We start from the raw sequence: 111,652 nt of genomic DNA on the forward strand, positions 1-111,652 counted from the left end.
TGGCCTCAAGCGCCGGCCGGGCTGGTAGGTGGCCTCAAGCGCCGGCCGGGCTGGAAGGTGGCCTCAAGCGCCGGCCGGGCTAGGAGGGTGGGCTGGGGAGGTGGTCTCAAGTGGGGGCCGGGTTGGTTTTGGCTGGGTCGGTGATCGGGGTGGGGCCGGGGCGGGCTTGCGTTGTGGGGGTGGGTGAACCGCTACGGTGAGCGCAGCAGGCACTGGTAGGAGCGCAGCCGGTTGGGGAAAGGCAGGCACCGACGTGGGCAGGGTCGTGCTCGTGACGGGGGTCGCGCGTCCGCTCAGCGGGCGGTTCGTGCGGCGGGTTCAGCGTGAGGAGGGTGTCGACAAGGTCGTGGCCGTCGATTCGGTGGCGCCCGCGCACCAGCTCGGGGACGCCGAGTTCGTCCAGGCCGACATCGGCAGGCCCGCCATCGGCCGCCTGCTGGCCGAGTACCGCGTCGACACCGTGGTCCACCTCGACGTCTCCGGTACGCCGCTCGGCGGCGGAGGCCGGTCCTCCGTCAAGGAAGCCAATGTCATCGGCACCCTTCAGCTGCTCGGGGCCTGCCAGAAGGCGCCGGCCGTACGCCGCCTCGTCGTGAAGTCCTCCACCAACGTCTACGGCTCCGCCTCGCGCGACCCGGCCGTCTTCACCGAGACCACGCCGGCCAAGGCGCTGCCCAGCGGCGGCTTCGCCAAGGACGCCGTGGAGGTCGAGGGGTACGTACGCGGCTTCGCGCGGCGGCGGCCCGACGTCGCCGTCTGCGTGCTGCGGTTCGCCAACATCCTCGGGCCCGGCGCGGACACCCCGCTCGCCGAGTACTTCTCGCTGCCGGTGCTGCCGACCGTTCTCGGCTACGACCCGCGCCTCCAGTTCGTCCACGAGGAGGACTGCCTGGAGGTACTCCGCATCGCCGCGGGCGAGCCCGCCCGCGGAACGCTCAACAGCGGCACCTTCAACATCGCCGGGGACGGCGTGGTCCTGCTCTCCCAGTGCGCCCGGCGGCTCGGCAGCCCCACCGTCCCGGTGCTGCTGCCCGCCGTCACCTGGGTCGGGGCGGCGCTGCGCACCGTCGGTGTGACCGACTTCTCCCGCGAGCAGATCCGGCTGCTCACCCATGGCCGGGTCGTCTCCACCGTCCAGATGCGGGAGACGCTCGGCTTCCACCCGGCCTGGACCACCGCGCAGACCTTCGCCGACTTCGCCCGCGCCCGGGGCAGCGGGCTCCTGCCGCCGGAGCTGGTGGCCCGCGCCGTGGAACGGGTCGCCGCGCGCCCGGCGGCGGGCGGCGGCTCGCCCGCACCGTGAGCCGGGCCGCCCGCCCGGGACCGTACGAGACATCGAGCGCCGACTAAGGAGCGCAGCACCATGGCGGACGCCAAGGTCATCCCCTTCGACGACGACCGGCCGCGCCGTCGCCGCCCCCGCAACCCGGCCGCCGTACGCCCCCTGCCGGAGCAGCCGCATCCCGAGCCGCCCGAGGCACCGGAGGCCCCGCCCGCCGCGGACGAGGGCGGCTGGGACCGGCGGATCGCGGGTGGCCTCGCCTTCCTGCGGCGGCGGCTCACCGGGGAGTACGAGGTCGACGAGTTCGGGTACGACGAGGAACTCACCGACCAGGTCCTGATGTCGCTGCTGCGCCCGGTGTACGAGAAGTACTTCCGGGTCGAGGTCAAGGGAATCGAGAACATCCCCTCCGACGGCGGCGCCCTCATCGTCTCCAACCACTCCGGGACGCTGCCCCTGGACGGGCTGATGCTCCAGGTCGCCGTGCACGACCGGCACCCCGCCGAACGCCACCTGCGGCTGCTCGCCGCGGACCTGGTCTTCCGGCTCCCCGTCGTCAACGAGGTGGCCCGCAAGGCCGGGCACACCCTCGCCTGCGCCGAGGACGCCGAACGGCTGCTGGGTGCGGGCGAGATCGTCGGGGTGATGCCGGAGGGGTTCAAGGGGATCGGCAAGCCGTTCAGCGAGCGGTACAAGCTCCAGCGGTTCGGGCGGGGCGGCTTCGTCTCGACGGCGCTGCGGGCGGGCGTGCCGATCGTGCCGTGCTCCATCGTCGGCGCCGAGGAGATCTACCCGATGGTCGGCAACGCCCGCACCCTGGCGCGGGTGCTGGGGCTGCCCTACTTCCCGGTGACGCCGACCTTCCCGTGGCTCGGGCCGCTCGGCGCGCTGCCGCTGCCGACCAAGTGGACCATCCAGTTCGGCGAGCCCATCCCGACCGAGGGGTATCCGCCGGAGGCGGCGGAGGACCCGATGCTGATGTTCAACCTCACCGACCAGGTGCGCGAACAGATCCAGCACACGCTGTACAAGCTGCTGGTGCAGCGGCGGTCGGTGTTCTTCTGACCCCTGGGCGGCCCGCGGTCAGAAGTGGTCCGGGCACCACGGCTCGGCGGCCGTGCGGAAGAGGGCGTCCGCGACGCGGGTCGCGCCGGGGGTCACCTCGGTGACCAGGCCCGCCGCGAGAAGCCGGGTCGCCTGCTCGCCGCGCTCCACCGCCGCGCCCAGCCCGTGGGCCATCATCGCCCGCAGCAGGCCCCGCCGCCGATGGGAGGGGGCGACCGCGAGCGAGCTGACCCCCAGCACCGGCAGCAGCGCCCCGCCCGGCACGCTCAGGTCGAGCGCGAGGCCGCGGAACGTCCCCACGCACTCCTCCCGCTCGTACGCGCCGAGCCACCGCCCCGGCTCGAAGACGCGGCGGCGCCGCTCCAGGGAGGCGGGCCGGTAGGCGACGAAGTTGCCCTTGCTGTACGCGCGGCCCCAGGCGTCGAGGTCCTCCTCGGTGATTTCCCGGATCGTCAAGGGCGGGGCGGGGGGCGGGAGTTCGGGGGCCTCGCCGGTGATCGTCGCGTCGGTCATCGGAGGAGCTTAAGGGGCGGCGGCCGGCTCTCAGGACTCCAGGAGCAGGCGGCCCCGTACGCCGTCCGCTTCGAGGGCGCGGTGCGTCGAGGGGGTGTCGGCCGCCGGGGGCGCGGCGGCCGAGGCGTGTCGACAGCGGAGCGACTGGCCCGCGACGCTGCCCAGCGCGGGCGGCGGGGCGGGCGCAGGCCGAAGGGCCCCGCCGCGCACGGTGGGGCCCTTCGGGTGTGCGGGAGTCCGGTCGGTCAGTCCCGGTCACCCGCGTCGATGCCCAGGCCGGGCAGGAGGCCCGGGAGCAGGGGCGGGAGGGTGACGTCCGGCTCGGCGCCGGGCTCGCGCTGATCCTGGGAGGGGGCCGGGGAGTCCTGGCCGGTCCTGGGCGGGTCGAGCAGGCCGCCGGTCGAGCCGCCGAGGAGGCCCTCGCCCGACTCCTCGCCGGTGGACGGCTTCGGGCTGCCCTTCTCGCCGGTGCCGCCCTGGCCGCCGCCCTCGCGCGCGGCCGAGCCGGACGGGTCGGGCTCGCCGGGGGAGGCGGGCCCGGAGCCGCTGGGCGGGGCCGAGCCGGTACCGGGGGCGTCGCCCGGGCGGTCGTCCTGGGTGGGGGCGCCGGGCAGCAGCGAACGCAGCGGCTCGACCTCCTCCTCTATGGCGTCGAAGACCTCGCTCACCTGGTCGCTCACGTCGAACAGGGTGGGCGGGAGCTTGTCGCGCAGCGACGTCCAGGTGGCCCGGTGCGAGCGGGAGAAGGCGGAGAGCTGCTGCATGGGCTGGAGCGAACCGCCTTCCTGGTAGGCGGCGCTGAGCAGCCGGTGGCCCTGGGCGGCGTCGTGCTGCACGCCTCCGAGGGCCCGGCGGATCTCGGCCACCGACTCGTGGTCCAGGGCGCCCGAGCGGCCGCGCTCCATCAGCCTGCGGGCCTCGCTCAGCCGGGTCGAGGCGTGGTCGAGGTAGATCCCGCCGCGGTCGGCCGCGTCACCGGCCATGCCGAGCTTGATGTCCTCCATGCCGCGCTTCAGCCCGTAGAGCGAGTCACCGGGGAGGGCGTCGGAGCTGGCCGCGGCCACGCCGCCGAAGGCTCCCGCCGCGACGCCCACCGTGAGGCCGCCCGCGGCGAGGCCCTTGGTGAGGCGGGAGCGGGGTCGGAGTCCGCGCAGGGGACTCGCCCGGTGCGCGCCCCGGCCGGGGCGCTGCTCGGGCACCGAAGGGTCCGGTGCGGAGCCGGCCATGGCCTCCATCGCGGCGACCAGCTGGGCGCGCTGGACGGTTCTTACCTCGGGATCCAGCTGTGGTCTGGGCACTTCGCCGAGTTCGGCGGTGAGGGAGAGCATCCTGCTCTCCTCGGCGCGCTCCGTGGGAGCCGCGCCGGGCTGCTCCCCGGACGCCGCCGGTGGCCGGTCCTCGGCCGCCTGGCCCGGGGGCGTCTGCTCCTCCAGGGCCTGGGCGAAGGCGTTCGCCCGCCGGTGTGCCGATACATTCGCGATCACGGGCGGCACCTCCTCTCGTCATGACGGTCGACTTCCCGCGCGATCCGGGAGTTCCGCACCACGGCGGCGGCCACCCGATCGAGTGAGGGCGGGGCTGCTGAAGCGCATCCGGGGGAAGTCTGCAATCCCCCCAACGACTGGCGCGGCCCCTGGGTTACGGAACTGCCGCGATCGGTCCGCGGAACCCAGCGAACAGCCACGCACCACCAGTTGACGGGCACGGTGCGTGGCGGTCGGCGGGACGGCGGACCTGGCGGCTTCGGGGAGGGGCGGGGACGGTGCGGCGGACCGAGGGGAGGCGGTCGGCCGGGGCGGTCGGGACAGGTGGGACGGGCGGAACGGTCAGCGGGCGTCGTCCGGGAGCAGGCGGGCCAGGGTGCGGACCGCCCGGTACTGGAGGGTTTTGATCGCCCCCTCGTTCTTCCCCATGACCCGCGCGGTCTCGGCGACCGAGAGGCCCTGGAGGAATCGGAGCGTGACGCATTCCTGCTGCTGGGGGTTGAGACGTCGGACGGCGTCGAGGAGGGCGGCGTTGGAGAGGGACTCCAGGACCGAGTCCTCGGGACTGCGTTCGACCTCGTTGGCGTCGAGCATCTCGCCGGTGGTCACTTCCAGCCGGAAGCGGCTCGACTTGAAGTGGTCGGCGACCAGGTTGCGGGCGATGGTGACCAGCCAGGCGCCGAAGTCGCGGCCCTGCCAGGTGAAGGTCCCGATCCTGCGCAGGGCGCGCAGGAAGGTCTCGCTGGTCAGGTCCTCGGCGGTGGCCTTCCCTCCCACTCGGTAGTAGATGTAGCGGTAGACGGTGTCGCTGTACTGGTCGTACAGCTTGCCGAAGGCTTCGGCCTCCCCGTCCTGGGCGCGTTCGACCAGCTCCATCATGCGGGCGCTGTCGCTGTCGGCCGCGGGACGGCGGGCCGTGGTGGTGGCCCCGCCGGCGCGGCGGGCGGAGCCGGTGCGGCCCCGTCTGCCGACGGCGGCGCCGCTTTCGGCGAGGGCGTAGGCGGAACCGGCGGACCCGGGCGAGGGGAGCGCGGGGACGGCAAGGGCGGGGACGGCGTAAACGGTGGGGACGAAGCTGCGCAGGCGGTCGACGACCGTCGCGCGCAGCGTAGCCAGGCCCGAGGCGTCAACCCCGACGTGTGGGTACACGGGACTCCCAGAGGCAGAGCTTCCATCACGTACGGTGCGCCCACGTTCACTCGAAGTGGCGGTATGAGGCACCGGAATTGCGTCTGAGGAGAATAACGCTTCGTACAGGCGGCGCTACACCGAGTTGCTCAAATCACCGATTGCGACGGTTCGGTGACCCATATCCGTCTGTTCGGTTGGCACAGAGTGATCGTTGACTGATCGGAACAGTCCGAATTCCGGCCGTGTGGGGGACGGGTTGTGGTCGTCCCGGGTGAACGTGCGTGCCGTGGGGCGCGGCGGGGTAAGAACGCCGTTTTGTCAGGTAGTCGGCCCGGCCGGGGCGCGGGGTGGCGCGAAAGGCGCGCCCGAGGGGCGCGTACGCCGAAGAGCCGCCCCCGGGAGTCCGGAAGGGCGGCTCGGTGTGCGCGGGTCGGTCAGGAGCGGCGGCGGTGGATCGCGACGGCGGCGGCGGTCCCGCCGGCCAGCGCGCCGACCCCCGCGGCGGCCGGGATGCCGATCTTGGCGGCCTTGCGCCCGGTCCGGTAGTCGCGCAGCCGCCAGTCGTGCTCGCGGGCGTGCTTGCGGAGCTTGGCGTCCGGGTTGATCGCGTACGGGTACCCGACCAGCGAGAGCATCGGGATGTCGTTGTGCGAGTCGCTGTACGCGGCGCAGCGGTCGAGGTCCAGCTCCTCGGCGGCGGCCAGCGCGCGCACCGCCTCCGCCTTGGCCGGGCCGTGCAGCGGCTCGCCGACCAGGCGGCCGGTGTAGACCCCGCCGACCGATTCGGCGACGGTGCCGAGCGCCCCGGTCAGGCCGAGCCGGCGGGCGATGATGGTGGCGGTCTCCACCGGCGCCGCCGTCACCAGCCAGACCCGCTGGCCCGCGTCGAGATGGGCCTGGGCGAGGGCGCGGGTGCCGGACCAGATGCGACCGGCCAGGTACTCGTCGTAGATCTCCTCGCCGATCGACATGAGTTCGGCGACGCGGTGGCCCTTGACGATGGAGAGGGCGGACTCGCGGGCGTCCTGCATGTGGGCCGGGTCCTCGGTGCCGGCGATCCGGAAGTACGCCTGCTGCCAGGCGAACCGGGTGAGTTCGCGGCGCTCGAAGAACTTCCGCTTGTAGAGGCCGCGGCCGAAGTGGAAGAGGGCGGCGCCCTGCATCACGGTGTTGTCCAGGTCGAAGAAGGCGGCGGCGCGCTCGTCCCCGGCGACCGGGAACTCGGGCTCGGCCGGCTTCTCCTCGGCGGGGGCGGTGACCTCGGTCGCCCCGGCCTCCAGTTCCTCCTCCGGCGCCTGCGACGTCTTGCGGGCGGCCTCGGCGCTCGCCTCGCCCGCCAGCACGCTGCGCGCGGTGGCGGGGCGTCTGCGGGGGGTCAGCCATTCCCAGGAGAGGCGCATCCTCAGCGGGTTCCGGCCGGACGGGCCGTCGGGCGTGGGGAGGGGCATGTCGAGAGCATAGTCAGTCCCGGGGGCGCGCCCGGACCGTGGAGGGCGCGGAGCCGTGAACTCTTCGGGGCGGGGGTGTGACGGCCCGGCGGGGGTGTGCGGCGGCCGGCGCTCCGCCGCGGCCGGTACGCGGCCCCCGGCGCGCGGGGCGCGTACCGGGCCGGGCCACAATGGCCGGTATGAGTCCGGTGTTCCGTCGTGCGAAGAAGGCTCCCGCCGAGCGGGTCGTCACCCTGGTGGGCAAGCCCGGGTGCCATCTCTGCGATGACGCCCGCGAGGTGGTCGCGGCGGTCTGCGCCGAGGTGGGGGCGAGGTGGGAGGAGAAGGACATCCTCCAGGACGAGGCGCTCCACCAGGCGTACTGGGAGCAGATCCCGGTGGTGCTCGTCGACGGGGAGCAGCACGACTTCTGGCGGGTCAGCCCCGAGCGGCTGCGGCGGGCGCTGAGCTGAGGGCGCGGTCCCCGGCTCCGCTGCCCGGCGCCCGTTCGGGCGCGCCAGGTCCGGTCGGGGGCCGTCCGGGCCGGTCGGCCGCCGAGGCGGGGTGATCCGGCCCGGGGCGGTGGTCCCGGTACGGGCGGAGTGAGCGGCCCGAAACTCCGTAGGCGCAGGTCCGGAGCGGTTTCCCGGGGACGTGCGGGGCGGGGCGGGCGGTTCCCGGACCGGCTGGTAAGTACGCGTGACCCCGGTCACTTTGGGTGGACAAATGGGACACCATCTTTGTGCACGCGTTCACAAAGGCATAGCCTGCTCGGGACGGGGCGGTCTGCGCAGGCGCAGCCGCCCACAGCCTCGCTCTACCCGCAGGAGCACCGTGGCAACTGGCCGAACTCACCGACCGGCGACCCGCAGCCGAGGAATTCCCGAGGCCACGGTCGCCAGGCTTCCGCTCTACCTGCGAGCCCTCACCGCGCTGTCGGAGCGCTCCGTCCCCACGGTCTCCTCCGAGGAGCTGGCGACGGCGGCGGGCGTCAACTCGGCGAAGCTGCGCAAGGACTTCTCGTACCTCGGCTCCTACGGGACGCGCGGGGTCGGCTACGACGTCGAGTACCTCGTCTACCAGATCTCCCGTGAGCTCGGCCTGACCCAGGACTGGCCCGTCGTCATCGTCGGCGTCGGCAACCTCGGCGCGGCCCTCGCCAACTACGGCGGCTTCGCCTCGCGCGGCTTCCGCGTCGCGGCCCTGCTCGACGCGGACCCGGCGCTGACCGGCCGCACCGTCGCGGGCATGCCCGTCTCGCACACCGACGACCTGGAGCGGATCGTCACCGAGAACGGCGTCTCCATCGGCGTCATCACCATCCCCGCCGGGGGCGCCCAGCAGGTCTGCGACCGGCTTGTGGCCGCCGGGGTGACCTCCATCCTGAACTTCGCGCCGACCGTCCTCGCCGTGCCCGAGGGCGTCGACGTGCGCAAGGTCGACCTCTCCATCGAGCTCCAGATCCTCGCCTTCCACGAGCAGCGCAAGGCCGGCGAGGACGCCACCGCGACCGCCGCGGCGGCCGCCGCCGACCTGCCCGTGCCGCCGCGCACCACGCCCCGCAAGGGACCGGACGGGGATGTCCCCGCCGTGATGCCGGCATGAGTCTCCTGGTCGTAGGGCTGAGTCACCGCAGCGCACCGGTGAGCATCCTGGAACGCGCCGCGCTGAGTGCCGACGCGCAGGCCAAGCTCCTCCAGGACGCGCTCGCGGTCGAGCCCGTCGCCGAGGCGTCCGTCCTCGCCACCTGCAACCGCATCGAGCTGTACGCCGACGTCGACAAGTTCCACGCCGGGGTCGCCGAGGTCTCCACCCTCCTCGCCCAGCACAGCGGGGTGGGCCTGGACGAACTCACGCCGTACCTCTACGTGCACTACGAGGACCGCGCCGTCCACCACCTCTTCTCGGTGGCCTGCGGGCTGGACTCGATGGTCGTCGGCGAGGGGCAGATCCTCGGGCAGATCAAGGACTCCCTCGCCACCGCGCAGCGGCTGCACACCGCCGGACGCCTGCTGAACGACCTTTTCCAGCAGTCCCTGCGGGTCGGCAAGCGGGCTCACAGCGAGACCGGCATCGACCGGGCCGGGCAGTCCCTGGTCACCTTCGGCCTGGAGCAGCTGGCCGGGGACGAGCAGGTCGCCGACTGGGCCGCCAAGAAGCGCGCCCTGATCATCGGCGCCGGGTCGATGTCGTCGCTGGCCGCCGCCACCCTGGCCCGCGCCGGGGTGCAGGAGGTCGTGGTCGCCAACCGCACCCTGGAGCGCGCCGAGCGGCTCGCCGAGATCCTGGCCCAGCCCGGCGGGGCCGGCACGGCCGAGGGCTTCGCCGCCCGCGCCGTGCCGATGGCCTCGGTCAGCGGCGAGCTGGCCCGCGCCGACATCGCCGTCTCCTGCACCGGCGCCACCGGCCTCGTCCTCACCGCCGAGGCGGTCGCCGCCGCGGTCGCCGGACACACCGAGGGCGACCCGCTGACCCTGCTCGACCTGGCCATGCCGCGCGACGTGGACGCCGCCGTGCACCGGATCTCCGGGGCGCGCCTGGTCGACATCGAGTCCCTCGCCGAGGCGTCCGCCGACGCCCCGATGGCTGCCGACGTGGACGCGGTCCGCACCCTCGTCTCCGAGGAGGTCGCCGCCTTCGGCGCGGCCCAGCGCGCCGCCCACATCACGCCGACTGTGGTCGCCCTGCGCACCATGGCCGCCGACGTGGTGGCCGGCGAGATGGGGCGGCTCCGCGGCCGCCTCCCCGACCTCGGCGAACGCGAGCAGGCGGAGATCACCCAGACCGTCCGCCGCGTCGTCGACAAGCTCCTGCACGCTCCGACCGTGCGGGTCAAGCAGTTGGCCGGAGAGCCCGGGGGTGCCGGATACGCCGACGCCCTGCGGACCCTCTTCGACCTGGACCCGCAGACGGTCGCGGCCGTCAGCCGGGCCGACCACGGGACGCGCGGCGACAGTGCCGCGCCCGCCCGCACCAACACGGACGACCTGAATCGAGACCGGTCATGACCGAGAAGGCATTGCGACTCGGGACCAGGCGCAGCAAGCTCGCCATGGCCCAGTCCGGACAGGTGGCCGACGCCGTCCACCAGCTCACGGGGCGGCCCGTCGAGCTGGTGGAGATCACGACGTACGGCGACACCTCCCGCGAGCACCTGGCGCAGATCGGCGGCACCGGCGTCTTCGTCGCCGCGCTGCGCGAGGCGTTGGTGCGCGGGGAGGTGGACTTCGCGGTGCACTCGCTCAAGGACCTGCCGACGGCCCAGCCCGAGGAGCTGGCGCTGGCCGCCGTGCCGGTCCGCGAGGACCCGCGCGACGTGCTGATCGCCCGCGACGGGCTCCGCTTCGAGGAGCTGCCCGAGGGCGCGCGTATCGGCACCGGTTCGCCCCGGCGCATGGCGCAGCTCAACGCGTACGCCCGCGGCCACCGGATGGCCGTCGAGACCGTGCCGATCCGGGGGAACATCGACACCCGTATCGGTTTCGTGCACAGCGGTGAACTGGACGCGGTGGTTCTCGCCGCGGCCGGGCTGCACCGTGTCGGCAGGAGCGACGAGGTGACCGAGTACCTCTCGGTCGACACGGTTCTGCCCGCCCCCGGTCAGGGGGCCCTGGCGATCGAGTGCGCCGTCGGCCACGAGGTCGACGGGCTGCCGCTCGCCGCCGCGCTCGCGGAGCTCGACGACCCGGTCACCCGGGCCGCCGTCACCGCCGAGCGGTCCCTGCTCGCCGCCCTGGAGGCCGGTTGCAGCGCACCTGTGGGTGGGCTGGCCGACCTTCTGGCCGACGGGCAGATTGTCAAGGAAATGCGCCTGCGGGGCGTCGTCGGCTCGCCCGACGGCTCCGCGCTGGTGCAGCTGTCCACCACCGGTCCCGTGCCCACGACGCATGACGAGGCGGCCGCGCTCGGCGCCGAACTCGCTGCCGAGATGCTGGCCAAGGGTGCGGCCGGTCTGATGGGGGAGCGAGCACTTTGAGCCCCACCACCGCTGTAAATTCAATGTTCTCCGACCATGGGCACGTCACCTTCCTCGGTGCCGGTCCCGGCGACCCGGGGCTTCTCACTCTGCGTGCCGTCGAGGCGCTGGCCGCGGCCGACGTCCTGGTCGCGGAGGAGCAGGTGCTCGACGTCGTCAGGGCGCATGCCAGGGCGGGCGCGGACATGCCGCAACTGTCCGCTGACGAGGCGTCAACCCCCGCGGAGGCCCGCCGATTCGGCGACGCCGCCAATCTTGTCATGGGGGCCGCACGCGGCGGCAAGCGGGTCGTACGGGCCGTCCAGGGCGACCCGGGGCTCGACTCGGAGGCCGTCCGCGAGATGCTCGCCTGCGCCGCCGAGGGCGTCACCTTCGAGGTGATCCCCGGCATCGCGGAGGCGGTAGGCGTCCCCGCGTACGCCGGCATCCCGCTGCGCGACGAGACCGGCGCCGACGTGCGCTTCGTCGACGCACGCACCGCCACCGACCGCTGCTGGACCGAGCTGGGCGCGAGCGACGGCACCGTCGTCGTCTCCACCAGCCTCGATCAGGCCGCGGCCACCGCGGGCGAACTGGTGGCGGCCGGGCGCAAGCCCGACACCCCGATGACGCTCACCGTCGCCGGGACCACCACGCGCCAGCGGACCTGGGAGGCGACGCTCGGCACCGTCGCGCAGGTCCTCAAGCAGGCCAAGGTGCTGCCCTCCCCGGAGGGCGGCCGTCCGGTCATAGCCGTGGTCGGTGAGCACTGCGCCCCGGCCCGCCGCGACCAGCTCTCCTGGTTCGAGTCGAAGCCCCTCTTCGGCTGGAAGGTCCTGGTGCCGCGCACCAAGGAGCAGGCGGCCTCGCTCTCCGACCAGCTGCGCTCCTACGGCGCGGTGCCGCACGAGGTGCCGACCATCGCCGTCGAGCCGCCGCGCACCCCGCAGCAGATGGAGCGGGCGGTCAAGGGCCTGGTCACCGGGCGCTACGAGTGGATCGCGTTCACCAGCGTCAACGCGGTGAAGGCGGTCCGGGAGAAGTTCGAGGAGTACGGGCTCGACGCGCGGGCCTTCGCGGGCATCAAGGTCGCCGCTGTCGGCGAGCAGACCGCGGCCGCGCTGATCGCCTTCGGCGTCAAGCCCGACCTCGTCCCCTCGGGCGAGCAGTCGGCGGCCGGGCTCCTGGAGGACTGGCCGCCGTACGACCCGGTCTTCGACCCGATCGACCGGGTGTTCCTGCCGCGCGCCGACATCGCCACCGAGACGCTGGTGGCCGGGCTGATCGAGCTGGGCTGGGAGGTGGACGACGTCACCGCCTACCGGACGGTGCGCGCCTCGCCGCCGCCGGCCGACACGCGGGAGGCGATCAAGGGCGGCGGCTTCGACGCGGTCCTCTTCACCTCCTCCTCGACCGTCCGCAACCTGGTCGGCATCGCGGGCAAGCCGCACAACGTCACGGTCATCGCCTGTATCGGCCCGGCCACCGCCAAGACGGCGGAGGAGCACGGACTGAGAGTCGACGTGATGGCGCCCGAGCCGTCGGTCCACAAGCTGGCCGAGGCGCTCGCCGCCTTCGGCGCGGAGCGCCGGATGGCCGCGCTGGAGGCCGGGGAGAGCGTCGCGAGGCCCAGCGAGCGGCGGCCGGGAGCCCGGCGCCGCAGGGCCGCCTCCTCCTCGTGAGGCGGGGCCGCTGAACCAGGACGCACCGGAGCGGGCCTACCCTTTGGGGTGGGCCCGCTCCCGCGTTCGACGCCCGGCGCGCGCCCGCCCGGCCCCGCCCGCGCGCGTCGCCGGTCCCGTTCTCGGTTGGTCGCAGGATTCGTCGGAGTAGGTGTTGTGGTCGTGAGTGCGTACGGAACGTTCCCCGGGAGCCGCCCCCGCAGGCTGCGGAGCAGTGCGGTGATGCGCCGGATGGTTGCCGAGACCCGGCTCCACCCGGCTGACCTGGTGCTGCCCGCCTTCGTCCGGGAGGGCATCACCGAGCCGGTCGAGATCGGCTCCATGCCCGGCGTGTACCAGCACACCCGCGACACCCTCCGCAAGGCGGCCGCCGAGGCCGTTGCCGCCGGGGTCTCCGGGATCATGCTCTTCGGCGTGCCCGAGGAGGCCAAGAAGGACGCCCTCGGCTCGGCCGGCACCGACCCCGACGGCATCCTCCAGCAGGCGCTGCGCGACGTCCGCTCGGAGGTCGGCGACGACCTGCTCGTCATGGCCGACCTCTGCCTGGACGAGTTCACCGACCACGGTCACTGCGGCGTCCTCACCGCCGACGGCCGCGTCGACAACGACGCCACCCTGGAGCGGTACGCCGAGATGGCCCAGGTCCAGGCTGACGCGGGCGCCCACATCGTCGGCCCCAGCGGCATGATGGACGGCCAGGTCGGCGTCATCCGCGACGCCCTCGACCAGACGGGCCACGAGGACGTCGCCGTCCTCGCCTACACCGCCAAGTACTCCTCGGCCTTCTACGGCCCCTTCCGCGAGGCCGTCGGCTCCTCACTGAAGGGCGACCGCAAGACCTACCAGCAGGACGCCGCCAACGTCCGCGAGTCCCTCCGCGAACTCGCCCTCGACCTGGCCGAGGGCGCCGACATGGTCATGGTCAAGCCGGCCGGCCCCTACCTCGACATCCTCGCCAAGGTCGCCGAAGCCTCCGACGTCCCCGTCGCCGCGTACCAGATCAGCGGCGAGTACGCGATGATCGAGGCCGCCGCCCAGCGCGGATGGATCGACCGGGAGGCGGCCGTCCTGGAGTCCCTGACGGGGATCAAGCGGGCTGGAGCGCAGATCATTCTGACGTACTGGGCCACTGAGGTGGCGCGGAAGCTGGGCTGACCTCCGGCGGCTGACGCCGGGGCGGGGCGGGCGGCGGACGACGCGCGGCACCCCGCCGCCTCCTCGGAGGCGGCCGAGTCGCGCGGGCCGAGCCCGTCCGCCTCCGCGACGAAGGGCCCGTCCTCGTCGCCGTCCGCCGCCGACAGCCCCAGCGCCTCCGGGACCTCGGACCGCGCCCCCACGGGCACCGCCCCCACCCGGCGTCCCCTTCCACGCCGCCGTCCGCGCCCATGCCTGGGAGAACGAGTGCAGTCAGCGGTACCTGGTCGACCGGGAGCCCGCCGAGGTGCTCCCGCCGCCCGTCGAGCAGGACGCGCCGACGTGGGTGGCGAGCATGGGCGCGGTCCCCGCCGACGAACAGGTGGTGGAGGTGACGCTCCAGGGCAAGGGGAACGAGACGGTCGTCCTCCAGGCGCTCCACGTCCGGGTGGTGCGGACCGGGCCGCCGCTGCCGTGGACCGACTACGGGACCGGCGTCGGCTGCGGCGGCGGGGTCTCGCTGCGTGCCTTCGCCGTCGATCTGGACCAGGGCCGTCCCGCCGCCCGCGCGGCCGACGGGCAGCGCCCGTTCCCGTACAAGATCAGTGAGAGGGATCCCGAGGTGTTCCGGGTGACCGCGCACACCGGGGCGCGGGACGTGAGCTGGTACCTGGAGGTGGAGTGGTCCAGCGGGGAGCGGAAGGGGATGCTCCGGGTGGACGACCAGGGGCGGCCGTTCCACACCAGCGCGTCGTCCGGGCGCCCGGCGTGGGACTACCCGCCGGGCTCCACGGAGTGGATCGAGCACCAGGAGGGGTGAGGGCACCGGTGTTCGCGCGCGCCGGGGCACGCCCCCTCCCGGCGTGGGCGCCCCGGGCTCCTAGAGTGCGGGGAGGCCGCCCCGTGCGGGCGGAGTACGCAGATCGAGGAGTACCGCCATGTCGTTGAGCCCCGCCGCCCCCGCCCCCACGCCCGCGCTCGCCGGGCGGGCCGTAGGCGGTGGGGGGTCGCCGGTGGGGGACATCCTCGCGGTGACGGCCCGGCCCGAGGTGATCAACTTCGCGGGCGGGCTCCCGGCGCCGGAGCTCTTCGACGCCGAGGGGATCGCCGAGGCGTTCCGGGCGGTGCTGGCGGAGAAGGCGTCGCGGGCGCTCCAGTACGCGACGACCGAGGGCGAGCCGCTGCTGCGCGGGGCGCTCGCCGAGCGGATGTCGGCGCGCGGGCTCGCCACGGACCCGGACGACGTGCTGGTCACCACCGGGTCGCAGCAGGGCCTGTCGCTGGTGGCCCAGGCGCTGATCGAGCCGGGCGACACCGTGCTGGTGGAGAGCCCCTGCTACCTGGCCGCGCTCCAGGTCTTCGGCTTCGCCGGGGCCCGGATCGTGCCGGTGGCCTGCGACGACGACGGGATCGACACCGCCGCCCTGGAGGAGCTGGTCGTCCGCGAGCGCCCCAAGTTCCTCTACACCGTGCCGACCTTCCAGAACCCGACCGGCCGCACCATGACCGCCGAGCGGCGCCACGCGGTGGCCCGGATCGCGGCCCGGCGCGGCCTGTGGGTCGTGGAGGACGACCCGTACGGCGAGCTGCGGTTCGCCGGGGAGCGGCTGCCGTGGATCGCCTCGCTGCCCGAGGCGGCCGACCGGACGGTGCTGCTGGGCAGCTTCTCCAAGGTGATGGCGCCGGGGCTGCGGCTGGGCTGGCTCCGCGCACCCCGGCCGCTGCGCGCGGCCTGCGCCCTGGTCAAGGAGGGCACCGACCTGCACACCCCGACCGTCAACCAGCTCGCCGCCGCCCGCTACCTCGCCGACAACGACCTCGACGCCCACGTGGCCCGCGTCGCCGAGGTCTACGGCACCCGCCGCGACGCCCTGCTGGCCGGCCTCCCGGACGCCCTGCCCGAGGGCTCCGCGTGGACGACGCCCGAGGGCGGCATGTTCGTCTGGGCGCGGCTCCCCGAGGGGTACGACACGGCCGCGCTGCTGCGGACGGTGGTCGGCTTCGACGTGGCGTACGTGCCGGGCGCGCCCTTCTTCCCCGACCGCCCCGACCACGGCACGCTGCGCCTCTGCTTCGTGACGCAGACCCCGGACGAGATCGCGGAGGGGCTCAGGCGGCTGGAGAAGGGGTTCGCGGCGGGGGCGGCGGCCATCGGCTGAGCAGGCTCGCGCTCCCGCGTGACGTTGACGGGAGAGAGACGAGGGGCCGACCGGTGGTGAACCGGCCGGCCCCTCGTACGTGGTGGCCTCAGCGCCGCACAGCCGCGGCGCGCCCCCGCGTCAGAGCTGCTCGGGGGTGCGGATGCCGAGCAGCGCCATGCCCTGGTGGAGGGTGCGGCCGGTGAGGTCGCACAGGAAGAGGCGGTTCTCCACGACGGCCGGCGGGTTGTCGGCGGAGAGCACGTGGCACTGGTCGTAGAAGGTCGTGTACAGCGACGCCGTCTGGTAGAGGTACGCGGCCAGCTTGTGCGGGGCGTACTCGGCGGCGGCGTCCGAGGCGATCTCGCCGAACTGGTCCAGGTGCAGCCCGAGCGCCCGCTCGGCGGGGGCCAGCTCCAGCTCCGGGTGGGCCACCGGACGCGCCTCGCCCGCCCGGCGCAGGATGGACTGGATGCGGGCGTAGGCGTACTGGAGGTAGACGGAGGTGTCGCCGTTGAGCGAGACCATCTGGTCGAGGTCGAACTTGTAGTCGCGGGCGGCCGACGTCGACAGGTCGGCGTACTTGACCGCGCCGATGCCGACCTCGGCGCCGCGCTCGGCGATCTGCTCCTCGGTGAGCTGGCCCTTGACGTCCTTCTCGCGGACCACGGCGGTGGCCCGCTCCACGGCCTCGTCGAGCAGGTCGACCAGCCGGACCGTCTCGCCCTCACGGGTCTTGAAGGGCTTGCCGTCCTTGCCGAGGACCGTGCCGAAGGCGAGCTGCACCGCCTTCACGTCCTCGCCCAGCCACCCGGCCCGCCGGGCCGTCTCGAAGACCATCTTGAAGTGCAGCGACTGCCGGGCGTCCACCACGTAGAGCAGGGTGTCGGCCTTGAGGTGGAAGACGCGGTCGCGGATGGCGGAGAGGTCGGTGGCCGCGTAGCCGAAGCCGCCGTCGGACTTCTGGACGATGAGGGGGACCTGGTTGCCGTCGGGGCCCAGGATGTCGTCGAAGAAGACGCAGAGGGCGCCCTCGGAGCGGACCGCGACGCCGGACTCCTCCAGCAGGCGGCAGGTCTCCGCGAGCATGGCGTTGTACCCGGACTCGCCGACCACGTCCGCGTCGTGGATCTCCATGTCGAGCTTGTTGAAGACGGAGTAGAAGTAGACCTTCGACTCGTCCACGAACCGCTGCCACATGGCCAGCGTCTCGGGGTCGCCCGCCTGGAGGTCGACCACCCGGCGCCGGGCGCGGGTCTTGAACTCCTCGTCGGAGTCGAAGAGGGCGCGGGAGGCCTTGTAGAGCCGGTTGAGGCTCGACATGGCCTGCTCACCGGCCTCCTCGCTGGCCTGCCCGGCCTCGACGGCGGCACTCTCGGCGGTGGCGGCCAGCTCGCCCGGATGCTCGATCAGGTACTGGATGAGCATGCCGAACTGGGTGCCCCAGTCGCCGATGTGGTGGCGGCGGACCACCTGCTCGCCGGTGAACTCCAGCATCCGCACCACCGCGTCGCCGATGACCGCCGACCGCAGGTGGCCGACATGCATCTCCTTGGCGACGTTCGGCTGGGCGTAGTCGATCACCGTGGTGCCGGGCGCCTCGGCCTCGGGCACGCCGAGGCGGGCCGGGTCGGCGGCGCGGGCGGCGAGGTTCCGGGTGATGGCGGCGTCGGAGAGGGTGAGGTTGAGGAAGCCGGGCCCGGAGACCTCGATGTCCTGGATCACCTCGTCGGACCCGATGGCCTCCACGACCTTCGCGGCCAGCTCGCGCGGGTTGCCCTTGAGCTTCTTGGCGAGGGCCAGGATGCCGTTGGCCTGGTAGTCGGCCCGGTCGCTACGTCGCAGCAGCGGGTCGGCGGCGCCGGCCTCCGGCAGGGCAGCCGCGAGGGCGTCCGCGAGACGCTGGTGGACGGAGGCGGTGAGCGAGGTGACCGAGGCCATGGGGTGGGGTGCCGTTCTCCTTGGGGTGCTAGGGGGCTCCTGGGGAATCCCGTGCGGTGTCTGGGGTGTCCGGTGCGTGCTCTCGGCGTGCCGGACACCCCAGGTGCCGTGCGGGATTCCCCAGGCACCCCCTGAGGTCCCGGCAAGTATCCCACCCGGCGCGAGTGCCGTGAAAAGCGGTTTTCGTGGTAGCGGGCCGAGCTGGGACAATGGGTGGCGGGCCGCGACCGAAGTCCCGGGCGGCCGCCGAAGGTGAATGAGAAAGAAGGACGTGCCGATCGTGGCTCAGAGCACAGAGACCGCCGACTGGGTCTCCCGTTACGCGGACGAGGTCATCGCCGAGGCGGAGCGACGAGCCGGTGCCAAAAAGGCCGACGGCACGGCGGACGAGGGCTCCCCGGCGGACGGCCTGACCGTCGTCGTCGCCTCCGGACTCTCCCCTTCCGGCCCCATCCACCTGGGCAACCTCCGCGAGGTCATGACCCCGCACCTGGTCGCCGACGAGGTCCGCCGCCGCGGCCACACCGTGCGCCACCTCATCTCCTGGGACGACTACGACCGGTACCGCAAGGTCCCCGCCGGTGTCGCGGGCATCGACGAGAGCTGGGCCGAGCACATCGGCAAGCCGCTCACCGCCGTCCCCGCCCCGGCCGGCTCGGCCCACCCGAACTGGGCCGAGCACTTCAAGGCCGCCATGACCGAGGCGCTGGCCGCGCTCGGCGTGGAGTACGACGGGATCAGCCAGACCGCGCAGTACACCTCGGGCGCCTACCGCGAGCAGATCCTGCACGCCATGCGCCACCGCGGCGACATCGACGCGATCCTCGCCCAGTACCGCACCAAGAAGGCCCCCGGCAAGAAGTCGCAGAAGCCGGTGGACGAGGCCGAGCTGGAGGCCGCCGAGGGCTCCGGCGCCGCCGCCGAGGACGACGGCTCGTCGGCCGCGGGCGGCTACTACCCGTACAAGCCGTACTGCACGGTCTGCAACAAGGACCTCACCACCGTCACCTCCTACGACGACGAGACGACGGAGCTGGCCTACACCTGCGCCTGCGGCCACGGCGAAACGGTCAAGCTGAGCACCTTCGACCACGGCAAGCTGGTCTGGAAGGTCGACTGGCCGATGCGCTGGGCCTACGAGGGCGTGATCTTCGAGCCGTCCGGCGTCGACCACTCCTCGCCCGGCTCGTCCTTCCAGGTCGGCGGCCAGATCGTGGAGATCTTCGACGGCGTCCAGCCGATCGGCCCGATGTACGCCTTCGTCGGCATCTCCGGCATGGCGAAGATGTCCTCCTCCAAGGGCGGCGTGCCCACCCCGGCCGACGCCCTGAAGATCATGGAGCCCCAGCTCCTGCGCTGGCTCTACGCCCGCCGCCGCCCCAACCAGTCCTTCAAGATCGCCTTCGACCAGGAGATCCAGCGGCTCTACGACGAGTGGGACAAGCTGGAGGCCAAGGTCGCCGAGGGCACCGCGCTGCCCGCCGACGCCGCTGCCCACAGCCGGGCCGCCGCCACCGCCGCCGGTGAACTGCCGCGCACTCCGCGCCCGCTGCCGTACCGCACGCTCGCCTCGGTCGCCGACATCACCGCCGGCGCCGAGGACCAGACCCTGCGCATCCTCAGCGAGCTGGACCCCGCCCGGCCGATCACCTCGCTCGACGAGGTCCGCCCCCGGCTCGACCGCGCCGAGGCGTGGATCAACACCTACGTCGACGCCGAGGCCCGCACCGTCGTCCGCGCCGAGCCCGACACCGAGGCGCTGGCCGCCCTCGGCGACGAGGCGCGCGAGTCGCTGCGTCTCCTCATCGACGGCCTCGACAGCCACTGGTCCCTCGACGGACTGACCACCCTGGTCTACGGCGTGCCGAAGATCCAGGCCGGTTTCCCCGCCGACGCCAAGCCGACCCCCGAGCTGAAGACGGCCCAGCGAGGCTTCTTCGCCCTCCTCTACCAGCTCCTCGTCGGCCGCGACACCGGCCCGCGCCTGCCCACCCTGCTGCTCGCCGTCGGCGAGGACCGGGTGCGCCGCCTGCTCGGCGCCTGAGCCGCCCGCCGTACGCACGAAGGCCGCCTGCCCCGCTCAGGGGAGGCGGCCTTCGCCGTGTGCGGGGGGTGCGCCGGGTGGTCAGGCGCTGGTGAAGTCGGGCTCGGGCGCGGTCTGGGCCTGCTCCTGCTCGTAGCGGCGGCGGCACTCGCGCAGGTACGGCCAGAGGTCCCCCTCGGGCAGCGGGCCGCCCGCCTCGTTGCTGACCTGGTGGTGGTCCTGGAGGTAGAGGCCGAACTTGCGGGCGTTCGGGTAGGTGCCGTTGATCTCCACGTAGCGACGGAAGGCGCCGTAGAAGGCCTCCTCGTCGATGGCACCGCCACCCGGGACCTCGGGCACCTCGGGGGTCTCCTCGGGACTGGCCTCGGCCGGCCCGTCCGCCTGCCGGGGCTCCTCCCCGTCGCCCTCCTCCGCCGGGCGCTGGGCGCCCTCGCGCTGGGCCGGGATCGCCGGGGCGCCGCCGAGCGGGCGGGTGCGGCCCGGGCCCGCCGGGACCTGCACGCCCTCCTCACGGGCGGCCTGCTGCCCGGCGTCGGCGGCCTCCGCCTCCTGCGCGGCGAACCGCTGGTAGGCGGCGTACTGCTGGTACTGGGCGTACCGCTGGTACTCCGCGTACGCCTGCGCGTCCGCGTCGCCGTCCTGCGCGGGCGGGCCCTGGCGCGGATCGAAGTGCGGGTCGTACGTGCCCGCGTACTGGACCGGGCCCTGCTGCCCGGCGAACCACGGGCTGCCCTGCGGCGGGGTGGGACGTTCCTGCGGGGCCTCGGCGGCGGGCTGGTCGGCGGCGCCCTCGGCGGGAGCGGGGGCGGGGGCGGGGGCCGGGTCGGTGGCGGGGCCGGCCGCGCGCTCCAGCTCCTGGCGGGTGGAGGCGGGGGCGGGCGGCAGCAGGGCCGGTTCGATCCCGGCGGCGGCCAGCCCGGCCGGGGCGGTCTCGGCGAGCGGGACGCCGTACCGGGCCAGCCGCAGCGGCATCAGCGACTCCACCGGCGCCTTGCGGCGCCAGGCGCGGCCGAAGCGGGAACGCAGCCGGGCCTGGTAGACGAGCCGCTCCTGCTCCAGCTTGATCACCTGCTCGTAGGAGCGCAGCTCCCACAGCTTCATCCGGCGCCACAGCAGGAAGGTCGGCAGCGGCGAGAGCAGCCAGCGGGTGATCCGCACGCCCTCCATGTGCTTGTCGGCGGTGATGTCCGCGATCCGGCCGATGGCGTGCCGGGCCGCCTCCACCGCGACGACGAAGAGCACCGGGATCACCGCGTGCATGCCGACACCGAGCGGGTCGGGCCAGGCGGCGGCGCCGTTGAAGGCGATGGTGGCCGCGGTGAGCAGCCAGGCCGTCTGCCGCAGCATCGGGAACGGGATGCGCATCCAGGTCAGCAGCAGATCCAGCGCCAGCAGCACGCAGATGCCCGCGTCGATGCCGATCGGGAAGAAGTACGAGAAGGTGCCGAAACCCTTCTGCAGGGCGAGTTCACGCACCGCCGTGTACGAGCCGGCGAAGCCGATGGCCGCGATGACCACCGCACCGGCCACGACCACCCCGATGAGTATGCGGTGAGTCCGTGTCAGCTCTGTCGCCGCCACTGGCGCTCCCTCTCCGTCGTCCCGCGGGTCCGTCGTCCCTGCGATTTCCGTCCTGCCCTGCGCCCAACAGAGTGGCACATGTGTGCGGATGGGTGTGCCGGGGTAGGGCGGGAGGCCGGTGCCGGTGGGGCTACGGGCTCCGCAGAACGGGGTGAGAGGGGGCGATCGTGGCGGCGATGCCGACGGCTGCCCACAGGGGCGGACGTCGGCACGCAGCAGCCACGCGACGGACGGGCTACGGGACGGCTACTGGTGCGGAACTTCCTCCACCACGGTCTCCCCGAAGCGCCACGAGCCCCGATCGCCGCTCGCCTCCGCACGCAGCCCCATCTCCCAGGCGATCCGGGCGGCGCGCTGGCGTGTGAGGTCGGGGTAGGACTCGGGAGCCACCTTGATGTAGCCGCGGCGGTCGGCGGGGTACGTGCGCAGGGCCTCGCGCAGCCTCTCCTCCTGCTCCGCCGGGGTGGAGCGGTCGCCGGTGGCGGCCTTGTACGCCCTTCTGGTGGCCCCCGGCCTCTTCCGCGCGTCCCGGCGCCCGGCGGCAGAGATCGGACGGGGTTGTGAGCGGAGGCCCCTGAACCTCGCGGCCGTCGCGCCGCTCCAACGCGTAGTGGTAGTCCCGGGCCTTGCGCCCCTGCGCCGGATCGCGCCACACCTTCACGACCGTGGCGGTGACCTTCTCGCCCCGCCCCTGCAGCGTGAGGTCCTCGCGCGCCACGTCGGCGACGAACACGCACATCAGAGAGGTGAACACGACGAACAGCGCCGCGTACGTACTGGACTCCGGGGGCTCCCAGCTTTCGGATCAGCAAGGTGAGAAGTACCCCATGCGCGATCCACAGCGGCACCAGCAGGCCCGGCCCGTAGTCGTCCGTCAGGAGGACCATGCCGGTAATCGCGGCGAGCGCGTAGCAGCCGATGCCGACTGCCGGGAACGGGATGTGTGACGCGCCTGCTCCGTGCCTCGCGTTCTTCCTCTGCCCCTGCCGCGCCGCTCATGTCGTTTCTCCGTTCGCCTGTGCCCGGAACGGACCTGCTTGACGGTTGCGCTTCCACGGTCAGCGGTTGATGGACTGGATCTCTTGGACGTTGATGTCCTGCGTGGTCTCGAAGGTGCCGTCGGGCAGGTCGCCCCCGTTGCCACCGCTGCCCTGCCAGGAGATCGCCCAGGTCACCGAAGCCTCCAGAGGGTAGGGCTTGCCGGACGTGGCTCGGAGGTAGGTGATTCCGCAGGGTGGTGGCTCCTGGGCCCTGCCCTTGCTGTACGGGGCGCCGATGGAGCCGTCGTCGTTGATGGCGCACTCGCCGGAGGCGGGGTGGGTCTCGGCGTCCGCCGTGCCTGGGTTCAGATGCAGGCTGACCGGCTTGGCGGTGGTCTCTGCCCATAGTCCGGTACCGGGCAGCTCGGCCCGTACCTTGACGTCCTTGAAGTCTCCCTTGTCCAGCCACGCCCAAGTGGGCAGGTTCACCGTGGACTTCGCGGCGGGTCTCAACTCCACCTCGGTGTCCGGAACCTTGATCTTGTCGTAGGCGTAGGCCGCCAGGACGTCAGGTGTGGGCGCGTGTGCGTCGTCGGGGACCGACCCTGCGGCTTGCCAGAAGAGATTGCGTTCGCATTCGTACGCGTCGAGGGCGCTGCGGTTGGCGGGGTTGATGACTCCTCGCCAGAAGTAGCCGTTCTCGCCGAGGTTGAAGTCCTCGTACCCGGCCTCACCGCGGGACTGCGGCTCGCCCTTTTCGTAGTGCTCCACCATGAGTTCCTCGCCCCAGGAGAGCGAGGGCGTCACCCGCACCAGGTCCCCGCCCTGCTTGAGCCGGTCCACCCCTGCCTTCAGTTGCTGGGGCGTCGCCACGGGTTCGTACCAGCAGGCGGGAGGCTTCCACTGCGGGTCCACCGGAGCGAGCCCCTGGGCGGACTTGCCCGTCGACGGGCCGTTCTTCTGAGTGATCTTGATGTTGGAGGTGCCCGCTTCAGCGGTGAGCATGTCTCCGGACGCTCCACCGGAAGGGCCTTCGGGTGGCTTGCTGGGTGCCTTGTCGCCGCCGCCTCCCCAGGCCTGGGCGCCCGACGCGGGGGTCAGGAGCGCGGCGACCGCCAGCGGAACGAGAAGCACTCCCGCGCGCAATGCCCTCACTGCCCGCACGCGCCCCGCTCCGTCTCTCCCGACCGCGTCTTCCAGACGCCCTTGCCGTCCCTCTCCAGCGTGGTGCGGTACTGGAGCATCGGGCTCATGTCATCGGGGGTGCCGGTGACCTTGCCCGTCTTGCGGTTCTTGGTGGCTCCCTTGCTCTCGTCCATGCAGTAGAAGAGCACGCCCAGCCCTGAGCTGTTGATCCGGACCTGGGGGTCGAAGACTCGGGCCTCGCCGGTCAGGCTTTCGTCGGCCTCGACGTAGCCCTTGATCCACTCGCGGCTCGATTCCAGGGCCGCCCCCGAGTTGTAGAACGCCACCGCCTCGGCGTCCGGGTCGGCGTCGATGATGGCCGCGTGCTCCGCGCGCAGAGCCTCCCTGCCGTCGTCCAGGATGGCCTGCAGCTTCGGGTCGCTGTTGGTCCACCCCTCGAAGTTCATCTGGAAGCTCTTCGGAAGCTTGACCTCCGGACGGCCGGAAGCCGTGGCCGACTCTGACGCGGAGGCGGTGGGCGTGGCCGAGCCCTGGCCCGCCCCATTGATCTTGTCCGAGGGTGAGTCGCTGTCCCCTTCCGATCCGCAGGCGGTCAGCAGGAGAGCTGTGACCGCCGCGAAGGCAGCGGTCACAGGCAACGAGCGGCGGTTCACTGGGCGACTCCCGGTGGGGCGAGGGTGCGTTCGAGCGAACCCAAGTTATCCGGCGGATGCCTGAAGCCACCAGGCAGGACTGGGACGCATGGCCGGAGATCACGACACGGTACGGCCGGAGCCCGGCCACCAGTGGGTGACCGGGCTCCGTGAAGCGGGGTGGGGTGTGGCGATCGGGCCGTCAGGCCTTGCCAGGATCGGCGCCCTGGCCGCTGCCCTCGGAGTCCTTGTCGCTCTCCTTGTCGGCGGACTTGCCGGAGTCCTTCTTGGAGTCCCCGGCCGCCGAGCCCTTGGTGTTGGCCTTGGTGACCGCCGCGACGGCCTCCTTGCCGGCCTTGGTGGCGTCGCCGATCAGGGTCTTGGTCTTGGGGGAGCTCTGGCCGGCGAGGCCCGCGCCGTTGTAGTCGACGGTGACCACGACGTTCTCGACGCGGGTGACCAGCGACTGCTGCTTGAAGGTGCCTTCCTTCTTCTTCAGCTCGTACGAGACGACCGTCGCGGCGTCGCCCGTCCCGGCGACCGGCTCGGCGGCGACCTTCTTGGCGTCCTCGGTGGCCTTGGCGTCGGCGATCTGCTTCGCGTAGTACGTCTCGGCGCGCTTCTGGCCGGAGCCGAGCGCCTCGTCCGAGTCGAACCGCATCAGGGAGACGTGCAGCCAGCGGAACTGGGAGCCGTCGACACCCTTGGTGTCCAGGCTGTTCCACGAGCAGGTGGCGCGCGAGGCGGTGTCGTCGGACTTGCCGGTCTTGCCCTTGAGGCTCTTCGCCTCGGGGACCAGGTCCTTCAGCGTCTTCTCGGAGAGCGTGTCGCACGCTTCCGGAAGTGTGCCGTACGCGGCCTTCTCCACTGCCGGGGCGGAAGCCGAGGCCGACGAGGCCGACTTGTCCTTCTGCGCGCCGTCGGCGCCGGAGGAGTCGTCCGAGGAGCAGCCGGAGGCGACGAGGATCACCGGGACGGCGGCGCAGGCGAGTATGCGGGAGAGTCGCTGTGCTGGTCGGTGCATGGTTCCTTCGCTCAAGTCGTGCGGTCGGGCCGAACCGGACGGATCGGGTGGTCCGAGGGGTCACCGTACGCCGAAGGGGCGGTGCGACCCACCCGTCCCGGAGGCGCGCGCGGGGGCGCGGGGGGTCACACGTCGCTCAGCCGCTCGGCCAGCTTGGCCGCCAACTCACGCGCCTTTTCCTGCATGGACGCGCTGTCGGGGACCTCGGCGACCTGCCTCGGCTGTGCCTCGTACTCCACGGTGACGATGACGTTGGACGTGCGGAACACCACAGTGACGGTGCGCTGGCCGGAGCCGGAGGAGGAGGTCGCCAGGTGGTCGTCGATGAAGGCGTCGTCGGCCAGCTCGTCCAGCAGCCGCGGCTCCAGCCCCTCGGCGGGGACGGCCGGGTCGGCCTCCTCCTCGGTGGGCGACTCCCCCTTGCCGTCCGTGCCGCCCTTCCCGGGCTTGCCCGGGGCCTCGGGGGAGGCGCCCTTCCCCGCCTCGCCGTCGGCCGGGGCGGTGGCGCGGGACTCGTCGCGGTCGGCCTTCGGCTGATCGGAGGAGCGGGCACCGGCGGGCTCGTCGCGGGGGTCGGAGGGAAGCGGCAGGTCCGCCTCCTTCATGCGGTCCCCGTAGACCGCCTGGGCACGGGCGTCGTCGCTGACCGAGGCCGAGTACGAGACGACCCGCTCGAAGTCGATCCGCAGCAGGTGCCCGGCGTTCGCCGAGTCCACCTTCCAGCGGCAGCCGGTGCGCCGGTCCGAGTCGTAGGTGGCCGAGGCGGTCCCCTCGTACGCCTTCTGCCGCTGCTCCTCGTCGAGCGCGGCGAGCCCCGGGAGCATCGCGTCGAGCGTGCCGGGCTCCACCGAGCTGCACGGCTGCGGCAGGGTCTGGTATTTGCCGGGCTCGGCCTGGGCGGTGGTCGCCTCGCTCCCGGCGGGCTTGGCGTCGGGGGAGTCCTCGGCGGCCGGGTCGCCGGTGCAGCCCGCCGCGCCGAGGGCCGCCAGCAGCACCAGTGCGCCGGTCACCCGCGCCCTGCGGGGATACGCCTTACGCGCCACGGTCGGGGCTCCTCTCGTACGGCTTCGTAGCCCGCCGCCCGGACCGGCCCGGAACGGTGGCCGGACCCGGCGACGCGCCGGAAATCCAGTTGCCGCGCTGAGGCGGCCGATGGACACAATGTGTATCGCACGCGCCGCCGGGGACGCCGGTCGACCGCCCTCTATGCGGGGGTTGGTCCCGTTATTTGGCCGGGTATTCGCGCGTGGACATCCAGCGGCCCACGCCTCCTCGGGAGGGGTACGGCCGACGTACCGGGGGAACGAGACGAACATGGCTTACCAGGAGATTCCGGGCGCGCGCGTGCCCATCCGCATGTGGGCCGACCCGGCGGGGGTCGAGGAGGCGGCGATGCGCCAGCTCCACAACGTCGCCACTCTGCCGTGGATCAAGGGCCTCGCCGTCATGCCCGACGTGCACTACGGCAAGGGCGCCACCGTCGGCTCGGTGATCGCCATGCGTGACGCGGTCTGCCCGGCGGCCGTCGGCGTCGACATCGGCTGCGGCATGTCGGCGGTCCGCACCTCGCTGACCGCCAACGACCTGCCCGGGGACCTCTCCCGCCTCCGCTCCAGGATCGAGGAGGCCATCCCGGTCGGCCGCGGGATGCACGAGCGACCGGTCGACCCGACGCGGACCCACGGCTTCGGCACCAACCGCTGGGACGCCTTCTGGGACCGCTTCGACACCGTCGCCGACTCCGTCCACTTCCGGCGGGAGCGGGCCGCACACCAGATGGGCACGCTCGGTTCCGGCAACCACTTCGTGGAGGTCTGCACCGACACCGAGGGCGCGGTCTGGCTGATGCTGCACTCCGGGTCGCGCAACATCGGCAAGGAGCTGGCCGACCACCACATCGGCGTCGCCCGCGACCTGCCGCACAACCAGGGCCTGGTCGACCGCGACCTCGCCGTCTTCGTCGCCGGGACCCCGCAGATGGCCGCGTACCGCAACGACCTCTTCTGGGCGCAGGAGTACGCCAAGTACAACCGCACGCTCATGATGGACCTGCTCAAGCAGGTCGTCTCCCGCGAGTTCAAGAAGGCGCGGGTCGCCTTCGAGCCGGAGATCTCCTGCCACCACAACTACGTGAGCGAGGAGCGGTACGACGGGATGGACCTGCTCGTCACGCGGAAGGGGGCGATCCGGGCGGGGAGCGGGGAGTACGGGATCATCCCCGGGTCCATGGGGACCGGGTCGTACATCGTCAAGGGGCTCGGGAACGACGCCTCCTTCAACTCCGCCTCCCACGGGGCGGGGCGGCGGATGAGCCGGAACGCGGCGAAGCGGAGGTTCTCGGTGCGGGATCTCGCGGAGCAGACGCAGGGGGTGGAGTGCCGGAAGGACTCCGGGGTGGTGGATGAGATTCCGGGGGCGTACAAGCCGATCGAGCAGGTCATTGATCAGCAGCGGGATCTGGTTGCTGTGGTGGCTCAGCTCAAGCAGGTGGTGTGTGTCAAGGGGTGACGCCTGCGGCTGGGCTTGTGGGGTGGCCTCAAGCGCCGGCCGGGCTGTTCTTTTGGCTTGGGTCCGGTTGACCGTGCCGGTCAAAGACTGGCCTCAAGCGCCGGCCGGGCTGGGTTTGCTCGGGTCTCATCGGCCGTGCCGGTCAAAGATGGCCTCAAGCGCCGGCCGGGCTGATTTCTAGCCAGCTGCATACCCGCCGCAGCGCGCGGGTGACGTGGTTCAGCGTGCGTGGGTGACCGCGTAGATCATCACGAAGGCGACGATGTGGATGCCGAAGAAGAAGTAGCCGAGCGACCACCAGACGTACTTCTCGCTCCGGGTCTCCTCCGCCAGCCGACGGCGCTCCTGGGCGGTGGCGACGGGGCGCGCGGGCGGCCCGGCCTCGGGGGCGTGCTCGGTCGCGGCGTCGTCCGGGGCTTCGGGGCCGTTCGGCTCGGCGGAGGAGGCGGTCATGGGGTGGTCACTGCTCCCGGTGGACCTTGGTGTTGGAGGCCTGCGCGCGGGGGCGGACCACCAGCAGGTCGATGTTGACGTGGCTGGGGCGGGTCACCGCCCAGGAGACGGTGTCGGCGACGTCGTCGGCGGAGAGCGGCTCGGCGACGCCCGCGTAGACCTTCGCCGCCTTCTCGGTGTCGCCCCGGAAGCGGGTCAGCGCGAACTCGTCGGTCTTCACCATGCCCGGGGCGATCTCGATCACCCGCACCGGGGTCCCGACGATCTCCAGCCGCAGCGTCTCGGCGAGGACGTGCTCGCCGTGCTTGGCCGCGACGTACCCGGCGCCGCCCTCGTAGGTGGCGAGGCCCGCCGTGGAGGAGATCACCACGACGGTGCCGTCGCCGCTCGCGGTGAGGGAGGGCAGCAGGGCCTGGGTGATGTTGAGGGTGCCGATGACGTTGGTCTCGTACATCTGGCGCCAGTCGTCCGGCGCGCTGGAGGCCACCGGGTCGGCGCCGAGCGCGCCACCCGCGTTGTTCACCAGCACCGCGACCTTCTTGAAGGCGGTGGCGAACTCGTCCACGGCCGCCCGGTCCGTCACGTCCAGCGGGTACGCGGTGACGCTGTGCCCCGCCTCGGTGAGCTCGGCCGCGAGCGCCTCGATCCGGTCCTTGCGCCGCGCGGTGAGTACCACCCGGTACCCCGCCTCGGCCAGCTTCCGCGCCGTGGCCGCCCCGATCCCGCTGCTCGCACCGGTGACGACGGCGATCCGGTTACCGGAAGTGGACGCGGCGCTCATGGCGGTTTCTCCTCAGGCAGGGCTGGCGGGGACGGGCCCCGCCAGCATAGGCACGGCTCTCCGGGCAGGGGGAGCCCCGCCCGGAGCCGACCGGAGTCACCGCAGCAGCTTGGCGAAGTGGAAGGAGCGGATCGCGAACCCCTCGCGGAGGTAGAAGCGGTGGGCGTCGGTGCGCTGGGTGCCCGAGTCGAGGTCCAGGACCCGGCAGCCCAGCTCCCGGGCCCGCTCCTCCAGGTACGCGACGAGTTCCCGCCCCACGCCGGTGGAGCGGGACGCCTCGGCGGTGACCAGGTCGTCCACGTAGAGCTTGCGGACGGCGCTGGTGTTGGCGATCACGCGCCAGCCCGCGACGGCCGCGCAGTGGCCTTCCATGTCGTACAGCGCCGTGAAGCGGAGGCCCTGCGGGTGGCCGGTGGCGTAGACGTCCTCCAGGAGGCGGGGGGTGAGGTGGGGGCGGAGTTCGGCCAGGACCGGGAGGGCGTCGGCGAGGAGGCGGGGGTCGCCGGGGGCCAGGTCGATGATTTTCATGGCAGCACGGTATGCGCTGCGCTTGGCTCGGCCGAGGGGACGGTGGCCTACGGCCCGCCGAGGGCTGGGCTGCGGCCCGGCTGGGCCGGGTCCCCCGGCACCGGTACCGATCCCTGTTGGCCTCAAGCGCCGGCCGGGCTGGGTTCGGTTGCGGTCTCCTCGACGGCGCCGCTTCCTGATTGGCCTCAAGCGCCGGCCGGGCTTGGTTTGCCACTGTCCGATCGAACCGCAGCCACCACCCCGCCCGGCCGGCGTTTGAGGCCATCTTTGACCGAGCGGCGACCAACTCCAGCCCGGCCGGCGGTTGAGGCCGTTTTTGACCGGCACGGTCGACCGAGCGGCGACCAACTCCAGCCCGGCCGGCGTTTGAGGCCAGTCAAGGGCGCGGCCCCACTGGCCGACTCCGGCCGCCCGCGAGGGCCCTCCCCAGGTGGGGAAGGGCGACCCCTGGCACACTGGTACAGGGGCCGTTTTGGGCCGATACGGGACGTGGTGCGGGCCAGTCGCGACGCCCTCCCGGGCCCGGGAATACCTCGGCTCCGAGCTCCGTTGGGTGGGTATAGTTGAACAATCAACAACCTTCGGAAGGTGACCAGCCATGCAGTTCGGGATCTTCAGCGTCGGCGACGTCACGCCCGACCCCACGACCGGCCGGACCCCGACGGAGGCCGAGCGGATCAAGGCGATGACGCGGATCGCCGTCAAGGCGGAAGAGGTCGGCCTCGACGTCTTCGCCACCGGCGAGCACCACAACCCGCCGTTCGTCCCCTCCTCGCCCACCACCATGCTCGGCTGGGTCGCCGCCCGCACCGAGAACCTCGTCCTCTCCACCGCGACGACCCTCATCACCACCAACGACCCGGTGAAGATCGCCGAGGACTTCGCGATGCTCCAGCACCTGGCCGACGGCCGGGTGGACCTGATGATGGGACGCGGCAACACCGGCCCGGTCTACCCCTGGTTCGGCAAGGACATCCGCGAGGGCATCCCGCTGGCCATCGAGAACTACGCCCTGCTGCACAAGCTGTGGCGCCAGGACGTGGTCGACTGGGAGGGCAAGTTCCGTACGCCGCTCCAGTCCTTCACCGCCACCCCGCGCCCGCTCGACGGCGTCCCGCCGTTCGTCTGGCACGGCTCCATCCGCTCCCCGGAGATCGCCGAGCAGGCCGCGTACTACGGCGACGGCTTCTTCCACAACAACATCTTCTGGCCCATGGAGCACACCAAGCGGATGGTGCGCCTCTACCGCAACCGGTACGCGCACTACGGCCACGGCACCCCCGAGCAGGCCATCGTCGGCCTCGGCGGCCAGGTGTTCATGCGGAAGAACTCCCAGGACGCGGTCCGCGAGTTCCGCCCGTACTTCGACAACGCCCCGGTCTACGGCCACGGGCCCAGCCTGGAGGAGTTCACCAGCCAGACCCCGCTGACCGTCGGCTCGCCCCAGCAGGTGATCGAGCGGACCCTCAGCTTCCGTAAGGACGTCGGCGACTACCAGCGCCAGCTGTTCCTGATGGACCACGCGGGACTGCCGCTCAAGACGGTTCTCGAACAGCTCGACATCCTCGGCGAGGAGGTCGTCCCCGTCCTGCGCGAGGAGTTCGCCAAGGACCGCCCGGCCGACGTCCCCGACGCCCCCACCCACGCCTCCCTGCGCGCCCGCGCCGAGGAGAGCGCCGACCGCGAGGCGGTGACCAAGTGACCGAGTTCCCCGTCCGGTCCGGCGACCGCCCCGCCGCCGAGGCCCCCGACGACCTGGCCAACGAACCGCGCCACAGCGCCGACGACCATGTCTCCCCATCCGGTCCGCTGCGGATCGTCGTGGTCTCGGCGGGGCTGAGCGTGCCCTCCTCCACCCGGCTGCTCGGCGACCGGCTCGGCGAGGCCGTCACCCGCGACCTGGCGGCGGCGGAGACCCCCGTCCGGGTCGACACCGTCGAACTCCGCGACCTGGCCACCGACATCGCCCACCACTTCACCTCCGGCTTCCCCGGGGCGAAGCTGAGCGCGGCGCTCGACCAGGTCACCGGCGCCGACGCGGTCATCGCCGTCACGCCGATCTTCACCGCCTCCTACAGCGGCCTGTTCAAGTCGTTCTTCGACGTGATCGACCAGGAGGCGCTGACCGGCAAGCCGGTGCTGATCGCCGCCACCGGCGGCACCGCCCGCCACTCCCTCGCCCTCGAACACGCCCTGCGCCCGCTCTTCGCCTACCTGCGGGCGGTGGTCGTCCCCACCGCCGTCTACGCGGCCTCCGAGGACTGGGGCAACACCGACGGGCTCAACCGCCGCGTCGACCGGGCAGCCGCCGAACTCGCCGCGCTCCTCACCGGTGGCCGCCGCCGGACCTCCGGCGCCCGCGACCCCCTGGAGGAGGTCGTCCCCTTCGCCGAGCAACTGGCCGCCCTGCGCGTCCAGGAGTAACAAGGACGCCGGTACGACGCGACGGGCGGGACCTGACACGGCGGTGCCCCGGACCGGGCGAGGTCCGGGGCACCGCCGTGTCAGATCCTCGTGGGCCTGGGCTGAGGGTCAGGCCGCGCGGCCGCCCGGGCCCTCGGGGCCACGCTGCTCGCCCGCCGGGCGGGGCTGCTGCCCGGGGAGCGGCTCGGTGGCGTAGTACACCGCCTGGCCCGGCCGGTCCTGGCCCTCGACGCCCTGGCGGGACTCCTCCTTCATGGCTTTGGCCTCGCTCTTGAGGATGCGGGCCGCCTTGCCCGAGGAGCGGGCCAGGTCCGGCAGCCGCTTCACGGCGAGAACGGCGACGATCACGAGCAGGATGACGGCGAGTTCGCTGATGCCGAGCATGGGTGTCCTGTCTGTTCCTCGGGCAGCCGCACCCCCTCGGGGCGACCGGTACTACAGCACTGTAAAAGGCGCGGGCCGGGCGCGACAGGGCGTCTGGCCAGGACCGGCCACCGCTGCCGCCCCCTACGGGTCAGCCCTCGTCATCCTCGTCGTCGCCCTCGAAGAAGTCGCCGACCTCGTCCACGACTTCGGCCGCGACCAGGCCGCCCGCCACCCCGACCGCCAGCCCGGCGGCGCCGGCGGCGACGGCCGTCCCCACGCCGGGACCGGACCGGTGCCCGTCGTGATGGCCGTGGTGCCCGCCCGCGTACGGGTCGTGGTGGCCGTACGCGGCGTGTGCGCCGTAGGCCGCGCGGTGCTCCACCAGCTCGCGGATCCAGCCGTCGACCTCGGTGGCCCAGTCGCGGCCCGCCACGTCCTCGTGGGAGACGGTGAACCGGGTCAGGGCGTCGTGGCCCGGGGTGAACATCCCGCCGCGCTTGTCGGCCTCCAGGACGATCTCCAGGCCGCCGGGGTGGGCGAGGAAGGTCACCTCGATCTCGTTGACCGCGTGGGCGTACTGGGGCGCCGGGGAAAGCTCGATCTCCTGGTAGAAGGGGAGTTGCTGGCCGGTGCCGCCGATCCGGCCGTACTCCAGGTCGGCCGAGCGGAAGCCGAAGCCCAGCTGGCCGAGCGCCTCCAGGACCGCCTCCTGGGCCGGGAGGGGGCCGACCGCCAGCGGGTCGAGGTCGCCCTTGTCCTTGGCGCCGGCCACCGCCAGCTCGGTGCGGACCCCGAGGACGACGCCGAGCGGCTGGCCGTACAGCTCGTTGACCGGGGTCTCCCAGGGGAGGACCACCGAGAACGGCACCACCTGCTCGGTCTCGGCGGCGAGACGGAAGCCGCCCCCCACCGCGTACCGCTCGAAGGCGACCGTGCCGTGCTGCTCGCCCCCCTCGGTCTCGGCCTCGACCCGGGCGATCAGCTCCAGGGTGATCTCGGTGATGTCGAAGTCCGAGCTGCCGCCCTTGAGATGGACCCGGCCGGTGAGGGCGCCGCCGGGCACGGCCGCGCTGCCGGAGCCGGGGGCGGCGTCGAGGACGGTGTCGACGGTGGGCCCGCCCACGCCGAGCGAACCGAGGAGCCGTTTGAACACCATGTCGGGCGTTCTCCTTCACGATCTGCTGTACAGCCCTGCCTGCGGGAACTGCTTCTACAGTCCCGTCGAAGCATAGGACTGCCCAGACCGCTGACGCTTCATCATCATCCGTTCGAGGAACGTCGAATACGGCCGGAAAACGACCCTCGGGCAGGCGGAGGCGACACGTGTCCCGGCGGGCGGCGCTCGCGGCCGGGGTCAGTCCTCGGGGGTCACGGCCACACCAGGCAGTACGGCTGGTGCCCCGCCTCGTGCAGCCGGTGGCTGAAGTCCTGCCACTCGTGGAGCAGCCGGTAGACGTTGAACGCGTCGCTCGGGCCGCCGCGGTCGGGGACCGTCGACCAGATGAAGGCCGCCGCGCCCACCGACTCCTCGCCGATGCCCCGCAGCGGGTCCACCACCGTCATCGGCAGCTTGACCACCGCGTAGTCCGGGTGGAGGACGACCAGTTCGAGCGGCGGGACCCGGTGCAGCGGTATGCCCTCGATGCCGGTCAGCACCATGGCCGAGACCGTCTCCGGCTTGATGCGGGTGAACATGCCGCCCATGCCCAGCTCGTCCCCGCCCAGCTCCTCGGGGCGCATCGAGAGCGGCACCCGGGCCGCCGTGGCGCCGTTGGGCGCGCCGAAGTACTTGTAGGTCACCCCCACCCGGCCACCACTCCTGATCTCACCCTGCCCGGTCTTCCCCCGGCCGGTCTCCCCCCGCACCGGCTCCACACCACCGCGCGTCGGCGCCTGATCCTGAGCCCGAGATGCGGCGTCGCGCCGGTGCTTTCCCCTCCGGGCACGCCGGGGCCCGAGGTCGCCGGTCCCCTCGCCCAGTCCGCCACCGCGATGCATATCTCCACCCGAGTGCTTTTCCGCGCCGCACAGCCCGCCGCGCAACCCGATCATCGTGTCATTGGCCTCCCCCGCCGACGTGGAGCGAAACGTCCGCCGAACACCGGTCCGCAGGAACTTCGAAGGCTCTGACACCATGGCTTGTGTGACCTATCAGTACGAAGCCCCAGTTTCGCAGACGCTCTTCGACCGTGCGGCCTCCGTGACGCCCGGCGGCGTGAACTCTCCCGTGCGCGCCTTCGGCGCGGTGGGCGGAACGCCCCGGTTCATGGTGTCCGGTACGGGTCCGTACCTCACCGACGCCGACGGCCGCGAGTACGTCGACCTCGTCTGCTCGTGGGGGCCGATGATCCTCGGCCATGCCCACCCCGAGGTCGTCGCCGCCGTCCAGGAGGCGGTGGCCCGCGGCACCTCCTTCGGTACGCCCGGTGAGGGCGAGGTGGCGCTCGCCGAGGAGATCGTCGCCCGGATCGAGCCGGTGGAGCAGGTCCGCCTGGTCTCCTCCGGTACCGAGGCGACCATGTCCGCGATCCGGCTGGCCAGGGGCTTCACCGGCCGCGCCAAGGTGATCAAGTTCGCCGGGTGCTACCACGGCCACGTCGACGCGCTGCTCGCCTCGGCCGGCTCCGGGCTCGCCACCTTCGCCCTGCCCGACACCCCGGGCGTCACCGGGGCCCAGGCCGGCGACACCGTCGTGCTGCCCTACAACGACCTCGACGCCGTCGCCGCCGCCTTCGCCGCCCACCCCGGCGAGATCGCCTGCGTCATCACCGAGGCCGCCCCCGGGAACATGGGCGTCGTCCCGCCCGGCGAGGGGTTCAACGCCGGGCTGGCCCGGCTCTGCCGCGAGAACGGCGCGCTCTTCGTCTCCGACGAGGTCATGACCGGCTTCCGCACCTCCCGCGCCGGGTGGTACGGCGTCGAGGGCGTCCGGCCCGACCTGATGACCTTCGGCAAGGTCATGGGCGGCGGCTTCCCGGCGGCGGCCTTCGGCGGCCGCGCCGACGTGATGGCCTCGCTCGCCCCCGCCGGGCCCGTCTACCAGGCCGGCACCCTCTCCGGGAACCCGGTCGCCACCGCCGCCGGGCTCGCCCAGTTCCGCCTGCTCGACCAGGGCGCGTACGACCGGATCGACGCGGTCTCCGCCGAGCTGCGCGGGCTGGTCTCGGCGGCGCTGGGCAAGGAGGGCGTTGCGCACCGGGTGCAGAACGCCTCCAATATGTTCTCGGTGTTCTTCACCGCCGACGAGGTCCGCGACTACGACGACGCGAAGCGGCAGGAAAGCTTCCGCTTCACCGCGTTCTTCCACTCGATGCTGGCGCAGGGGGTCTACCTCCCGCCGTCCTCCTTCGAGTCCTGGTTCGTCTCGACGGCGCACGACGACCGCGCCGTCGAGCGGATCGCCGCCGCCCTCCCGGCCGCGGCCCGCGCGGCGGCCGAGGCCACGGCATGAGCCAGGGCCCGGGAACGAGCGAAGGGGAAGGGAACGCGATGAGCGCCGACGACATCACCGTCGTCCACCTGATGCGGCACGGAGAGGTGGAGAACCCTTCGGGGATCCTCTACGGGCGGCTGCCCGGGTACCACCTCTCCGAGCTGGGGCGGAAGATGGCCGACCGGGTGGCCGAGCACCTCGCCGGGCGGGACGTCACCCACGTCGCCGCCTCCCCGCTGGAGCGGGCGCAGGAGACCGCGACGCCGGTCGCGCAGGCGCACGGGCTGGAGCTCGGGTCGGACGCGCGGCTCATCGAGGCGGGGAACGTCTTCCAGGGGAAGGCGTTCGGTGTCGGGGACGGGGCGCTGCGGAAGCCCGCCAACTGGCGGCATCTGACCAATCCGTTCCGGCCCTCGTGGGGGGAGCCGTACATCGACCAGGTGGTGCGGATGACCGCGGCGCTCGACGCGGCTGCCGCCGCCGCCCGGGGGCATGAGGCGGTGCTCGTCAGCCACCAGCTGCCGATCTGGACCGTCCGGAGTTACGTGGAGCGGCGCCGGCTCTGGCATGACCCTCGGCGGCGTCAGTGCTCACTCGCTTCGCTGACCTCCTTCACGTATCGCGGTGACCGGGTCGTTTCCGTCGGCTACTCCGAGCCGGCCCGGGATCTCGTGCCCGAGCACTTGCTGCCCCGCCGCTGAGCATCCCCCCGGGGTCAGGCCCACTGGGCCTGGCCCCTTTTTTTGCCTCAAACGCCGGCCACCCATCAGCCCGGTCGGCGCCTGAGACCACTGAAGCCCGGCCGGTGCTTGAGGCCATCTTTCAGCCTGGCCGGCGCTTGAGGCCGAACCGGCCCGGCCTGCGCTTGAGGCCAGTCGCGGACGGGTCCCGCGCGGGGGCTTCGTCACCAGTTGTGACGTTCAGGGGTGAGGTGTGGAGTTCTGGCAGACGGGTGGTCGGGAGGGGAACCTGTGTGTGGGTCTCGGCCTCTAACCCCTTGTCGGCGTTGTATGGGGGCAACGCAGAAAGGGGATATCATGCGACAAATCACCCGTCGAGGCCTGCTGGCTCTGAGCGCGGGGGCGACAACCGCTCCCCTTCTGGCGGCATGCGGCGTGGGCAACGCGGGCACCGGCACCCCGGGCTCCGGGGACGGCCCGGCCGGGAGCGGTGAGCCGGGCGGCGGCAAGCCGGACAAGGCCAAGGCGGAGCTGATCGGGGACGGCTCGACCTCGTACACGGGGAAGCAGCCGCGTCAGCCCGAGGCGCCGAAGCCGCTGGAGCCCGGCGAGAAGCCGCCGCAGTTCGTGGTCTTCTCCTGGGACGGGGCGGGGGAGGTGGGGAACGGGCTGTTCACCCGGTTCCTGGACCTCGCCGAGCAGCACGACGCGCACATGACCTTCTTCCTCTCGGGGCTCTACCTGCTCCCGGAGTCGAAGAAGCGGCTGTACAGCCCGCCGAACAACGCCGTCGGCGCCTCCGACATCGGGTACCTGACCGACGCCCACATCAAGGACACCCTCGCGGGCGTACGCCGCGCCTGGCTCGACGGCCACGAGATCGGCACCCACTTCAACGGCCACTTCTGCGCCGGCTCGGGCTCGGTCGCCCACTGGACCCCGGCCCAGTGGGGCGCCGAGATCGAACAGGCCAAGGCCTTCGTCCAGCAGTGGCGCACCCACACGGGTTGGGAGGACGAGGACCCGCTGCCGTTCGACTACGACAAGGAGCTGGTCGGCGGCCGTACCCCCTGTCTCCTCGGCCAGAACAACCTGCTGCCGAAGGCCCGTGAACTGGGCTGGCGGTACGACGCCTCCTCGCCCGGCGGCCGGCAGACCTGGCCGGTGAAGCGCGAGGGGCTGTGGGACCTGCCGCTCCAGGCGGTGCCGTTCCCGGGCCGCTCCTTCGAGACGCTCTCGATGGACTACAACTTCATGTACAACCAGTCCCAGAACTCCACCCAGGGCCCGCCCGGCAACTACCCGGCCTGGCGCGAGCAGGCCACCGGCGCCTACATGGCCGGTTTTCGCCGGGCGTACGAGTCGAACCGCGCGCCCCTCTTCATCGGCAACCACTTCGAGGAGTGGAACGGCGGCATCTACATGGACGCCGTGGAGGAGTCGCTGAAGCAGATGGCCGGGGAGAAGGATGTCCGGCTCGTCTCGTTCCGGCAGCTGGTCGACTGGCTCGACGCGCAGACCCCTCAGGTGCTCGCCAAGCTCCGTTCGCTGGGCGTCGGCGAGGCACCGCCCGGCGGCTGGAAGGCGTACCTGAAGGCGGACGGCTCCGGTACGCCCAGGGAGAGCGGCGACGGCGAGGAGACGGGCGGCGTGGGCCGCAAGGGCCCCGGCGCCTGAGGGGGAAGGAACGATTCCGCACGCCCGGAAATCACCCCTGACATGCGCTGATGCACCGTAAAGGGGGGTGCCCAAGATCCCCGGGGCCGACATGGGAAACTTTTCACATGAGTGCCGCCTGCCGCGTCCCCCGCTCTCGCCGTGTCCTTTCCCGGCGCCTGGCCCTGACCGCCTCGGCCGCCGTCGCCGCCCTGCTGCTGACGGCCTGCGGCGAGGGCGACGGCGGCAGTGCGCAGAGCGGTTCCGGCGCCAACTACGTCGCGGGCAAGGACGGCGTCTCCGAGGTGGCCAAGGGTGACCGCAAGGACGCCCCGGAGATCAAGGGCGAGACCCTCGACGGCGGAACCTTCGACCTCGCCGACCACCAAGGCGAGGTCGTCGTCGTCAACGTCTGGGGCTCCTGGTGCGCCCCCTGCCGCGCCGAGGCGCCCAACCTGGTCAAGGTCGCCGCGGACACCGCCGACCAGGGCGTCCAGTTCGTCGGCATCAACACCCGCGACCCCAACAAGGGCCCGGCCGTCGCCTTCGAGAAGGACTACGAGGTCGAGTACCCGAGCCTCTACGACCCGCAGGGCAAGCAGATCCTGCGCTTCCCGCGCGGCAGCCTCTCCCCGCAGGCCATCCCCTCCACGGTCGTCATCGACCGGGACGGGAAGATCGCGGCCCGCACCCTCCAGGCGGTGAGCGAGAAGCAGCTGCGGGCGATGATCGACCCGGTCCTCGCGGAGAAGTGACCCCCGTGTCCGCGCCCGTGACCGAGGCCGCCGCCTTCCTCGCGGCCATGCCCAACGAGACCGTGCAGGGCGGCGCCCTCCTACTGGCCCTTCCGATCGCGCTGCTCGCCGGGCTCGTCTCGTTCTTCTCGCCCTGCGTGTTGCCGCTCGTCCCCGGCTACCTCTCCTACGTCACCGGCATCAGCGGCACCGACCTCGGCGAGGCCCGCCGGGGCCGGATGGCGCTCGGCGCCTCGCTCTTCGTCCTCGGCTTCACCGTGGTCTTCGTCTCCGGCGGCGCCCTCTTCGGCGGCATCGGGATGACCCTCCAGGAGCACCGCGAGATCATCTCCCGTGTGCTGGGCGGCCTGACGATCCTGCTCGGCCTCTTCTTCATGGGCGGCATGTCCTGGCTGACCCGCCGGGAGTTCCGCTTCCACGCCAAGCCCGAACGCGGCCTGTGGGGCGCGCCGATGCTCGGGGTCCTCTTCGGCATCGGCTGGACGCCCTGCATGGGCCCGACCCTGGCCGCCGTCACCAACCTCGCCCTCGTCGACGGCACCGCCGGGCGCGGCGCGCTGCTGATGGTCGTCTACTGCCTCGGTCTCGGCGTCCCCTTCATACTGGCCGCCGTGGCGTTCCGGAAGGCGCTCGGCGCCTTCGGCTGGGTCAAGCGGCACTACGCGTGGGTGATGCGGATCGGCGGCCTCATGCTGATCGCCACCGGCCTGCTCCTCGTCACCGGCGCCTGGGACCACCTGGTCCAGGAGATGCAGGTGTGGACGAGCGGCTTCGAGGTGGGGATCTGACCGTGCCCGACCGACCCGGCCCCGGCGGCCCCGCCCGCCGCCCGCACGTACCCCCGCCCGCCGAAGACCCCGAAGAGAAGCGCGAAGGCACCCTGGTGACGAACAGCCCCGATCCTGCGAAGGCGGACACCGCCGTCGCGGACGACCGCGAGCTGAGCGAGGCCGGCTCCCAGCTCTCCACGACCCCCCTGGAGGCGCCGGAGGAGGGGCAGTCCGTCCCGGGCTCCTTCGGCGGTGTCCGCAAGCCGGGCCTGGGCGGCGCGCTCGCCTGGACCTGGCGCGAGTGCGCCGGCTGGGCCCGCTGGTTCTGGCGGCAGCTCACCTCGATGCGGGTGGCGCTGATCCTGCTCTTCCTGCTCTCGTTCGGCGCGATCCCCGGCTCGCTCATCCCGCAGACCGGCATCGACGAGCTGAAGGTCGAGGAGTTCCGCGAGGCCCACGAGACGCTCTCGCCGATCTACGACAAGCTCGGCCTCTTCAACGTCTACAGCTCGGTGTGGTTCTCCGCGATCTACATCCTGCTCTTCGTCTCCCTGATCGGCTGCATCGTCCCGCGCACCTGGCAGTTCGTCGGCCAGCTCCGCGGCCGCCCGCCGCGCGCCCCGCGCCGCCTGGACCGGCTTCCGGCCTACGCGACCTGGCGGACCGGCGCCGACCCCGACGAGGTCCGCGAGGCGGCGCTCGGCCTGCTGAAGAAGCGCCGCTTCCGGGCGGACCACGCGGGCGACGCCGTCTCCGCCGAGAAGGGCTTCCTCCGGGAGGCGGGGAACCTGATGTTCCACGTCTCGCTGATCATCATCCTGGTCGCCTTCGGCATCGGGCAGCTCTACAAGTACGAGGGCGGCAAGCTCATCGTGCAGGGCGACGGCTTCTCCAACACGCTGACCCAGTTCGACGACTTCAAGCCCGGCAGCCTCTTCGACACCGAGGACCTGCCGCCGTTCAGCTTCACCCTGGACAAGTTCAGCGGCACGTACGAGGAGTCCGGGCCGCAGCGCGGCACACCGCGCACCTTCGAGGCCGACGTCACCTACACCGAGTCGCCGGACGCCGAGCCGAAGAAGCGGACCATCGAGGTCAACCGGCCGCTGGAGGTCGACGGCTCCAAGGTCTACCTGATCAGCCACGGCTACGCCCCTGTCGTCACCGTCCGCGACGGGCGCGGCGAGGTCGCCTTCAAGGGCCCGGTCCCGCTGCTGCCGATCGACTCGAACTTCACCTCCACCGGTGCCGTCAAGGTCCTCGACGGCTACCGCGACAAGGACGGCGAGAAGACCCAGCTCGGGTTCAACGCCTTCTTCGTGCCGACCTTCGCCGGTGAGGGCAAGGGCGAGATGTTCTCGCAGTTCCCCGCGTTGGACTTCCCCGTCCTCGCGCTCTCCGCGTACCACGGCAGCCTCGGTGTGGACTCCGGGCTGCCGCAGAACGTCTACCAGCTCGACACCAGCAAGATGACCGAGTTCAAGGACGACCAGGGCGAGCTGCTCAAGCAGCGGATGCTGCCCGGGGAGACCATGGAGCTGCCCGACGGCATGGGCTCGGTCACCTTCGAGGACGAGATCGAGGAGTGGGCCAGCTTCCAGGTGTCGCACCAGCCCGGCAGCGGACTCGCCCTCACCGGGGCGATCGCCGCCATCGCCGGACTGGCCGGCTCCCTCTTCATCCAGCGGCGCCGGGTGTGGGTCCGGGCCGTGCGGGGTGACGACGGGGTGACCGTCGTCGAGATGGCCGGACTCGGCCGCAGTGAATCCGCGAAGCTTCCCGAGGAACTGGCCGAGCTGGCCGGAGACCTCCACGACCGGGCGCCCACCGCCGCAGAGAACGCGGCCGAGTCCGCCGCCGAACCCGAAGCCGTTCCTTCCGAAGGGGCAGAGAAGTGAATCTCGCCGCCGCCGCCAACGAGAACCTGGCCCAGTACAGCAACTGGCTGGTCTACTCCTCGATGGCCGTCTACACCCTGGCCTTCTTCGCCCACATCGCCGAGTGGGTGCTCGGCGGGCGCAGCAAGGTCGGCCGCACCGCCGCCGCGCTCAGCGGCGAGCAGGGCGAGAAGGCCGCCGCACCCGGCGTGACCGTCCGCCAGAAGAACGGCTCGACCGCCGTCCTGGACCGGCCCAAGGTCGTCACCCGCTCCGCCGCGGGCACCCGTGACGTCCCCGACGGCCCGGGCGCCGCGGGCCACGACGCGCAGGGCGACGTCTACGGCCGCATCGCCATCTCCCTGACGGTCCTCGCCTTCGTCCTGGAGGCGGCGGGCGTGGTCGCCCGCGCCCTGTCGGTGCAGCGCGCGCCGTGGGGCAACATGTACGAGTTCTCCATCACCTTCACCACGGTGGCGGTCGGCACGTACCTCGCCCTCCTCTTCGCCGGGAAGAAGATCCGCTGGGTCGGCCTGCCCCTGGTCACCACGGTCCTGCTCGACCTGGGCCTGGCCACCACGGTCCTCTACACCGACAGCGACCAGCTGGCCCCCGCCCTCGACTCGTACTGGCTGTGGATCCACGTCTCCACCGCCATCTTCTGCGGGGCCGTCTTCTACCTCGGCGCCGTCGGCACCCTCGGCTACCTGCTGAAGGACTTCTACGAGGCGAAGGTCGCCCGGGGCGAGAAGACCAGCGCGCTCCGCGCCTCGATCATGGAGCGGCTGCCCGCCGCGTCGACCCTGGACAAGTTCGCCTACCGGGTCAACGCCGCGGTCTTCCCGCTGTGGACCTTCACGATCATCGCGGGCGCCATCTGGGCGGGCGACGCCTGGGGCCGGTACTGGGGCTGGGACCCCAAGGAGGTCTGGTCCTTCATCACCTGGGTCGCCTACGCCTGCTACCTGCACGCCCGCGCCACCGCCGGCTGGAAGGGCCGCAAGGCCGCCGCCCTGGCGCTGATCGCCTTCGGCTGCTGGCTCTTCAACTACTACGGCGTCAACATCTTCGTCACCGGCAAGCACTCCTACGCCGGGGTCTGAGGGCCGCCGCGGTTCTTTCCCGGAGGGGCCGACCCCGCGCGGGGCCGGCCCCTCCGGCGTGTCGCGCCGCGTGTCACAGGGGCGCGCCCGGCGCGCCGCGGCCGATCCTTGGGCCTATGACCGACAGCACCGTCCGCCCCGGCGCCAGCCGCCCCTGGGGGCAGAACCAGACGCTCCAGTTCCTCCTGACCCTGCCCCGCCCCGTGGACCGCGTCTGGCAGGCGGTCGCCACGCCGGAGGGGCTGCCCGGCTGGCTCGCCGCCGCCGAGGTCCTGGAGCCGCGCCTCGGCGGGGCGGTCACCCTGCGCTTGCTCGCCGGGGGCCGCGACGAGGAGCCCACCGTCGTCACCGGCCGCGTCACCGCCTGGGACGTCGGGCGGGTCGCCGAGTACACCGTCGCCCCGCACCACGGCCGGATCCGCTTCCACCTGGAGCCGGACGGCGCCGACCGCACCACCCTGCGCTTCACCAACGAGTTCGAGGGCGACGCCGCCATGCGCCTCGACTCCCTCGCCGGCTGGCACCAGCACTTCGAGTACCTGCACGACGCCCTCGACGGCCGCGCCCCCGACTGGTCCACCTGGACCCTGGACCGCTGGCGGGAACTGCGCGAGGAGTACGCGGCGGGGTGAGCCGCGCCCTAGAGGATGCCCGAGGACGCGTACGGCGGCGGAGGCGGGCCGGTGCCCGTCCCCGCCGCCGTACCCGGAGCGGCCCGCCTACTTCTCCTCGTCCGGGTCCTTCGGCTGCTGCCCGTCCTTGCCCTCGCGCCGCTTCAGCTCCTCCTCGCGGCGGCGCAGGTCCGCCTCCCACCCCTCCCGGAACGCGGAGTCGTCCCCGGCCGTGCCGGAGTCCTTCGCGTCGTCCTTCAGGGAGTTGAGGAAGTCCGGGTTGTCGTCCGGCGCGACCCAGCCGCCGCCCGAGCGGCGGCCCGCCAGCGGGCCGGGCCCCGCCGTGGCGCGGTCCTTGCCGACGATCAGCCAGGAGATGGAGCCCACCAGGGGGAAGAGCAGCACGAGGATGGCCCAGAGGGGTTTCGGGATGTGCTTGATGTCCTTCTCGTCGGTGGTGATGCAGTCGATGAACGCGTAGATGCTCAGTGCCAGAGGCACAAGGATCATCAGCACCCGGAGCATGAGGCGTCCCCCTGTGTGTGGCGGTAGGAGACCCGATCAGGGCCCCGTTACCGGCCAAGGTTAGCCGGTGCCGGATACTGGACGGCATGGCTTACGACGATCTTCGCTCGCTGCTCCGCGCGCTGGAGCGCGATGGCGACCTCAAGCGCATCAAGGCCGAAGTCGATCCGTACCTGGAGATCGGGGAGATCGTCGACCGCGTCAACAAGGCCGGCGGGCCCGCGCTGCTCTTCGAGAACGTCAAGGGCTCGGACATGCCGCTGGCGATGAACGTCTTCGGCACCGACCGGCGGCTGCTGAAGTCGCTAGGGCTGAAGTCGTTCGACCAGATCACCGAGAAGATCGGCTCGCTGCTCAAGCCGGAGCTGCCGCAGGGCTTCATGGGGATGCGGGACGCCTTCGGCAAGCTCGGCTCCGTGGCGCACATCCCGCCGAAGAAGGTGAAGGACGCGCCCGTCCAGGAGGTCGTCCTGCGCGGTGACGACGTGGACCTGGACCGGCTGCCGGCGCTCTTCACCTGGCCGGAGGACGGCGGCTCGTTCTTCAACCTGGGCCTGACCCACACCAAGAGCCCCGAGAACGGCATGCGCAACCTCGGCCTCTACCGCCTCCAGCGCCACGACAAGCGCACCATCGGCATGCACTGGCAGATCCACAAGAACAGCCACAACCACTACCAGCTCGCCGCCAAGCGCGGCGAGCGGCTGCCGGTCGCCATCGCCTTCGGCTGCCCGCCCGCCGTCACCTACGCCTCCACCGCGCCGCTCCCCGGCGACATGGACGAGTACCTCTTCGCCGGGTTCCTCCAGGGCAAGCGCGTCGAGATGGTCGACTGCAAGACGGTGCCGCTCCAGGTCCCGGCCCAGGCCGAAGTGGTCCTGGAGGGGTGGCTGGAGCCGGGCGAGATGCTGCCCGAGGGGCCGTTCGGCGACCACACCGGCTTCTACACGCCGCAGGAGCCGTTCCCCGCGCTGACCATCGACTGCGTGACGATGCGCCGCCGCCCGCTGCTCCAGTCCATCGTGGTCGGCCGCCCGCCGACCGAGGACGGGCCGCTGGGCCGCGCCACCGAGCGGTTCTTCCTGCCGCTGCTGAAGATCATCATCCCGGACATCGTGGACTACCACCTCCCCGAGGCGGGCGGCTTCCACAACTGCGCGATCGTCTCGATCGACAAGAAGTACCCGAAGCACGCGCAGAAGGTCATGCACGCCATCTGGGGCGCGCACATGATGTCGCTGACCAAGCTGATCATCGTGGTCGACGCCGACTGCGACGTCCACGACCTGCACGAGGTGGCCTGGCGTGCGCTGGGCAACACCGACTACGCCCGCGACCTGACCGTCGTGGAGGGCCCGGTCGACCACCTCGACCACTCCTCGTACCAGCAGTTCTGGGGCGGCAAGGCCGGGATCGACGCGACGAAGAAGCTCCCCGAGGAGGGGTACACCCGCGACGGCGGCTGGCCGGAGATGGTCGTCTCCGACCCCGGCACCGCCGCCCTGGTCGATCAGCGGTGGAAGGAGTACGGGCTGTGAGCGCCTCCGCCGCCTCCGAGGCCGTCGGGCCCGAGCCCGTGTCGCAGGGGAAGGTGAAGAGCTTCCTCAGGCTGGTGATGATCGAGCACTCGGTCTTCGCGCTGCCCTTCGCCTACATCGCCGCCTTCACCGCGGGCTTCCTGATGGACGGCCGGGTCCACTGGCTCGACCTGCTCCTCGTCACCGTCGCCATGGTCGGTCTGCGCACCTTCGCGATGGCCGCCAACCGGATCATCGACCGCGAGATCGACGCCCGGAACCCGCGCACCGCCACCCGCGAACTGGTCACCGGCGCCGTCTCCGTGCGCTCCGCCTGGACCGGCGCCCTGGTCGCCCTCGCCGTCTTCCTGGCGGCGGCCGCGGCCCTCAACCCGCTCTGCCTGGCGCTGGCCCCGATCGCCGTCGTGCCGATGGTGGTCTACCCGTACGGCAAGCGGTTCACCAACTACCCGCACGCCATTCTCGGCCTCGCCCAGGCGATGGGCCCGGTCGGCGCCTGGCTGGCCGTCACCGGCGCCTGGTCGTGGGAAGCGGTGGTGCTGGGGCTCGCGGTCGGCGTCTGGATCGGCGGCTTCGACCTGATCTTCGCCTGCCAGGACGTGGCGGCCGACCGCGCCCACGGAGTCAAGTCGGTCCCGGCCCGCTTCGGCATCCCCGCCGCGCTCTGGGGCGCCCGCGTCAGCCACGCCGTGGTGACCGGCCTCTTCGTCTGGTACGGGCTGCTCACCGACGCCGGGGTGCTGTTCTGGGCCGGACTCGCGGTGGTCGCGGTGGCCTTCGTCTACGAGCACTCCATCGTGCGGCCGCACGACCTGTCCCGGCTCAACCGGGCCTTCTTCACCACCAACGGCTTCATCGGCATCAGCCTCTTCGTCTTCGCCTTCGCCGACCTGCTGGTCCGCGGGCTGAGCCTCGGCTGAGCCGCACGCACACGAGAGAAAGGCCCGTCCCATGACCGCCGACCGGCGCCGCCCCTGGATCGTCGGCGTCTCGGGAGCCTCGGGCACCCCGTTCGCCGCCGCCGTGCTGCGCGGCCTGCTGACGGCGGGCGAGGACGTCGACCTGATCGTCAGCCGGGCCGCGCGGCTGACCCTGCTGGACGAAACGGGCATCTCCTTCCGCGACGCCCACTGGCGCGAGGACCTCGCCGCCTGGCTCGCGCGGGGCGCCGACGGCAAGCCGGGCACCTTCGAGGTGGCCGAGGCGGTGGCGGGGGAGCGGGTGGGGTACTGGCCCGCGGGGGACCTCGCGGCCGGGCCGTCCTCCGGGTCGTACCCGGCGCGCGGGATGCTCGTGGTGCCCGCCTCCACGGCGAGCGTCGCGGGGATCGCGCTGGGGCTCTCCAAGGACCTGCTCCAGCGGACGGCGAGCGTCACCCTCAAGGAGCGCAGGCCGCTGGTGGTGACGGTGCGTGAGACCCCGCTGAACCGCGCCACGCTCCAGCAGATGGTGGCGCTGGACGAGGCGGGCGCGATCGTGCTCCCCGCCTCCCCGGCCTTCTACGCGGGCGCCACCCACATCCAGGACCTGGTGGACTTCGTCGCCGGGCGCGTCCTGGACGCGGCGGGCGTCGAGCACGGGCTGTACCGGCGCTGGCGCGGCGAGCTGGGCGGGGGGCGGCCGGCGTGAGGGGGCTGGGGGCGGCCGGCGGCGCGTACCCGGGAGGGCGTACGACAACCGGCGCGGACCCTGTCGGGTGCCGCGCCGGGACGGTGCGTGGACGCGCGCGAGCCCGTCCTGGTCAGCGCTGCTCCACTGCGTCAGCGCTTCTTCCGCGCTGTGTCAGCGCTTCTTCGTCGTACGTCGCGGGCCCCTGGTCCGGTCGACCTTGTGGGCGGCGGCGGGCTGGTCGGAACGCGAACGGTTGGCCAGCTCCTGGAGGGAGCGCATGTGCGCGTAGGCCATCTCGATCGTGTACACGGTGCAGTCACTCCTGATGATCGTCTTTGATCGTTCCCCTGGCTGAGCGGGCGGCGGCCCGTCGGTGCGCTGCTCCACGGCGCTGACCTGGGGCTTGAGGCCCCTGGTGCGGCCGGTTGCGCTGCTCCGAACGGGTCTTTCCGCAAGGACCATGGTGAATCCTTCCATCGAGGAAAGATTCTCAGGACCTTGACCCCACTCGCCTTAGATTCTATACATAGTTTCGCGATACTGCTGAACAATGGAAGGCTTCAGGTATGGACGCGGTGGACAGGCAGCTCATTCAGGCGCTCCGGGAGAACGGCAGGGCCTCCTACGCCGAGCTGGGCCGGCTCGTGGGGCTCTCCGGGCCGAGCGTCACGGACCGCATCAACCGGCTGGAGGCGGCCGGGGTCATCACCGGCTACCGCGCCACCGTCGCCTCGGAGGCGCTCGGCCTCGGCGTCACCGCGCTGATCGGCATCTCGCTCTCCGACGCCGCCGACCACGAGGACGTCGCCCAGCGCCTGCGCGACCTGCACGAGATCGAGGACTGCTGGTTCATCGCGGGCGACGACTCGTACATGCTCAAGGTCAGGGTCGGCAACGTCGACGGCCTGGAGCGCACCATCCGCCGCCTCTCGGGCACCCGGGGCGTCTCGCGCACCCGCACCACCGTCGTCCTCTCCACCAAGTGGGAGAACCGGGTCGGGGAGCTGCCCGAGGAGGAATGAGCCCCGCTCGCCGGGCCCCGCCGGGCGGCTTCGGCCCGGCGGGGACGGGGGCGTAGGCTCGGCTCGGTCCCTCCCGTCGACGGGAGGGACCGTGACGCAGGCGAGAGGAAGGCAGCCGGATGGACGCGGGGCTCAAGCGTGAGCTGGAGGAGAAGGTCCGGGCCGGTGAGCGGCTGACCCGCGAGGACGGCATCGCCCTCTACGGCTGCGACGACCTGGCGTGGCTCGGCGGCCTCGCCCACGAGGTGCGGACGCGCAAGAACGGCGACGTCGTCCACTTCAACGTCAACCGCCACCTCAACATGACCAACGTGTGCACCGCCTCGTGCGCCTACTGCTCGTTCCAGCGCAAGCCGGGCGAGAAGGACGCGTACACGATGCGGATCGAGGAGGCGGTGAAGCTCGCCAAGGCGATGGAGGGCGAGAACCTCACCGAGCTGCACATCGTCAACGGCCTGCACCCCTCGCTGCCGTGGCGGTACTACCCGCGCTCGCTCTCCGCCCTCAAGGAGGCGCTGCCGCAGGTCTCCCTGAAGGCGTTCACCGCCACCGAGATCCACCACTTCGAGACCATCTCGGGCATGTCGGCCTCCGACATCCTCGACGAGCTGATCGAGGCGGGTCTGGAGTCGCTGACCGGCGGCGGCGCGGAGATCTTCGACTGGGAGGTCCGCCAGCACATCGTGGACCACGCGACGCACTGGGAGGACTGGTCGCGCATCCACCGCCTCGCCCACGAGAAGGGGCTGAAGACCCCGGCGACGATGCTCTACGGCCACATCGAGGAGCCCCGCCACCGCGTCGACCACGTGCTGCGGCTGCGTGAACTCCAGGACGAGACCGGCGGTTTCCAGGTCTTCATCCCGCTGCGCTACCAGCACGACTTCGTCGACATGCAGGACGGCAAGGTCCGCAACAAGCTCCAGGCCCGCACCACCATGGCCACCGGCGCCGAGGCGCTGAAGACCTTCGCCGTCTCCCGGCTGCTCTTCGACAACGTCCCGCACGTCAAGGTCTTCTGGGTGATGCACGGCGTGCAGACCGCCCAGCTCGCCCTGCAGCACGGCGCCGACGACATGGACGGCTCGGTGGTCGAGTACAAGATCACCCACGACGCGGACAACTACGGCACGCCGAACAAGCTGACCCGCGACGACCTCCTCGACCTGATCCGCGACGCCGGTTTCCAGCCCGTCGAGCGGAACACCCGGTACGAGATCATCCGCGAGTACGACGGTCCGGACGCGGGCCGCCGCGACGCGCCGCAGCCGATGCGGGTCTGAGTCCCGGGAGAGCTTTGGCGGGGCCCCTCCGCCACGAGCCGGCCCGTCCGCACCGCGTGTCCCGCAGTGCGGACGGGCCGACCGCGTTTCCGCCGTAATGGCTAACCTGCCCCTATGACCCTTACGTTCACGGTGGACCCGCCGCAGACCCCGGAGCTGCGCGACCAGATCGTCGGTCTGTGGACCGACGTCTCCAACGCCGGTGGCGCCGTCGGCTTCGTCCCGCCCGTCACCGCCGACGACGTCCGGCCGGACTACCTCAAACACCTCGTCGCCCTCGAAGCCCGCCTGATGCACCTGGTGGTCGGTCGCGACGAGGACGGCCGGGTCGCCGCCACCGCCTTCCTGGGCCGCAACACCCACCGCCTCCAGCGCCACTGGATCTGGGCGTACACGGTCATGGTGCACCCCCGCCTCCAGGGTCAGGGGTGCGGCCGGGAGCTGATGGCCGCGGTCGAGCGGGCCGGGCGCTCCTTCGACGGTATCGAGGCGATACGGCTGACCTGCCGGGGCGGCACCGGCGTCGACCGCTTCTACGCCTCCTGCGGCTACAAGGAGGTCGGCCGCGTCCCCGGGATGATCCGGGTGGCCCCGGGCGACGACCGCGACGACATCACCATGCTGCTGCCGCTCTGATGCGCGGGCGGCGGGGCCGGGCGGCGCCACCGGATGCCAGGAATGCCGGACACCGACCCCATGAGGGGGTATGGGACACCCCCTGGGCCGACCCCTTCGGTGCCCCATGTTTCACTGGATGCGCCCGCCCCTGTGGGGCCCTGTTGACCGGAAGAGTGGATTCGTCATGCTCCGCTACACCCTGAAGCGCTTCGGGATCTTCGCCGCCTGCTTCGTGGGCGTCGGACTGCTGGTCCAGTTCGGGATCGTGCCCAAGGGCGTGGGCGGCTCCAACGTCCTGTGGATGCTCCTGCTGGCCATGGTGATCTCGGCGCCCATCAGCTTCGTCGCCCTGCGCAAGGAGCGCGACCGCGCCTCGGAGACCGTGGTGGCCAAGGTCGACCGCACCAAGGCCCGGCTCGACGCCAACCGCAGCCAGGAGGACGCCGCGATCGACGCGGCCGCCGCCACCGGCAAGTCCGGCGGCTGACCCTCCCCCCACCCCGGCGCACCCGCCCCGGCAGGCAGGCCCCCGAGGCCGCCGCCGGGGCTTCGGCGTGTCCGGGGTGAAGGTGCCAGGGGCGCGGACCGATGGCCGGGCGCACCGGCGCACGGAAGGGGGCGCGTGAGGCGTTGCCCACTCCCCAAAGAAGTCCTTTGATGTTCCCAAAGTGCCGGTGTTAACGTATCCGTCATGATGACCGCAGCCGCGCACCGCCAGGCCAGGAGCATTCCGCTCGTGGCGCGTCTGCACGTCGACCTCTGCCGCTGCGTGTCGGCGGCGTGTCGCCGTCCGGCGGCCTGTCGCCGCACCTGAGACCCGCGCCCCGGCGGGGGCCGACGCCTGACCGCGTCACGCCGCTCAACCCCGCCGCCCCGGGCCCGGCCCGCGAGGGCCCCAGGTACCGACGCCGCCCGTGACGCCCGGCCGCACGGTCATCCCGTACGTCCGCCCCCGCGCGTTTCGCACCGCGCGGGAGCGCGTGCCCCGGGCACAGCCCTTCCGTCCCCCACCCCCACCGCATCCCACCGGAGTGTGTCCGTGTCCGCGCAGAACCCTGCCTCCGAGCCCAGCCCCGAGGACCGCCAGGCCAGACAGGCCGAGCAGCCCCGTTCCGGCTTCCGCATACCGAAGATTCCGTTCTGGGCCCAGATACTCGGCGGTCTCGTCCTCGGTGTACTCCTCGGCTGGCTCGCCCGCAGCCAGCAGATCGACTGGCTGGTCACCACGCTGGAGCAGGTCGGCGGCGTCTTCATCGGCCTGCTGAAGCTCGCCGTGGCCCCGCTGGTCTTCTTCGCGATCCTGGTCTCCATCACCAACCTGCGGAAGGTGAACAACGCCGCCCGGCTCGCCTCCCGCACACTGCTCTGGTTCATGATCACCTCGCTGATCGCGGTCGCCATCGGCCTCGTCATCGGCCTGGTCACCAACCCGGGCGCGGGCACCGGCCTCACCCCGAAGGACGGCGCGAAGCCGGAGAACACCGGCTCCTGGATCGACTTCCTCACCGGGATCATCCCGTCCGACGTGATCACGCCGTTCACCGAGCTGAACGTGCTGCAGATCGTCTTCATGGCCGCCGTCGCCGGTATCGCCGCGCTCCAGCTCGGTGAGAAGGCGCAGCCGATCCTCAACCTCAGCGAGTCGGTGCTGAGCCTGCTGCAGAAGGCCCTGTGGTGGGTCATCCGCCTGGCCCCGATCGGCACCATCGGCCTCATCGGCAGCGCCATCGCCACCTACGGCTGGGAGCTGATCGGCAAGTACGCGACCTTCACCGCCGACATCTACGTCGGCTGCGCCATCGTCCTGTTCGGCGTCTACCCGCTGCTGCTGTCGGCCGTCGCCAAGCTCAACCCGGTCCAGTTCTTCAAGGGTGCCTGGCCGGCGATCCAGCTGGCCTTCGTCTCCCGCTCCTCGGTCGGCACCATGCCGGTCACCCAGAAGGTCACCGAGCGGCTCGGCGTGCCGAAGGAGTACACCTCCTTCGCGGTGCCCTTCGGCGCCACCACCAAGATGGACGGCTGCGCCGCGATCTACCCGGCGATCGCCGCGATCTTCGTCGCGCAGATCTTCGACATCCAGCTCGGCATCACCGACTACCTGCTGATCGCCTTCGTCTCGGTCGTCGGCTCCGCCGCCACCGCCGGTCTCACCGGCGCCACGGTCATGCTGACCCTGACCCTCTCCACCCTGGGCCTGCCCATGGAGGGCGTCGGCCTGCTGCTGGCGATCGATCCGATCCTGGACATGATCCGCACCGCCACCAACGTGGCCGGCCAGGCCCTGGTCCCGGTCCTCGTCTCGGCGCGCGAGAACATCCTCGACCGCACGGCGTACGAGAACGCGACCAGCTTCGAGCTGGACGCCAAGGAAGCGCCCGCCACCGCCTGACCCCAGGTGTACGGCAGCCCGCCCCGCCCTCCCTCGGGAGAGCGGGGCGTTCGCGTGTCCGGGCTCAGCCCCGAGGGCGGACCGTCACCACGGTCGCCTCGCCCAGCACACCGGTCGCCGGGAATCGCAGGGTCGTCCGCTCCAGGCCGCGGGTCAGCTCGGCCAGCCCCTGGTCGCCGGGCTGGTGGCGCCCGTGCGCGTACCGGATGAACGAGACCCGGGTGCCCGGGGCCACCGGCGGGGCGGCCCGGTACTGGCGGTAGGTCATCGCGTCGCACCCCGAGTACCAGCCGCTCTCCGGTTCGTAGCCGGTGACCAGGAGGCAGGGCGTGCCGTCGGAGGCGAGGGCGCGGGCGACCGGGACCGTGGAGCGGGCCTGGCCGGTCGGGCCGGGCATCGCGCCGTGCGCCACCACCTGGGCCGTCCCGGCCGTCGTCATCAGCGCGAGGACACCGACGGCCGCCAGCAGCCGGCGCCGCTGCTCGCCGGCGACCTCGGCGAGCGCCTGCACGCCGAGCACGGTCAGCAGGACGACCGGCAGGTAGACGAAGCGGGGTTCGCCGTCGGTGGCCACCCCGAGCAGAACGAAGATCAGCACGGAGGTGAGCCCGAGAAAGGCCCACCGCCGGGTCTCCGGCCCCGGCTCGCTCCCCGCGCCCTCCCGCCGTGACCGCCGCAGCCGCCGCACCGCCGCGAACGCGACGACGAGCCCGCCCGCCATCACCACACCGCCGAGCTCTCCGGCGAGGCGGTACGGGAAGATCACCAGGTAGTAGAGGAGCCCGTCCCCGACGAACTGCCGCTCCGCCTGCGAGGTGGCCCAGAGGACCAGGCCGAGCGGCGACCCGGTGACCTGCGTCGCGTGCACGAAGTGCGGCACGAGACCGGCGAGGATCACGCCCCCGGCCATTGCCAGCTGGCGCCCCCGGGCCAGCCACGCGCGCGGCCCGTAGGCGAGCAGCGCCGCCAGCAGGATGGCGGCGAGGTTCCCGGCCACCCCGTACCGCACGTAGAAGGCGGCGAGGACGACCGGCGGGAGGGCCAGCAGGCGCGCGAGCCGGGGCGCTCCTGGGCGCGGGTCAGCAGGAAGACCGCGACGAGGAGCAGGCCGGTGCTGCCGATGTCGTTGAGGAACTCCGGCATACGGCGCAGGAAGCCGAGGCCGGAGAGGACGAGCAGGACGGTGAGGACGGCCCGGCGCGGGGTGGTCCAGCGGGCCGTCACGAGATAGGTCGTGGTCAGCATGGCGAGGGCGAGCAGCAGGGTCACCGCGCGCAGCGCGCCCACGTCGTCGTTCAGGCGCAGGGCGAGGGTGCCGAGCAGCGGCAGGCCGGGCGGGCGGTACTCGCCCCAGCTGGCGGCCGGCGGGCCGCCCTCGGTCCAGGAGCGGGCCTTGTTGGCGTAGACCGACTCCTCGTGGCCGATCCACGGCTCGTGGTCCTGGAGCAGGGCCCACACCAGTGCCGCCAGGCCGAGGAGGCCCGCGGTGAGGGCGCCGGGCGGGACGGCGGCGAGGCGGGTGCGGAGTGCCGGGGGGAGGCGGGGGAGGGTGGCCAGGGCCGTCAGGAGTCCGGCCCGGCCCCGCCAGAGGAGGGGAGCGGCGGCCAGGAGCAGGGGCCAGGGCTGCCAGCCGGGGAGCCAGCCGCCGACGCCGAAGGCGAGGACGAGCTGCTGGAGGGCGGCGAGCGCGGTGAGGGCGGCGCCGGTGCGCCAGAGCCAGAGGTGTGCCGGGGGGAGGCCCGGCCCGGGTATCGGGCCTGCCGGGCCGTCAGCCGCGGCCTCCGTGGAATGTGGGGCGGTCAGGACGCACCTCGCGAATCGGGCTGCCTCGCGTGGCGGGGGCGCGCGGGCGCGACGGCTCCGGGCACGCCGGAGGAGGGCCGGGGTGGCCCTCGGCGGCGAGTATGCCTGCTGGTATGCGGCGTTCGGGTGGCTTTGGGTAAGGGTTTGGCCACAGGTGCGCGGGAGGGCCCGTCAGGCCCAGGGGGTGTCTGGCAGATCCCGCACGGCGCCCACGGCGCCCGGCACGCGCCCCAAGCTCTCGGCTTCGCTCGACCAGGGAGGTGCCCCCTTCGCCGCACCGGACGAAGGCCCAAGTAGCTCCGTTACGAGGACCTTCGTCCGGCACGCCGAGAGCACGCACCGAACACCGCGGACGCCGCACAGGGTCTGTCAGGCACCCCCTAGTCGGCCGCGCCGGGTCCCGCGGGTCCGAAGACCTCTTCGCGGTGTGCGCGCCACCGGCTCAGCAGGCTCTCCATCTCGCGCCGCATGAAGTCGAAGAACTCCAGCGTCTCGGCCATCCGGCGGGCCGGCGGGGTGTCGGGGCCGAGCATCGCGATCCCGTCCCGCAGTGTGCTCGACCAGCGGACCAGCCGGGCGTCCCGGCTGGTCAGTGCCTCGTACCACTGGTCGGGGTGGAGGCGGTACCGGTCGCGCCGGGAGCCGGGCTCGCGCTCGCGGCGGACCAGGGTGATGCCGACGAGGTAGCCGATGGCGCCGGAGACGGCGGCCGGGCTGATCCGCAGCTGCTCCGAGAGCTGCGAGGAGGTCAGTACGCCCTCGGGCGAGGAGAGCAGCGCCCCGAAGACCCGGGCGGCCATCCGGGGCATGCCCGCCTCGACCATGTCGGCCGCGAACCGCTCGACGAAGAGCGACAGTTGCTCCTCGCCCGGCGCGTCGGTCGAGCCGGCGCCGGCGCTTCCGGCCGCCGCCTGGCTCCCGGTTCCGGTTCCGGTCTCCCTGTTCGCCTGGGGCACGGATTCCTCCCTCTCCTCCGCCTCACCGCTCCGCCCGCCCCCGCCTGACGGGTCATCGGCGCGGACCCGACTTTATACGCTTCCCCATCTTCACAAATTTGTGAACGTACCGTACGTTCACAAACATGACGACGAGCATCAGTGTCTCAGGGCTCCGGAAGACCTTCGGACGCACCTACGCTCTCGACGGACTGGACCTGGAGGTCGGGACCGGCGAGGTGCACGGCTTCCTCGGGCCCAACGGCTCCGGCAAATCCACCACCATCCGCGTCCTCCTCGGCCTGCTGCGCGCCGACGGCGGCACCGTCCAGCTCCTCGGCGGCGACCCGTGGCGCGACGCCGTCGCCCTCCACCGCCGCCTCGCCTACGTCCCCGGCGACGTCACCCTCTGGCCCAACCTCTCCGGCGGCGAGGTCATCGACCTCTACGCCCGCCTGCGCGGCCCGCTCGACCCGGCCCGCCGCGCCGAACTCCTCGACCGCTTCCAGCTCGACCCGGCCAAGAAGGGCCGTACGTACTCCAAGGGCAACCGGCAGAAGGTCGCCCTGGTCGCCGCCTTCGCCTCCGACGCCGAGCTGCTGATCCTGGACGAGCCCACCTCCGGGCTGGACCCGCTGATGGAGGAGGTCTTCCAGTCCTGCGTACGCGAGGCCCGCGACCAGGGCCGCACCGTGCTGCTCTCCTCGCACATCCTCAGCGAGGTCGAGACGCTCTGCGACCGGGTCTCGATCATCCGCGAGGGCCGCACCGTGGAGACCGGCACCCTCGCCTCCCTCCGCCACCTGGCCCGCACCGCGCTCACCGCCGACCTCACCGACCCGGCCCGGCTCCCCGACGGCCTCGGCCGCCTGCCCGGCGTCCACGACCTGCGCGTCGAAGGCCGCACCCTGCGCCTCCAGGCGGACGCCGACGGCCTCGACGCGGTGCTGCACGCCCTCACCCGGGCAGGCGTACGCTCCCTCGTCGCCACCCCGCCGACCCTGGAGGAACTCTTCCTCCGCCACTACCAGCAGGCCCCGGCCCGGGCCGACGAGCCCGCCACCCCCGAAGGAGCGGCCCGGTGACCACCGCGACCCTGCCCGCGGCCGCCCGCCCCACCGGCGGCAGCCGCCCCTTCGCCGGCACCGGAACCCTGTTCCGGCTCGACCTGCGCCGCGACCGCCTGCTGATCCCGCTCTGGCTGCTGGGCATCGGCGGCCTGCTCGCCGCCGGGCCGCCCGGGCTCGCCGCGCTCTACTCCACCGCCGCCGAACGAGCCCAGGCCGCCGCGAGCATGAGCGGCAACAGCTCGCTGCGCGCCCTGTACGGGCCGGTCTTCGGCGACTCCCTCGGCGCCCTGGTCGTCTGGCGGTACGGCGTGGTCGCCGCCGTCCTGGTCGCCGTGATGAGCCTGCTGCTGGTGGTCCGGCACACCCGGGACGAGGAGGAGAGCGGCCGCCAGGAGATGCTCTCCGCCGCCATGGTGGGCCGCCGCGCCCCGCTCACCGCCGCCCTGCTCACCGCCGTGGCCGCCAACGTCGCGGTGGCCCTCGTCGCCACCGCCGCGCTGATCGGCGAGGGCCCGCGGGGGGCCCTCGCCCACGGCCTGGCCCTCGGCGCCACCGGCCTGCTCTTCGCGGCCGTCGCCGCCACCGCCGCCCAGCTCACCGAGAGCGCCCGCCTCGCCCGGGGCATCGCCGCCGCCGTCCTCGGCGCCGCCTTCGTCCTGCGCGCCGCGGGCGACGCCGCCCGCGACGACGGCTCCTCACCGCTGAGCTGGTCCTCCCCGCTGGGCTGGGCGCAGAACGCCCGCCCGTTCGCCGGGGAGCGCTGGTGGGTGCTGGCCCTGTTCGCCGCGGCCACCGTCGCCCTGGCCGCCCTCGCCCACACCCTGGCCGGCCGCCGCGACCTCGGCGCCAGCTTCTTCCCGGCCCGTCCGGGCGCCGCCGAGGGGAGTCTCGCGACGCCCGGCGCGCTCGCCTGGCGGCTCCAGCGCGGCACCCTGCTCGGCTGGGTACTCGCCTTCGCCCCGGCCGCCGCCCTCTTCGGCAGCCTCGCCGACGGCGCCGCCGCCCTCCTGGAGGAGGACGACTCGACCCGCGAGATCCTGCTCCGCCTCGGCGGCGAACAGGCCGTCACCGACGCCTTCCTCGCCGCGATGACCGGCGTCTTCGGCATCCTCGCCGCCCTCTACGCCGTCGCCGCCGTCCTGCGCCTGCACACCGAGGAGACCGGTCACCGCGCCGAACCGCTCCTCGCCCACCCCGTCGGCCGCCTCCGCTGGGCCACCGGCCACCTCCTGGTCGCCTTGGCGGGACCGGCCGTCCTCCTGGCCACCGCCGCCCTGGGCCTCGCCCTCGGCCACGGCCGCGGTCTCCCCGCCCTCCTCCTCGCCTGCCTGGCCCAGCTCCCCGCCGTCTGGACCCTGGCCGCCGTCGCCTTCCTCCTCTACGCCTTCCTGCCCCGGTCGGCCCCGGCCGGCTGGGCGGTAGCCACGCTCTGCCTGCTCATCGGCTGGGTCGGCCCCGTCCTCGACCTGCCCGCCGTGGTCATGGACCTGTCCCCCTTCACCCACGTACCGAAGCTCCCGGGCGCCGACCCGGACTGGGCGCCGGTGGCCGTCCTGGTGGCGGTCGCGGCGGGGGTGCTGGCGGCGGGGCTCGGGAGGCTGCGGGGGAGGGATCTGCTGACCTGAGGCGGGGTCTGCCGCCCGGCGCCGGGGGTCACGGCTCGTGGGGAACCTCTTCGACCACGGTCTCCGCGAACCGCCACGACCCTCGGTTGCCGGACGCCTCGGCCCGCAGCCCCGTCTCCCAGGCGATACGGGCGGCCCGCTGCTGGGTCAGGCCGAGGTAGTCCTCCGGGTGCACCCGGATGTAGCCGCGGCGGTCGGCCGGGCCGGTCCGCAGGAGCTCGCGCAGCCGGGCCTCCTGCTCCTCCACCGCGGGCTGCCCTGCGGCACCTGCCGTGGCGGGGGCGCTCTCACCGCCGCTTTCGCGCCTCCGGCCGCGCCACGCCACCCAGCCCACGGCCGACAACGCCACCAGCATCAGCCCCGCCGCACCCGCCAACTCGGCGGCAGGGCTGTCCTGTCCGCGTGTCCGGGGGTGCACCTCCCCCTCGGGTCCACGAGCACGGTGAGCCGCCGCCCCACGTCGTAGAGGTCCGAGGTGGTCTCCATCTCACCCGGGACCGTGCTGCCGTCCTCCGCCCGCTCCAGGGTGTAGTAGGAGTGGCGCCCCTTACGGCCTTCGGCAGGGTCGAGCCGTTCCGCGACCACGGTCACCGCGACCTAAGGAGGCGCGGATCGCTGCCGCCGGTGAGGGCGACGGCGCTGGGGTGCTGGAACCCTTCCGGCGGGACGAGGCCGGTGACCAGTCGCCCGCTCGCCAGGCCGGGGTCCATCGCCACGACGGCGACCCGTGCCTGGGCGCCGGGGGTGTCGAAGAGATTGCCCCGGGAGACGTACAGGCGGCCGTCGCGCCAGGCCAGCCCGTCGCCGTTGCGCAGGAGTTCGCCGCCCAGGTCGACCTCGGCCACCTCCCGGCTCGCCGGGTCGACGCGCCAGAGCTGTCCCGTGTTGCTCTGCACGGCGAGGAGGTGGCGGCCGACGGAGATGACGCCGTTGAGATTGTGCTCGCCGTCGGTCCAGTCGATCCCGGCGGCCCGCACGTCGAGCCAGGGGCGCATGGGCCACCGGCCCTCGGAGCGGGCGACGCGGTAGACGACGGGCTTGAAGGAGTCGGTCACGTAGGCGACCCCGCCCGAGACCGGCGCCACGTCGTTGACGAAGCCGCCGGGCACTCCCTTCAACGTGGCGAGACCAGCAGGCTCACCTCGGGATCCTGCGGGAAGCGGGTCAACTCGTAGGTCAGGGCGAGCGGTCCGGCCTCCGGGTGGTCGACGCACTTGACGTTCATTGTCCGCGCCCGTACCGCGCCCGGTCTGCGCCCGGACCGTCCGCGGACCGGCCCGGCGCCTCAGGCGGCCTGCCCGGCCCGCTCGGCCGGGACGCGCCCGGCGGGCCTGCGGGCACGTACACCGCTACCTGGTGCGCCTCCATCCGTTCCACCGGCCCCGCCTGCCCCTGAGCCACGTCCACTCCCTCAACTCCGCACCGGCCTCCACCTGCCGCCAACCTCGCACGGCGATGGCCTGAAGCGCCGACCGGGCTATGAATCGGCTGGGGCTCGCACTGCCCGTGCCGGTCACCGATGGCCTCAAACGCCGGCCGGGCTAAAAAATCCAGCCCGGCCAATCCCCAGCCCGGCCGGCGTTTGAGGCCAATCCGTGACGGGCGCGAGGAGCCCGAGCCCCAGCCCGTCCCCAGCCCGGCCGGCGTTTGAGGCCAATCGGTGACGGGTGCGGGCCGACGCCCCGCGCCCGCCCCCAGCCCGGCCGGCGCTTGAGGCCGCCCCAGGGCCCACTGGCCCAGCTCAAGGCCCCCGCGCCGAGGAGTCCAACAAGCCGGGGCGCAGCCCCTTACCCTTGGACGGGACTTTTTGACTCAGGGAGGCGGACCGCGTGGCCGAGACGAAGTCCGGTCGGGGGACGGGGCGCTCCAAGCGTATGCCCCGCGAGGTGCGGGAGCGGCAGATGCTGGACGCCGCCGTGACCACGTTCGCCCGGCACGGCTACCGGGCGGCCTCGATGGACGGCATCGCCGAACTGGCGGGTGTCTCCAAGCCCTTGGTGTACCTGTACCTGAACTCCAAGGAAGACCTCTTCACCGCCTGCATCCGCCGCGAGGCGGCCGCGCTGGTACGCGCCGTACGCCAGGGCGTGGACCCGGCCACACCCCCGGACCGCCAGCTCTGGGAGGGCCTCGGCGCTTTCTTCACCCACACCGCCGAGCACCCCGACGGCTGGGCCGTCCTGCACAACCAGGCCCGCACCAGCGGTGAGCCCTTCGTCCGCGAGGTCGCCACGATGCGCGCGGACCTGGTCGCCTTCGTCACCCAGCTGATCGCGACCGCCGCCCGCGAGGCCCACGACGATCCGGAGCTGGGCGACCGGGAGGTGGTGGGCCTCGCCCACGCCCTGGTGGGCGCCGCCGAGTCGCTGGCGGGCTGGGCCAACACCGACGGCTCGGTCACCGCCAAGGAGGCGGCGGCGACGCTGATGAACTTCGCCTGGGCCGGCCTCGGCAACCTCATGGAGGGCGACCGCTGGACGGCCCGCCCGGCGAAGGACGCCCGGGGCTGACCCGCCCCGGACGGCCGTCCCGGCGCCTACTCGGGGGCCAGCGGCACCGCCCGCCCCGTCACGTGGAGCCGGCCGGGCGTGCCGTCCGGCCGGTCGGGGCCGCGCAGCTCGAAGTCGGGTCCCGCGGCCGCGTACAGCACGGTTGACGGGAGCAGCACGGGCGCGTGGAAGGCGGCGCTCGCGCGGACCGGACCGCGGACGCCGTGAGCGGCGAAGGCGCGGGCCGCCGTCCACATGCCGTGGGCGATGGCGCGCGGGAAGCCGAACGGCTTCGCGGTGAGGGCCGAGAGGTGGATGGGGTTGCGGTCGCCCGCGACGGCGGCGTAGCGGCGGCCGAGCGAGGCGGGCAGCCGCCAGGTGGACTCGACGGGCAGCACGGTCCGCTCCTCGTCACCCCCGCCCTTGGCGGCCGGGGCCTGCGCGCCCGCGTGCCGCGCCAGATAGGTGGAGCGCGAGGACCAGACGGCCCGCCCGGCGAGCCGCGCCTCGGTCACCACGACGGCCTCGGTGCCGCGCCGGTGCGGCCGGAACTCCTCCACATACACGACCAGTTCGGGCCGGTCGTCGCCGCGCAGCTCGCGGTGCTGGGTGATGGTGACCGAGGTGTGGACCAGCCCCATCAGCGGGAAGGGGAAGTCGCCGGAGGTCATCAGCCGCAACTGGAGCGGGAATCCGAGCAGGTGCGGATAGGTGACGGGCAGCACCGACTGCTCGTCGGGGACCCCGCCGGAGGCGAAGCCGCACAGTTCGGCGTAGGAGCGGAGCGCCTTGGGGTCGACCTCGGCGCGGGAGAGGACCAGCCGGGTGGCGGGCGGGGCGGCCCCGGCCGAGGCGCGCTTGAGCAGCGAGGTGGCGCCGCCCTTGACGAGCAGCGGCAGCAGCGCGGGCGGGGTGGCGAGGTGGATGTCGGTCATGGTCAGGCCCCCAGCATCGACTGGCCGCAGACCCGTACGACCTGCCCGTTCACCGCGCCCGACGCCGGGTGCGCCAACCAGGCGGTGGTCTCGGCGACGTCGATGGGGCGGCCGCCCTGCGCGAGGGAGTTCATGCGGCGGCCCGCCTCGCGGATGAAGAGGGGGACGGCGGCGGTCATCCTCGTCTCGATGAAGCCGGGGGCGACCGCGTTGACGGTGACGCCGTGCTCGGTGAGGGCGCGCGGGCCCAGAGAGCGGACCAGACCGACGATCCCGGCCTTGGAGGCGGCGTAGTTGGTCTGCCCGGAGTTGCCCGCCAGCCCCGCGATGGAGGCGGTGGCGACGATGCGGCCGCCTGGCCGGACCGTCCCGGCCTTGAGCAGGGCGTCGGTGGTGGTGAGGACCGAGGCGAGGTTGACGTCGATGACGGAGGCCCAGCGGTCGGCGGGCATGTTCTGCAGCCGCCGGTCGCGGGTGATGCCCGCGTTGTGGACGAGGATGTCGAGGCCGTCGGGGAGGCCGGCGGCGATGCGCTCGCCCGCGTCCTCGGCGGTCATGTCGAGCGGCAGCGCGGTCCCGCCGAGCCGGTCGGCGACGGCCGTCAGGTCGGCCTGGGCGGCCGGGACGTCGAGCACCACGACGTGTGCGCCGTCCCGTGCGAGCGTCGCCGCGACCGCCTCGCCGATTCCCCGGGCGGCCCCGGTGACCAGCGCGGTCCGCCCGGCGAGCGGCCGGGTCTCGTCGGCGAGGCCGCTCGTGATCCCCTCGGCCCCCTCGCCGCCCGGCCCGGTGGTGACGACCTGCCCGCTGACGTACGCCGACTTGGGCGAGAGCAGGAACCGCAGCGTCGACTCGGCGCCGGAGACGTCGGCGATCCGTACGAGGTGGACGGTCCGGCCCCGCCCGGCCTCCTTGCCGAGCGAGCGGACGAATCCCTCCAACGCCTGCTGGGCGGCGGCCTGGTGGTGGTCGGCCGGGTCGGGCTCGGTGCCGAGCACGACGATCCGGCCGCTGTCGGCGACGCCCCGCACGGCGGGGTGCAGCGCCCCGTGGACCGCGCCGAGCCCGGCGGCGTCCCGTACGCCGGTGGCGTCCAGCACCACGGCGGCCGGCCGCTCGGCGGCGGCGCGTACGTCGAGCCCGGTGCGGGCCAGCGCGGCGGCCAGCGCGTCGCGGTGGGTGGAGGTCCCGGCGGTGAGGTGGAGCAGCGGCCCGTCGAGGACGGGTTTCTCGGCCGACCAGCGGCGCAGCTCCGCGGGCTGGGGGAGCCCGAGGCGGCGGGTGGCGAACCGGCCCGGGGCGGTGTGGGTGAAACGCAGATAGCGGTCGGCCATTGTCGAACTCCCGGGTTGGTCGGTAATTTACTTCCGAGTAAGGTTACTCAAGGGTCAGGAGCTGGTCGAGATGAATCCGCCCCACCAGAACACCCCGGCCGCCGGCACCCCCGGCCCGGACGCCGCACCCACGCCGCGCGCCACGGGACTTCCCCGCCCGCGCCCGGTCGCCGTCATCGGCGGCAGCCGCATCCCTTTTGCCCGCTCCGACGGCCCGTACGCCACCGCCTCCAACCAGCAGATGCTCACCGCCGCCCTGGACGGCCTGGTCGAGCGGTACGGACTGACCGGTGAGCGGGTCGGTGAGTTCGTCGCCGGGGCCGTCCTCAAGCACAGCCGGGACTTCAACCTCGCCCGCGAGACCGTCCTCGGCTCCGCCCTCGACCCGCGCACCCCCGCCTACGACATCCAGCAGGCCTGCGGCACCGGCCTCCAGGCCGTCATCGCCGCCGCCAACAAGATCGCCCTCGGCCAGATCGACTCCGCGATCGCGGGCGGCTCCGACACCGCCAGCGACGCCCCGATCGGCCTCAACGACCGGCTCCGCCGCATCCTCCTGGAGGCCCGCCGCGCCAAGTCCACCGGCGCCCGCCTCAAGGCGCTCGCCAAGATCCGTCCCGGCCACGTCGTCCCCGACATCCCCCGCAACGCCGAGCCGCGCACCCACCTCTCCATGGGCGAGCACGCCGCCGTCACCGCCCGCGCCTGGGGCATCGCCCGCGAGGACCAGGACCAACTGGCCGCCACCAGCCACCAGCGGCTCGCCGCCGCCTACGAACGCGGCTTCCTCGACGACCTGGTGGTCCCCTTCCGCGGCGTCGCCCGCGACCAGAACCTCCGCCCCGGTTCCACCCCCGCCAAACTCGCCACCCTCAAGCCCGTCTTCGGCACCGCCCACCCCGGCGCCACCATGACCGCGGGCAACTCCACCCCGCTCACCGACGGCGCCGCCACCGTCCTGCTGGCCGGCGAGGAGTGGGCCCGGAGCCGGGGCCTGACCCCGCTCGCCCACCTCACCTGGTACGAGACGGCCGCCGTCGACTTCGTCTCCGGTGACGTCGCTGACTGCGTGCCCGAGGCCGACGGCCTGCTGATGGCACCGACCCACGCCGTGCCCCGGCTGCTGGAGCGCGCGGGGCTGACCCTCGCCGACTTCGACCTGGTCGAGATCCACGAGGCGTTCGCCTCCCAGGTCCTCGCCACCCTCGCCTCCTGGGAGGAGCAGGGCCTCGGCACTGTCGACCGCGACCGCCTCAACGTCGCCGGCTCCTCCCTCGCCACCGGCCACCCCTTCGCCGCCACCGGCGCCCGCATCGTCGCCACCCTCGCCAAGCTGCTCGCCGAACGCGGCGGGCCCGGCCGGGGGTTGATCTCCATCTGCGCCGCGGGCGGCCAAGGCGTCACCGCGATCCTGGAGCGCCCCTGACCGGCCCACCCCGGCCCCCGGGCGTACCCCGGAGGCCCACCGACAGGGGAGGCGCGGCGCGCACCCGTCCACCCGCGCCGCGCCGCGTCTCCCCGTAACCCCACCCGGCCGGGGCGTTCGCAACACGTCCCCCGACCGCACACCCCGCCGACTCCACCCGACTCGACGTCCGAGAAACCCTCGTGCGCACCGGTGCCCGCCCCCGTGGAGACACGACCCGAAGGCCGCACCGGACGCCGTACCGGCACACCGGTCCATCGGACCGGGACGCCGACCGCCCGCCGAGCCCACCTGCCGAGGAGCCGCCCTCATGACCGCGCCCACCACCCCGCCCCCCGCCCCGCTCGCCCGCACCACCGGCGAGGACGGACGCCCCCGCCTGGTCGAACCGGAGCTGCGCCGGGTGGACGGAGCGGTCCGCGAGGCCGCCGTGCCGCCCTTCGCCCCGCCGGTCGCCACCGGCTCGCTCGCCGACATTCCCTTCGACAACGCCCGCGAGGCGCCCGGCGAGGCGGTCCTGTCGCGGAAGGACGACGCCGGACGCTGGCGGGACCTGACCGCCGCCGACTTCGCCGCCGACGTGCTCGCCGTCGCCAAGGGCCTGGCCGCCACCGGCCTGGAGCCCGGCGACCGGCTCGCCATCATGTCCCGCACCACCTACGAGTGGACCCTGCTCGACTTCGCCGCCTGGGCCGCGGGCCTGGTCACCGTCCCGGTCTACCCGACCTCCTCCGCCTTCCAGACCCGCTGGATCCTCCAGAACTCCGGCGCCGTCGCCCTCGCCGTCGAGACCGCCGAACAGGCCGCCGCCATCGGCCCCGAACGCGACCGGCTCCCCGACCTCGCCCACGTCTGGTCCTTCGCCACCAGTGCCAAGGACCCGGTGGGCGACCTCGGCCGCCTCAAGGACGCCGGACGCGCGATCCCCGACGAGGAGATCACCGCCCGCCGTACCGCGCTCACCCCGGAGACCACCGCCACCCTCATCTACACCTCCGGCACCACCGGCCGCCCCAAGGGCTGCGTGCTGACCCACGGCAACTTCTTCGCCGAGGTCGACAACGCCATCGAACTCCTCCACCCCGTCTTCAAGTCGGTCTCCAAGGACCCCGCCTCCACCCTCCTCTTCCTGCCCCTCTCGCACGTCTTCGGCCGCATGGTCGCCATCGGCTGCCTCCGCGCCCGGGTCCGCCTCGGCCACGCCCCCAGCATCAAGACCGACGACCTCCTCGCCGACCTCGCCGGATTCCGCCCGACCTTCCTCCTCGCCATCCCCTACGTCCTGGAGAAGGTCTTCAACACCGGCCGGGCCACCGCCGAGAAGCTGGGCCGCGCCGCCTCCTTCGACCGCGCCGCGCGGATCGCCCGCTCCTGGGGCGAGGCCACCGAGGCCCAGCAGCACGGCACGGGCCCGGGCCCCGGTCTCGGCCTGCGCACCGCCCGCGCCCTCTACGACCCGCTGGTCTACCGCCGCATCCGCGCCGCCCTCGGCGGCCGCGTCCGCTACGCCATCTGCGGCGGCTCCCCCCTCGGCCGCCGCCTCGCCGCCTTCTACGCCGGAGCGGGCATCGAGATCTACGAGGGGTACGGCCTCACCGAGACCACCGCGGCCGCCACCACCACCCCGCCGCTCAAACCGCGCCTCGGTACGGTCGGCTGGCCCCTGCCCGGCGGCCGCGTGAAGATCGCCGACGACGGTGAGGTGCTGCTCGGCGGCGGCCACGTCTTCACCGGCTACTGGGACGCCGAGGCCGGCGAGGTCACCCGCGGCCCCGTCGACGGCTGGTTCGCCACCGGCGACCTCGGCTCCCTGGACGAGGACGGCTACCTCACCATCACCGGCCGCAAGAAGGACATCCTCATCACCACCGGCGGCAAGAACGTCGCCCCGGCCCCGCTGGAGGACTGGCTCCGCGCCCACCCGCTGGTCGGCCAGTGCATGGTCGTCGGCGACGACCGCCCGTACATCACCGCGCTGCTGACCCTGGAGCCGGAGGGGATCGCGCACTGGCGGAGGATGCGGAAGAAGGAGGCGCTGACCACCGAGGAGCTGGTGCGCGACGCCGAGCTGCTCGAAGCGCTCCAGAAGGCCGTGGACGACGCCAACAAGCTCGTCTCGCGCGCCGAGTCCATCCGCCGCTTCACCGTGCTGTCCACCGGCTTCACCGAGGAGGGCGGCCACCTCACCCCGTCCCTGAAGATCAAGCGCCCGGCGGTGGAGAAGGACTTCGCCGAGGAGATCGAGGCGCTGTACCGGAAGTGAACCCGGGCGGGCGGTGCGCGCCCGCCGGGAAAGGCAGGAGCCCCGTCCCCTCCGCCGAGGCGGAGGAGCGGGGCTCCTTGGGTACTGCTATCGGGACCGGATCAGTCAGCCACCTCCTGCTGAGCGGATGCTCAGAGGGGGTTGACGTTCTCCGCCTGCGGGCCCTTCGGGCCCTGCGTGACGTCGAAGGTCACGGCCTGGTTCTCCTCGAGGGAGCGGAAGCCGTTGGCGTTGATCGCGGAGTAGTGGACGAAGACGTCGGGGCCTCCGCCTTCCTGGGCGATGAATCCAAAGCCCTTTTCGGCGTTGAACCACTTCACGGTTCCGGTAGCCATAAGCCCTCCTTGGGCCAAAGGGTTGCCCTGCTCCAGAACCTGCAAGTGTGAAAACAAGTGCAAAAGTCTGAAAATGACGAGAGCCTGCGGTCACATGCTCCGCAGGCTCTGTACTGCAAGGGAAACCAAACTGCAACTTGCGGCGAGCCTAGCACGCAGGAGCTCGGCACCGGTAGAGGGAAAGATCACTTCACCCAGATGTTTGATTGCCGCAGGTCAGGCGTTGACAAACGGACACCTGGCGTACCCGGGCCGACGTGTCGGCCGCTCGCCCGGCGGCCCCCGGCGGACGTGTCATCCACGGCAGGGCTAGCCTCACGAGGTGGACAATTCTCGCGCTGACGTACCCGACGACCATCTGACCGACCCCAGCGCGCGAGCGCACCGCGAAGCGCCCGCCGGGCAGGCCCGCAGCAGGCCCCGTGTCGGCCACATCCAGTTCCTCAACTGCGTCCCCCTCTACTGGGGCCTCGCCCGCACCGGCACCCTGCTCGACCTGGAGCTGACCAAGGACACCCCGGAGAAGCTCTCCGAGCAGCTCGTCGCGGGCGACCTGGACATCGGTCCGGTCACCCTGGTCGAGTTCCTCAAGCACGCCGACGGCCTGGTCGCCCTGCCCGACATCGCGGTCGGCTGCGACGGGCCCGTCATGTCCTGCGTGATCGTCTCCCAGCTGCCGCTGGAGCAGCTCGACGGCCGCCGGGTCGCCCTCGGCTCGACCTCCCGCACCTCCGTCCGGCTCGCCGAACTGCTGCTGGCCGAGCGGTACGGCGTCACCCCGGACTACTACACCTGCCCGCCGGACCTCGGCTCGATGATGCAGGAGGCCGACGCGGCCGTCCTCATCGGCGACGCCGCCCTGCGCGCCAGCCTCCACGACGCCCCGCGCCTGGGCCTGCAGGTCCACGACCTGGGCCAGATGTGGAAGGAGTGGACCGGCCTGCCGTTCGTCTTCGCCGTCTGGGCCGCCCGCAAGGAGTACCTCGCCGAGCAGGAGCACGTGGTCCGCCAGGTACACCAGGCGTTCCTCGCCTCCCGCGACCTCTCGCTGGAGGAGGTCGGCAAGGTCGCCGAGCAGGCAGCCCGCTGGGAGGCGTTCGACGCCGAACTCCTGGAGCGCTACTTCACCACCCTCGACTTCCGCTTCGGCCCGGACCAGCTCGGCGGTGTGCATGCCTTCGCCTCCCGGATCGGGGCGGGGGAGGTCCCGGTGTCGCTGCTGCCGCCGGCCTGAGCGGGCGGCCCGCCTACAGAGGGGTGGTGACGGTGGCCAGTTCGCCGTTGCCCAGGTGGAGCATGCCCTTGCCGGGGGCGACCTGGCCGCCGACCTGGCCGCGGGAGACCCGCACGCCGATGAGGTCGCCGGAGGAGGAGTCCTGCGGGGAGAGCAGGATGCCGCGGCGGGCCTTCTTCGCGTCGACCTGCCAGCCGGAGAAGCCGCTGCAGACGTCCTCCTCGTCACCGGCGATGACCAGGGCCAGGCCCCGCTCGGAGCCGCGCTGGATCAGCTTCTTGAACTGGCCCTCCGCGTCGCAGTCCTCCAGGACCTCGCCGTCGTCCACGACGACCACCACCGGCGTCTCAGGCGTGGGCTCCGCCTCGTCGATCAGCTCCTCGAACTCGTCCTCGTCGATGTCGTCGCCGGTGAACACCTTCAGGACCTGCTCGTGGCCCTCCAGCTCCCGCAGCGGGGAGCGGCGCGGCGCCGCGACGACCAGCCGGACGCCCTGCGCCAGGAACGAGCGGGCCATGTTCATGAGGACGGTGGAGCGGCCCGACTTGGCCGGGCCCGCGATCACGAACGCCGGTACGCCCTGCGCCAGGTCGGGCCCGTGGCCGGTCAGCTCGTCGCCGCCGACACCGACCAGCGCCCACAGCCTGGACCGGGACGCCTCCTGGTCGCGCAGCTCCCACGCCTCGTCGAAGGAGATGCGCGCGGGCAGGGTGTCGACCCGGAACGGGCGGTGGGCGCGCGGCACGCCGGCGTCGCGGGCCTGGGCGGCCTCGCCGATGGCGGTGATGGCCGCGGCCTGGCCCTGGCCGGTGGCGTCCTCGGCGAGCAGCGCGAACTGCGTCTCGGTGCCGAACTCGTTGCGGTAGCCGCGGCCGGGCGGGATCTCCTCGGGGACCTTGCGGGTGGGGATGCCGAGCATCGAGAAGTCGGAGCGGTCGGCGAGCCGCAGCCCGTACTTGTCCTCGGTGAGGGAGGCGATGCGGCCCACGAGGAGCTGCCGGTCACCGGTGATGATCATGTGGAGGCCGACGCTCGCGCCCTCCCGCATGATCGTGGTCAGTTCGTCGGTGAGGGAGCCGTGGTCGACCTCGCCGAGCGTGGGCAGCCACCCCTCCCAGCGGTCGAGCAGGCAGACCAGGTGCGGCAGCCGCTCGTCCTCGGCGGCCGCGGCCCGCTGCTCGCCGATGTCGGCGAAGCCCGCCTCGGCCAGCAGGTCCTGGCGGCGGCCCAGCTCGCCCTTGAGCCGGCTGATCAGGCGCACCACGCGCTCGGTCTGGTTACGGCCGACGACGGCGCCGGTGTGCGGCAGCCGGGTCAGGGCGTTGAGGGCGCCGTTGCCGCAGTCGATGCCGTAGAGGTGGACGTCGGCGCAGGAGTGCGTACGGGCCAGGGAGGCGGCGATGGTCCGCAGGACCTGGGAGCGGCCCGAGCGGGGCGCGCCGCCGATCATCAGGTGGCCGAAGGTGGCGAAGTCGACCACCACCGGGCGGCGGGCCTGGTCGGCGGGGAGGTCCTCCACGCCGTACGGGGCGGGCGGGAGCGCGCCCGGGGCGAGCGAGGCGTGGACGGGGGCGGGGATCTCGTCGAGCAGCAGGGTCTCGGAGAGCGCCGGGAGCCACGGGCTGTGCTGGGCGGGGATGGCGAGGGTGGTGTTGGCCTCGCGGACGGCGTCGACCAGGACCTTCAGGTCGGTGATCTCCTCCTCCTCGCGGGCCTCCACCTTCGGCTTGGTGAGGGCGGCTCGCCCCAGGTCCGGCCAGCCGAGCGTGCCCACCCAGGGGGTGAGGAGCCGCGGGTCGGCGGCGCCGGGGCGGCGGCCTCCGACGCGGCCGGACTGGAAGGGGACCAGGGAGGCGTGGCCCAGGCGGACGTAGGCGCGACCCGGGGTGGACTTGGAGATGTGTCCGGCCTCGGGGGAGTCGATGACGTCGCTGGACTCGCCGCCGTCGGTGACGCGCAGGGCGATGCGGAGGTTGGTGTTGGCGCGGATCTCGGGCGAGACGACACCGCTGGGCCGCTGGGTGGCGAGCAGCAGGTGGATGCCGAGCGAACGGCCCCGCTGCGCGATGTTGACCAGGCCGGTGACGAAGTCGGGCAGGTCGCGGACCATCGAGGCGAACTCGTCGATGACGATGAGGAGTCGGGGCACCGGGGTGTGCGAGGGGTCGCGGCGGACCAGGTCCTGGTAGTCCTCGATGTCCTTGGCGTCGGCGTCGGCGAGGATGTGCTCGCGGCGCTTCAGCTCGGCGCCCAACGACTCCAGGGCCCGTTCCACCAGGTGGGCGTCGAGGTCGGTGACCATGCCGACGGTGTGCGGCAGCTTCACGCAGTCCTTGAACGCCGAGCCGCCCTTGTAGTCGACGAGGACGAACGTCATGTTCTCCGGCGTGTTGGCGACCGCGAGCGCCGCCACGATCGTCTGGAGCAGCTCGGACTTACCGGAGCCGGTGGTACCGGCGATCAGGCCGTGCGGCCCGTCCTTGCGCATGTCGATCCCGAACGGGCCGTCGTAGGACTCGCCGATGACCGCCATCGTGGACTGGCCGCCCATCCGCCAGCGGGCGGTGATCGCCTCCGGGGTCGGCGGCTCCAGCTGGAGCACGTCGAGCAGGCGGCTGGAGCCGGGCAGGGCGGAGTCCTCGGTCTCGCCGCTGATGTCGCGCAGCGGGGAGAGGGCGCGGGCCAGCCGCAGGCACCAGGCGGCGGAGACGAACTCGGGGCGGACCAGGGTGCGCTGCTCGGAGCCGTTCTCCTCGACCCGCAGCCGCAACTGCTCCTGGCCCGCCTCGGCGTCGGCACGCCCGGTGGGGTGCCAGGCGCGGAACGAGGGGAAGGCGCCCGGGCGTTCCGGGCCCGGGGCCGCCCCGGCGGGGGCGGGGTGCAGGGCGGGCTCCAGTTCGCGGGGCTTGGGCTCGGCGACGACGACGGCCAGGCACTCGCCGGGCAGGAACCGCTCCTCGGTGTCGAGGCAGAGGGCGTAGATGTGGACCTCGGGGCCCTCGCGCAGCAGCCGGACCACGCCCGGCAGGGAGCGCAGGCGGCGCGAGCCGTCCCAGACGACGACGATGTCCGGGTCGGAGAAGCCGGCGTTCTGGCCCCGGTTCTCCTGGAGCGCCTTCTGGCGGGCGTCGAGGATCTGGGTGAGTTCGCCGATCCGGGCGCCGACCGTCTCGGCGTCCGTGCCGATGAGGAGGTTGACGTCCTGGCTGCCGGCCGGACGGCAGTGCGGCAGCCACCGCGTCCACTCCCAGTCGGGCTGGGCGGTCGCCTCGGTGAGGACGTAGAACTGCACGTCCATCGGGCTGTGCAGGGCCGCGGTCTGGGCGACGGCCCAGCGGCCCATGGCCCGGCCCGACTCGCCAGGGCCGGCCATGCCGACCACGCCGAGCTGGCGCAGCGGCAGGGTGACCGGGGCGTCCTGGATGCGCCAGGTCACCTCGCGCCGGTGCTCGTCCTGCTCGGGGTCGTCGAGGACGACCTCGGAGGGCAGGTAGCCGGTGCCGACGCGCAGCAGCAGGTGGTCCTGGTCGGTGCGGCGCCGCTCCCACAGGCGGGTGCGCGGGCCGGTGCACAGCGACAGCACCGACGCGGGGTCGGGCACCGCCTGGCGGCGGTCGAGCCGTTCGGCGACCAGGGCGTCGCGGGCGTCCTGCTGGATGCGGGCCTTGGTCTCCTTGTACTCCTTCACCATCTTGGCGTGCGAGCGGCGGCCGTGCTTCTTGTCCATGAAGTAGTTGCCGAAGAGCATCACGGGGCTCAGCAGCGCCATGATCATGTAGTACCAGCGACCGAAGATCGCCACCGCGACCACCGCGCCGACCAGCGGGAAGAGTGCCATCAGCCAGGGCAGCGGCCGCGCCTCGTACTCCTTGGGGCGGCTCGGCAGGTGGAAGCGGGTCTGCCGCGTCGGGGGGCGGAGCCTGGGCGGGCGGTTGTAGTCGAGGCCGAGGCCGTCCTCGGACCACTTGAGCGCCGCGTTGGGCGGGGCATAGCGGTTCAGCTCCAGCAGGGTGTTGCCGATGGCTATCTGGCCGCCCAGGGGCCAGCTGTCGCCCTCGATCGGCTCGCCGTCGAGGGTGATCTCCCGGTCGCCGCGCGGCGGGCGGACCTTGCGCGGGTCGCCGTCGGGGAGGGCGAGGCCGTCCTTGATGTCCTTGGCGCGCTGCTTCTCGCGCTTCTTGGCCTCCCGCTCCTCGCGCTTGACGCGCTTGGCCCGTTCCTTGGGCGTCTCGCCGGGCGGGGGCTCGGTGGGCGCCGGCTCGTTCTCCTCGCTGGGGGAGACGGACTCCTGGTGCACGGCGACCTGGCAGGTGCCGTCGGTCGCCACCGACAAGGTCAGGGCGCGGGCGTCGAGTTCGGGGTCGTCGATGCGCAGGCGGGCGGCGCGGCCGCTGCCGATGTCGTAGCGGCCGACGCCCAGCCGGTGGACGGAGCCCGCCGACGGGCCGCCGACGACGCGGAGTTCGACCAGGCCGGAGGGCTCGCCGGGCAGGCAGCCCGCCGGGTCGTGGAGGCTGACGACCGCGCCGTCGCGCAGCGGCGAGGTGGTGATGGTGGCGCCGGGGTCGACGGGATAGCCGTCGACGAAGATCTGCGGGCTGCCGTCGCCGCCCGCGGACCCCTGGCCGATCGGGACGACCTGGCCGTTCCCGGCCGCGCCGAGGCTGTCGGCCAGTTCGCGGGCGATGGCCGCCGCGGGGGCTTCCGGGTCGGCGTCGAGGACGACGTCGGTACTCTCCCCGCCGAAGGGGTCGACGACGGTCAGAGTCAGGCGCACGGCTGCTCGGCCTCCTACAGTTCCCCCGTGCCCGCTTCCTGGACGCGGGCCACCGATGAGCCGACGATATCGGTCGGGTTCGGTCCCCGGGCAACGGGCCGCTGTGGGGAAAACGTGGATGCGCCCCTCTCTGCCCGCGCCAAGCCGCAGGTACGGGGCATTCGGGGCGCCGGGGTCGGGGAGAGGCTGTCATGGTGCTGTCACAACCCGGTGGGGGCGGGGGGAACGGGGGTGCCCGCTCGCGACCCCCGCCCGTAAGCTGCTGGCTCAAGAGCGGACGATCGTACCGGTGGCCGCGCGCGCCGCGCGGGCGGTACCGGACCGCACCAAGGGAGCCACGGGGGCCTGCCCTGCGGCGAGTTGAAAAGGGGAGCGCCTCATGGCCAAAGACCTTGACGTCACATACCAGGACATGCGGGATGCGGCCAAGCATGTCGTCAAGGAGAAGGACAAGCTCAACGAGAAGCTGGACGGCCTGCGCAAGTACATCTCGAACCTGGTCGAGTCCGGCTACGTGACCAAGAGCTCGTCCAAGGCGTTCGACGAGAACTTCGACGACTTCACGAAGGGCGCCAAGAAGACCATGGAGGGTCTGGACGGCATGGGCGACTACCTGACCATGGCCGCCGACAAGTTCGAGCAGATCGACGACGAGCTGGCGAAGTCCGCCAAGAAGTAAGGCGGACGCGCCGCCTGCCGCGAGCACGGAGCCCTGGCTTCCCGGCCCCCGGGAAGCCGGGGCTTCCGGCTTGCCCGGGGGCGTACGGCAGGTGGGGGCCGGTCAGCTGCGAGCGTCCGGGGCGGTCCGGTCCGGCGTGGGGTTGAGCCACAGCCCCGCCGCGACCTCGTCCAGCTCCTCCAGCCGCGAGGCGAGCCGCGCCGGGTCGTGGCAGACGGTCCGCAGCATCACGTCCCTGCCGAACTCGGCGGACCGCCAGGCGTAGGTGAGCGTCACCATGAGCGTGCCCTCACCGGTGCCCCGATAGCGGATCCCGCGCACCCCGGGCCCGATCCGCCCGCTCACCGCCTCGACCTCGGTCTCCCGCACGGGCGAGGGGAGATACGCCTGGGCGACCGTCCGCAGGGTCTCCTCGGCGTCGCCCTCCGAGGGGACGGCCACCGCCCAGAACGGCAGGGGCACGAGCCGCGGGTCGTCCACGTACAGGAAGTACCGGTCCGCCTCGACCGTCCCCGGCAGGTCGGCCGCGAAGTTCTCCACCGCACCGGCGAGCGCCCGCCGCTCGTGGCGCCCCCACTCCAGGCCGCTCAGTTCCCACATCCCTTGCGAGACGGTCCTGGCGAAGCTCCTGCGGGCTCGCTCGCTCGGCCAGGTCGCGGGCAGCAGGACCCAGTTGGGGTGTTCGTCACCGGACTCCAGGAAAATCACGCGTACCTCCAGCGGAACGTGGTCATCACCGCGTCGAACAGGCCCACCAGAGCGTCGGCGAGTTCGCCGTGCGGCCCTTCGCCGGTGAGCACGCTGAACGACACCGTCACCCAGCGGCCCCCCTCGGGTCCCGGTACCGGGAAGACGTAGTCGACGTGGCGCGAGTCGTGCTCCACGCCCCGGGCGGGATCGGCCGCGACCACCCCCTCCGTGCGCACCCCTGGCGCCCCGTCCACCTCGGTGGCCTCCGCCTCGCGGCCCGCGCCCGGCGAGCGCAGCAGACCTGCCACCAGGTCGTCACGGGGGCCGGAGCCGGGCGCCCGCAGCCGCTCGGAGACGACGAAGGAGGCGGCGAGCAGGTGCCCGCGCACCCGCCGGACCGGCAGGTAGAGCGAGTGGGCGTGCGCCTCGCGGGCCTGGCGGACGGCCTGGTGCAACTCCTTGTGCAGCGCCATCCGGGCCTCCGTACGCCGGTCCCGCGGCAGCTCCTCTGGGAGATCGCGCACGGCGCCGTCCACGAGGGCGCGCAGGGCCTCCTCGGTGCCCTCGCGCAGCGGGATCAACTCCCAGCCAGGGGGCGGAATGAGGGTGTAACCGGTGGGGGAGGCGGCGGGGGCGTCGGTGGCCGCCGTCCCCTCACCTCTCGCGGGGGCGCCTTCAGGGGCGGGCATCGCGGTTCCTTTCGACGAGGGCGAGGGCACCGGCGAGGAGCGGTACCCCGGGGGCGGCGAGGACGCCCGGCCAGTAGCCGGTGACCAGGGCCGGGAGGAACAGGATCCAGGACATGGCGAGCACCCAGGTCAGCCCCTCGGGGCGGGTGCGGCGCCACGGGTGGCGCACCAGGATCACCAGCAGCGTGAGCTGGGCGGCGCTGACCAGCACCCGGTGACCCCCCACGTACCACTCCGCGAGCGACGGGGTGAGCAGGCCGAGGATCACGTAGCCGACGGCCCCGACGACGGGCGCCACACAGCACAGGCGCGCCAGGTTCCGGACCGGACGGGCCACCTGGGGGATCGCGCGCTCGGGCATGTAGGGCATGGGAGCTCTCTCCGCGGTGGGGCCGGCACGACAGTCACCAGGCGTTGCTGATCGGGGGCCGCCAGGTCTCGCCCTTCCACGTGTTGTACGGCTCCAGGAACGGCTTGTCCGGGAGAGCCGGCACGGCGTTGTGCAGGGCGGCGAAGGCGTCGCTCTGCCCGAGCGACTTGTCCCCCAGGTCGACGGCGAGGCCGCCCCAGGCGGCGGCCTGCGCCAGCCCCTGGCCCGCGCGCGCCGCCGCCTGCGTACCGGAGCTGACGGCCTGCGGCAGCGCGTCCACGTTCCTGGCGACGTTGGCCGCGAGGCTCGCGACCTCCTCGTCCCCGAGGTGGAGGAGGCGGGTGGCGTTGCTGACCGGGCCCGGGTTGATGGCCGCGTTCGCGGCGTCGTCGAGGATGCCCCTGCGGACCTGGTTCATCGCGTCCCGCAGGCCGTTCCTGGTGAAGGCGCCGCCCTGGGTGGTGGCGAGGGCGTTCCTCAGTTCGTCCATGACCCCTCGGTGCGTGCGCATTCCCGAGACCAGCCGGGCGGAGCGGGCGGAGGAGCGGGCGGCGGTACTGGCCCCTCGCAGCATCCCCAGGCCGACCCGGCCGACGCCCATGGTCAGCAGGCCGAACGAGTCGATGGCCACGTCCATCCAGCTCGCGTCGCCGGAGGCGACCAGGAGCAGGCGGGTGCCGACGACGACTATCCCGGCGAGGAGGAGGGCGAGGCCGACACCCGGCAGGGAGATGAAGATCGCCACGATCGCCAGGGCCGTGGCCACCCACCCGATGACGTCGATGACCACCTTGATCCAGTCGGCGTTCTCGTGGACCCAGCCGATCAGGTCGTCCCAGGGTGAGTCCTCCACACCGTCGTTGTTGATCGCCTCGCGGATCTCGCGGGCCCGCTTGTTGCCCTGGGTGTCCCGCTCGGACAAGACCTTCGCCAGGTCGGTGCGGTAGCCACGCAGCGGGTCGCTCTCGCGGTCGGTCGGGGCCGGGTCCGCGCTCTTCTCCTTCGCCGCCTTGTCCTCCGCCTCGATCTCCTCCTGGCGGGTGGCGGCGTTCTTGCAGATCGTGTCGGCCTCGGTCTGGAACCCTTCCAGCTCGTCCGCCCACTTGCCGAGCGGGACGACCACACGCCCGTACCGGTCGGCCACGTCCCGGAGCTGGCCCTCCAGAACCTCGGCCTCCTCCTTCAGCGTGGTCGCGTACTTGCCGCGCAGCTCGTCGTCGTCGCGGATGCCCTTGAGGCGGTCGGCCTGGTCGTCGAGCTCCTCACGAACGTTGGTGAGGTGCTTGATCTCGTCGCGGACGGCCTCGGGGTCGCCGGGGACCGGGTCGGTGTCCGAGAGGGGCTGCCAGTCGGTGCGGCGGGTCCTGGGCGGCGCCATCAGCCCTTGGCCGCCTTGCGCAGTTCGCGGGCGAGTTCGGCGTCCGCGCCGGTGAAGCCGGCGATGGTGCTCTTGACCAGGCTCTGGACGCTCTTGGCACCTTCGATCATCTTGGCGCGCCGGTCGTCCCAGTTGTCGACGAAGTCGTCCATCGCGTCGGAGAGCCGGTCGTGGCCCCAGTCGTTCCGCATGTCGTCGCGGCGGTTCTCCAGATTGCGGAGGGCTCTGCCGATGCCCTTCAACGCCTTCTCCGACTCCACCAGTAAGTCGACGTTGACGATCACGTCGGAGTCCCGTGCCATGGCGGTCCACCCCTTCCCCCGTCACCTGGGAGCGTCGGCACGCTCCCTGCCGCCCTCCTCGCGTGCCTCGGCCGATCCGGGGCGGACAGGGCGCGAGAAAAGGGCGGTTGAGTGGATCGAACCCGGGTCGTGGCTGTTGCGCAAGAGGGCGTGGGGCGAAGCCGCGGGCCGACGGGACGAGACCCGCTCAGAGCGTCAGGCTCTCCGCCATCTCGTCCACCATCGGGACGAGCACCTCGTCGAGGGCGAAGTCGTCCCAGGAGCACAGGCGTTGGGGAGAGGGGCGGGGCTGGTCAGAGGACCAAGGTCGGTGCCATGTTGTCCACGATGGCGGTGATCGGTTCGTCGAGGACGGGTTCGGTCCAGGAGCAGGTGAGGACCAGGAGGCCCTTCTCGCCCTTGGGCTGGACGCCGTAGGCGAGGGTGCGGATGACGGGGCGGGAGCCGAAGAGGCGCTTCTTCTCGCCGATGATGTTCTGGCGGATGCGGACGGCGGGGCCGAGGGGGAGCTCCGTGTACTCGATTTCCGGCGGGCCGAAGTCGTGGGAGGCGAAGTGCTCGGCCATCCACTGAGGGGTCACCTCGGGCGCGGTCTTGTCGGGGAGGATGGCGTCGATCTCGGCCAGCGCCACCGATTCGTTGAAACCGCTCACGTAGCAGGCGAAGGCGCCCAGTGGCGTCCGGGTGGCGCTGTCCTTGGTGACGGCGCGCAGATCGCGGGCGATCCGCTTGACGTCGGCCGGCTGGCCGTCGGCGGCGTACCGGGCCGCGAGTTCCGCCGCCGTCCGGTCGGCCCAGGAGCCGAGGTCGAAGGACGGGTCGGCGTAGGGGAGCGGGACCCAGCCCTCGTGGTGGTTCACGCCGAGTTCGGAGACGTCCATCAGCGGTCGGTCCTTTCTGTTTCCGTGTCCGACGGCGCGGAGCCGTCGGGGAGCAGCAGCCGGTAGTCCCGGGGCTGCGCGGTTTGGGTCACTGGGCTTGGTCCTTCCAGGAAACCGGACGTTCGAAGTACAGGCGGCTGCGCAGGTGGTGCCAGCACCAGGGGGCGAACTGGAGGAGGAGGCCGGTCACGCCCAGCTGGACGGCGAGCCTGGCGATGCCTGGGGCGTCGTCGGTAACCGTCGTGGCGAATTGGAGGGAGAAGAACGATCCGATGGCCGTCAACGCCGACGAGGAGTTCTTCGCCGCGCTGGAGGGGAAACGTGACTCCCGGCGCGCGTACTTCGCGTCGGGCGCGGGGCGCGCCGAGTAGGCGCTCCGTGCCAGTCCCCACCTCTCGATCGCCTTGCCGCTCGCCTTGCGGTCCTCGCAGCGCAGCCCGGTGGCGGTGCAGAACTCCTGCCACTGAGTCATGCCTCCCGGACCTGCGAACCAGTCGGCCCAGGCGGCGATCGTCTCGTTCGGCCCGGTTGTGTAGCGCAGTTCCACGGCTACCGGCCGGTCGTCGGGGCCGACCAGCCGGACCAGTGCTAGTGGTGCGGAGGGCCCGGTGAGGGGGCGGCGGGCGTCGGCACCGTACTGGTCGACCACGGACAGTTCGCCGGGGAAGACCCGTAGCACTGCTCGGGAGACGAACCGCACGGTGGGCGTGGCGCTCGCCTCCCCCGGGGCAGGAGATGCGGGCCGAGGTGAGATCACCACAAGGGGCGGGGGATCGAGCCTGGCCGCTGAACGGTTCCGTAGGGCGGTCACGGCGCGCACGAGCAGCCGTGCCAGTGGGGCGACGAACGCGGTCACCGCCGCGAACAGCACCCAGCCGGGCATGCCCCTGTCGGAGAAGATCAGCACACTCGTGGCGAGAAGCCAGAGACATCCCGCCGTCACACGGAGTGCCTGGTACCACCAGGGTAGTTGCGGCCCTGGTTCGAGAACGAGCGACAGCTCGCGCCATCGGGACTCACGAGGCAACGCCAGGTCGGCTCTGCTCGCCCTTTCCACGGGGATTCCCGCAGCGTGGAGCAGAGCGTGAGCACCGCTGCGGTGCAGTGCCTCATCGATCGGTACTTCCTGCCGACCGGAGACAAGCCACCGGTCCGGCAGAAGGCGGGCCACCGGTCGTCCGGCGGGGTCGAGGAGCCGTATCTCACCGGCGCCCGGATACGAACGAGCGGTGTCGGCATCGGGGCTGATCAGTAGCGCTCGACTGATCCGGTGCGGTCCGGAGAGCGGGTACCGCACTTCACGACGCTGACCGAAGAAGCCGCGGCAGCGCAGGACGAGTGCGTCGCCGTCCGTGAAAAGCCGGGCCCAGCGGCTGAGTTCGACCCCCGGGCCGCTGAGAGCCACCGGACGTGGCGCGGGCTCCCGGACGAGACCGGGGCTGTGAGCGGGTATCGCGTCGACACGGGACATGGGTGATCGCATTTCTCAGGCCGGGAGGGAAAGGGCCGGGCATGGAGGCAGCCCTTGTATCGGGGAGCAGACTGTTGTCGGTCAGAGCGTCAGCGACTGCGCCATGTTCTCCACGATGGCCGTGATCGGCTCGTCGAGGACGGGTTCGGTCCAGGAGCAGGTGAGGACCAGGAGGCCCTTCTCGCCCTTGGGCTGGACGCCGTAGGCGAGGGTGCGGATGACGGGGCGGGAGCCGAAGAGGCGCTTCTTCTCGCCGATGATGTTCTGGCGGATGCGGACGGCGGGGCCGAGGGGGAGGTCCGTGTACTCGATTTCCGGCGGGCCGAAGTCGTGGGAGGCGAAGTGCTCGGCCATCCACTGAGGGGTCACCTCGGGGGCCGTCTTGTCGGGGAGGACGGTGTTGAGTTCGACCAGACCCACCGAGGTGTTGAAGCCGCTCACGTACCAGGCGAAAGCTCCCAGCGGCTCCCGGGTGGCGCTCTCCTCGGCGACGGAGCGCAGGTCGCGCGAGAGCCGTTTCACGTCGGCCTGCTCGCCCTCGGCCGCGTAACGCGCGGCGATCTCCGCCGCCGTCCCCTCGGCCCAGGCGTCGAGGCTGAAGGGCGGTGCCACGTCAGGGAGCGGAACCCAGTCCTCGTGGTGGTTCACACCGAGGTCGGAGATGTCCATCAGCGGTCGGTCCTTTCTGTTCACGCGTCCGACGGCGTGGAGCTGGACGGTCGCTCTTCGTCGGACTTCTCGTCGTCGGCACTGTCCCGTGTACCCGCGCCCACCCAGACGAAGGTGTCGGCCACGGCGTCGAAGAGGCCGGTCATCGCCTCCTCCAGGGGTTCGAGCGGAGTGGAGAAGGAGAGCAGCAGGAAGGCTTCGACGCCCGGGACGGGGAGGTGGTAGTCGACGCCGACCGAGATGTCGGACCGGCCCGTCTCCTCGTCCACCGGCCCGCGCTGCTTGCTGATGACCCGCACGGCGGGGCCGGAGGGCAGCTCACCCACGCCCACCTCAACGGTGTGCTTCGTCTCCAAGAGTCGCTGCGCCAGTGCCTCCAGGGGCAGTCCGCCCCGGTGCGGCAGCGGTGCCAGGGTCACCAGCAGTGAGGCGGGGACGGTGACGGGGCCCGCCTGCTGGAGGCTGAGGTACAGCTCGACCCCGCCGTTGCGGTACGCCTTGGAGGCGCGTTTGCGCAGGTCGCGACGGATCTCCTCCTTCACGTGCGGGGCGTTGTCCACGCCCTCGAACTGCTGCTCCACCAGGGCGTTCACCGACCGGTCCCGGGCCTCGGGCTCCAGCGGGATGCGGAACCAGCCGTCGGGGAGGAGCAGCCGGTAGTCCCGGGGCTGCTCGGGGCCGCGGGGGGCCGGGACTGCGGCCGGGGACTCCTCGGAAAGGCTCACGAGGCCTGGTCCTTCCGTGTGACGGGGCGTTCGAAGTACAGGCGGCTGCGTAGGTGGTGCCAGCACCAGGGGGCGAACTGGAGGAGGAGGCCGGACAGGCCGAGCAGGACGGAGGTCCAGGCGGCGACCGGGGACTCGATGCGGACGATCGGCGCCCACCAGATGGAGAAGCCCGAGGTGACGGTCATGAAGATCGTGGAGTGACGCCCCGCGATACTGCACGGGAAGAGCGCGGTACGCCGTGCCTCCTTCGCCCTGGGCTCGGGGAACGCGGCGCCGGGGCCCCTGGTGAGGCTCGAGTGGGAAAGCGCTACCGCGCTCACCTTGCGCTCCTCGCAAGGCAGCGGCACCGCGCGACGGAACCGGTGCCACGCCCCCTCCCCGCCCGGCCCCGCGAACCAGTCGGCCCACGCGCCGATCGGCGCCCTGACCCCGGAGGCGTACCGCAGTTCCACACCGACCGGCTTGCCGTCGGGGCCCGTCATTCTGACCAGCGCGACGGCCGCCGCAGGGCCGGAGAGGGCGCGGCGCACGTCGGCACCGTACGGGTCGACCACCGACAGCTCCCTGGGAAAGACCCGCAGGACGGCCCGGGAGACGAAACGTCTGGTGGCCACGGTGCTCCCGCCGCCGTCCTCGGGTGGCCCGGGGCGGGGGGAGACCTCCACGAGCGGGGGCGGATCGAGGCGGGCGGCCGAACGGTTGCGCAGGGCGGTGACGCGCCGCACCGTCAGCCGTGCCACGGGGGCGACGAACGCGGTCACCGCGGCCAGCAGCATCAACCAGGGCAGGCTCGCCTCGGAGAAGTACAGCACCGTGAACGCGAGGAACCACACGGCGCCCACCGCGATGCGGAGCGCCTGGTACCACAGAGGGAGGGCCGGTCCCGGGCTGAGGAGGAGCGTCAGCTCCCGCCACCACGGCTCGCGCGGTGCGTCGGCCCGGTCACGGGTCGTCCGGTCGACAGGGATCCCGCAAGCCTTGAACAGAGCGGACATCCCACTGCGATGCACCGCCTCCTCGAAGCTCAGCCAGCGCCCGCCCGCCGGAATCCACTGGTACGGCAGGAGTCGGCCCACCGGCTGCCCCGACGAGTCCAGGAGCCACACCTCACCGGCGCCGCGCTCACGGCCGGCCGTCTCGGCGTCCGGGAAGACCAGCAGCGCCCGGCTGATGCCCTGTGGGCCCGACAGCGGGTACCGCGTCTCACGGCGCTCGCCGAAGAAACCGCGCGAGCGCAGGACGAGCGCCTTGCCGTCGAAAAAAAGCCGTGACCAGACGCTGATCTCGACCCCGGGCCCGGACTCGGCCGCAGGGCGGAGAGCGGGCTCCGGCGCGGTGCGGGGCCGGTCGCGGAGGCGTGCCGCGTCGGTGGTGGACATCGCTGAGGAACTCACTGGTGAGGAGGTCTGGTGAGACGTCGCCGGCCGGATCGGCCGGGGAGAGGTCGCGGGCGGAGAGGCACTGCCGCACCACCGTACGAGAGCCTCCCCGCACCGTCCACGGCGGCTCCCGCTCGACCCGTCACGGGACCAGGGCCCTTCCCACGTCCTTGAGGTCGCTCCCCATCGCTTCGCCGCCCGCCGTGGTGTCGGTGACCGCACCGTACGCGCCCTCCGCACCGGCCAGGGTGCCGGTGAGGGCGGAGCCCGCCCACACACTGGTCATTCCGGTGAAGTTGCTGCCTCCCTTTGCCACCTCGGCGATCGCCCTGCCCTCTCCCGAGATGCCTCGCAGATCCGCGCCCGCGCGTGCGAGGGAGGGATCGAATTCGCCTATCGACTTCGGCAGCGCCATGTCCTTGGGCTTGGGGCCCAAGCTCGTCATGTCCGCCCAGGTGTCCTTGGCGAACGCCTTGGGGCTGTACCCCTCCTTGAGGTTGGCCTTGCTGGGGAACCAGCTCTTCGGTGCATTCGCCATGGCGTCGGCGTGCTTGCTGCCGCGCAGGGTGCCCTGGGTGCCGCCCTTGTTCGCGGCCTTCCATGCCTTGTTGACGTTCGCCCCCTTGGCTATCGCCTGTTGGTAGAGCTTGGTGCGAGCCACCGCCCGCGCCCCCGCCGAAGCCGCCTTGCCCCCGGCGATCGCCGCCCGCCCCAACCCGAAGGTGGCCACACCCACGGCGTCCAGGATCACCGACTTCAGGCTCCCCTCCCCGCCCAGATAGAGCGTGAGGTCCACCACCAGGGCGGTGACGCTCGCGATCAGGGCGACCGCGTTGAGCACGGCGGCCAGGATCTGGCCGACCACCGGGATCCAGCCGACCGCCAGGGCCAGGAGCCCCGCCCACATGGCGATCTTCCCCGCCCACTTCGAGATCTCCTTCAACCACCCGGAGTTCTCGTGCACCCAGTTCTGGAACTTGTCCTTCCAGCCGTCCTTGAGGCCGTCGTCCTCGATGACGTCGTGGATGGCGTCGGCGGCCCGCTTGGCCGCCGCGTCCCGGATGCCCTTGGCGCTGGCCACGGCCTCCTTGGCGGCCTTCAGGGCCGAGGTGGCGTTCTCTTCGGCCTTCTCGTGGCGCTTGGTGGCCGGGTCGTCCTTCGGGGTGTCGTCGGGCTGCGCGGAGAGGGCGCTCTTCGCGCTGCGGATGTCCTCGTCGGCGGCCTCCGCGTCGCTCAGCGCCGTGTCGGCCATCTTCTGGGCGCGGGCCAGCTCGGAGGCGTACTGGGTGCTGCACACATCGGCGTTGACGGTGGTGCCGAGTGCCTGCGACGCCTCGTCGTAGCGGCGGAAGGCCTTGCGCAGCTTGTCGCCCGCGCCCTCGGCCTGTTCGCGGAACTCCTCGGCGGTCTTGCTCTTCCACGCCTCGACGGAGGCGAGCGCCTTGATCTCGCCCGCCTGCTTCTCGATCGCCTCGGCGGTCTTGCGCAGTTCGCGGCCGAGGCGGGCGACGTCCTCGGGGTCGCCCGGCACCGGATCGGAGGACTCGCCGACGACCTCCCAGCGGTGGGACGCGGGGCGGGAGCTCATGAGCCGCCGCCCTTCTTGCCCTTGCCGTTCTCCTTGTCGGCCTCACGCAGGGCGCGGGCCAGCTCGGAGTCCAGTTCCTCGTACGAGTCGGCGGCCGTCTTGGTGATCTTGTGGAGCTTGTCCAGCTCCTCCATCAGCTTGCGCCGCCGGATCTTCCAGTTGCTGTCGAACTCGTCGAAGGCGTCGAGAAGTTTCTGCGATCCCATCTCGCCCATCCCGTACCCCTTGGCCGGGTTGGCCCGCTTCTCGAAGGTGCCGTGGACCCGCTTCAAGGCCCGCGCACACTCCTTGATGCGGTCTATGTCCGCTTCCTGATCCCCCATGGTGCCCCCCACGTGCTAGCAGTCTCGGCATGACGGTAGCGAGTAGGGTACGAAAACCGACAGCCAGGGGGCTTTGGGTGGTGAGGGATGACCGGGCAGGCCTGAGCGGTCGGCGAGGATGTGTTGGAGGACCGGGCAGGGGCCAGGGCCCCGACAAAGTCCTCGGTCATGCGCTCAGGAAGAGATTGACGGGGCGGTCGGTGCCGCGGGCGTGGTGTCGTAGGGCGGCGGCGCTGTTCTGGTGGCCTTGGAGTCGGAGGAGGGTGATCGCGATGTTGCGGAGACCTGCCATGACCTGGGGAGCGTTGCCGGTGCGGACCTGGGAGCGGTCCTCGTCGAAGGGGACGTCGCGGACCCAGTGCAGGCGGTTCTCGATTTCCCAGTGCGACTGCACCCATGCGGCCAGAAGCTCCGGGGGCGTCCGCCTGCCCTTGCGGGTCACGGTGCGCCGCAACTGGGCGACTTGCGCGGCCCCGGTGAAGTCGTCCAAGCCGGCACGTCGATGGCCTTGACGGTGCGGGTGGTGCGGCGTCCGTGCCGGCGGTCCGTCCTGGCCACGGCAGGTAGCTGGGCCCAGGGCACAGCCTTGAGCCGGGCGTACGACGGCTTCTGATTCGCCTTCACGGCCAGGACGTAGTCGGCGTCGGCCTCGGTCACGAGTGCCGCGGTGGCGTGCTGGGTGTGCAGCGCGTCCATCCTGACCACCGCCCCGTCCAGTTCAAGGGCCTCCAGCAAGTCCCTGGCCGCGGGAATCTCGTTGCTCTTCTCGCCCACGGCAACCTGGCCGAACACCGCTCCCGACCCGTGCGCCGACGCGGCGACCAGATGCGGGGCCGAGGCGTCACCGCCGCATGCACCCCGGACGGTCTTGCCGTCGACCGCGATCACCTGCCGACCCGCGACCAGCGCGGCCCTCGTCGCCGCCCATGTTCCCAGGAGTGCGTCGAGACGGTCCGCGTCCAGCCTCGCGAACAGGCGCCGCAGCGTCGACTCGTCCACCGAACCCCGTACCAGCCCCAGCTGTTTCACGGCCCCCGCTCCGGCATCCCGGGCCCATTCCCCGATCGCCGTGAAGCCCCGCGCTCCGGCCGTCACCGCGCACACCGCGACAGCGATCAGCGCACCCACCGGGTGACGGATTCCGCGCCTCCGGCGCGCGACGGCGGATGGCTTCAAGTTCGCCGCGGGATCGCATCCACGGATTGGGCGAAGGTGTCGGCTGACCTTCCCACCCAGATCCCGTCCGAAGCGCCAATCTTGCTGAGTTGAGTCTGTGCCGTACCACTGTCACCCGCCACTCGGCCTACTGCCGAGACCATCAGGCGCACCGTCTCCAGATCTCCCGGCGCGGGGTCGAACCCCAGATTCGGGTACCTCGCCAGCTCCACGTCAGCGTCTCCTCCCAGATCACCGGCGCCGCGGCCCGTTCGGTGGGGGCACCTGTTCCATCTGATGATAGGAAGCTAACTGTGACGCAGGTGGTCCGCCTCATGACGTTGAAGGATGGGCGTCACCTCGTGAACCGGCCCTGACCCCGCCAAGGAGGCGACGATGTTTCTGAGGCCGCAGCTCAAGGCGTTGCTGCGTGACGGCTCGGGCGGTGCCGAGCGGCACGACGCGCGCAATCTGCAGTGGTCCTGGCGGAGGTTCGCCACCTTCGCCTACGTCGCCGAGCAGTACGGGTACAGGTATGACGGGCTGTCCCCGGATTCCCCCCGGGGAAGCCCGAACCCGTACTTCGCCTTCCGCCGGACACCCGACGCGGTGGAGCGCGCGACCCGGTCCGCCGTCCGCTTCCCCCACGCTCTCCGTGGCGGGCAGTTGCCCGGGATGCGTGTCGGCGGGTGCCGCCTGCGGCCCCTCCCGGAGGCTCGGCGGGAGGTCGAGCTGCTGCATGCGCGCATCATGGTCGACCACTCCGCGTCCCACCGCAGGCGTGGAGTCGTGCAACTTCTCGTCCTGCCCCTGGTGATGCTCATCCCGCTCTCCCAGACCGGATTCACCGTGACGGCCTTGCTGGTCTGCGGCACGGTCTGGCTGTTCTTCCTCGTCCTGTGGGGGCTCGGACTCCTCCTGGCGCGCCGACGCCACGCGAAGTACCGCCAGGTCCTGCGCGGCGCGGGTCTCCTCGGCCCCTGACCGCACGCCTGCGCCTCAGCCCGCCCCCCTCCACCGCAGCGACCCCCCGATCGCCCGGCACAGTTCGCCCATCGGGCTTCCTGTGCCGCTGACCGGGATGCGGAAGGAGAGGTGGAGGAAGCCGCGGCGGGCCGGGATCTCCACGTACAGGTCGAGGGATTCGGCGGTGGTGACGAGGACGGCGGGGCCCGCGGGGTGCGGGGGCCGGGTGACCGTCGCGGCCGGGTGGCGTTCGGCGAGCAGGTCCGCGAGGGAGTCCGCGCCGTCGGCGGGGAGTTCGCCGGTCGCCATGAGGGAGACCAGGAGGGAGACCGGGGTGACGGCCGACTCGGCGGTGTCCGCGCGGAGGTAGATCTCCAGGGCGCCCCGGGCGACTCCGGCCTCGGTGACGTTGCGCAGCGCCTTCCAGAGTTCGGCGCGGGTCGCGGAGGACATCCGGTGCTCGGCCGCGCGGCGGTCGGCGTAGAGCTTCAGCTGGGGGCGCCAGCGGTCCTGGCAGAGGTCGATGCGGAACCAGTCGCGGGGGACGAGGAGGCGGAAGTCGTCCGGCGGGGCGTCGCTCACCAGGGCGTCACCAGGGGAGTGCCCTCGTCGTCGAAGAGCCGCAGGCTCTTGACCACGCCGGCGAACATCGAGGAGAAGACGTCCCAGCCCTCGGCGGAGGGCGTCGACATCTCCAGGATCACCACGGTCCCGTTGGGCAGCGGCAGGTGCACCTGGATGAACCAGGTCGGCATCAGAGTGTCGGCCCCGCCGCCGGTCAGCACCCCGCTCACCGGGGTCTGCCGCACGCCGATGCACGAGACGGCCTTTCCGCACGCCAGCTTCACCCGGTCCACCTCACCGGTGCCCAGCGAACGCAGCGCCTTCGAGGTGGCCTTGACCGGATCGTCGCCGACCGGGCCGGGCAGGTCCCGCAGGACGACGTGGAGTTCGGCGGAGCAGCGCTCCCCCTCGACCTCGGTGATGACGAACCCGGCGTACTGCACGCCCTCCTCGATGAGGGTGTCGTAGTTGCCCGCCACCATCACCGCCCACTGGACGCGCATCTCCTCGCTGCCCTTGGGCAGCACCTCCTCGGAGAGGGCGAGGAGCTGGTCGGCGAGGTCGTCCGGGTCCTCGAACCGCGCGGGCAGTTCGAAGAAGCCCTCGGGCATCACCCAGCGGACGTGGACGGGGCGTTCACCCGTGGCGGCCGTCGCCTGACGGTGCTCGGGAGCGGTTGCGGTCATGGCTCTCCCCGCGCCATGGCGCCGGAGCTACGGGCTCCGGCGCCGAGGTGCGGCGGTCAGGCGGCGAGGGCCGCGTGGAAGGGCTGGGGGGACGGGCCCGGGACCGGGGTCGGGGCGAGGTCGGGCAGTTCCCCGGACGGCGACGGCGACGGCGGCGGCGTGGGGGCCGGACCCGGCTGGGGCTCCGGCACGGGCCCGCCGCTGTCACCGGGGTCACCGGTCGACTCGCCGGACTTGCCGGTGGCGATCTTGTACACGGCCGAGATGAACCCGGCGCCCTTGATGGCGCCGGTGATCGCCTCGCCGGAGAGCGGCGCGCGGCCGGTCTTGGTGAGGATGCCGTTGACCGCCTTCACCGCGATGCCGTTGAAGAACTTCTCCCCGACACCGGCGAGCGCGCCCCGCCCGGCCCCGCCGAAGGCGCCCTTGATACCGCCCATCACCCCGCGGAACCCGCCCCCGAGCCCCTTCAGGCCCTTGAGCGCACCGAAGCCCTTGAGGACGCCGAGCCCCGGGATGACGCCCAGCACGTCGAGGCCGAGCTTGAGGAGGTTGAGCTCGCCGCCGCGTGCCGTCATGTCGTACGCGTGCCCGGCCAGCGCCAGCGCGCTGCTGATCACGGCGAGGGCGGCGAAGACGGGGGCGAGGAACTGCAGTGGCGGTACGAACGCGCAGATCACGGCGAGGACCGAGAAGATCGCCGAGAGGTTGGCGAGGCCGTCGGCCCAGTCGGCGAGCCAGTTCATGAAGCCGCCGGGGTCGCGCACCCCGTCGTGGTGGATGATGTTCTTGATCTTCTTCTGGGCGTCCTTGGCCGCGTCGTCGCGGATCTGCTTGGCCTCGGAGACGTCGCGCATGCAGTCCACGACGATGTCGTAGTTGTCGTCGCGCTGCTCCTCGTACCGCTTCTGCTCGGCGGCGGACAGCTCGCCGTCCGGCGGCTTCACCGTGGGACGCGGGCCGACCTTCTCCAGCGCCTCCTGGTACTTCTCGTTGGCCGTCTTCGCGCGGGTGCGCGCCTTGTCGGCCATCTCCTGGGCGCGGTTGAGCTGGCTGGCGTAGTTCTTCGCGCCGTCGGTGACCTTGGTGCCCATCGCGGTCGCCGCCTCGTCGTAGCGGTCGTAGGCCCGCTTGAGGCGGCCGGCGGTGTCACCGGCGATCTCGTGGAAGGCGCGGCCGGCGTCGCTGTCCCAGCCCTCCACCGTGGCGAGCGCGTCGATCGCGGCGGACTGCTCCTTGATGGCGTCCGCCATGTCCCGCAGGTCCTTGCCGAGCTTGGCCACCTCGTACGGGTCGCCGGGTATCGGGTCGCCGTCGTGGATCGGGTCCCAGTCGGCGGGGCGCCTGGCCATCACTTACCGCCCTTCTTGGCGTCGCGGAGGGCCTTGGCCAGTTCGCTGTCGACCTCGTCGTAGGTCTTGGCGGCGGTACGGGTGTACTCGGAGAGGTTCTTCAGGTCTTCCATCAGCTTCTTGCGCGTCTTCTTCCAGGTGCCGGAGAAGTCGTCGAAGACGTCGCGCAGCTTCTCGCTGCCCAGGTCCTCCTGGTACCCCTCGGCCGGGTTGCCCCGCTCGTCGAACTCGTCATGGATCTTCTTCAGGTCTCTGGAGCACTGCTTGATCATGTCCAGATCCGCCCGGACCCTGTCCGCCATGTACGACCCCCGTCGTCGCGTCGCTCGCTGGTGTTCCGTCAGCCCGTCAGGGCGTCCGATCCGTCGTCCTTCTCCAGCAGCTTCCGCAGCTGCGGGGAGAGTTCGGGTACGGCCGCTCCGGCCGCCTGGGCCGCTTGTACGTCCGCCAGGTGGCGCAGGGCCGCCTGCCGGCCGCGCTTCTTGCGGGCCCCTTGCCGGTAGCCCACCACCCAGACCGTGATCGCCGCGGCCAGGCCCAGGGCGAGCCCGGCGTAGCCGACCGGTTCGTCCTCGAAGTAGGCCCACATCGCCGCGCCGCCTCCGGCCAGCGCCAGCAGGAGGCCTACCTCGTCGTGCCATCCCCCCTTGTCCGCTGTCTGCTCCCAGGCGGTGACCTCGGCCGGTTTGCGCGGCGGCCGGACGTCGCCCGTACTGCGGGGGGCGGCCGGCGCCGATGGCGGGGTCGCGCCCTGGGCCGTGCTGACGGGCGCGACCTCGGGCAGCGGATACCAGGGCTTGCTCGACGCGTTGGCCTTCCCCACCAGCCAGTCCGGGATGTGGGTCGGGGTCACGCCATGGGCCTGGGCCAGGGCGAGGACCTCGCGGTACGCGGCGAAGACCGGGTCGCGGCGCGCCCGCTGCCCCCGCACGACGGCCCACACGATGGCGGCGACCGCCAGAGCGGCGAAGACGCCCGCACCCGCCAGGAGGGCGGGACGGTGGACGGAGAGTCCGGGTGAGATCTTGTCGGCGACCGCCAGGCCGCCGGCGACGATCAGGAACACGAAGGTGAGGCAGCTGGGGGCCAGCGTGGCCGATCCCATGCCGGCCAGCGCCTCACGCCCCCGCCTCAACTCCTCCCGCACCCGCTCGTCGTCCGTGAAGTCCACGCCCACCCGCTGTCCCACGCGGCGTACGGCCTCGTGCAGGGCGGGGTCACGGCGCAGCTCGGCGCCGCTCACCGGCAGCAACTGCGGGGCGACGCTGGGGTCCTGGCTCGCTGACATGGCGGTCAGCGTACTCATATTCGATGTGTGGAGGGTGTGTATGGCGGGAGGAAATTGGGGGGGCGTGGCAGGTAGGGGCGGCGGCCGGGGGAGCGGTCAGCCGGCCGCCGTGCCCCGGTCGGGCTCGGATCCGTCCCCGATCAGGGCGAAGGCGAAGGCGAGGCGGCGGTCGAACCAGTCGGCCCGCAGGGTCATCTCCTTGCTGCCCGCCGAGTGCATCACGGTCGTCTCGCCCGCCGACCAGGTCAGCTCACGCGGTTTCCTGGCCTTCGGCCCGCGCGCGTCGCCGCGCATCGCGCTGTCCAGCAGGGCGAACGTGGCGTGGAGACCCACGGTGACGGCCTTCCCCGCCAGGCCGTACTGGGCGAGTTCCCCGGTGCCGGTGATCTCGGGGCGACCCGGCTGCGTCACCCGCCAGCTGTGCCGCCGCAGGGCGCCGCCGGGGAGCCTGCGTACGGTGCCGACCTCGGCGCCGGCCGCGTCGCAAACCGGGTACGCCAGCGCCCCGTCCTCCTCCCCGGGCACGCCGACCGTGCAGAGCAGCCTCTCCAGCGCGGCGTCCTCGAACAGGGCGAAGGCCGCGCCCGGGACGCGCTCGGCCGTCTCCTCGGCGGAGGCGATGTAGGCGCAGGGCGCGAAGACCTGGTCGTACCCCTTGCGGCCCCGGGGCGTCCGGACGGCCCGCTCGCCCCGCACGGCCTGGTGCCGCTTCTTCGTGACGGGGCGTTCCAGGGTGCCGACCACGAAGCGGTTGACCTCGGCCCAGGGCACCGGATCCACCGGCGGTTCCGGCTCCTTCTTCGTCCCGAACGCCACGCGTCCCCCTCGGTCGTCGGACCCGGCGGCGGTCCGGCGCCGGGGCGCCGCCGACCCTACCGACACCGCCCCCGAGCCCGAAGGTCAGACCGCCACGTTCTCGTAGAGGACGCGTATCCCCGCCTCGGAGAGGGCGACGCCGAGGGGGCGGATGCGGGTGGTGCGCAGCTCGATGGCCTCGCCGGAGCGGAGGTGGAGGTCGGCGGCTGCCCGGCCGCGTCCGGCGGGGAGGAGGACGACCCCGAGGATCTCCGGGAGCGGGATGTCGGCCGTGGCGCCGTTCTCGGCGCGGAGTTGGAGGTGGCCCTCGCGCACGGCGAGGACGGCGTCGCGCGGCGGGGTGGTGTCCCAGGGGGAGCCGGGGGCGGCGCCGGGCTCGTTGAGGCCGACGCGGACCGGGTGGCACTCGGGGCCCAGGTCGGCGCCGTGGCGGGCGGCGCGGATGTCGGTGACGAGTGCGGCGGCGCGGCGGCGCTCGGCGACGAGCAGGACCAGGGGGATGCCGCAGGCGAAGGCGATGAGGAGGAAGACCAGGCCGACGGCGCCGAGGGCGTCGCGCTGCACGGTCAGCCCGTAGACGGCGACGGCCAGCGGGACGGCGGTGAAGACGGAGTAGAGCACCTTGGCGTCGGCCGCCGGCTCGACCAGCAGACCCGGCTCCCCGGAGGCGAGGCGGGCCCTTCTGCGGGCGCGTTCCTCGGTCATCGCGGCCTCGCGGTGGGGAGCGCGGAGGACGCGGGCGGGTGGTGGCGGCGGAGTGTGGGGGCCGTCGGCATGGCGGGCAGCGTACTCACTTTCGCCGCGCCCGGGTGGGCGCCCGCCGAACGGGCAGGGGGCTCAGCGCTCTTCGGCGGCACGGCGGAAGTCGCCCCGGTTCACCAGCGGGGCGAGCGGGCCTTCGGTGAACGAGCTGTAGCCGGTCGCCGCCCACAGGCTCCGCTCCGGCGGGACTTCGTAGTACGGGACGAGGCGGCCCCCGTGCCGGACGGTGAGTCGTCCCACGGCCCTCGTCCTCGTGGCCGACGGCGAGCGCGGCGGCGGCCAACTGTCACCACACCCACTCCCTGCCTGCCCGTCCGGCAGCTCGGCTGCCTCGAAGTCGGCTGGCCCGCTCGGGAGTTCACGGCGTACGGCGCCGGCCAGCCAGCGCCGGGGACGGCTCGCTGGGCGCGTCGAAGACCGGCGGGGCCTCGCGCCGGGCGTACCGCAGGACGAGTAAGTCCTCCCGGCCCGGCCGTTTCCGCACCCCGTGGAACAGGGCGGCGAGCCGGATCGGGCCCGTTCCGGCCCGTGGCCGTGGCGGGCGCCGGGTAGGCAGTCGGCGGTCGGTCATGAGGCCCCCGGGTGCGCTCTGCCGTCCTTATCACCGGGTGCCTACCGGTCACTCCCTACCGAGACGACGAAGCTCGTCCAGGCGGCACGGCCTACACCGAGGACGGGTCCTTCGGTGTGCTTGGAGTCGCGGACGAGGAGGGCGGCGACTTCTCCGCATCGCCGCCGCTGCCGCCGCTGTGGCTGCTCTTGAACCAGGCCGCCTCGGGCACGGCGGCGACGCCGCCTCGGACTCGCATGCTGCCTCCATGGGGGAGGGCACCGGGAATCCAGGATGGACGGCGTCGCCGTGGTGCGCGAGAGGACGTCGGGGGTGTCAGTCGCCCGCGACCGAGGTGACGAAGCCGTTCCAGGCGTCGCGGCTGACACCGAGGACGGGGCCGTCGGTCTGCTTGGAGTCGCGGACGAGGATGGTGGCGGGAAGCGTGGCAACCTCGACACAGTCACCGCCCTCAGCTCCGCTGTAGCTGCTCTTGAACCACGCGAAGGTACCCGTGGCCCGGCCGTCTACGGCGTTCATAGCTCTCCCAACAACTTCTCGATGAACCCTAGGGACTCTCGTGGGCTGAGAGCCTGACCTCGGATAATTCCATAGCGAGCCCCCGCCAGGTGAGTCTCGTGCCGGTCAGTCAGCAGGTGACTCTTTCCCTGGACCTCCGTGTAGAGGAACTGCTCTCCCGCCTTCCGAGTGATCAGCTTGAACGGACCATCGACACCGGCGTTGTCTTCCCTGTCCAAGGGCATGACCTGGATCTCGACGTTGCGTTTCCGGCCGAGTAAAAGGATCTGCTCAAGCTGGCCGCGCATGACATCAGCTCCGCCGTAAGGCTTCCGCACGGCGGCCTCATCCATCACAAAACTCAACAGCGGAGCGGGCCACCGGTCGAAGAGTTGCTGTCGCGCCAACCGTCCGCTGACACGGACGGCGATCGTCTCGTCGTCCAGCAGCGGTCGCCGCATGGCAAGAACCGCCCGCATGTACTCCTCGGTCTGGAGAAGACCGTTCAGCACGTACGCGTCGTACGCGCACAGCTCCACCGCCTCGGCCTCCAGCCGCGCCATATCGCGGAAGAACGCCGGGTACTGCGCCCGGGCCACTTCATCTCGTAGGGCCAGCAGCACCCCACCCGCGTCCAGAACCCTGTCCGACTCGGTGATGAACCGCGGCTGCGGAATCCTGCGCCCTTGCTCGAAGGAGGCGATGGACTGCGCCGCGTACCCCACGAGCTTGCCGAACTCCTGCCGGTCCATCCCGGCCCGCTCCCGCAACACCTTCAACTGCTTGCCGAAGGCGACCACCACTCCCGTTCCTGGCTCGTCGTCCGGCCTGCGTTCGACCTCGGCCCGTCCGCTCTCGTCCAGCGTCACGTCACCCTCACCGTCCCTCGCCGTGGCACCCGCGTACAGGCGCCGCCGAACCCGCGTACAAGCGGTTCGCGACGGCGCGTCACCCCTGGTCACGCTAGGCCACCGAGGGTCACCGTGGGGCCATGATCAGCGAACCCAGTGCTCCCTTCACCACCAACCAACCCCCGCGCACCACCGCGTACTTCCGTATGCGCTTCAGTTCCACCCGGCGCGGGGCGCGGCTCGCGCGCCTCCTCTGCGGGGAGCGGCTGGCGGCCTGGGGCGTCCCGTACGGCTCCGGGGACCACGACGCCCTCACCCTGCTCGCCGCCGAGCTGTGCGCCAACGCCGTCCACCACGGCCACGTCCCCGGCCGCGACTTCCGCCTCGACCTCACCGCCGAGCCGGGGCCGGAGGGTGACACGACCCGGGTACGCGTCGCGGTCACGGACACCCGGGGCGAGCGGCTGCCCGAACCCGCCGCGCCCGACGCCCCGGACGACCGCCTCGACGGACGCGGGCTCCTCTTGGTCGAGATGCTGGCCGACCGCTGGGGCTGCGCTCCCCGCCCGGACGGACCGGGCAAGACGGTCTGGGCGGAACGCGTGGTCCCCGGCCCGGTCCGCGCCCGCTCCACCTGCTGAACCGGCAGCCGGGCGGATCCTCGCCACCCTGACCGCCCTCCTCAGCGCCGGCTGCCTCACTCGCGCGCGGCTGCTCCGCGAGAGGCCGGTACCGCCTCCACGATGATGCTGGTGGGCGCCGTTTCGGCTGTGGCCGCGGTCCTGACCCCGTACGGGATGAAGCGCCACCACGAGAAGACCCGACGCCTCGTGCACCTCCACGACGGCCACCGCACAGGCCGGGTGGGGCCGCCGCCTCCGCCGTCCGGCACCGGTCACCCATGAGCCGCACGTGGCGCCCGGCGTCGACGGCGCAGAAGGGCCGGTGAGACCCCCTGATGGCAAAAACAGCCCTGGAGTTTCAACGCGCCCAGCACTAACGTCGGTTCACCTGTCCCACCCCTGTTCCGCCCGGGAGTCCAATGTGAACCGCCGCACGCTGTCCCTCGCGCTCGCCGCAGCCGCGACCCTGGTGCTGTCGGCCTGCGGCAGCGACGAGGCCCCGTCCGCCTCGAAGGACACGATCGAGGGGGCGGAGACGGGCGACAGCACCAAGAAGGAGTCACCGACGGCGGAGCCCTCGAAGGCGGCCGGCCGTCCGGAGATCACCCTGCCCGACGACGTCGACAACGTCTTCGAGGGCTGGAAGACGGGGGACAAGACCAAGGACGCGATCCTCGCCGACCTTGAGCAGAACGTGGACGCCATGAGCGACGCGATCGTGCGGGGTGACACCGACTCCCCGAAGGTCGCCTTCTACCGCCAGGGAGACGCCCTGGTGAGCGCCGGTAAATGGGTCCAGGCATGGCTGGACGAGGACGTGAGCTACACCGGGACGATTCGGTACTACCAGCCCAGCGTGGTGCTGTCCGGCGACAAGAGCGCCGGTGTGTCGTACTGCGCGGACGAGAGCAAGGCGTTCAACAAGAACAGGACGACCGGCAAGGTCGACAAGACTTCCGAGGACAGCCCCCTCGTCAGCTACGCCATGCAGATGCGCAAGAACGACGACGGCGTCTGGCAGGCACTGGAGGGCTTCTCGAAACGGGGGGATGCGAAGTGCGAGTGAGAGCGACATATCGACTGGCGGCCATAGGGGCCGGTGCGGCGTTGTCCCTGGTCGCGGCTCCGGCCCTGGCGGCCGTCGGCCCCGGCTCGTCCTCGGAGTTCGAGGCGTCCGGCACCAACGAGGGGCCGACCCTGACCTCGCAGATCCGGTACACCGGGTCCACCGGGGGAGGCGGCGGATCTAAGCCCAGTGGCGGAATGGCCCCTGCCGGGGACTGGACGCCTCCGGCCTGCTGGTACGAGCCTCGTACGGCCGAAGAATTCGCCAAGTACATGGAGGCCACGTACGAGAGCGTGGTGAACATGCCGGGTCAGCACAGCTACGCCAAGACTTCGGCAGGTCAGACGCGCGAGTACTACAAGGACGGCGAGTACAAGAACTACAACATCAAGAAGTCCGACGAAGGGCTCTGGTGGGTCGCGGTACGGGACGAGGACCGCTGGATGGAGGATGCCGCGCAAGTGTGCAGCGAACCACCTTCCTGGGTCGAGAACGGCGAAACCCCCGACCTCCCCAACGCGATCACCCCCGAGGTCCTCGCCCAGCTCGCCTACAACCAGATACACGTGCCGGACACCGAGGTCAGCCTGGCGCCCGAGGCGAAGAGCAAGGTGAACCTGCCGACCTGGGCCTGGCTGGACCAGGCGACCTTCAAGCCGGTCGAGGTCACCGCCTCCCTCGCGGTGAACGGGTTGAACATCTCGGCCACCACGGTCGCGCGCCCCGACTCCCTGACCATCGACCCGGGCACCAAGGACGCCACCCTGCACCCGGCCTCCGGCCAGTGCGGCCTCAACGGCGACAAGGGCGTCGGTGAGCCGTACGCCAAGGGCAAGGCGGGCCAGGAGCCGCCGTGCGGCGTGACGTATCTGCGCGCGTCGGGGAAGAGCGCGTACGACCTGAACGCCACGGTCACCTGGAAGATCGGGTGGACCGGTACCGGGCAGCCCGAGGAGCAGGCGCTGCCCGACGGCGCGTTCGGCAACAACCAGGACGTGGTGGTCGAAGAGATCCAGTCCGTCAACCGGTGAGGGGATGGGGAGATCTCGCGAAGATGCGGGATCTCCCACCCGCCGGGCCGGGGGTGCGCGGGGCCCCAGGGTGAGGTGACGGATCGGCCGGAAGGGGAAGGGCGGGGGCGTACCCCCGTATCCCGGAACTCCGTGCGGAAGTCGCGGCAGACGCCGTGAAACCCCCTGGCGCCAGGCCTTTTTCGAGTTTCCGGCGTCGGGCCGGGAACCGCCCCGCACGCCTCCCGCGTGACACGCACCAGACCCTCTCGTCCGCCCGAAGGCCCCCTCGGCCCTTGAGGCGGCCCCGCTCGCTGCTGATACGGTGCGATGGCCCGACGCGTGACCATGCGCGGCGCGCCGGACCGCCAGTCAGGGCGGGGCGCGGCGGACGACCGCAGGTGGTCTCGCCACCTCCGCGGACCGGGTGGCACAACGGGGACACCACGGGTGTCACGACGATGAGATTCTTGGGTACGGGGAGCGGCTGCGTGAAGATCCAGGAGCGTGCGGGTGGGGGCAACAACCGGGCCTCCGCGCCGGCTCAGCCGGGTGCGGGTGAGCGGCTTCCGGCCCCGCCCAGGGAGCGCAAGCCGGCCCTCGCGGCCCTGGCCGTCCTCCTCATCCTCGTCGGCGCCCTCGGCGCGACCGTGCTGGTGCTGCGCGCCGGCGACCGAATATCGGCGGTCAAGATCGACAAGGAGATCCCGGTCGGCACCGCCATCACCGACGACTCCGTGACCGAAGTCCTCGTCGCCGCCGACGAGTCGGTGAACTACGTCGAGTGGTCGCAGCTGGCCTCGCTGAAGAAGCTCAAGGCCAAGTACACGATCCCCAAGGGCGCCATCGCCGTCGGCGAGATGTTCGCCGCGGGCACCGGGCTGCCCGAGGGCAAGGTCAACGTCGGCCTCTCGCTCAAGGAGGGCCAGTACCCCTCCGGGCTCAAGTCCGGTGACACGGTGACCGCCTACCGCGTCGGCGACGCCGCCAAGTCCCGCACCGACAACGCCGAGCAGGGCTCCGGCTCCGCCGCGGGCGCCCCGCTGGTCGAGTCGGCCGTGATCGCGCTCGTCCGGGAAGCCGAAGAGGGCACCGTCAGCTCCGGCACCCTCCCCGTCACGGTCACCGTGGACAAGGCTGCCGCCGGTCCGCTCGCCCAGGCGGCCAACGCCGGTGAGGTCGCCCTGGTGCGCCTGCCCTCCGGCGCCTCCAACGGCAACTGAGGGGCCCGCCATGGCCTTGATCGCCCTCGCCGCCGACAAGGGCTCGCCCGGCGTCACCACCGCCGCCGTCGCCCTCTCCGCCGTCTGGCCCCGCCGTGTCCTGCTCGCCGAGACCGACCCGGCCGGCGGTGACCTGCTCTACCGCAGCGCCGCCGCCCACGGCGGCTCGCTCGACCCGAACACCGGCATGCTCTCCATCGCCGCCACCGCCCGCCGCGGTCTCGTCCCCGACCAGCTCTGGGACCACACCCAGCCGCTCTCCGGCGGGCTCGACGTGCTGGTCGGCATCGGCAGCGCCGAACAGGCCACCGGGTTCACCGGGCTGTGGCCGACGCTCGGTCAGTCCTTCGCCCAGCTCGGCGACTCCCCGCACGCCCCGGCCGACGTCATCGCCGACTGCGGGCGGATCAGCGGCGACACCGCCGCCGTCGAACTCTTCCCGTACGCCCAGCTCGTCCTGCTCGTCTCGCGGACGACCCCGGAGGCGCTGGCGCGCGTCCGGGACCGGGCCACCCACCTCGCCCAGCGGCTGCACGGCGGGCCGCGCGGCGCCGCCGGGATCGCCACGCCGCTGATCGGTGTCGTCCTCGTCACCGACCCGGGCGGCTCCGCCAAACTCGTCCACCAGGTCAACGACATGCTGGTGGCCGGGCAGACCGGCGCCCGCGTCGTCGGCACCCTCGCCGACGACCCGGCCGGGGCCGACCAGCTCGCCGGGCGCCGCCGAGGCCGGCTCGACAAGTCGCTGCTCATCCGGTCCGCCCGGAAGATCAGCGCCGACCTGTACCAGCAGTTCGGCGCGGCCTGGAGCACCCCCGCCACGGGGGCCGGGCGATGAGCGTCGACCACCAGCTCGTCAAGCGGTTCCGGCAGGACGCCGGTGACCGCATCGCCGAGCAGCGCCGCCTCGACCAGGTCTCCGGCGTCGCCGCGATGTCCGGCGAGGACGAGCGGCAGTACGCGCGCGCCGTCATCGCGCAGATCCTGGAGGAGTACGCCCGCGCGGAGATCAACGCCGGGCGCACCCCGCTGGACGCCGAGACCGAGGAGCAGTACGCCGCCGCCGTGCACGCGGCGCTCTTCGGCGTGGGCCGCCTCCAGCCGCTGCTGGACGACCCCGAGGTCGAGAACATCGACATCAACGGCGCCGACCAGGTCTTCGTCGGATACGCCGACGGCCGCGAGGCCAAGGTCGACCCGGTCGCCGAGTCCGACGAGGAACTGGTCGAACTCATCCAGATCCTCGGCGCATACTCCGGTCTCTCCTCGCGCCCCTTCGACTCCGCCAACCCCCAGCTCGACCTGCGGCTGCCCGACGGCTCCCGGCTCTCCGCCGTCATGGACGTCACCCGCCGCCCGGCCCTGTCCATCCGCCGGGCGCGGATGGGCAAGGTCTTCATGTCGGACCTGGTCGGCAACGGCACCCTCACCCCCGAGGTCGGCCACTTCCTGGCCTGCGCCGTCCGCGCCCGGAAGAACATCATGATCGCCGGGGCCACCAACGCCGGCAAGACGACGCTGCTGCGGGCGCTGGCCAACGAGATCCCGCCCGCCGAACGCCTCATCACCGTCGAACGCGCCCTGGAGCTGGGGCTCGACTCCTTCCCCGACCTCCACCCCAACGTGGTCGCCTTCGAGGAGCGCCTGCCCAACTCCGAGGGCCAGGGCCTGATATCCATGGCCGAGCTGGTGCGCCGCTCGCTGCGTATGAACCCCTCGCGGGTCATCGTCGGTGAGGTCCTCGGCGACGAGATCGTCACCATGCTCAACGCCATGTCCCAGGGCAACGACGGCTCGCTCTCCACGATCCACGCCAACAGCTCGCACGAGGTCTTCAACCGCATCTCGACCTACGCCCTCCAGGCCAGCGAGCGCCTCCCCATCGAGGCCAGCCAGATGCTCGTCGCCGGAGCCGTCAACTTCGTCGTCTTCATCCAGCGGCGCAACAACTACCAGACCGGCGGCCGGCTCCAGCGCATGGTGACCTCCATCCGCGAGGTCAACGGCGTCGACGGACGGGTCCTGTCCAGCGAGATCTTCGCCGAGACCCCGGACGGACGTGTCGTCCCGCACGCCCCGATCGCCTGCCTCGACGACCTGGTGGCCTACGGCTACCGGGGGAACTGGGCGTGAGCCGCATGAGCCACCCGACCCACCTCGCCGACCCCGCCCTCACCGGCCTCGCCGCCGGCCCCCTCGACGGCATGGGCGGCCTCTTCTCCCTCCCCGTGCTGTACGCGCTGGGGTGCGGCCTCGCCGTCGGCGGCGGCCTCGCCCTGCTCATCACCGCCCTCCGCGGCCTGCCCGCCAAGCCCGAGCACGAGAAGGCCAAGGCGGGCGAACGCGCCGCCGAACTGCTGCGGTTCGCCGGACAGCGCGGCTCGCTCGCGGCCGGCGTCGGCCTGGTCGTCCTGCTCGTCACCCGCTGGGCGGTGGCCGGCATCGCCGCGGGCGTCCTCGTCTTCTTCTGGGACAAGCTCTTCGGCGGCGCCGCCGAGGAACGCGCCGCGATGCGCCGGGTGGAGGCGCTCGCCTCCTGGACCGAGTCGCTGCGCGACACCATCGCCGGGGCCGTCGGCCTCGAACAGGCCATCCCGGCCTCGGCCCGCGCCGCCGCGCCCGTCCTCCGCCCGCACCTGGACGCCCTGGTCGACCGGCTGCGCTCGCGTACGCCGCTGCCGGAGGCGCTCCAGTACCTCGCCGACGAGATCGACGACGCCTCCGCCGACATCATCGTCGCCGCGCTCATCCTCAACGCGCGGCTACGCGGGCCCGGTCTGCGCCAGGTCCTCGGCGCGCTCGCCAAGTCCGCGCGCGAGGAGGTCGACATGCGCCAGCGCGTCATGGCGCAGCGCTCCTCGACCCGCCGCTCCGTGCAGATCGTCGTGGCCGTATCGGTCGCCTTCGTCCTCGGCCTCGCCGTCTTCAACCGCGACTTCGTCGCGCCGTACGGCACGCCCGTCGGCCAGGCGGTGCTGGCCTGCGTCTGCGGCCTCTTCGCCCTCGGCTTCTGGTGGCTGCGCAAGCTCTCCACCATCGAGACGCCGGAACGCTTCCTCGTCCGCGACCAGCCCGCCGTCCAGCAGTTCGTCCGGCCCCGCACCCCTGACGCGCCGGGCCAGGCCGCGCCCTACGGGGCCGCCCCCGAGCAGGAAGGGACGCGGCGATGAGCCTGACCATGCCGATCCTCATCGGCGCCGTCCTCGGCCTCGGCATCTACGCGCTGGTCCGCGCCCTGATGCCGGCCAAGTCCAGCCCCGTCGCCCAGGTCGCCCGCATCGACGCGCTCCGCGCCCGCGGCAGCGCCTACTCCTCGGGGCGCGGCACCGGCGACAGCACCGGCCGCCTCGACACGGTGCGCTCCAAGGTCGGTACGCGCGTCGCCGACCTCTACTTCCAGCAGGGCTGGGAGCAGCGCTCGCTCCGCGCCGACCTCGCGGTCCTCGACCGGAGCTGGGAGAAGTTCCTCGCCAGCAAGGTGCTGCTGGCGGGGGCCGGGCTCTTCTTCGGCCCGTTCCTCTTCGTCATCGTGTGGCGCCTGGGCTTCGGCTCCAGCCCGATCATCCCGGTGTGGATGGCGCTCGCCTTCGCGCTGGTCTTCTTCTTCCTGCCCGACCTGGAGGTCCGCCGGGACGCCGCCGACCGCCGCCGCGACCTGCGCCGCGTCATCGGCGCCTACCTCGACCTGGTCTCCATGAGCCTGGCGGGCGGGCGCGGCCTGCCCGAGGCGCTGATGGCGGCCGCCGAGGTCAGCGACGGGTGGGCGGCCAAGCGGATCCGCAACGCCCTCAACGACGCCCGGATCACCGGGCACAGCCAGTGGCAGGCGCTCGGGGAGCTCGGCGAGGAGCTGGGCATCGAGGAGCTGAAGGACCTGGCCGCCTCACTGGCGCTGGTCGCCGACGACGGGGCCAAGGTCCGAGAGTCGCTGGCCTCCCGCGCGGAGACCATGCGGCACCGCGAGATGGCCGAGATCGAGGGCGCCGCGGGCGAGAAGAGCCAGTCCATGCTCGTCGCCCAGCTCCTGCTCTGCGCCGGCTTCCTGGTCTTCCTGATCTTCCCGGCCGCCATGCGTGTGTTCCAGGTCTGATCCGGTTCCCCACACCCGACCCATTCGACCCCATCGACCCCGTCGACCCACCGAGAGGACTCGCCATGCGATTCGGACGGAGTTTCAGCCACCCCGCCGTCGACTTCCTGATCACCTTCCTCAAGGCACGCGTCGAGCACGCCCGCCACGAGGACACCGACCGCGGGGCCTCCGCGGTCGAGTGGGTCATCATCTCCGCGGTCGTCGTCGCCATCGTCGGCGTCGTCGCGGCCATCCTCAACGCCGCCCTCAGCGAGGGCGCCAACAAGGTGGGCGACTGCATCAAGGGCGCCGACGCGGGCAGCACCTGCTGACCCCGCCGCCATCGCCCCGGACGCCCCGGGGTCCGGGCCGTACGCCCGGACCCCCTGCCGTCCGCCCGGGCGCCCCGCCTCCCGCCGGATGAACCCGGCGCCCGAGGCGGCGGAGCCCGGATCAGACCGGGCCGCGCCCGGAGACCGACCGACCGCGCCACGAGCCCGCCTGTCCCAGGAGCGCTGAACCCGTGCAGCCCGTACCGAGAAGGCCAGGCCCCCGAGGGGGGCCGCGCCGTGGCGTGCCCCGGCGCGGCTCGGCCCTGCGCCGGTTCGCCGCGTCCCGGCGGGCGGCGGCCAAGGAGTCGGGCGACAGCGGGATGACGGCCATCGAGTTCGTCTTCCTGACGCCGATCCTCTTCTTCATGATCTTCGCGACGGTGCAGTTCGCGCTGTACTTCTTCGCCGACCACGTCGCCCAGGCCGCCGCCCAGGCCGGCGCGCGCAAGGCCCGCGCCACCGCCGACGAGAACCCGGGCGGCTGGCGCGGGGAGGCCCGCACGGTCACCGACGCGTACATCCGGCAGCTCGGCCCGCAGCTCGTCGTCGGCCCGGACGTGAAGATGCTCCAGCCCGAGCCGAACACCGTGGGCGTGGAGATCACCGCCCGCATCCCCACCGTCTTCCCCGGGCTGGACCTGACGGTCCACGCGCAGTCCTCCGGACCGGTGGAACGCTTCGTCGAGGAGGACGGCTGATGGCTCCGTCGACACCTCCGTCGCGTACGGCGCGCCTCGCGGGCCTGGTACGGGACCGCCGGGTGCGGCTCGCCCGCTCCGGCCCCGCCGCCGACGCGGGGATCTCCACCATCGAGGTGGTCATCCTGGCGCCGGTGATGATCCTCTTCATCCTCGTGCTGGTCGCCTTCGGACAACTGGTCGACGGGCGCGGAGCGTTGGACGGAGCCGCCCGGGACGCGGCGCGGGCCGGGTCGATCCAGAAGGACCACGGCACCGCCCTCGCCGAGGCCCGGCGGGCCGCCGAGGCCAACCTCACCGACGTCTGCACCGGGCCGGTCAGCGTCCGGCAGACCAGCGCCGGCTTCGAGCCCGACACCCTCTTCACCGTCGAGGTGAGCTGCCAGATCCGGGGGCTCGCGATGATCGGCGTCAACGTCCCCACCACGCTCACGGCGAGCTTCAGTTCGCCCCTCGACCCGTTCCGGAGGACGGCGTGACGACGCTCGGGCGGCTGCGCGCCGCCGTTCGCAGGCGCGGGCTGGACGACCGGGGGTCCGGGGCCGGGGCCGTCATCATCTTCGCCCTCGTCTTCCTGACGCTGGCCGCCTTCGTCATCGACGGCGGGCTCTCCATCTCCAAGCGGGAGCGCGCCGCCGACATCGCCGAACAGGCCGCCCGCTACGCCGCCCAGGACATCGACCGCGAAGCGCTCTACCAGGACGAGGGCGGGGCCGCGCCCATCAACTACGCCAACTGCGGGGCCCGCGTCCGGGCGTTCGCCGCCGAGATGGGCATGAACGGCGCCGACATCGCAGCCAGCGGCTGCGTGGCCGCCTCCGCCGACCAGGTCGAGGTCGAGATCCAGCTCACCTACGACCCCGTCTTCACCGGCATGTTCTACGGCGGGGCCGTCACCGTGAAGGGGCGCTCGGTCGCGGAGAACGCCGTGGGGTGACCCGTGCGGGGTCGGTCCCCCCGAATCGGCCTCAAGCGCCGGCCGGGCTGGAGTTGGCCGGCCTGGGATTGACGGTCACCCCTTCGGGTGGTGCCTCTGGGGTGGCCTCAAGCGCCGGCCGGGCTGGAGGCGGCGAGGTGGCCGAGGTCGTGACCACCGCCTGAGCAGTACGCCGAGCCGCAGCCCCACCAAGCCCCTCTCAGCCCGGCCGGCGTTTGAGGCCAAAGAAAGCCCGGCCGGCGCTTGAGGCCACTTGAGCCCGGTCGGCGATTGAGACCACCCCGGGGGAACCGGGGTCGCGCCCCGGTGGTCCCTACAGGCAGAGGGGCGCCGGGGCCGAGCCAGGCCGATACCCCGCGGGCGTCAGCCCGCCACCCTTCGACAGGGTCATGGCGACTCAGTAGTCTCATCCCACACCCACCCGACCCCTCGTACGGCAGGCGGCCCCACCGCCCCGTACCCGTCCCCAGGACTGTGCCCATGGCCCGCCGCACCCCCAACAGCTCGACGCGTTCGACGCGACAGCCGCAGCCCCAGCCGCTGCCCCGGACGCGGCGGTCCTTCGGTGACTTCGCCAAGGCGGCGCTCGCCTTCCTCGCGCTGGCCGTGCTCGTCGTCGGCGTCCCCCTGGCGCTCGCCTCCGTCATCGGCTGGCCGCTGCCGACCGAGGCGCCCTCGCTGGACATGCTCCAGCAGGAGATCACCGTCGACACGTTCCTGAACGTGCTGGCGGTCGTCGTGTGGTTCGCCTGGGCCCAGTTCACCGCCTGCGTCCTGGTCGAGGTGAAGGCCGCCCTCTCCGGCGTCGGCCTGCCCTCCCGGGTCCCGGGCGCCGGACCGAGCCAGGCCCTGGCCCGCCAACTGGTCGCCGCCGTACTCCTGCTCGGCGCCACCGCCGCCAGCTTCTCCCCGGGCCTCGGCCAGCTCGGCCAGCAACTCGAAGGCCACCAGCAGCCCGCCGCCGCGGCGGCCCAGCAGACCCCTGGCCTCTTCGGCCAGGACCGGGGCGCCGCCGAGTCGGCCGCCACCGCCGTCGCCGAACAGGCGGGCGCCCAGGCCGAACAGGCCGCCGCCAAGCCGGCCGCCTCGAAGGGCGACACGAAGTACTACCGCATCCAGCCGCCCGAGGGCCGCCACCACGACTCGCTCTGGGAGATATCGGAGCGCCACCTCGGCGACGGCCGCCGCTACCACGAGATCTACCAGCTCAACAAGGACCGCGTGCAGCCCGACGGTTCGCGGCTCTCCGAGGCCAGCCTCATCCGGCCCGGCTGGATCATGGAGATGCCCGCCGACGCCACCGGTGGCGAACTGGTCGAGATGCCCGACGAGGCCCCCAAGGTCTCCGAGGAGGTCCGCGAGCAGATCGCCGACTACGCCAAGTCCGGCGAGTCCAGCGCCGAAGGCGGCGGCGCGGCCCAGGAACAGAAGCCGGACACCGGCGACACCGGCCATACGGACCGCGACACCCAGCAGATCTCCATCCCCACCGAGCGCCCGGCCGAGCAGCCCCAGGTGGCCGCCCCGGCGGCGGCCGAGGGCTTCTCCTTCGGCCTCCCCGAGGCCCTGATCACCGCCCCGCTGCTCGCCGCCGGTCTCCTCGGCGCCCTCGGCCGCCGCCGCCGGGCCGCCCTGTGGCAGTCCGCGATGAGCGCCGTCGGCGGCCGCCGCGGCATGGAGCCGCCGGTCCCCGCCGGGTCCGCCGCCGACGTCGAGGACGCCCTGCTGATCGGCGCCGACCCCGAGGGCGTACGCCTCCTGGACCGCTCCCTGCGCGGCCTCGCCGCCTCGCTCGCCGACGAGTCCCGCCCGCTGCCCACCGTCTACGCGGCCTGGCTCAGCGACGGCGACCTCCACCTCCAGCTCGCCCAGCCCGCCGGGGAGCCGCCCGCGCCGTGGCAGACCGGCCAGGACGAGACGTTCTGGATGCTGGCGCGCGCCGACGGCGAGCGGTACGGCGACAGCGAGGCCGCCGCGCCCTTCCCGGGCCTCGTCTCGCTCGGCACCCTCGACGACTCGCGCCTGCTGCTCAACCTGGAGGCCGTCCCCGGCATCGTCTCGCTGAGCGGCGCCGCCGCCGACCGGGACGCCGTCTTCGCCTCGGTCGCCGCCGAACTCGCCACCAGCGGCTGGTCGGACCGGATGACCGTCACCCTGGCCGGCTTCGGCGAGGAGCTCACCGCCATCGCCCCGACCCGGCTGCGGCACCTCGACGGCGTCGACGCGCTCCTGGAGACCATGGAGGCCGAGACCCGCCAGCGCCGCGGCGCGCTCGGCACCGCCGGCCACGACTCGGTCCTCACCGGCCGCACCGGCCCGGCCCAGCACACCCGCTGGGCACCGCACCTGGTGCTGCTCGCCGCCGAGCCCACCGCCGACCAGGCCGTCCGCCTCGCCGAACTGGCCGCCGACGCCCCGCGCCTCGGCTTCGGCTACCTCATCGGCACCGAGAGCGGTGAACTCCCCGGCGCCGCCTGGGAGATGGAGATCACCCCGGAGGGCCGCCTGCTCGCCCCGCTGCTCGGCCTGGACCTCGACGCCCAGCGCGTCGAGGCCGCCGAACAGCGCGCCCTGGTCGACCTGTTCACCACCACCGACCCGGACCACGAGCCCGCCCCCGGTGCCGCACCGCCGCCCTTCCTGGTCGACGTCACCGAGCAGGGCCGCCCGGCCGTCTACGCCCGCATGGTCGGCCCGTACGAGATCATCGGCATCGACGCGCCCGACGACACCCGCTCGGTCCTCCTCCACGAGGCACTGGCCCAGCTGCTGCTGCACCGCGAGGGCGTCCACGTACGCGTCCTCGCCTCGGCTCTCTGGCCGCGCGGCGTCACCGAGGACGTGCGGGACGCCCTGGTGGACCGGCTCCGCGACTGGCTCGGCACCGACGAGGACGGCACCCCGCGCCTCACCACCGACGAGGCGGGCCGCCTCCACCTGGCCAAGTCCGTCGTCTCCGACCTCGACGTGCTCCGCTCGCTCTACCACGAGGCCACCCAGGGGCGCGGCGCCACCGACCGCGCCGTGCGCGGCCGCGCCCTCACCGACGCCCTCGGCCTGGTCCGCGGGCCGCTCCTCGCCGACCGGCCCGAGGGGCGGTACGGCTGGCTCTCGCACGAGATCATCGACGCCCAACTCCCGCTGCTCATCGCCGATATCGGCCTCGCCCTCGCCGCCTTCCACCTGGAGAAGGACCGTGCCGCCAAGGCCATCGAGGCGCTGGAGCGCGCCCTGTCGACCGCCCCCGCCGACGAACGCCTCTGGAACGAACTGCTCCGCGCCACCCACGCGAGTGGCGACACCGAGGCTCTGCGCCGCCGCGCCGCCGACCTGGTGGCCCGCAGCGGCGCCCGCGGTCTGCCCCCGCGCACCGAGGCGCTCCTCGACGAGCTGCTCCCGGCCTGGCGCGACACCGCGTCCGCCGCCGGGTGATGACCGGCCCGCTCTGGCTCGCCCCGCTCGCCGCCCTCTGGGGGGCGGGCTGGGGCGCCCTGCTGCCCCGCGCCGCCCACCGCCTCGCCGCCCCGGCGGGCGAGGAGTGGCTCACCACCTGCCCGCAGGGCCACCCGCTGGGCGGCTGGCTCGGCGCTCCCCACTGCGCCACCTGCCGTACGCCGCTGGGCCCGCGCGCCCTGCCCGTACTGCTGACCGCCGCCCTCTGTGCCGCGCTCGCCCTCACCACGGGCCCCCGCCCCGAACTGGCGGTCTGGCTCCTGGCCGCCCCGGTCGGCCTCCTCCTCGCCGTGGTCGACCTGCGCGTCATGCGCCTGCCCGACCCGCTCACCCTTCCGCTCGCCGCCGGAGTCCTCGCCCTCCTCGCGGTGGCCGCCGCCCTCCCCGGCGCCGCCGGTTCCTGGCTGAGCGCCCTCTACGGCCTGCTCGCCCTGGGCGGCGGCGCCTTCGTCCTCTTCCTGATCAACCCGGACGGCTTCGCCTTCGGCGACGTCAAACTCTGCCTCTCCCTCGGCGCCGCCCTCGGCTGGTACGGCCTCGGCGCCGTCTTCCTCGGCGCCTTCGCGGGCCTGCTCGTCGGCGCCGTCCACGGCCTCTACCTGGTCCTGGCCCGAGGCGCCGGCCGCCGCACCGCCTTCGCCTTCGGCCCCAGCCTGCTGACCGGGACGTACGCCACCCTCCTCCTGGCATCAGCAGCCCGCTGATCCCCCCGCACAAAAAAAACTCCCCCGCCCCCAACACGGCTTCGGGAGCCAAAGGGGCGCGTCGTTGTCGAGACACCCGTCGCGCGCAGGGAGCGAAGCGGACGAGCACGTCGGGTGTCTCGACAACGACATGTGGCGCCCCGGCGGCGAGTGAAGCTCGAAAGAAGGGAGCCGTGTGGCGCCCCGGAGGCGAGCGAAGCTCGCAGAAAAGGTGCGCGTAGTCTGAGGTGGACAGATTTTTCCCCCGCGCCGAGAGGTGTCAGCCGCGTGACCGAGAAGGCCGACCTTCAGTCCGTCCTCGACCGTGCCGCGGCGGGCGGCCGCATCACCCCCGAGGAGGCGGTGGCGCTCTACCGCGACGCCCCGCTGCACGCCCTCGGCGCCGCCGCCGACGCCGTACGCCGCCGCCGGTACGCCGGTACGGAGCACATCGCGACGTACATCATCGAGCGGAACATCAACTACACCAACGTCTGCGTCACCGCCTGCCGCTTCTGCGCGTTCTACGCCGCGCCGAAGGACACCGCGAAGGGCTGGACCCGCGACCTCGACGACATCCTGCGCCGCTGCGCGGAGACGGTCGAGCTGGGCGGCACGCAGATCATGTTCCAGGGCGGGCACCACCCGGACTTCGGCGTGGAGTACTACGAGGAGCACTTCTCCGCGATCAAGAAGGCCTTCCCCCAGCTGGTGATCCACTCGCTCGGCGCCTCCGAGGTCGAGCACATGGCGCGGATCTCCAAGACCACCGTCGAGGACGCCATCGCGCGCATCCACGCCGCCGGTCTCGACTCCTTCGCGGGCGCCGGCGCCGAGCTGCTGCCGGCCCGCCCCCGCAAGGCCATCGCCCCGCTCAAGGAGTCGGGCGAGCGCTGGCTGGAGATCATGGAGACCGCCCACCGGCTGGGCGTCGAGTCGACCTCGACCATGCTGATGGGCACCGGCGAGACCAACGAGGAGCGCATCGAGCACCTGCGGATGATCCGCGACTCGCAGGACCGCACGGGCGGCTTCCGCGCCTTCATCCCGTACACCTACCAGCCGGAGAACAACCACCTGAAGGGCCGTACGCAGGCGACGCTCTTCGAGTACCTGCGGATGATCGCCATCGCGCGTCTCTTCCTCGACAACGTCGCGCACATCCAGGGCTCCTGGCTGACCACCGGCAAGGAGGTCGGCCAGCTCTCGCTGCACTACGGCGCCGACGACCTCGGGTCGATCATGCTGGAGGAGAACGTCGTCTCCTCGGCCGGTGCCAAGCACCGCTCCAACCGCCTGGAGATCATCGACCTGATCCGCAAGGCCGGCCGCGTCCCCGCCCAGCGCGCCACCACCTACGAGCACCTGGTGGTCCACGACGACCCGGCCGACGACCCGGCCGACGACCGCGTGGTCTCGCACATCTCCTCCACCGCCATCGACGGCGGCACCGCGCACCCGGAACTGAAGCTGCTCGCCCCCAACTGACGCGAGCCGCCCCGTGCTGACCCTCCACACCGCCCCGCTGCTGCTGCCGCCAGGCGCCGCCCCGCTGCCGGACGGCGCCGTGCTGGTCCAGGGCGAGGTGGTGCTGGCGGTCGGGGCGCGCGAGGAACTGGCCGCCGCCCACCCCGGCGTCCGCACCCGCGCCTGGCCCGGCGTCCTCACGGCGGGGCTCACCCACTGGCGGGCCGCGCCCCTGCTGGAGGGGGCCTACCACCCCGACCCGCGCGAGTACGACCTGCTCGGCGACGCCCTCCTCACCGGCGGCGCTCTCGCCCGGCTGGCCCCTGACCGGACCCGCTGGGCGGGCAGCGTCCGGCGCGGCGTCCAGCGCCTGCTGCGGCACGGGGTGACCCGTGTCGCCGGGCCCTTCACCGACCCGGCCGTACGGTCGGCGCTGGTCCGTGCCGGGGTCGCCACGGTCGCCCCGCGCCCGGACCTGACGCCCGGCGAGCCCTCCTTCGACCCGTTCACGGCTCACTCGGCCCTGCCGGAGGCGCCGCTCACCCGGGGCGTGCGGGCCGACCTCGCCGCCTTCGACGTACCCGACGCGGCGGCCCTGCGGGACGGGGGCGCCGCCGCCTGCGTGGCGACCGTGCTGGCCGGGCGGCTCGTCCACCGGGCCCGCTGACCCGGCCGGCGGGGGCGCGCCGGGGTGGCCCGGCCCCGGGGTGTGCGGCGGGCGGAGGCACAATGGCGGGGTGACGCGTGCATCTCTGGACAAGCAGCCGCAGGAAGTCGCCTCGATGTTCGATGACGTGGCGGCCCATTACGACCTGACCAACGACGTGCTGTCGCTGGGCCAGGCCCGTCTGTGGCGGAAGGAGGTGGCCCGCGCCGTCGACGCCCGGCCCGCGCAGAAGATCCTCGATCTGGCGGCCGGCACCGCGACCTCCTCGCAGCCCTTCGCCCGCGCCGGCGCGTACGTCGTCCCCTGCGACTTCTCGCTGGGCATGCTGCGGGTCGGCAAGAGCCGCCACCCGTGGATGCCGTTCACGGCGGGCGACGCGATGAGGCTGCCGTTCCGCGACGACACCTTCGACGCGGTGACGATCTCCTTCGGCCTGCGCAACGTCCAGGACACCTCGGCGGCCCTCGCCGAGCTGTACCGGGTGACGAAGCCCGGTGGCCGGGTCGTCATCTGCGAGTTCTCCCAGCCGACCTGGGCGCCGTTCCGGTCGGTCTACACCGAATACCTGATGCGTGCCCTGCCGCCGGTGGCCCGCGCCGTCTCCTCCAACCCGGACGCCTACGTCTACCTCGCCGAGTCCATCCGCGCCTGGCCCGACCAGCCCGCGCTGGCCGCCCTGCTCCAGAAGGCGGGCTGGGCCAAGGTCGCCTGGCGCGACCTGACCGGCGGGATCGTCGCCCTGCACCGGGGCTACAAGGCCGCCTGAGCCCGCCCGTACCCGCCTTTCCGGCCATTCTGCGGCGGACGCCGGGTAGTGCCCGTGCCGGTCACCGATTGGCCTCAGGCGCCGGCCGGGCTGTTTTTGGCTGGGCTTCGTCTCGACCGTGCCGGTCACCGATTGGCCTCAGGCGCCGGCCGGGCTGTTTTTGGCTGGGCTTCGTCTCGACCGTGCCGGTCACCGATTGGCCTCAAGCGCCGGCCGGGCTGTTGGGTTCGCGGTTTCTCCGGTGCGTGGGTGGGGTGGGGCCGCGCCGGGGTACCTCCTCACAAACTGCATGGTGCGGGGTCAGTTGGAGTATGGCTGCCTCGTGTGCAGTTTGCTGCGGGGGCACCCCGACACGTCCCCACCCCACGGTCTCGTACGCGGCCGACCGCCGGAGGGGGGGAAGGCCGTCACCGATAACGCGCTCTTCCACAGTGACCACCGCCGTCGCTTCAGCTCACCACACAGATCAATGGGCGACGGCCTCGTCTTTTCCCTCCCACCGGCGGGACGACGCCGACGAGACGGAAGGGTGGGGTCGTGCCGGGGTGCCCCCGCAGCAAACTGCCGTGCTCGGCCGCCTTGAAGCGACTGACCCCGCACCTGGCAGTTTGTGAGGAGGTACCCCGGTGCGGCCCCGCCCGACCCACACGGCGAACGAACCGCGAACCTCTACAGCCCGGCCGGCGTTTGAGGCCATCGGCATCGGCGACCCGCAGGGTCGACGGGCGGCAGGCTGAGGCGGAGCCCAGCCACAACCCGGCCGAGACAGCCCGGCCGGCGATTGAGGCCCATCAGGGGCGGCCACAGCCCTAGGCCACCCCGGCGCCCCGTCAGAGCTTCAGCCGGTAGCAGTAGGCGGCCCGCCCGGACGGCGTACGCCACTCCTCGGGCTCGCCCATCCCGAGCCGCCGAGCCACCGCCGAGGAGCGGTGGTTGGCCGCGTCCACCAGGGCCACGACCTCCTCGACCCCGGCGGCACGCACCCGCTCCAGGGTCTCGCGGGCGGCGGCGGTCACGTACCCCTGGCCCCAGGCGGAACGAGTCAGCCTCCAGCCGATCTCGATCTGTCCCACAGCCGGGCTCCAGTCGTGCGGCCAGGGCTGGGCGCCGGTGAAGCCCAGCACCTCGCCCCGGGCGTCGGTCAGCGTCCAGAAGCAGAAGCCGAGTTCGGCGTCGTGGCGGCGCTGGCGGGCGGTCATCTCCTCGTAGACGGAACGCTCGGCGGACCTGCCGCCGAGGAACTCCATGACCTCGGGGTCGTCGAACACCCGGTGCCAGGCGTAGGCGTCCTCCTCGGTGGGGACGCGCAGGCCGATCGCGGGCGGAGGGTTGGTCATCTTCGGTGCGGCCCTTCAGTTCGGTGACAGGTGCCGCTGCATAGACTGCACCTGTCCCGTGCCGGACGGCACCCGATAACCCAGTCCCGGGGAGAGCCAGCAGTGAACGAGCCCCGTACCGAACAGACCGCGGATGTCATCGTCGTCGGCGCCGGGCCGGCCGGTTCGACGACCGCCTACCACCTGGCCAAGGCAGGCCTCGACGTGCTGCTGCTGGAGAAGACGGCGTTCCCGCGCGAGAAGGTCTGCGGCGACGGCCTCACCCCGCGCGCCACCAAGCAGCTGGTGGCGATGGGCATCGACATCTCCGAAGAGGCCGGCTGGCTGCGGAACAAGGGCCTGCGCA

111 protein-coding genes (1 of these 111 cut by a window edge) are annotated in these 111,652 nt (G+C 72.6%); 57 read left to right on the forward strand and 54 right to left on the reverse strand.

Translation table 11 applies throughout. From position 1 onward, the window contains the following. Positions 1-253: 253 nt before the first annotated feature. Positions 254-1,303: an NAD-dependent epimerase/dehydratase family protein gene (locus tag ACFWMZ_RS02650; protein WP_383178627.1), complete on the forward strand. Its 1,050-nt coding sequence runs from the start codon at positions 254-256 to the stop codon at positions 1,301-1,303. A 60-nt stretch (positions 1,304-1,363) separates the two neighbouring features. Next, entirely contained in the window at positions 1,364-2,347 is a 984-nt protein-coding gene (locus tag ACFWMZ_RS02655) for a lysophospholipid acyltransferase family protein (RefSeq protein ID WP_383178630.1), read from the forward strand. Positions 2,348-2,365: 18 nt separating this feature from the next. On the opposite strand, the gene ACFWMZ_RS02660 is transcribed toward ACFWMZ_RS02655, so the two are convergent. From ACFWMZ_RS02660 to ACFWMZ_RS02675, 4 genes are all read right to left on the reverse strand, one after another. Continuing rightward, positions 2,366-2,860, reverse strand: a complete 495-nt coding sequence (locus ACFWMZ_RS02660; RefSeq protein WP_383178633.1) for a GNAT family N-acetyltransferase — start codon at positions 2,858-2,860, stop codon at positions 2,366-2,368. A gap of 245 nt (positions 2,861-3,105) precedes the next feature. Continuing rightward, entirely contained in the window at positions 3,106-4,344 is a 1,239-nt protein-coding gene (locus tag ACFWMZ_RS02665) for a DUF5667 domain-containing protein (RefSeq protein ID WP_383199252.1), read from the reverse strand. Positions 4,345-4,686: 342 nt separating this feature from the next. Further along, positions 4,687-5,493 carry an ECF subfamily RNA polymerase sigma factor, BldN family gene (locus tag ACFWMZ_RS02670; protein ID WP_383178639.1) on the reverse strand — a complete coding sequence of 269 codons (807 nt, stop codon included), beginning with the start codon at positions 5,491-5,493 and terminating at the stop codon, positions 4,687-4,689. A gap of 416 nt (positions 5,494-5,909) precedes the next feature. Continuing rightward, positions 5,910-6,875, reverse strand: coding sequence for an HAD family hydrolase (locus ACFWMZ_RS02675; RefSeq protein ID WP_383199407.1), 966 nt, complete (start codon positions 6,873-6,875; stop codon positions 5,910-5,912). A gap of 218 nt (positions 6,876-7,093) precedes the next feature. On the opposite strand from ACFWMZ_RS02675, the gene ACFWMZ_RS02680 reads away from it, so the two are divergent. From ACFWMZ_RS02680 to ACFWMZ_RS02715, 8 genes are all read left to right on the forward strand, one after another. Continuing rightward, on the forward strand, positions 7,094-7,375 hold the full coding sequence (locus ACFWMZ_RS02680) for a glutaredoxin family protein (protein WP_383178642.1): 282 nt from the start codon (positions 7,094-7,096) through the stop codon (positions 7,373-7,375). A 361-nt stretch (positions 7,376-7,736) separates the two neighbouring features. Then, positions 7,737-8,507, forward strand: a complete 771-nt coding sequence (locus ACFWMZ_RS02685) for a redox-sensing transcriptional repressor Rex (protein ID WP_383178645.1) — start codon at positions 7,737-7,739, stop codon at positions 8,505-8,507. Next, positions 8,504-9,910: a glutamyl-tRNA reductase gene (locus ACFWMZ_RS02690; protein ID WP_383199254.1), complete on the forward strand. Its 1,407-nt coding sequence runs from the start codon at positions 8,504-8,506 to the stop codon at positions 9,908-9,910. The genes ACFWMZ_RS02685 and ACFWMZ_RS02690 overlap by 4 nt, the downstream gene beginning before the upstream one ends. After that, positions 9,907-10,878 carry a hydroxymethylbilane synthase gene (gene hemC / locus ACFWMZ_RS02695; protein WP_383178650.1) on the forward strand — a complete coding sequence of 324 codons (972 nt, stop codon included), beginning with the start codon at positions 9,907-9,909 and terminating at the stop codon, positions 10,876-10,878. Before ACFWMZ_RS02690 ends, hemC begins: the two co-directional genes overlap by 4 nt. Before the next feature lie 23 nt (positions 10,879-10,901). After that, complete coding sequence (locus ACFWMZ_RS02700) at positions 10,902-12,539, forward strand: uroporphyrinogen-III synthase (protein WP_383178800.1); 1,638 nt, start codon at positions 10,902-10,904, stop codon at positions 12,537-12,539. A gap of 162 nt (positions 12,540-12,701) precedes the next feature. Beyond that, a complete protein-coding gene (gene hemB / locus ACFWMZ_RS02705) occupies positions 12,702-13,694 on the forward strand; it encodes a porphobilinogen synthase (RefSeq protein ID WP_383178653.1) in 993 nt (330 codons plus the stop codon). 286 nt (positions 13,695-13,980) lie between these two features. Further along, entirely contained in the window at positions 13,981-14,493 is a 513-nt protein-coding gene (locus tag ACFWMZ_RS02710; RefSeq protein WP_383199256.1) for a hypothetical protein, read from the forward strand. 118 nt (positions 14,494-14,611) lie between these two features. Beyond that, positions 14,612-15,832 (forward strand): PLP-dependent aminotransferase family protein, encoded by a 1,221-nt coding sequence (locus ACFWMZ_RS02715; protein ID WP_383178659.1) that lies wholly within the window; start codon positions 14,612-14,614, stop codon positions 15,830-15,832. Positions 15,833-15,952: 120 nt separating this feature from the next. Here the strand turns inward: ACFWMZ_RS02715 and argS are convergent, their stop codons facing one another. Next, positions 15,953-17,752: an arginine--tRNA ligase gene (gene argS, locus ACFWMZ_RS02720; protein ID WP_383178662.1), complete on the reverse strand. Its 1,800-nt coding sequence runs from the start codon at positions 17,750-17,752 to the stop codon at positions 15,953-15,955. Between the two features lie 271 nt (positions 17,753-18,023). On the opposite strand from argS, the gene lysS reads away from it, so the two are divergent. After that, the gene (gene lysS / locus ACFWMZ_RS02725) at positions 18,024-19,796 is read left to right on the forward strand and encodes a lysine--tRNA ligase (protein ID WP_383178803.1); all 1,773 of its coding nucleotides are present in this window, start codon (positions 18,024-18,026) and stop codon (positions 19,794-19,796) included. 81 nt (positions 19,797-19,877) lie between these two features. On the opposite strand, the gene ACFWMZ_RS02730 is transcribed toward lysS, so the two are convergent. The 5 genes from ACFWMZ_RS02730 to ACFWMZ_RS02750 all read right to left on the reverse strand — a co-directional run bounded on the left by ACFWMZ_RS02730 (position 19,878) and on the right by ACFWMZ_RS02750 (position 26,202). Beyond that, a complete protein-coding gene (locus tag ACFWMZ_RS02730) occupies positions 19,878-21,377 on the reverse strand; it encodes a DUF2637 domain-containing protein (RefSeq protein ID WP_383178665.1) in 1,500 nt (499 codons plus the stop codon). A gap of 1,058 nt (positions 21,378-22,435) precedes the next feature. Continuing rightward, positions 22,436-23,512 carry a hypothetical protein gene (locus ACFWMZ_RS02735; protein WP_383199409.1) on the reverse strand — a complete coding sequence of 359 codons (1,077 nt, stop codon included), beginning with the start codon at positions 23,510-23,512 and terminating at the stop codon, positions 22,436-22,438. After that, positions 23,509-23,949: a hypothetical protein gene (locus ACFWMZ_RS02740; protein WP_383199258.1), complete on the reverse strand. Its 441-nt coding sequence runs from the start codon at positions 23,947-23,949 to the stop codon at positions 23,509-23,511. The genes ACFWMZ_RS02735 and ACFWMZ_RS02740 overlap by 4 nt, the downstream gene beginning before the upstream one ends. A gap of 388 nt (positions 23,950-24,337) precedes the next feature. Further along, a complete protein-coding gene (locus ACFWMZ_RS02745) occupies positions 24,338-25,159 on the reverse strand; it encodes a DUF3558 family protein (protein ID WP_383178677.1) in 822 nt (273 codons plus the stop codon). 125 nt (positions 25,160-25,284) lie between these two features. Next, entirely contained in the window at positions 25,285-26,202 is a 918-nt protein-coding gene (locus tag ACFWMZ_RS02750; RefSeq protein WP_383178679.1) for a hypothetical protein, read from the reverse strand. Between the two features lie 271 nt (positions 26,203-26,473). Between ACFWMZ_RS02750 and ACFWMZ_RS02755 the strand changes: the two genes are divergently transcribed. Continuing rightward, positions 26,474-27,667, forward strand: a complete 1,194-nt coding sequence (locus tag ACFWMZ_RS02755) for an RtcB family protein (RefSeq protein WP_383178682.1) — start codon at positions 26,474-26,476, stop codon at positions 27,665-27,667. 219 nt (positions 27,668-27,886) lie between these two features. On the opposite strand, the gene ACFWMZ_RS02760 is transcribed toward ACFWMZ_RS02755, so the two are convergent. The 3 genes from ACFWMZ_RS02760 to ACFWMZ_RS02770 all read right to left on the reverse strand — a co-directional run bounded on the left by ACFWMZ_RS02760 (position 27,887) and on the right by ACFWMZ_RS02770 (position 29,429). Then, on the reverse strand, positions 27,887-28,120 hold the full coding sequence (locus tag ACFWMZ_RS02760; protein ID WP_383178685.1) for a hypothetical protein: 234 nt from the start codon (positions 28,118-28,120) through the stop codon (positions 27,887-27,889). Positions 28,121-28,127: 7 nt separating this feature from the next. Beyond that, positions 28,128-28,901 carry an SDR family NAD(P)-dependent oxidoreductase gene (locus ACFWMZ_RS02765; RefSeq protein WP_383178688.1) on the reverse strand — a complete coding sequence of 258 codons (774 nt, stop codon included), beginning with the start codon at positions 28,899-28,901 and terminating at the stop codon, positions 28,128-28,130. Between the two features lie 96 nt (positions 28,902-28,997). Further along, positions 28,998-29,429 carry a GNAT family N-acetyltransferase gene (locus tag ACFWMZ_RS02770; protein WP_383178691.1) on the reverse strand — a complete coding sequence of 144 codons (432 nt, stop codon included), beginning with the start codon at positions 29,427-29,429 and terminating at the stop codon, positions 28,998-29,000. 598 nt (positions 29,430-30,027) lie between these two features. Between ACFWMZ_RS02770 and ACFWMZ_RS02775 the strand changes: the two genes are divergently transcribed. Both ACFWMZ_RS02775 and ACFWMZ_RS02780 read left to right on the forward strand, forming a co-directional pair. After that, the gene (locus ACFWMZ_RS02775) at positions 30,028-31,131 is read left to right on the forward strand and encodes an LLM class flavin-dependent oxidoreductase (RefSeq protein WP_383178695.1); all 1,104 of its coding nucleotides are present in this window, start codon (positions 30,028-30,030) and stop codon (positions 31,129-31,131) included. After that, the gene (locus ACFWMZ_RS02780; RefSeq protein WP_383178698.1) at positions 31,128-31,853 is read left to right on the forward strand and encodes an FMN reductase; all 726 of its coding nucleotides are present in this window, start codon (positions 31,128-31,130) and stop codon (positions 31,851-31,853) included. Before ACFWMZ_RS02775 ends, ACFWMZ_RS02780 begins: the two co-directional genes overlap by 4 nt. A gap of 108 nt (positions 31,854-31,961) precedes the next feature. Here ACFWMZ_RS02780 and ACFWMZ_RS02785 read toward each other — a convergent pair whose 3' ends face one another. From ACFWMZ_RS02785 to ACFWMZ_RS02795, 3 genes are all read right to left on the reverse strand, one after another. Beyond that, positions 31,962-32,237, reverse strand: a complete 276-nt coding sequence (locus tag ACFWMZ_RS02785) for a twin-arginine translocase TatA/TatE family subunit (RefSeq protein WP_383178701.1) — start codon at positions 32,235-32,237, stop codon at positions 31,962-31,964. A 130-nt stretch (positions 32,238-32,367) separates the two neighbouring features. Beyond that, positions 32,368-33,375 (reverse strand): sporulation protein, encoded by a 1,008-nt coding sequence (locus ACFWMZ_RS02790; protein WP_383199260.1) that lies wholly within the window; start codon positions 33,373-33,375, stop codon positions 32,368-32,370. Between the two features lie 212 nt (positions 33,376-33,587). Beyond that, entirely contained in the window at positions 33,588-34,217 is a 630-nt protein-coding gene (locus ACFWMZ_RS02795) for a hypothetical protein (RefSeq protein WP_383178706.1), read from the reverse strand. A gap of 136 nt (positions 34,218-34,353) precedes the next feature. Here ACFWMZ_RS02795 and hemL point away from each other — a divergent pair, with 136 nt between their 5' ends. The 8 genes from hemL (at position 34,354) to ACFWMZ_RS02835 (ending at position 43,125) form a co-directional block, all read left to right on the forward strand. Continuing rightward, a complete protein-coding gene (hemL, locus tag ACFWMZ_RS02800; RefSeq protein WP_383178709.1) occupies positions 34,354-35,670 on the forward strand; it encodes a glutamate-1-semialdehyde 2,1-aminomutase in 1,317 nt (438 codons plus the stop codon). Positions 35,671-35,708: 38 nt separating this feature from the next. Further along, complete coding sequence (locus tag ACFWMZ_RS02805; RefSeq protein WP_383178712.1) at positions 35,709-36,353, forward strand: histidine phosphatase family protein; 645 nt, start codon at positions 35,709-35,711, stop codon at positions 36,351-36,353. Positions 36,354-36,689: 336 nt separating this feature from the next. Beyond that, complete coding sequence (locus ACFWMZ_RS02810) at positions 36,690-38,009, forward strand: hypothetical protein (protein WP_383199262.1); 1,320 nt, start codon at positions 36,690-36,692, stop codon at positions 38,007-38,009. Positions 38,010-38,116: 107 nt separating this feature from the next. Then, entirely contained in the window at positions 38,117-38,743 is a 627-nt protein-coding gene (locus ACFWMZ_RS02815) for a TlpA family protein disulfide reductase (protein WP_383178717.1), read from the forward strand. Between the two features lie 5 nt (positions 38,744-38,748). After that, positions 38,749-39,531 (forward strand): cytochrome c biogenesis CcdA family protein, encoded by a 783-nt coding sequence (locus ACFWMZ_RS02820; protein WP_383178720.1) that lies wholly within the window; start codon positions 38,749-38,751, stop codon positions 39,529-39,531. Between the two features lie 95 nt (positions 39,532-39,626). Further along, the gene (locus tag ACFWMZ_RS02825; RefSeq protein WP_383199411.1) at positions 39,627-41,411 is read left to right on the forward strand and encodes a cytochrome c biogenesis protein ResB; all 1,785 of its coding nucleotides are present in this window, start codon (positions 39,627-39,629) and stop codon (positions 41,409-41,411) included. Further along, entirely contained in the window at positions 41,408-42,493 is a 1,086-nt protein-coding gene (gene ccsB, locus ACFWMZ_RS02830) for a c-type cytochrome biogenesis protein CcsB (protein ID WP_383199264.1), read from the forward strand. The genes ACFWMZ_RS02825 and ccsB overlap by 4 nt, the downstream gene beginning before the upstream one ends. A gap of 116 nt (positions 42,494-42,609) precedes the next feature. After that, a complete protein-coding gene (locus ACFWMZ_RS02835; protein WP_383199266.1) occupies positions 42,610-43,125 on the forward strand; it encodes an SRPBCC domain-containing protein in 516 nt (171 codons plus the stop codon). Positions 43,126-43,212: 87 nt separating this feature from the next. Here ACFWMZ_RS02835 and ACFWMZ_RS02840 read toward each other — a convergent pair whose 3' ends face one another. Then, positions 43,213-43,629 carry a PLD nuclease N-terminal domain-containing protein gene (locus tag ACFWMZ_RS02840; RefSeq protein WP_383199268.1) on the reverse strand — a complete coding sequence of 139 codons (417 nt, stop codon included), beginning with the start codon at positions 43,627-43,629 and terminating at the stop codon, positions 43,213-43,215. An 86-nt stretch (positions 43,630-43,715) separates the two neighbouring features. On the opposite strand from ACFWMZ_RS02840, the gene ACFWMZ_RS02845 reads away from it, so the two are divergent. Genes ACFWMZ_RS02845 through ACFWMZ_RS02855 form a run of 3 tightly spaced genes read left to right on the forward strand, consistent with a single transcriptional unit; the run spans position 43,716 to position 46,796 of the window. After that, a complete protein-coding gene (locus ACFWMZ_RS02845; protein WP_383178734.1) occupies positions 43,716-45,167 on the forward strand; it encodes a menaquinone biosynthesis decarboxylase in 1,452 nt (483 codons plus the stop codon). Further along, positions 45,164-46,087 carry a menaquinone biosynthesis prenyltransferase MqnP gene (gene mqnP / locus ACFWMZ_RS02850; protein WP_383178737.1) on the forward strand — a complete coding sequence of 308 codons (924 nt, stop codon included), beginning with the start codon at positions 45,164-45,166 and terminating at the stop codon, positions 46,085-46,087. Before ACFWMZ_RS02845 ends, mqnP begins: the two co-directional genes overlap by 4 nt. 31 nt (positions 46,088-46,118) lie before the next feature. Then, positions 46,119-46,796 carry a UbiX family flavin prenyltransferase gene (locus ACFWMZ_RS02855; RefSeq protein ID WP_383178740.1) on the forward strand — a complete coding sequence of 226 codons (678 nt, stop codon included), beginning with the start codon at positions 46,119-46,121 and terminating at the stop codon, positions 46,794-46,796. 153 nt (positions 46,797-46,949) lie between these two features. Here the strand turns inward: ACFWMZ_RS02855 and ACFWMZ_RS02860 are convergent, their stop codons facing one another. Further along, positions 46,950-47,087: a hypothetical protein gene (locus ACFWMZ_RS02860; protein ID WP_003948798.1), complete on the reverse strand. Its 138-nt coding sequence runs from the start codon at positions 47,085-47,087 to the stop codon at positions 46,950-46,952. A 257-nt stretch (positions 47,088-47,344) separates the two neighbouring features. On the opposite strand from ACFWMZ_RS02860, the gene ACFWMZ_RS02865 reads away from it, so the two are divergent. The 5 genes from ACFWMZ_RS02865 to ACFWMZ_RS02885 all read left to right on the forward strand — a co-directional run bounded on the left by ACFWMZ_RS02865 (position 47,345) and on the right by ACFWMZ_RS02885 (position 52,090). Continuing rightward, complete coding sequence (locus ACFWMZ_RS02865) at positions 47,345-47,800, forward strand: Lrp/AsnC family transcriptional regulator (RefSeq protein WP_008415787.1); 456 nt, start codon at positions 47,345-47,347, stop codon at positions 47,798-47,800. Positions 47,801-47,919: 119 nt separating this feature from the next. Next, positions 47,920-49,083, forward strand: a complete 1,164-nt coding sequence (gene mqnE, locus ACFWMZ_RS02870) for an aminofutalosine synthase MqnE (protein ID WP_383178747.1) — start codon at positions 47,920-47,922, stop codon at positions 49,081-49,083. 114 nt (positions 49,084-49,197) lie between these two features. Next, positions 49,198-49,719, forward strand: coding sequence for a GNAT family N-acetyltransferase (locus ACFWMZ_RS02875; protein WP_383178750.1), 522 nt, complete (start codon positions 49,198-49,200; stop codon positions 49,717-49,719). 166 nt (positions 49,720-49,885) lie between these two features. After that, positions 49,886-50,188 carry a DUF4229 domain-containing protein gene (locus ACFWMZ_RS02880; protein ID WP_383178752.1) on the forward strand — a complete coding sequence of 101 codons (303 nt, stop codon included), beginning with the start codon at positions 49,886-49,888 and terminating at the stop codon, positions 50,186-50,188. A gap of 552 nt (positions 50,189-50,740) precedes the next feature. Next, entirely contained in the window at positions 50,741-52,090 is a 1,350-nt protein-coding gene (locus ACFWMZ_RS02885; protein WP_383178755.1) for a dicarboxylate/amino acid:cation symporter, read from the forward strand. 64 nt (positions 52,091-52,154) lie between these two features. Here ACFWMZ_RS02885 and ACFWMZ_RS02890 read toward each other — a convergent pair whose 3' ends face one another. The 3 genes from ACFWMZ_RS02890 to ACFWMZ_RS02900 form a co-directional block, all read right to left on the reverse strand. Next, complete coding sequence (locus tag ACFWMZ_RS02890; RefSeq protein ID WP_383199271.1) at positions 52,155-53,099, reverse strand: hypothetical protein; 945 nt, start codon at positions 53,097-53,099, stop codon at positions 52,155-52,157. After that, positions 52,985-53,548, reverse strand: a complete 564-nt coding sequence (locus tag ACFWMZ_RS02895; protein ID WP_383199273.1) for a hypothetical protein — start codon at positions 53,546-53,548, stop codon at positions 52,985-52,987. The genes ACFWMZ_RS02890 and ACFWMZ_RS02895 overlap by 115 nt, the downstream gene beginning before the upstream one ends. A gap of 725 nt (positions 53,549-54,273) precedes the next feature. After that, entirely contained in the window at positions 54,274-54,849 is a 576-nt protein-coding gene (locus ACFWMZ_RS02900; RefSeq protein WP_383178764.1) for a GbsR/MarR family transcriptional regulator, read from the reverse strand. A gap of 125 nt (positions 54,850-54,974) precedes the next feature. Between ACFWMZ_RS02900 and ACFWMZ_RS02905 the strand changes: the two genes are divergently transcribed. Next, positions 54,975-55,913, forward strand: a complete 939-nt coding sequence (locus ACFWMZ_RS02905; RefSeq protein ID WP_383178767.1) for an ATP-binding cassette domain-containing protein — start codon at positions 54,975-54,977, stop codon at positions 55,911-55,913. Continuing rightward, positions 55,910-57,523: an ABC transporter permease gene (locus tag ACFWMZ_RS02910; protein WP_383199275.1), complete on the forward strand. Its 1,614-nt coding sequence runs from the start codon at positions 55,910-55,912 to the stop codon at positions 57,521-57,523. The genes ACFWMZ_RS02905 and ACFWMZ_RS02910 overlap by 4 nt, the downstream gene beginning before the upstream one ends. Positions 57,524-57,551: 28 nt before the next feature. On the opposite strand, the gene ACFWMZ_RS02915 is transcribed toward ACFWMZ_RS02910, so the two are convergent. From ACFWMZ_RS02915 to ACFWMZ_RS02925, 3 genes are all read right to left on the reverse strand, one after another. Beyond that, entirely contained in the window at positions 57,552-57,770 is a 219-nt protein-coding gene (locus ACFWMZ_RS02915) for a hypothetical protein (RefSeq protein WP_383199277.1), read from the reverse strand. A 107-nt stretch (positions 57,771-57,877) separates the two neighbouring features. Then, the gene (locus ACFWMZ_RS02920; protein ID WP_383199279.1) at positions 57,878-58,114 is read right to left on the reverse strand and encodes a hypothetical protein; all 237 of its coding nucleotides are present in this window, start codon (positions 58,112-58,114) and stop codon (positions 57,878-57,880) included. Beyond that, on the reverse strand, positions 58,111-58,641 hold the full coding sequence (locus ACFWMZ_RS02925) for a hypothetical protein (RefSeq protein WP_383199281.1): 531 nt from the start codon (positions 58,639-58,641) through the stop codon (positions 58,111-58,113). The genes ACFWMZ_RS02920 and ACFWMZ_RS02925 overlap by 4 nt, the downstream gene beginning before the upstream one ends. 756 nt (positions 58,642-59,397) lie before the next feature. Between ACFWMZ_RS02925 and ACFWMZ_RS02930 the strand changes: the two genes are divergently transcribed. Beyond that, positions 59,398-60,033 (forward strand): TetR/AcrR family transcriptional regulator, encoded by a 636-nt coding sequence (locus tag ACFWMZ_RS02930; RefSeq protein ID WP_383178809.1) that lies wholly within the window; start codon positions 59,398-59,400, stop codon positions 60,031-60,033. 26 nt (positions 60,034-60,059) lie between these two features. Here the strand turns inward: ACFWMZ_RS02930 and ACFWMZ_RS02935 are convergent, their stop codons facing one another. Both ACFWMZ_RS02935 and ACFWMZ_RS02940 read right to left on the reverse strand, forming a co-directional pair. Continuing rightward, positions 60,060-60,947 (reverse strand): MaoC family dehydratase, encoded by an 888-nt coding sequence (locus ACFWMZ_RS02935; protein ID WP_383178782.1) that lies wholly within the window; start codon positions 60,945-60,947, stop codon positions 60,060-60,062. A 2-nt stretch (positions 60,948-60,949) separates the two neighbouring features. Next, complete coding sequence (locus ACFWMZ_RS02940; RefSeq protein WP_383199283.1) at positions 60,950-62,281, reverse strand: 3-oxoacyl-ACP reductase; 1,332 nt, start codon at positions 62,279-62,281, stop codon at positions 60,950-60,952. Between the two features lie 70 nt (positions 62,282-62,351). On the opposite strand from ACFWMZ_RS02940, the gene ACFWMZ_RS02945 reads away from it, so the two are divergent. Together ACFWMZ_RS02945 and ACFWMZ_RS02950 are read left to right on the forward strand one after the other, a co-directional pair. Continuing rightward, positions 62,352-63,707, forward strand: coding sequence for an acetyl-CoA C-acetyltransferase (locus ACFWMZ_RS02945; protein WP_383199285.1), 1,356 nt, complete (start codon positions 62,352-62,354; stop codon positions 63,705-63,707). A 310-nt stretch (positions 63,708-64,017) separates the two neighbouring features. Then, positions 64,018-65,970, forward strand: coding sequence for an AMP-dependent synthetase/ligase (locus ACFWMZ_RS02950; RefSeq protein WP_383199287.1), 1,953 nt, complete (start codon positions 64,018-64,020; stop codon positions 65,968-65,970). Positions 65,971-66,101: 131 nt separating this feature from the next. Here ACFWMZ_RS02950 and ACFWMZ_RS02955 read toward each other — a convergent pair whose 3' ends face one another. Further along, positions 66,102-66,305, reverse strand: coding sequence for a cold-shock protein (locus ACFWMZ_RS02955; RefSeq protein WP_100452145.1), 204 nt, complete (start codon positions 66,303-66,305; stop codon positions 66,102-66,104). 358 nt (positions 66,306-66,663) lie between these two features. Between ACFWMZ_RS02955 and ACFWMZ_RS02960 the strand changes: the two genes are divergently transcribed. Next, complete coding sequence (locus tag ACFWMZ_RS02960) at positions 66,664-67,539, forward strand: menaquinone biosynthetic enzyme MqnA/MqnD family protein (RefSeq protein WP_383178812.1); 876 nt, start codon at positions 66,664-66,666, stop codon at positions 67,537-67,539. 13 nt (positions 67,540-67,552) lie between these two features. Here the strand turns inward: ACFWMZ_RS02960 and ACFWMZ_RS02965 are convergent, their stop codons facing one another. After that, complete coding sequence (locus ACFWMZ_RS02965) at positions 67,553-72,316, reverse strand: FtsK/SpoIIIE domain-containing protein (RefSeq protein WP_383199289.1); 4,764 nt, start codon at positions 72,314-72,316, stop codon at positions 67,553-67,555. A 379-nt stretch (positions 72,317-72,695) separates the two neighbouring features. Between ACFWMZ_RS02965 and ACFWMZ_RS02970 the strand changes: the two genes are divergently transcribed. Next, positions 72,696-72,995, forward strand: coding sequence for a WXG100 family type VII secretion target (locus ACFWMZ_RS02970; protein WP_383172734.1), 300 nt, complete (start codon positions 72,696-72,698; stop codon positions 72,993-72,995). 102 nt (positions 72,996-73,097) lie between these two features. On the opposite strand, the gene ACFWMZ_RS02975 is transcribed toward ACFWMZ_RS02970, so the two are convergent. The 7 genes from ACFWMZ_RS02975 to ACFWMZ_RS03005 all read right to left on the reverse strand — a co-directional run bounded on the left by ACFWMZ_RS02975 (position 73,098) and on the right by ACFWMZ_RS03005 (position 78,005). Then, entirely contained in the window at positions 73,098-73,703 is a 606-nt protein-coding gene (locus ACFWMZ_RS02975) for a hypothetical protein (RefSeq protein WP_383172732.1), read from the reverse strand. Next, entirely contained in the window at positions 73,700-74,374 is a 675-nt protein-coding gene (locus ACFWMZ_RS02980; RefSeq protein WP_383172730.1) for a hypothetical protein, read from the reverse strand. The genes ACFWMZ_RS02975 and ACFWMZ_RS02980 overlap by 4 nt, the downstream gene beginning before the upstream one ends. Further along, the gene (locus ACFWMZ_RS02985) at positions 74,361-74,744 is read right to left on the reverse strand and encodes a hypothetical protein (RefSeq protein WP_383172728.1); all 384 of its coding nucleotides are present in this window, start codon (positions 74,742-74,744) and stop codon (positions 74,361-74,363) included. Before ACFWMZ_RS02985 ends, ACFWMZ_RS02980 begins: the two co-directional genes overlap by 14 nt. 34 nt (positions 74,745-74,778) lie before the next feature. Then, on the reverse strand, positions 74,779-76,122 hold the full coding sequence (locus ACFWMZ_RS02990; protein ID WP_383172726.1) for a hypothetical protein: 1,344 nt from the start codon (positions 76,120-76,122) through the stop codon (positions 74,779-74,781). Next, positions 76,122-76,424 carry a hypothetical protein gene (locus tag ACFWMZ_RS02995; protein ID WP_383172724.1) on the reverse strand — a complete coding sequence of 101 codons (303 nt, stop codon included), beginning with the start codon at positions 76,422-76,424 and terminating at the stop codon, positions 76,122-76,124. The genes ACFWMZ_RS02990 and ACFWMZ_RS02995 overlap by 1 nt, the downstream gene beginning before the upstream one ends. A 293-nt stretch (positions 76,425-76,717) precedes the next feature. Then, positions 76,718-77,305: a hypothetical protein gene (locus ACFWMZ_RS03000; protein ID WP_383199291.1), complete on the reverse strand. Its 588-nt coding sequence runs from the start codon at positions 77,303-77,305 to the stop codon at positions 76,718-76,720. An 88-nt stretch (positions 77,306-77,393) separates the two neighbouring features. Continuing rightward, positions 77,394-78,005, reverse strand: a complete 612-nt coding sequence (locus ACFWMZ_RS03005; RefSeq protein WP_383199293.1) for a hypothetical protein — start codon at positions 78,003-78,005, stop codon at positions 77,394-77,396. 384 nt (positions 78,006-78,389) lie between these two features. On the opposite strand from ACFWMZ_RS03005, the gene ACFWMZ_RS03010 reads away from it, so the two are divergent. Continuing rightward, positions 78,390-78,560 (forward strand): hypothetical protein, encoded by a 171-nt coding sequence (locus tag ACFWMZ_RS03010; protein WP_383199295.1) that lies wholly within the window; start codon positions 78,390-78,392, stop codon positions 78,558-78,560. A gap of 297 nt (positions 78,561-78,857) precedes the next feature. Here the strand turns inward: ACFWMZ_RS03010 and ACFWMZ_RS03015 are convergent, their stop codons facing one another. From ACFWMZ_RS03015 to ACFWMZ_RS03045, 7 genes are all read right to left on the reverse strand, one after another. Further along, positions 78,858-79,445, reverse strand: a complete 588-nt coding sequence (locus tag ACFWMZ_RS03015; protein ID WP_383199297.1) for a hypothetical protein — start codon at positions 79,443-79,445, stop codon at positions 78,858-78,860. Positions 79,446-79,465: 20 nt separating this feature from the next. Then, complete coding sequence (locus ACFWMZ_RS03020) at positions 79,466-80,170, reverse strand: hypothetical protein (RefSeq protein ID WP_383199299.1); 705 nt, start codon at positions 80,168-80,170, stop codon at positions 79,466-79,468. Further along, the gene (locus tag ACFWMZ_RS03025; protein WP_383199301.1) at positions 80,167-81,552 is read right to left on the reverse strand and encodes a hypothetical protein; all 1,386 of its coding nucleotides are present in this window, start codon (positions 81,550-81,552) and stop codon (positions 80,167-80,169) included. The genes ACFWMZ_RS03020 and ACFWMZ_RS03025 overlap by 4 nt, the downstream gene beginning before the upstream one ends. Before the next feature lie 142 nt (positions 81,553-81,694). Next, the gene (locus tag ACFWMZ_RS03030; protein WP_383199303.1) at positions 81,695-83,140 is read right to left on the reverse strand and encodes a hypothetical protein; all 1,446 of its coding nucleotides are present in this window, start codon (positions 83,138-83,140) and stop codon (positions 81,695-81,697) included. Continuing rightward, positions 83,137-83,412, reverse strand: a complete 276-nt coding sequence (locus ACFWMZ_RS03035; protein WP_383199304.1) for a hypothetical protein — start codon at positions 83,410-83,412, stop codon at positions 83,137-83,139. Before ACFWMZ_RS03035 ends, ACFWMZ_RS03030 begins: the two co-directional genes overlap by 4 nt. A gap of 217 nt (positions 83,413-83,629) precedes the next feature. Next, complete coding sequence (locus ACFWMZ_RS03040; protein ID WP_383199306.1) at positions 83,630-83,917, reverse strand: transposase; 288 nt, start codon at positions 83,915-83,917, stop codon at positions 83,630-83,632. Continuing rightward, entirely contained in the window at positions 83,902-84,591 is a 690-nt protein-coding gene (locus ACFWMZ_RS03045; RefSeq protein ID WP_383199308.1) for an ISAs1 family transposase, read from the reverse strand. The genes ACFWMZ_RS03040 and ACFWMZ_RS03045 overlap by 16 nt, the downstream gene beginning before the upstream one ends. A gap of 423 nt (positions 84,592-85,014) precedes the next feature. Here ACFWMZ_RS03045 and ACFWMZ_RS03050 point away from each other — a divergent pair, with 423 nt between their 5' ends. Next, positions 85,015-85,602 carry a hypothetical protein gene (locus ACFWMZ_RS03050; RefSeq protein WP_383172702.1) on the forward strand — a complete coding sequence of 196 codons (588 nt, stop codon included), beginning with the start codon at positions 85,015-85,017 and terminating at the stop codon, positions 85,600-85,602. Between the two features lie 15 nt (positions 85,603-85,617). Here ACFWMZ_RS03050 and ACFWMZ_RS03055 read toward each other — a convergent pair whose 3' ends face one another. The 11 genes from ACFWMZ_RS03055 to ACFWMZ_RS03105 all read right to left on the reverse strand — a co-directional run bounded on the left by ACFWMZ_RS03055 (position 85,618) and on the right by ACFWMZ_RS03105 (position 92,984). Further along, positions 85,618-86,166 (reverse strand): hypothetical protein, encoded by a 549-nt coding sequence (locus tag ACFWMZ_RS03055; protein WP_383199310.1) that lies wholly within the window; start codon positions 86,164-86,166, stop codon positions 85,618-85,620. After that, positions 86,163-86,834, reverse strand: coding sequence for a hypothetical protein (locus ACFWMZ_RS03060; RefSeq protein WP_383172698.1), 672 nt, complete (start codon positions 86,832-86,834; stop codon positions 86,163-86,165). Before ACFWMZ_RS03060 ends, ACFWMZ_RS03055 begins: the two co-directional genes overlap by 4 nt. Positions 86,835-86,890: 56 nt before the next feature. After that, positions 86,891-88,186: a putative T7SS-secreted protein gene (locus ACFWMZ_RS03065; protein WP_383172696.1), complete on the reverse strand. Its 1,296-nt coding sequence runs from the start codon at positions 88,184-88,186 to the stop codon at positions 86,891-86,893. Next, positions 88,186-88,488, reverse strand: a complete 303-nt coding sequence (locus ACFWMZ_RS03070) for a WXG100 family type VII secretion target (protein ID WP_383172694.1) — start codon at positions 88,486-88,488, stop codon at positions 88,186-88,188. The genes ACFWMZ_RS03065 and ACFWMZ_RS03070 overlap by 1 nt, the downstream gene beginning before the upstream one ends. 38 nt (positions 88,489-88,526) lie before the next feature. Then, on the reverse strand, positions 88,527-89,474 hold the full coding sequence (locus ACFWMZ_RS03075) for a hypothetical protein (RefSeq protein WP_383199312.1): 948 nt from the start codon (positions 89,472-89,474) through the stop codon (positions 88,527-88,529). A 96-nt stretch (positions 89,475-89,570) separates the two neighbouring features. After that, entirely contained in the window at positions 89,571-90,290 is a 720-nt protein-coding gene (locus tag ACFWMZ_RS03080) for a hypothetical protein (protein ID WP_383172690.1), read from the reverse strand. An 84-nt stretch (positions 90,291-90,374) separates the two neighbouring features. Beyond that, complete coding sequence (locus ACFWMZ_RS03085; RefSeq protein ID WP_383172688.1) at positions 90,375-90,995, reverse strand: hypothetical protein; 621 nt, start codon at positions 90,993-90,995, stop codon at positions 90,375-90,377. Between the two features lie 132 nt (positions 90,996-91,127). Beyond that, positions 91,128-91,292, reverse strand: a complete 165-nt coding sequence (locus ACFWMZ_RS03090; protein ID WP_383199314.1) for a hypothetical protein — start codon at positions 91,290-91,292, stop codon at positions 91,128-91,130. A gap of 372 nt (positions 91,293-91,664) precedes the next feature. Beyond that, positions 91,665-91,991: a DUF397 domain-containing protein gene (locus ACFWMZ_RS03095; protein WP_383199316.1), complete on the reverse strand. Its 327-nt coding sequence runs from the start codon at positions 91,989-91,991 to the stop codon at positions 91,665-91,667. Further along, a complete protein-coding gene (locus ACFWMZ_RS03100) occupies positions 91,939-92,142 on the reverse strand; it encodes a DUF397 domain-containing protein (protein ID WP_383199318.1) in 204 nt (67 codons plus the stop codon). Before ACFWMZ_RS03100 ends, ACFWMZ_RS03095 begins: the two co-directional genes overlap by 53 nt. Then, positions 92,139-92,984 (reverse strand): helix-turn-helix domain-containing protein, encoded by an 846-nt coding sequence (locus tag ACFWMZ_RS03105; protein WP_383199413.1) that lies wholly within the window; start codon positions 92,982-92,984, stop codon positions 92,139-92,141. The genes ACFWMZ_RS03100 and ACFWMZ_RS03105 overlap by 4 nt, the downstream gene beginning before the upstream one ends. Before the next feature lie 128 nt (positions 92,985-93,112). Between ACFWMZ_RS03105 and ACFWMZ_RS03110 the strand changes: the two genes are divergently transcribed. From ACFWMZ_RS03110 to ACFWMZ_RS03190, 17 genes are all read left to right on the forward strand, one after another. Next, positions 93,113-93,613, forward strand: a complete 501-nt coding sequence (locus ACFWMZ_RS03110) for an ATP-binding protein (RefSeq protein ID WP_383172681.1) — start codon at positions 93,113-93,115, stop codon at positions 93,611-93,613. 403 nt (positions 93,614-94,016) lie between these two features. Continuing rightward, complete coding sequence (locus tag ACFWMZ_RS03115) at positions 94,017-94,661, forward strand: hypothetical protein (RefSeq protein WP_383172679.1); 645 nt, start codon at positions 94,017-94,019, stop codon at positions 94,659-94,661. Further along, positions 94,652-95,692: a hypothetical protein gene (locus ACFWMZ_RS03120; RefSeq protein WP_383172677.1), complete on the forward strand. Its 1,041-nt coding sequence runs from the start codon at positions 94,652-94,654 to the stop codon at positions 95,690-95,692. The genes ACFWMZ_RS03115 and ACFWMZ_RS03120 overlap by 10 nt, the downstream gene beginning before the upstream one ends. Positions 95,693-96,162: 470 nt before the next feature. Beyond that, positions 96,163-96,894, forward strand: coding sequence for a hypothetical protein (locus tag ACFWMZ_RS03125; RefSeq protein WP_383172675.1), 732 nt, complete (start codon positions 96,163-96,165; stop codon positions 96,892-96,894). A gap of 10 nt (positions 96,895-96,904) precedes the next feature. Beyond that, on the forward strand, positions 96,905-97,732 hold the full coding sequence (locus ACFWMZ_RS03130) for a hypothetical protein (protein WP_383199320.1): 828 nt from the start codon (positions 96,905-96,907) through the stop codon (positions 97,730-97,732). Next, positions 97,729-99,027, forward strand: a complete 1,299-nt coding sequence (locus ACFWMZ_RS03135) for a CpaF family protein (RefSeq protein ID WP_383172671.1) — start codon at positions 97,729-97,731, stop codon at positions 99,025-99,027. The genes ACFWMZ_RS03130 and ACFWMZ_RS03135 overlap by 4 nt, the downstream gene beginning before the upstream one ends. 5 nt (positions 99,028-99,032) lie before the next feature. Continuing rightward, positions 99,033-100,064 carry a type II secretion system F family protein gene (locus ACFWMZ_RS03140; protein ID WP_383199415.1) on the forward strand — a complete coding sequence of 344 codons (1,032 nt, stop codon included), beginning with the start codon at positions 99,033-99,035 and terminating at the stop codon, positions 100,062-100,064. Further along, complete coding sequence (locus tag ACFWMZ_RS03145) at positions 100,061-100,984, forward strand: type II secretion system F family protein (RefSeq protein ID WP_383172669.1); 924 nt, start codon at positions 100,061-100,063, stop codon at positions 100,982-100,984. The genes ACFWMZ_RS03140 and ACFWMZ_RS03145 overlap by 4 nt, the downstream gene beginning before the upstream one ends. Positions 100,985-101,049: 65 nt before the next feature. Then, positions 101,050-101,298, forward strand: a complete 249-nt coding sequence (locus ACFWMZ_RS03150) for a hypothetical protein (RefSeq protein ID WP_383172667.1) — start codon at positions 101,050-101,052, stop codon at positions 101,296-101,298. 320 nt (positions 101,299-101,618) lie between these two features. Next, positions 101,619-101,996 (forward strand): TadE family protein, encoded by a 378-nt coding sequence (locus ACFWMZ_RS03155; protein WP_383172758.1) that lies wholly within the window; start codon positions 101,619-101,621, stop codon positions 101,994-101,996. After that, entirely contained in the window at positions 101,996-102,475 is a 480-nt protein-coding gene (locus ACFWMZ_RS03160) for a TadE/TadG family type IV pilus assembly protein (protein ID WP_383172665.1), read from the forward strand. The genes ACFWMZ_RS03155 and ACFWMZ_RS03160 overlap by 1 nt, the downstream gene beginning before the upstream one ends. After that, complete coding sequence (locus ACFWMZ_RS03165; protein WP_383199322.1) at positions 102,472-102,933, forward strand: TadE/TadG family type IV pilus assembly protein; 462 nt, start codon at positions 102,472-102,474, stop codon at positions 102,931-102,933. The genes ACFWMZ_RS03160 and ACFWMZ_RS03165 overlap by 4 nt, the downstream gene beginning before the upstream one ends. 480 nt (positions 102,934-103,413) lie before the next feature. Then, the gene (locus ACFWMZ_RS03170; protein ID WP_383172661.1) at positions 103,414-106,365 is read left to right on the forward strand and encodes a BTAD domain-containing putative transcriptional regulator; all 2,952 of its coding nucleotides are present in this window, start codon (positions 103,414-103,416) and stop codon (positions 106,363-106,365) included. Further along, positions 106,365-107,090, forward strand: coding sequence for a prepilin peptidase (locus tag ACFWMZ_RS03175; RefSeq protein WP_383172659.1), 726 nt, complete (start codon positions 106,365-106,367; stop codon positions 107,088-107,090). The genes ACFWMZ_RS03170 and ACFWMZ_RS03175 overlap by 1 nt, the downstream gene beginning before the upstream one ends. 267 nt (positions 107,091-107,357) lie before the next feature. After that, entirely contained in the window at positions 107,358-108,557 is a 1,200-nt protein-coding gene (gene mqnC / locus ACFWMZ_RS03180) for a cyclic dehypoxanthinyl futalosine synthase (RefSeq protein ID WP_383172657.1), read from the forward strand. 13 nt (positions 108,558-108,570) lie between these two features. Beyond that, positions 108,571-109,203: a hypothetical protein gene (locus ACFWMZ_RS03185; protein ID WP_383199324.1), complete on the forward strand. Its 633-nt coding sequence runs from the start codon at positions 108,571-108,573 to the stop codon at positions 109,201-109,203. Positions 109,204-109,273: 70 nt separating this feature from the next. Beyond that, entirely contained in the window at positions 109,274-109,969 is a 696-nt protein-coding gene (locus tag ACFWMZ_RS03190; RefSeq protein ID WP_383199326.1) for a demethylmenaquinone methyltransferase, read from the forward strand. Between the two features lie 830 nt (positions 109,970-110,799). On the opposite strand, the gene ACFWMZ_RS03195 is transcribed toward ACFWMZ_RS03190, so the two are convergent. Further along, positions 110,800-111,306 (reverse strand): GNAT family N-acetyltransferase, encoded by a 507-nt coding sequence (locus tag ACFWMZ_RS03195; protein WP_383172651.1) that lies wholly within the window; start codon positions 111,304-111,306, stop codon positions 110,800-110,802. A gap of 102 nt (positions 111,307-111,408) precedes the next feature. Here ACFWMZ_RS03195 and ACFWMZ_RS03200 point away from each other — a divergent pair, with 102 nt between their 5' ends. Further along, a protein-coding gene (locus tag ACFWMZ_RS03200) for a geranylgeranyl reductase family protein (protein ID WP_383172649.1) crosses the window boundary here: on the forward strand, positions 111,409-111,652 show its start. The gene runs 1,043 nt beyond the window's last position; 244 of the gene's 1,287 nt are visible here — the first part of the coding sequence; its start codon is at positions 111,409-111,411; its stop codon lies off the right edge, out of view.

Source organism: Streptomyces sp. NPDC058373, assembly GCF_042723275.1.
In the GTDB taxonomy this organism is placed as follows: Bacteria; Actinomycetota; Actinomycetes; order Streptomycetales; family Streptomycetaceae; genus Streptomyces.

What these genes read in the sequence shown, in the direction of transcription:
- argS (WP_383178662.1), bottom strand. Translation starts at nt 17,752, where the DNA reads ATGGCCTCGGTCACCTCGCTCACCGCCTCCGTCCACCAGCGTCTCGCG.
- ACFWMZ_RS03110 (WP_383172681.1), top strand. Translation starts at nt 93,113, where the DNA reads ATGATCAGCGAACCCAGTGCTCCCTTCACCACCAACCAACCCCCGCGC.
- ACFWMZ_RS03135 (WP_383172671.1), top strand. Translation starts at nt 97,729, where the DNA reads ATGAGCGTCGACCACCAGCTCGTCAAGCGGTTCCGGCAGGACGCCGGT.
- ACFWMZ_RS03170 (WP_383172661.1), top strand. Translation starts at nt 103,414, where the DNA reads ATGGCCCGCCGCACCCCCAACAGCTCGACGCGTTCGACGCGACAGCCG.
- ACFWMZ_RS02865 (WP_008415787.1), top strand. Translation starts at nt 47,345, where the DNA reads ATGGACGCGGTGGACAGGCAGCTCATTCAGGCGCTCCGGGAGAACGGC.
- ACFWMZ_RS02745 (WP_383178677.1), bottom strand. Translation starts at nt 25,159, where the DNA reads ATGCACCGACCAGCACAGCGACTCTCCCGCATACTCGCCTGCGCCGCC.
- ACFWMZ_RS02810 (WP_383199262.1), top strand. Translation starts at nt 36,690, where the DNA reads ATGCGACAAATCACCCGTCGAGGCCTGCTGGCTCTGAGCGCGGGGGCG.
- ACFWMZ_RS02845 (WP_383178734.1), top strand. Translation starts at nt 43,716, where the DNA reads ATGGCTTACGACGATCTTCGCTCGCTGCTCCGCGCGCTGGAGCGCGAT.
- ACFWMZ_RS03050 (WP_383172702.1), top strand. Translation starts at nt 85,015, where the DNA reads ATGTTTCTGAGGCCGCAGCTCAAGGCGTTGCTGCGTGACGGCTCGGGC.
- ACFWMZ_RS03030 (WP_383199303.1), bottom strand. Translation starts at nt 83,140, where the DNA reads ATGAGCTCCCGCCCCGCGTCCCACCGCTGGGAGGTCGTCGGCGAGTCC.
- ACFWMZ_RS02775 (WP_383178695.1), top strand. Translation starts at nt 30,028, where the DNA reads ATGCAGTTCGGGATCTTCAGCGTCGGCGACGTCACGCCCGACCCCACG.
- ACFWMZ_RS02805 (WP_383178712.1), top strand. Translation starts at nt 35,709, where the DNA reads ATGAGCGCCGACGACATCACCGTCGTCCACCTGATGCGGCACGGAGAG.
- ACFWMZ_RS02855 (WP_383178740.1), top strand. Translation starts at nt 46,119, where the DNA reads ATGACCGCCGACCGGCGCCGCCCCTGGATCGTCGGCGTCTCGGGAGCC.
- ACFWMZ_RS03070 (WP_383172694.1), bottom strand. Translation starts at nt 88,488, where the DNA reads ATGGCGGACAGGGTCCGGGCGGATCTGGACATGATCAAGCAGTGCTCC.
- ACFWMZ_RS02835 (WP_383199266.1), top strand. Translation starts at nt 42,610, where the DNA reads ATGACCGACAGCACCGTCCGCCCCGGCGCCAGCCGCCCCTGGGGGCAG.
- ACFWMZ_RS02760 (WP_383178685.1), bottom strand. Translation starts at nt 28,120, where the DNA reads ATGACCGCCTCCTCCGCCGAGCCGAACGGCCCCGAAGCCCCGGACGAC.
- ACFWMZ_RS02840 (WP_383199268.1), bottom strand. Translation starts at nt 43,629, where the DNA reads ATGCTCCGGGTGCTGATGATCCTTGTGCCTCTGGCACTGAGCATCTAC.
- ACFWMZ_RS03065 (WP_383172696.1), bottom strand. Translation starts at nt 88,186, where the DNA reads ATGGCCAGGCGCCCCGCCGACTGGGACCCGATCCACGACGGCGACCCG.
- ACFWMZ_RS02815 (WP_383178717.1), top strand. Translation starts at nt 38,117, where the DNA reads ATGAGTGCCGCCTGCCGCGTCCCCCGCTCTCGCCGTGTCCTTTCCCGG.
- ACFWMZ_RS03015 (WP_383199297.1), bottom strand. Translation starts at nt 79,445, where the DNA reads ATGGACATCTCCGACCTCGGTGTGAACCACCACGAGGACTGGGTTCCG.
- ACFWMZ_RS03145 (WP_383172669.1), top strand. Translation starts at nt 100,061, where the DNA reads ATGAGCCTGACCATGCCGATCCTCATCGGCGCCGTCCTCGGCCTCGGC.
- ACFWMZ_RS02985 (WP_383172728.1), bottom strand. Translation starts at nt 74,744, where the DNA reads ATGCCCTACATGCCCGAGCGCGCGATCCCCCAGGTGGCCCGTCCGGTC.
- ACFWMZ_RS03000 (WP_383199291.1), bottom strand. Translation starts at nt 77,305, where the DNA reads ATGGACGTCTCCGAACTCGGCGTGAACCACCACGAGGGCTGGGTCCCG.
- hemL (WP_383178709.1), top strand. Translation starts at nt 34,354, where the DNA reads ATGGCTTGTGTGACCTATCAGTACGAAGCCCCAGTTTCGCAGACGCTC.
- ACFWMZ_RS02980 (WP_383172730.1), bottom strand. Translation starts at nt 74,374, where the DNA reads ATGCCCGCCCCTGAAGGCGCCCCCGCGAGAGGTGAGGGGACGGCGGCC.
- ACFWMZ_RS02675 (WP_383199407.1), bottom strand. Translation starts at nt 6,875, where the DNA reads ATGCGCCTCTCCTGGGAATGGCTGACCCCCCGCAGACGCCCCGCCACC.
- ACFWMZ_RS02905 (WP_383178767.1), top strand. Translation starts at nt 54,975, where the DNA reads ATGACGACGAGCATCAGTGTCTCAGGGCTCCGGAAGACCTTCGGACGC.
- ACFWMZ_RS03155 (WP_383172758.1), top strand. Translation starts at nt 101,619, where the DNA reads ATGACGGCCATCGAGTTCGTCTTCCTGACGCCGATCCTCTTCTTCATG.
- mqnE (WP_383178747.1), top strand. Translation starts at nt 47,920, where the DNA reads ATGGACGCGGGGCTCAAGCGTGAGCTGGAGGAGAAGGTCCGGGCCGGT.
- ACFWMZ_RS03075 (WP_383199312.1), bottom strand. Translation starts at nt 89,474, where the DNA reads ATGTCAGCGAGCCAGGACCCCAGCGTCGCCCCGCAGTTGCTGCCGGTG.
- ACFWMZ_RS02785 (WP_383178701.1), bottom strand. Translation starts at nt 32,237, where the DNA reads ATGCTCGGCATCAGCGAACTCGCCGTCATCCTGCTCGTGATCGTCGCC.
- ACFWMZ_RS03060 (WP_383172698.1), bottom strand. Translation starts at nt 86,834, where the DNA reads ATGACCGCAACCGCTCCCGAGCACCGTCAGGCGACGGCCGCCACGGGT.
- ACFWMZ_RS03130 (WP_383199320.1), top strand. Translation starts at nt 96,905, where the DNA reads ATGGCCTTGATCGCCCTCGCCGCCGACAAGGGCTCGCCCGGCGTCACC.
- ACFWMZ_RS03085 (WP_383172688.1), bottom strand. Translation starts at nt 90,995, where the DNA reads ATGACCGAGGAACGCGCCCGCAGAAGGGCCCGCCTCGCCTCCGGGGAG.
- ACFWMZ_RS02990 (WP_383172726.1), bottom strand. Translation starts at nt 76,122, where the DNA reads ATGGCGCCGCCCAGGACCCGCCGCACCGACTGGCAGCCCCTCTCGGAC.
- ACFWMZ_RS02660 (WP_383178633.1), bottom strand. Translation starts at nt 2,860, where the DNA reads ATGACCGACGCGACGATCACCGGCGAGGCCCCCGAACTCCCGCCCCCC.
- ACFWMZ_RS02945 (WP_383199285.1), top strand. Translation starts at nt 62,352, where the DNA reads ATGAATCCGCCCCACCAGAACACCCCGGCCGCCGGCACCCCCGGCCCG.
- ACFWMZ_RS02715 (WP_383178659.1), top strand. Translation starts at nt 14,612, where the DNA reads ATGTCGTTGAGCCCCGCCGCCCCCGCCCCCACGCCCGCGCTCGCCGGG.
- ACFWMZ_RS03100 (WP_383199318.1), bottom strand. Translation starts at nt 92,142, where the DNA reads ATGAACGCCGTAGACGGCCGGGCCACGGGTACCTTCGCGTGGTTCAAG.
- ACFWMZ_RS02755 (WP_383178682.1), top strand. Translation starts at nt 26,474, where the DNA reads ATGGCTTACCAGGAGATTCCGGGCGCGCGCGTGCCCATCCGCATGTGG.
- ACFWMZ_RS02795 (WP_383178706.1), bottom strand. Translation starts at nt 34,217, where the DNA reads ATGCATCGCGGTGGCGGACTGGGCGAGGGGACCGGCGACCTCGGGCCC.
- ACFWMZ_RS02880 (WP_383178752.1), top strand. Translation starts at nt 49,886, where the DNA reads ATGCTCCGCTACACCCTGAAGCGCTTCGGGATCTTCGCCGCCTGCTTC.
- ACFWMZ_RS02790 (WP_383199260.1), bottom strand. Translation starts at nt 33,375, where the DNA reads ATGGTGTTCAAACGGCTCCTCGGTTCGCTCGGCGTGGGCGGGCCCACC.
- ACFWMZ_RS02950 (WP_383199287.1), top strand. Translation starts at nt 64,018, where the DNA reads ATGACCGCGCCCACCACCCCGCCCCCCGCCCCGCTCGCCCGCACCACC.
- ACFWMZ_RS02970 (WP_383172734.1), top strand. Translation starts at nt 72,696, where the DNA reads ATGGCCAAAGACCTTGACGTCACATACCAGGACATGCGGGATGCGGCC.
- ACFWMZ_RS02655 (WP_383178630.1), top strand. Translation starts at nt 1,364, where the DNA reads ATGGCGGACGCCAAGGTCATCCCCTTCGACGACGACCGGCCGCGCCGT.
- ACFWMZ_RS02680 (WP_383178642.1), top strand. Translation starts at nt 7,094, where the DNA reads ATGGCCGGTATGAGTCCGGTGTTCCGTCGTGCGAAGAAGGCTCCCGCC.
- ACFWMZ_RS03160 (WP_383172665.1), top strand. Translation starts at nt 101,996, where the DNA reads ATGGCTCCGTCGACACCTCCGTCGCGTACGGCGCGCCTCGCGGGCCTG.
- ACFWMZ_RS02995 (WP_383172724.1), bottom strand. Translation starts at nt 76,424, where the DNA reads ATGGCACGGGACTCCGACGTGATCGTCAACGTCGACTTACTGGTGGAG.
- ACFWMZ_RS03195 (WP_383172651.1), bottom strand. Translation starts at nt 111,306, where the DNA reads ATGACCAACCCTCCGCCCGCGATCGGCCTGCGCGTCCCCACCGAGGAG.
- ACFWMZ_RS02700 (WP_383178800.1), top strand. Translation starts at nt 10,902, where the DNA reads ATGTTCTCCGACCATGGGCACGTCACCTTCCTCGGTGCCGGTCCCGGC.
- ACFWMZ_RS02955 (WP_100452145.1), bottom strand. Translation starts at nt 66,305, where the DNA reads ATGGCTACCGGAACCGTGAAGTGGTTCAACGCCGAAAAGGGCTTTGGA.
- ACFWMZ_RS03140 (WP_383199415.1), top strand. Translation starts at nt 99,033, where the DNA reads ATGAGCCACCCGACCCACCTCGCCGACCCCGCCCTCACCGGCCTCGCC.
- ACFWMZ_RS02765 (WP_383178688.1), bottom strand. Translation starts at nt 28,901, where the DNA reads ATGAGCGCCGCGTCCACTTCCGGTAACCGGATCGCCGTCGTCACCGGT.
- ACFWMZ_RS02770 (WP_383178691.1), bottom strand. Translation starts at nt 29,429, where the DNA reads ATGAAAATCATCGACCTGGCCCCCGGCGACCCCCGCCTCCTCGCCGAC.
- ACFWMZ_RS03150 (WP_383172667.1), top strand. Translation starts at nt 101,050, where the DNA reads ATGCGATTCGGACGGAGTTTCAGCCACCCCGCCGTCGACTTCCTGATC.
- ACFWMZ_RS02935 (WP_383178782.1), bottom strand. Translation starts at nt 60,947, where the DNA reads ATGACCGACATCCACCTCGCCACCCCGCCCGCGCTGCTGCCGCTGCTC.
- ACFWMZ_RS02690 (WP_383199254.1), top strand. Translation starts at nt 8,504, where the DNA reads ATGAGTCTCCTGGTCGTAGGGCTGAGTCACCGCAGCGCACCGGTGAGC.
- ACFWMZ_RS02875 (WP_383178750.1), top strand. Translation starts at nt 49,198, where the DNA reads ATGACCCTTACGTTCACGGTGGACCCGCCGCAGACCCCGGAGCTGCGC.
- ACFWMZ_RS03175 (WP_383172659.1), top strand. Translation starts at nt 106,365, where the DNA reads ATGACCGGCCCGCTCTGGCTCGCCCCGCTCGCCGCCCTCTGGGGGGCG.
- hemC (WP_383178650.1), top strand. Translation starts at nt 9,907, where the DNA reads ATGACCGAGAAGGCATTGCGACTCGGGACCAGGCGCAGCAAGCTCGCC.
- ACFWMZ_RS03025 (WP_383199301.1), bottom strand. Translation starts at nt 81,552, where the DNA reads ATGTCCACCACCGACGCGGCACGCCTCCGCGACCGGCCCCGCACCGCG.
- ACFWMZ_RS02930 (WP_383178809.1), top strand. Translation starts at nt 59,398, where the DNA reads ATGCCCCGCGAGGTGCGGGAGCGGCAGATGCTGGACGCCGCCGTGACC.
- ACFWMZ_RS02740 (WP_383199258.1), bottom strand. Translation starts at nt 23,949, where the DNA reads ATGAACTTCGAGGGGTGGACCAACAGCGACCCGAAGCTGCAGGCCATC.
- ACFWMZ_RS02940 (WP_383199283.1), bottom strand. Translation starts at nt 62,281, where the DNA reads ATGGCCGACCGCTATCTGCGTTTCACCCACACCGCCCCGGGCCGGTTC.